Genomic DNA, 115,343 nt, shown 5'->3' on the forward strand with positions numbered 1-115,343 from the left:
GGTCTTTGCCTTTACCGACCAGAGCTTCGCCAAGATCCATGCCGTGGATGGCCTTCCGATCTTTGTCGCCGGTGGCGCCGGCGGCCGCATGAAGGCGGGCTTCCATGTCACTGGCGATTCTAGTCCGGTGTCACGCGTCGGCCTGACCATCCAGAAGGCCATGGGCGTGCCGCTTGACGTCTGGGGCAAGGGCTCCATGGAAGTCAGGCAGCCTTACACCGATCTACTGACATCGTCCGTTTGATCCACCACCAGTGTGACCGTCACTTCGGTTGGGAGTGTTTGTTCGTATGCCTGTCCTGAGCTTTCGTTGTGTCGCCGCAGCAGTATGTGTCGCGCTCAGTTTTGCTTTCTTGGAGGCTGCCGCCGGTCCGGCGGAAGTCGCACAGATCAAGCCGCGTCGAGATAAATTGCGCGACATGGGCGGCGCCTTGAAGGCGATCAGTGACGAACTCAAGAAGGGACGAATAGATTGGGATAACATCGTCGTGCCCAACGCCCAGACCCTCAAGGACCGCAGCGCTTACCTGCTGAACTGGTTTCCCAAGGGCAGCGGCCCCGAGTCCGGCGCCAAAACCTATGCATTGCCGTCCATCTGGGAGAAAAACGAGGACTTCATAAAATTGGGCAAGGCGGCTCAAGACGAAGCCGCCAAGTTGAATCAAGCGGCGCTCAGCAAGGATGGCAATGCGCTGAAAGCGGAGGCGGAGGCGATGGGTAAGGTCTGCAAGGCCTGCCACGACAGCTATCGTTCCCCCGATTACGAAAAAGATGAAGACTAGGGCGTTCCATGACTTCGTCTGACGCCGGCCGCATGGAAGCGGCGTTCGCTGATACAACGGATCTCAGGGTCTGGGATCTGCCGGTCCGCGCCATGCACTGGCTGTTGGCGATCGGGATCGGCATATGCTGGTGGACCGGAATCAACAATGAACTCCAATATCACCTGTGGAGCGGCTACGCGATCCTCTGGATCGTGCTGATGCGCCTGTATTGGGGCTTGGTCGGCTCCTCGACCGCTCGGTTCGTCAATTTCGTGCGCGGCCCCAAAGCCATTCTCGACTATGCCAGCACGCTGCACCGGCGAGACGTTCCGCACAGCTATGGCCACAATGCGCTGGGAGCGATCAGTATTGTTTTGATGCTGGGCCTGGTCCTGATGGTGGGAATCCTTGGCCTGTTTGCGGTCGATGTGGACGGGCTCTATTCGGGGCCCTTGTCCAGTTACGTCACCTTCAAGCAGGGCCGCCATCTCGCGCATCTCCATTACCACTGGTTCAAGATCCTCCTATGGGCGATCGGGCTGCACCTGGCGGCGGTGACCTTTTACCTGATCTACAAGCGCCAGAATCTCATTGGCCCCATGATCCATGGCAAGCGCCCGGCTGATGCGGGGGATATTGGCGATACTGCCGGTGGGGAAACGGAGGGCGCGCGCCTCTGGCGATTTGTGATCGGTGCTGTCGTTGCTACCGCCATCGTGTACGCAGTGTCGATCGGCTTCTATTTCTAGGAATCCACGAAAGAATAGGCATGGAAGAATGAGATACAGTATTGCTGCGGGGTTTGCCCTTGCTGCGCTTTGCGCCTCGGCCGGAATCAGTTTGGCAGCTGATCCGCAGGCCACCCCGGCATCGACGCAGGCGGCGGCCAATCCCGACCAAGCTTCCTCCGACAATCTCCCCATGGTGCCGCCCGCCAAGCCCGGTGTTTTCACAGCGACGAAAAAGGGCGCCGACCGGTTTCAGCTCGTGATTGCCGGCCACAAATTCACGACCCGGAGCGATATCGAGAAATATCTCGCCTATCGCGCCGCAGAACTGACCTTGGAACAGAAGGCGAGCTGGTTCACATTTGTTGAATCCCGCTCCAGTGGTGACACCGCGCCCGAACCCAAACGCGATCCTGCCGGCCTGCGCTACAGTTTCCGCATGGAATATTTCCGCCCGGTGTGGCGCTACAAGTCCAGCGGCTCCCCGGGCTGGAAAAGCTGGAGTCCCTTCACAGGCGCAGCATTCATTACGGACGGCCCGAAAATCATGACGGACTTCGAGGTCAGTGCGGACATTGTGCTCCATAAGGGCCAGATGGATGACGCCAATCCGCTCGCTTTTGAGGCCGGAGCGGTATCCGACCTCCTGGTCAACCAAGTCTCGCCGCCAGAATAATCCCAGGGAAGGTCAAATGAAGATCCATCGTCGCGCCTTTACGGAATTGCTCGTCAGCCTCGGAGTTGTTGTGTCTGCTCCCGCATTGGCCGAGGGCAAGACCGTCGAGGTCTCTATGAAGAACAGCCCCAAGGGAATGTTCGTGCCCGCGACCGTCAACATCAGTGTGGGCGACACTGTGAAGTGGACCAATCCCACGGTCATTACCCACTCCGTCAGCTTCGATCCTGCTCAGGCGACGACGGTTTCGGATGTCGTCCTGCCGGCGGGGGTGGCGCCATTCGATTCCGGCAACATGGAGGAGGGCACCACCTTCAGCCACACTTTCACGGTGAAGGGCACCTACAGATATGTCTGCAAGTTTCACGAAACCATGGGAATGGTTGGAACTGTCGTCGTCTCTTAAATCCTGCCTTTGAAAGGAGGACGTCATGGTGCTGAAAAAGTATCTGATGGTCTGCACGGCGGTTTTAGCCCTGAGCGCCCATACCGCGCTGCCCGCCGCGGCAGCTCCCTGGAGCCGTGGCTATGTGGTGGGCGCTTATGAATATGCCTTCCGCTTTGGCGGTCGTGGATCTGAGATCGAACCGGGGGTAGATTGCCCGCGCGGCAGCTCCAATCATTTCGCCAACGACGTACAGACAAGAATTGCGGTGGCGCGCCAAAAGTGGCGCTCGCAGCAGGAGATCAACTGGATCTTGGAGCCCCCGGGGCTGGACCAGGCCCGAGGGGGGCCGGCCGCGCGCATTGCGATTTGGAGGCGCGCCATCGCCTATCGCGGATACAAGCGCGGCATCGAAACCTATATCAATCCGTGGGCCGCAGACGATCCCGGCCAACCGCAAGTGACCGGCCGCATCGGCGAGGGCTTCAATTTGGACAGCAAGATCGGGGCGAACGACTTCGTCAGCCCCGATGGCGAAAAAGGTATCGACAATGCGCTGTATCGCGCCTGGGGCTGCGATACGCCGTGGCGCGGCAATGGCAACGCATCATACGCGGTGTTCGCCAACGACAAGATGCGGGAAGGCCTGTTCACTATGGTGATCCGGCTTTCTGGAAACCAGGACCCGATGAACGACAGCGACGCGACGATGGAGATCGGCTATTCGCCTGACAAGATCGTGAAGGATGCCCGTGGCGGGATTGCCGTCGACTATACTTATCGCATCCTGCAGTCGGCCCAGTACACCAAGCTGAAAGCCACGATCAAAAATGGCGCGGTGGAAACCGAGCAGGTCGACCATCTGCACACCCCGCGCATCGCCATGTACTATGAAGATACCGGTGATACCAACTTCATCAAGGGCAAAATCCGTCTGAACCTTGCACCCGACGGTAGCGGTACCGGTTTGATCGGCGGCTATCGCAACTGGCGCGACCTTTATGCCGAGCACACCTTCGTCCACAAAACTGGCGCAGACACAAGCCGTCATGAAGACCATGTCTCGCTCTATTATGCGCTGCGCCGCAATGCCGACGGCATGTACAATGCGAAGACTGGCGTGTACGACGGCATCTCCACCGCCTACCGCATCAAGACATCGTCGGCCTATGTGGTCGATCCCGACGAGCCGATGGATATTCCGGCTCCCGAAGGGAGGAACCTCTGGAAAAAGAGACTCTTTGAAGCCATCAGGGCCAACACCATCAAGGGCATCGAGACCCGCATTCCCCAAGACGTCCCGCCAGGTAGCGGAGAAGCTGACTATCCCGTTTTTGAACAACACAGCCTGCAAGGTCTTCCTAGCAGGGATTTCTTCCTTAAAACGCTAGATCGTCCTCACTATCCGAACGGTGTGGGCATGGATCAAGAAGGCAACCCAATCGATGATCAGGGTAACCGCATCGACGAGCGTAGCGTCGGCTTCGACGAGCTAGGAAATCCAGTAAGGCTGGGACACGGCGTGGACAAGAATGCGATGCGCTGACCTGACGATAGCTTCTCGATTCAGAGCGCCGCGGCTGAGCTTGGAGTAACCCCGCAAACGGTGTCCAATTATCTCGCCCGCGGAATGCTGGCAGGTCGTCAATAAACCAAAGGCGAGACATGGCAGATCGAAGTCTCGGACGAACAGATAAGTCAGCTTCGCAAGCGCGTACGACGCACCAAACGCTCGAAGCAGAAGGATCGTGAAGTCCATTTGCTAGAGGGCTGATTGGCCGTGATCAGCATCGAGCGCCGCTCGTAGCGGGGTTGATGAGATCGCACAACGCACTCGTCTGGACCCAGTCCTTGGCGAAATAGGCGAGGTTATCGAGGATGACGAGGTCGAGGCGGCTGGATGGCGGTCTCACGCACCCGCCCATTTGATTAGCCCATGCTTCAAGGTGCCGCAGAATCGATGGCGCCATCCATCCGCGTCGTTCCCTCCTGAACGCGCCTTCCAGTCTCGTCCACCGCGAATATCGCAATGGAGTTCATCGAGGCCCAGTTGATCATGAATTTCCTCCTTTCGACGGAATCGTCCATGGTCACCAGTCAAAGCGGCTACTCGGGAAACAGGCCAGACGATTGGGGGGCCGAATACCTGATCGAGGGACTTCATGTCCATCCCGCTCCGAAGCGATAGACTCTACTAGATTTGGGAGGAGATTGCGGGGGCTCAGGCCAGTTAGAAGCTCAGTTACAAGCTCCTCGAGACTCATACCCATTGGAATGGGCCTCGTCTGCGAGGCTGGCGGAAAGGGCCTATGCCAAGAGATAGCCACGTCGCCAATCCAAGCTTGCTGGATCGGACTTTGCTCATTCTGTCGGCCGTGACCACAGCGACAATTTTCGCTTGGCTGTTATACTACAGCAGCTACGGCCTCGATCCATCCGACGAAGGTCACTATCTCAACTCTATCGCGAACCCATTCGGCTACGCAGTCGCTGTCCCGCCGTCCCTCTTCGGCTTCGTCTATCACTGGCCATATCAGTGGGCGGGTGGCGACATCGCAATGCTTCGAGTGGCGAACGTCACGTTCACTGTGGCACTGGCCTGGATTTTCAGCTTCCTTGTGATCCGGCGCCTTTGGACAGTGGGCTGGCCGCACGCGATGGTGCTATCGGCAGGGATCGCCGGCCCGGCGCTCGGAGCCTTCGACCTCTGGCTGCTCACCCCCAACTACAACACGTTGAATGTTCAGTCGCTCTTGATGGTGATGATCGGCTTGCTGCTAGCCGATCGACCAGGGCGCATTCGCCAGGTCCTAGGGTGGGGCCTGGTCGGTATTGGAGGCTGGTGTTGTTTCATGGCCAAGCCGACCACCGCTGCGGCCATTGCCGTGGTCGTTATGCTCTATGTGGTCGTTTTGCGGCGAAAGTCGCTGTTGCCCATGATTGGCGCCGCGCTGATCGCCCTCGCTCTACTGATCGTTACCGCCTACTTGATTGACGGCGGCACCACTGGGCTGATGACCCGGATGATGAAAAGTGAGGAGCTGTCAGTACTGCTGGGTGTCGGATACGATGTATCTCACGTGTTTCGAATCGACTGGCTCCCCACTGGTCCCTCGCAACTCGCCATCGCTATGTTGGTGGCCATAACCCTTCTGCTCACTATTTTCATGGGGCCTGAGCACAAGGTGTTCACATCGCTGACTCTCGCTGCGCTGTTGATCGTAACAATGGCAATTGTGCTGCTAGGGATCGATCCGATCAGAATCGAGCCTTCGACCTTGTTCCTCGTGCCGGCCTTCACATGCCTTGGAGCGATATTCTATCGTGGGGGATTGATTCTGCGCACCCAAGCTCCCACCAGCATCGCTCTAGCGCTGATCTTTTTGGTCCTGCCGCACCTGTTCGCGTTGGGCTCCGGTCGCAATTACTGGGGCCTCGGTTCGGAAGCAGCCTTGTTCTGGATGCTCGCGGTCGTTGCCTTCCTGAGTCCTCTTGCGAAATCGGGACGTAGCGTCACCAGCCTGCTGCCCCTGACGGTGTTTGCACAGCTGCTCACTTCATCTGTCCTCGAGGGTGGCATGCTCAAACCGCACCGTCAGGTGAGAGATCTGCGCGCCTACACCGCTGTCACGCCTCTGCCAGGTGGTGGCAAATTGGTGGTCTCGCAAGCTTTCCACAACTATCTGGCCGCCGCCAGAGCTCAGGCTCGTGCGGCCGGCCTTGAAGTCGATACCCCCGTGGTCGATCTCTCTGGCGGCTCCCCGAGCCTGCCATATGTGCTTGAGATGCGAGCGCTCGGCCTACCATGGCTGAATGGGAAATACAGCGGCAGTAACGCAGTCGCGCTGGAAGCGCTTGGACTTGAGAACTGCATCGATCTGGCCAAAGCATGGGTACTGATCGAACCGGACGGCCCGCGTCCTCTTGACCAATCCAGTATCATGGCCTCCTTTGGAGCCGGGCAGGCGGACTACATTGCTGCCGCTACGGTCGACCCTCCTGTCTTTGACGACTATTATCCAAATGCTGCCAGGCAATCTCTGCTGAAACCCGTGCGCCCCGTCGCGCTGGCAGAGCAATCGTGCCGCGAAGCCAGGCGGCGTACGCCTCCGACGAGGGCCGTCTTGCGTGACGGGTGGTAATTCGCGAAGCGTGTGACCTTAAGTCTAGCTTTAAGGTCATCAGGCGATGCGGGTCGAGGTTTTGGGCGGGCTGGAGCGGCGGCGGCGCTGGTCGCAGGACGACAAGGCACGGATTGTCGAGGAGACGCTGGCACCGGGCGCGAAGGTAACTGAGGTTGCGCGTCGCAACGGAGTAGCGGCCAGCCTGGTGTTTACCTGGCGTCGACAAGCACGGACATCGGAACAAGTTGTACCATCTTTTACGCCGGTGCAGATCGCCGCCGTAGCGGCCTCGGCTGAGGAAACTCCAAAGCTTTTGCCTACGGTTGATGGCCGAGTTCGCTCGGTGGCAGCCGCGCGTACTGGATTGATAGAGATCGATCTCGGCAACCGACGGTGCATCCGGGTGGATGCGCACGTCGATCCGGAGGCGCTGGCGCGGGTCCTCGATGTGCTTGGACGCCGATGATTGCTATGCCGGGGAACGTGCGAGTGTGGCTCGCGACAGGCTACACGGATATGCGCAGAGGCTTTCCGTCGCTGGCCCTCCAAGTGCAGGAGATGCTACACAAAGACCCGCTCAGCGGCCATCTGTTCGTCTTCCGCGGCCGCCGCAGCGATCTCGTGAAGGCGATCTGGCACGATGGCCAGGGAGCCTGCTTGTTCACAAAAAAACTTGAGAGAGGAAAGTTCATCTGGCCATCGGTTGCCGGTGAATCGGTAACGATCTTGCCGGCGCAGTTGAGCTATCTGCTGTCTGGGATCGATTGGCGCAATCCGCAAGAAACCCAGCGTCCGACGCGGGTCGGATAACCGTTTTGGGTTTGAATCTGCTGCTCGATCTGATTCAATGGCTTCATGATATCGAAGCCGGACGACCTCCCGTCGGACCTTGTCAGTGCCTTGGCAGCGCTGCAAGCCGAGCGTGAGGCGCGGCTGCGAGCCGAGGCGATGGCTGCCAGCGCGCAGGCGGAGCTGTCGGATAACGCGGCGCTGATCGCGCATCTCGAGCTGCGGATCGAGAAGCTCAAACGCGAACTGCACGGGCAGCGATCTGAGCGCTCGGCACGGCTGATCGAGCAGCTGGAGTTGGAGCTCGAGGAACTCGTCACCACGGCGAACGAGGATGAGCTTGCCGCGCAGGCCGCAGCGGCGAAGACGCAGAACGTCCGCCCCTTCATGCGCAAGCGGCCGGTTCGCCAGCCATGGCCGGACGACATCGAACACGAGCGCGTCGTCATCGAGGCTCCAACAAGCTGCGCCTGCTGCGGTGGATCGCGGCTGGCGAAGATCGGGGAGGATGTGACCAAGACGCTGGAGGAGATCCCGCGTCGCTTCAAGGTGATCGAAACAGTACGCGAGAAGTTCACCTGCCGCGATTGCGAGAGGATCAGCCAGCCGCCGGCACCGTTCCATGCCACGCCGCGCGGCTTCATCGGTCCGCAATTGCTGGCGACGATCCTGTTCGACAAGTTCGGCATGCATATCCCGCTCAACCGCCAGAGTGTGCGCTTCAAGGCCGAGCGGATCGACCTGCCGCTGTCGACGCTGGCCGACCAGGTCGGCCACGGGACCTTCGCCGTCATGCCGCTGTTCCAGCTGATCGAGCGTCATGTGCTGGCGGCTGAGCGCCTTCATGGCGACGACACCACCATCCGCATCCTGGCGAAGGGCAAGTGCACGACCGGCCGGATCTGGACGTATGTGCGGGATGATCTGCCGTTCTCCGGACCTGCGCCGCCGGCGGCGGTCTATTACGCCTCGGGCGACCGAAGGGGCGAACATCCCCAGAAGCATCTGGCCGCCTTCGCAGGTATCCTGCAGGCGGATTGCTATAGCGGCTTCGAGCCGTTGTTCGACCCAAAAAGGAAAGCGATGCCGATCACGCCGGCATTTTGCCTGGCCCATGCGCGGCGGGGATTCTTCGAGCTGGCTGACATCGAGAAGGCCGCCCGAGACGGACTGAAAGGCAAACCTGTCTCCCCGATCGCGCTGGAGGCGGTCAGGCGTCTTGACGCCCTGTTCGAGATCGAGCGCGCCATCAACGGCCGAAATGCTGACGAGCGGCGTACCGTACGCCAGGAGAGAAGCAAGCCGCTTCTCGACGACATGCACGACTGGCTGCTCCACGAGCGCGAAACCCTCTCGCGCTCCTCTGAGGTCCTGAAGCCTATGAATTACATGCTCAGGCGCTGGGACGACTTCGCCCGCTTCCTCGACGATGGCAGGATCTGCTTGACCAACAATTGCGCTGAGCGTGCATTGAGAGGCATTGCCTTGGGAAGGCGCAACTGGACCTTCGCTGGTAGCCAGCGTGGCGCCGATCGTGCCGCTATCATGCTGACGATGATCACCACCTGTCGCCTCAACGGCGTCGATCCCAAGGCCTGGCTCGCCGACGTCCTCGCCCGGATCGCCGATCTTCCAACGTCGCGGCTGCACGAACTGCTGCCCTGGGAATGGAAGCTCCTGCGCCAAGCCGATAAGCCCGCCGGTCAGCAGGCCGCCTGACCTTCACCCAACCGATCATAGAGCTCACTGTGCCCGCGCGCATGCGTCAATCAGGCGGTCCTCGTCGTATGCGTACCAGGCGGCAATGGCCGTACGGCCAGAAATAGAAAGCTGTGATCCGAGGTCGAGGGGCGCGAGGGCGCGAACCGAGGGATTCCCGCGGAATGAGCGTCATCACACGGCTTGCGCGGGTCAGCTGCGAGTCTCTCAAGAGTTCGATCGCGGTGATACATCAGTGAGTGGTCGGATACTGACTGCGGCGCGACAGAGTTGCTCCGAGCTTGATTGCTTCGCCGAACATGCCGAAGCCGACATTGTTCAGGAAAACTCAAACACGGCCGCGGGTGCACCTCTGCGTATTGCCTAGCGGCCTCATTCTACGACGCCAAAAGCCGTGCGACAGATTGTTTCAGGCGACGATCGCCGTGCCAGCGCGGACCAGTGTAAATGTCTGGGATGCTCGGAGCCAATGCATATCTTTCAAGTGGCATTCAGAAGACGAACCAACTCCCAATGTAGATGTCGCTCTGGCAATCACCAAAATGAACGCATCGTCCAGGGGCGGCGAGAAGGTCTGTCAATTGCCGTGAAGTCTAGTGCGGCAGCGCTCTCGTCCCCAACAGCTATGTGGCCGTGCCGACAAGCGAACCAGAATCCCTCTTGATACGAGCGGCAGTTTCATGCCCGAAACGGCCGGCAATGTAGTATTGCGTCCACAGGACCCCGTCGAGTCTGGTGTTGCGTATTAGACACTCTAACCGCGCAGCTATGCGCTGGCCGAAGACGCCGAGAAATTCGGCAATGCCGGGTAGATAGAGTCCGCCTTTGTGACGCGCGATAACCTCAAGGCCTGCGGCAGCAAGTTGTGCTTGCACTGTGGTGTCGGTCATTAGGTTAATATGCCCCATTTCCAATACAGTCTCACGATAGACAAGCCTTGCGAGCCAAATGAGCCATTTGGAAAGTGCGACCCGTGCTGTAAGCTCGAGAAAGCTATACCGCTGCGGAGTAGAGAGCACGAGAATTCCCCCAGGTTTCAGAATGCGTGCAATATGCAGAAAGGCTGCGCGAGAGTCTGGAATGTGCTCCACCACTTCGCTGCACAGGACAAGATCGAAGTGCGCTTCTGGCAGTCGTGACGCAGTGATGTCGTCGAGCTCGATGTGGACTGCTGCATCCTCCGCATAACGCGCTTCAATCGGTTCAAGATAAACTCTCTCGCAGTCGACCACGTAAACCTCGAAGAAGACTTCCTTAAGCATGGGTATATAGATGCCTGAGCCAGGCCCGATCTCGACCGCTCTTCCCTTCCGCTGAGCGAATCGGCGAACAGCATCCGTGATCCATGCGCGGCGCGCACCGTGCAGCCATCGGCGAGTGGGGTTACTTGAGCAGTACAAAGTCCACTGTTCGGACACAAGATCAGCGCTAGTTGCCATGCAACACCTTTCGGGATTCTCATGCGCGCTGTCTGCGCTACGCCCCGCGATCGCGCTCGACATGGGTCCTGAAAATAGCAATTTGCACTTCAGTTCAACCTGCAAAGGGAGGTAGCTACCGAATCCAGTAAAGACGTCCCACGATGACGAGCGAAGGGCGCCTATCACCAAAATGCCCTGATGATCTGCTGCCGATTAGCGTTCAGCGCATTCGCTCGCACACCGACCTCACGGAGGCGTACCGAGCAGCGTACGCGGTGGCGGCATTCATCCGAGTGCGCAGGGACTCGATCATTCCCGTGACTGTCTCTACGTTCAGATCAGCCAAGTGCGCCCTTGATCGATCGTCACACTTCCGGGTCGCGCCTCTTCTTCAACACGTCGCGCGTGATTGAGGCTGTTTAAAAACTATGCAATCATGTCCCGGAGTCGAGCCCTGCTGCGCCCACCAAGCATTGAAATCAGTGGTTTAAGCTTGGCGATCGACTTGCAAGGCATGCTTCAAAAAATCTGGGTCAAGTTTCGGTCACAAACTTCGATCGCCGGCAGACCGGAGCGACCGACTACTCAATACTTGCGGAGGCTCAATGCTGGACGACGTTTGGCTGCAACGCCGTGGCCCTTGGAAGCAACACTCTGACGACGCGCGCGACGCGTTCGACGCGGACTATGCGCGGGTCGTCCATTCCGGATCATTCCGACGACTGCAGGGCAAGACCCAGATCCTCAATCTTGGCGATAGCGATTTCTACCGCACCCGGCTGACCCATTCGCTCGAAGTCGCGCAGATCGCCGGAGGGGTGATGCGCCAGCTTCAGAAGGACTATCCCGGGCACGAAGCCGCCCCCTTTCTTCCACCCCTCAGTCTCATCCAGACCGCGGGTTTTTGCCACGACCTCGGCCATCCGCCGTTCGGCCACGGCGGGGAGGCCGCACTGAACTACTGCATGCGCGACGGAGGGGGCTTCGAGGGCAATGGGCAGACGCTCCGGATCCTCGCCAGATTGGAAAACTTCTCGCGGGATCATGGAGCAGACCTGACGCGCCGTACTCTTCTGGCTGTACTCAAATATCCGGTGCCCTTCAAAGCCCTCGTCAATCATGGCATCTTGCCCAAGCTCAAGGCGGGAGCCAACTCGATCCAAATCTTGGATCGTCCTACCTGCAAGCCGCCGAAGTGCTACTTCGGTGCCGAGAATGACGTGGTCGACTGGATCCTTGATCCGCTATCGCCGGAAGACCGCATTGAATTTCAGTCGTTCGATCCGATTCCGGAGAAGCACGGCAAGACGCGGCACAAGTCGTTCGACTGCAGCATCATGGATCTCTCGGACGATATCGCTTACGGAGTGCACGATCTGGAGGACGCCATCACGCTGGGTCTCCTCGACGAGAAGGACTTTCGCGAGCACGTCAGTGAGGCTGGAAGTGCTCCATTTCTCGATGTATTAAAAAAGCGGTATTCCGAGGAATGCGGCAACGACGTCTACGGCCATTTTGTCTCGAAACTTTTTTCGGACGGCAACTGGCGTAAGCGCTTCATCGGACGCTTGGTGTACCATTTTTTGACCAATGTCGAACTGGTGACCTTGAGCCAATTCGCCGAACCTCTGATCCGCTATCGCGCCCAGATCAAGGCTCCACAGCGTACGTTCCTCGACGAACTCCAAAAGCTCATTGAGCAAAAGGTCATCTTCAGCCCCAACGTGCAGCAGCTGGAATTCAAAGGACAGAAGCTTGTCGTTTCGGTTTTCGAAGCGATCCAGTCCGATCCGAAGGCGCTCCTTCCCGCAGATGCCTATGCCCGCTTCGCTGCCGGCGAGGACATACGCGCGATCTGCGACTACGTCGCCGGGATGACGGATGACTTCCTGCTGAAGACGTACGATAGGCTGTTCAGCCCCAGGATGGGCTCAGTGTTCGATAGACTATGATCCCGCGACCGCGCTTGGGCGCAGGCAACGACGATGGATGCTGAACGCAAGCAAACGGCTAAGCTTCTGAAGTGCCTCAGGCACAATCTCGAAGACAAGGACGCTACCGCTTTTCGCGTCGGTATCGATCGCGAATGCTCGGACGAACTGCTGACCTCCTGCCGAGAACAGAAGCTGGTGCTTCATGTGCCGGTCGGCATGAAGCAGATCTTCGACGAAGTGATGTCCGAAGCCGCCTCGCGCCATCTGCCGCAGCCCGAAGCTGGCTTCTTCCGCGCGTATCTCGAATTCGCCGGCGAGTGGCAAAGAGCACATAGCCTCGCGGCCGAAGAGTTGTCTCGGACCCTTCGCGGGCTTTCGACCATGAATTTGTCGCAGCTCCTCGCCGCCAGCGGCCAAGTCTTGAGGCGCTACCTGGACCGACTGCCACGAGTCACCGCGCAGCCGGAACGATCGGTTGCGGAATACGAGCGCCGCGTCGGCAATTCGAACGGGCTCGCGAATGACGTCTTCTTCGCGGTGATTCGCGCCTTAAATGAGGCGTCCAAGAAAGTTCTCGACCTTGGCGCTCCGCCACTCCTAGACGGACCGTGGAGACGCAACGTCAGAGCGTTGGAAAAGGCGAGCTCCGTCGCGTCAAAAATCAATGCGCTTGAATGGCTCTTCGATTCCGTCAGCTACGGCGATTTCACTGTCACTCGATTATCCGGCCGCGGCCCGATCAGGTTTCAATTTGACTACGCGGACCTCAGACTTCACCTTCTTCGCACGCTCGCAATCCGCCGCGACATGATACTGAACCTGAACGGAGCTCGGGCGCCGCGTTTCGTGCGCGAGCGACTCAGAGAAGGGGAGAACCACTTTCTCGCCGACGCTCTCGAATACTACCGCGAAACACTTAATCTTGGCGATCTGGAAATCGAATTCGAGGCGCTGAAGCGGCATAGCGCTGCATACCTCGTGCTTCTCAACGCTGAGGACGATCTGCTTTACGCGGCAAATGGACCTGACTTGAGCGCTGCGACCTATTACACGACCGCAATGGTTATGCGGTGGTACTCGATGGCTTCCGAGTTCGTGCAACGAGGTCAACAGGCAAAGTCGGAACGCGCGGGAGCGATGACGCGCGTCCCTCTGTATCGTCTTCAGGAAGAACTCGAACGCGGCGGTGGAAAGAGTGTCGACGAGGTCATCGACGATCTCACTTGTGTGCTTCCTGCCAGAAGCCACGTTGACATAGCACGACGTCCCTTCATCCGGGAAGCGCCGGGCCTCGCATGCTACGTGCCTGGCGGCGACTACGGCACGTGGAACACGACGGTGAGGGAAGCGCTGATCGGCGGCGGCCGCCGCGGCGCCGGCTACGGAAAAATCTGGGAAGAATTCTATGTCCGGAGCTTCGCGGAGACCCACTGGAAGGTCGTCGGGCGCGGAGTACGTCTGCGTCGAGACCACAGCGTTGTCACGGACGTCGACATCCTTCTGCAAAAGAACGATCTGCTTCTCGTCATTCAGGTGAAGGCGCTGATCGGATCGGGAATGACGGTCTATGATCATTGGCGAAATCGACAGACCATCGTCTGGGGATGCCGCCAGGCCCGCCTGGCGGCCGATTTCATTCTCGAGAACAGGCGTTGGCTGACTTCGGTGCTGGGGCGGCGTGCGGCCGACGAAGTCGCGATCGTGCAGCCCCTGGTGTTGACGACCGTCGATACGTTCGAAGGATGGAGCTGGGAAGGAGTTCCGGTGATCGGAGAGGGCGGCCGCAAGGCGATCACCGAGCGGGCCAAAGTTCGGTACACCTCGCCGCAAGATCACGAGGTTCTACACACGCGTCATGTCATTCGGGATGTCGATCTGACGACCGAAAAGATACTCTGGGCCATCCAGAACCCGCTGGTTGCTGGCGCCGGAGAGCTTGGACGTACGGCATCACGAAACGCGCCTGAGCGGGCTTTTCGTTGCGTTGCCGGAATTCGAAGACCGCTCCGATCTCGAAAGGTTTCCAACGATATCCGACAATTCCGGCGACGGCAGGCCGCAGCTCTAGTTGCCCCAACCAGCAAGCCAGGAGGATCGCCCCGACCGTTCCGAGGATGATTGCTGTAGCCTTAGCGGAAGGCCGGCAAAACCTGTAGCATAGGGTTTGACCCACGAGTCGCCTCTTCATGCCAATAGCCTCGCCATTTAATGCGGGACCTGCACTGTCCGATCCGCCCCGTGGCGATCCTTCGACGCAGGCCGTCGCCTCCCTCAAGGGCTACATCTACCAGCTCTATGCGAGCGCACTCGCGTGGTTGGCTCTTGGGCCCGACGAAACACTCTACTTGAAGGTCGAAGGACTATTCGGTGGTGGCCGGTAACGCCATCAATGCCGTCGAGGTGAAGGATACCTCGTCGACGAAAGCCAAGATCAATTCGCAAGGTGTCGTGAACGCGTTGGATGCTTTTATCGATCTCGTCGAACGCAATCCCGGTCGGGTCGTGCGGCTCAGGTTTCTCTCGACGTCACAAATCGCACCCGCGCGGAATGCGGACCAGCGACCGTATGGAGAGCCAGCGCTCGATTATTAGAGGCGAGCGGCGAAGGGAGGCGAGTTTGCGCCGCTCCGGCGCGCTGTCCTGCGAGCAAAGATAGGATCGCAACCGATCGGAGGGATGGGATCGACAGCGAGCAGTCATCAAGTCGATTCCGTTGATCGGGAGGTGCGCTGGCTCGGGCACCCGAACGCCGTCGACGGAAGGTCGGGCCCTGATCCATGCAGGCTACCCGTCGACCTGGACGTGACGCGCTGCTGATCAACTAACCGACAGAAGCCCGCGAGTTTTCGAGCACGGGCTTCGCAACCTAGTGATCTCCCTAGTCCAAAATCGGTCTTGCCTCGGACATCGTCCAGAGTGTTTCAAGTCCGGAGATATGCATGCCGCTAAACGAGCAAGGCCGAAAATTGATCGCCCGCGTCGCGATTGCGTTGGTTGTGCTCGCTTTCGTCGGGGTCTGCGGCTACTTCGGCTATCAGTGGACGACGCCAGTTGCGCCGGATAAATCGGTCGCGCAGCAGTGGAACGAGGCCATCGGTCGTCTGGGAATCGAGCCGGTCTACCCACCCGAAGAGGACATCGCAGTAGGCGACGTCTTCGTCATCTGACCAAGGACGAATTGGGAGATGTCGAGAAGGAGCCGCTCGCGGGACGCTCGCTCAAGCTTTGGCACATCGACATGACCGCCAAACTCGAGAAGGCGTATGCCGACGTCTACCGCTTCCCCGAAACGCCCGAGCCGCCATCGGAAGGAAAGGCCTGGAAACTCGCCCAAGCCAACGGGCCAATCTTCCGGCCCGCTTCGCCGCGCACCGACCTGCCTCTGGTCGTCTTTCCGGGATTCACGCTCGCGACTACCCGCGGCGTGGACGGAAGCGCTTTCCTCGGGGAATTGCTGAAGGGAACGGTCGCCGGTTCGGCCAAATCGGAATCGACCATGGAGGTGAAATTGGCCGCGGCGGAAACCTACGGAGTGCCAGCTATTGTCTCCGAAGCGCTGCTGGAGGAATTCTGCACCGACGCCTATTCGAAGATCTTTTGCACCGACGAGAACGCGCGCAAGCAGATGTCGATCGTCATCGGAAGCAAGATCCACGACAAAGTCGAGGATACCAAGACGGGGAAGTCGGTGCCAAGGTTTTCCCTCGAGATAGGTCTGATCACCCGCGTGTTCCTCGCGAGGTCGATCCACACAGTGATACGGTACACTGGCAGTGCGTCGGCAGCGGGCTCGACCAAAGACGCCTCCGCCGCGCCATCCGGTCCGGCGGCTGCCCCCTCGGATTCGGGGAAGCCCGCGGACCATCGCCCCGGGCCGGCGGCCGACGGGCCCAATCCAACTGGTCCTCCAGGAGTAGTAAGTTCGCTGCAGTTTGGAAACTCGTCGGTGGTATCGACGATAGAAACCCTCCAGCGGCCGGTGGCGTTCGGGTTTCGCTCAGTACGTTGGACGTTCGGAGGGGCGCAATGACCAGAATCGCGATGCTTCTTTTGCTTTTCGCCTTTATCGTGCCAGTCGTGCATGCGCAGGGCGACGCACCTTCGGGGCAACAATCCGGTGACTGCCATCTGGACGATGACGTCTGCCGCATTCTCGCGAAACCGTCGCCGAAGCCAGATCCGAACGGCGGCAAGCCCGACAACGGAGGCATAGGGTCCGGCATCGGAACGGGCGGCACGGGTACCAACGCTATAACAAAGGATCTTAAAAACCTTCAGATTGAACGACCTGCCGGGGCCGATCGCCAATAGCGCAATCGATCCATGACCGGGATTCCGCTAGTCCGGGTAGTTGGATACGAACGATGAGTCCAGTTACTATAGTCACATTTCCAGATAGCCAAGTCCGCTCGAACCCGCTTTGATTGTCCCCTCGTCGCGGGTAACCCGGCTGGATGTGTTTCAATTTGGAGAATGCGTGCCTCGCCCACTCGACATCGTGAACCAGGTTGCCAAGTACAAGGCCGATATGCACGCCTTCTTTCTCGACGTGGACAGTTGGAAGGCGTTCAAGACCCGACATACTCTCGTGTGGCAGAGGATGCGCTTCGAAGCAGGGAGTCTGACGTCGATTCCGGAGGAAAGAGGAATCTATGCCTTCACCCTCGAGTTGTCTCCGACGAAGCTGCCCGCACACGGTTACATCATGTACATCGGAATCACCGGCGATACCTCCGCTTCGAACCTGCGCAAGCGGTTCGCGCAATACTTGCGCGAGATGAAGGACAGCAAGGGGCGTCCGCGGGTGGTCCACATGCTCAAGAAGTGGGGAAGCGATCTGTTCTTCAATTTCGTGCCGCTACCTGCGGCGAACGTCAGTCTGACCAAGCTGGAAAAGGCAATGTTGGACGCGATCATTCCGCCGATAAACGTTCGAGACATGAGCGCCGATATAACCGCGGCGAGAAAGGCGGCGTTCTGATGTCTATGAAACCTCTGGTTCTTCCGGCATTGAGGGGCGCGTTCGGCGACTGGATTTACTACTCATGCGTCATGGAGCTGTCCGAAGTGGCGTCAAGGGTCAACTACGCGCAGGAAATACATCCGGACGAAGCTCTCTCGCAGCTCATACAGCGAAGCCTGGAGGGTACTCGCGCCAGACATATCGCAAGCTATCTCTCCTCGAATCCCGAAAGATTCTTCAATTCATTGGTGCTTGCGACATACGGTGGAAATCCGGATTGGCTCGAACTAGGAAACTTCAGGTCCACGAAGAAGCCGGAATTACTCGACGAAATCAGGGAACGTGCCGGCGATGCGGTCGGTTTTTTGGCGTTGTCAGGTAAAGAGAAGATCTTCGCGATCGATGGGCAACATCGCCTTGCGGGCATCAAGCAGGCGCTCAAAGATGGTGTCGGCGTCTCAAGCGATCAGGTGCCGGTGATCCTGGTCGGTCATAAGAAGACGGTGGAGGGATTAAGACGAACACGTCGACTATTCACCACTTTGAACAAGACGGCCGTGCCCGTGGCGAAGAAGGATATCATCGCACTCGACGAGGACGACGTGATGGCGATCACCTGCCGCCGCCTCGTAGAGACGAACCCGTCCTTCAAAAGTCCCAAGATCGCGGTCATTTCCAGCCAATCGATTCCGGCGGGAAATAGGGAATGTCTGACGACGATCGCGAACCTCTACGATATTCTCAAGCTCATCTTTTCGACCGAAGGCGGCAGGCGCACGGATCGTCATCTCAGGTTCAACCGGCCATCGGACGAAAGACTCGATGAGTATTATGCGCTGGCGACGGACTACTTCGATGCCCTGGGAGACACCTTCAAGCCGGTAGCCGACCTGATGTCGGCGACTCAACCGTCGAGGGTCACTCCTAAACATCGGACCGATAGTGGCGGTCATATCCTGTTCCGTCCCATCGGCCTCGATACCGTCACTCGCGCCGCGATCGCGCTGGCGCGCACGAGAGAAATTTCGCTGGTCCGTGCCGTGAAACTTCTCAAGCGATTGCCAACCCAACTCGACGAGCCGCCATATGCCGGTGTCATCTGGGACGTCGAACGCGGCCGGATCATCGGAAGGGGCAAGGCTCTCGCCAGAGACCTGGTGCTCCACATGGTAGGCGTGACCGAAGACGAAGACAAACTGCTCCAGCGCTATCAAGAAGCTCTCATGGAGGACAATGATGTAGACGAGCTCGAATTGCCCGCCCGTGTCGTGACGTGACCGTTCAACGCCGGCGTCGCGTCGATAACCCAAGAAAATGTCGTGGTTTCCGGGGTGGACGCCGCGCAGTCACATCGTTGCACGCGGAACCTTTCGCAAATTCGAACTCCACTATTTCGCTCGCACTTCTCCGGCGGCTTCCCTTCTATATTTGTCCGCTATGGCACGCTGCTGCGCATAATGGTCCTGTAAATATCCGCCGGGGCGTATTGCCACGATCTTGAAAACGACATCGAGTTGCTCGGCCATTTGACGGGCGATCGTCTTGAGCTTCCGTTCGTCCTCCTCGTCCAGTAGCCCCTTGAGGACGATCTCCTCCCAGGAAAACGCGAGTTTCCTCATCGATTCCTCAGACGCCGCCACGGCTCTCCGCTCCTCCGCGGTCAGCCGGTTCTGGAGGTCCTCTATGGACACACTGGCGGTCTCGTATGGCGAGACAAACTCCACTGCGGTGCCATCGTTCGAGAGCCGATGAAACACGGACGTGGGTTGACGTCGCGCTCCGACGTTTCCTTGGTCGAAGTCCCTTACGAGTTCGACCGCTCGAGGTTGTTCCGGATCGCGAGAATTGCCCGTCGAAGCTCCGCATCGGCTTTCGGCGGCTTGCCGGCGCTTAAAAGAAGAATGAGGCGAGCCGTGATGTCGTCCAGCTCGGTCGGAAGCTCCCTGAATGCTACATTGTCAAGGAGAGCTGGATCCGCCCAAGCTTGTCCCTTCAGGCCGCAGAGCATCGCCAGCTCGATGTCGTGCGGCATGAGCCGGGCCGACACATCCGACCAAACGCGCGAAAGGCGTCCTCCACGTCCTTGTCCCGCTCGCCGCCCTCGCGGCGTCGTGCGATGTAAAGGCGAGTCTCGAGAAGTGCATCCTGCAACGCGACTATGGCGTCGCGCCACGGCGCAATACTCGCTATCTTGGCAGAGAGGCCCTTCATCGCTTCGTCAACGCGCAGCGAAGACCCGTCTTCGATCGGATGAAGATGCTGTGGCCAGGCGTCGAAATGTTGGGAAACGAAGCGGGACACGACGCGGTATTGTATTTCGTCCCGGCCTTGCGGCTTCGCGATTGTCCAGTGATCGGTGAGGGGAATGGTCACGGGATACGGGAAATACCGACCTCCCGAACGCGGCTCGACGATCCGTCTGAAGACCCCGAACCACCGCAGCATCGGGATGGGCATGCCCTCCAGCAACTCCCTTCCGCGAATGTCCAGACGCGGGACGAGAGCCTGGAAATCGCCGTCTAGGCCGGAAAGCCAAGTATTGAGGGTCGAATCCGACAGATCGAACGCCTGGGAGTGCCCGGCTGCCCAGAGCAGGAGCCTCAGCCTTGTCGCGAGCCAAGAGCCTTGCGACGGGGACGCCACGAGGACCAGCCCTATTCGCGTTCCTGCTTCGCGCAAACGCGCTTCGTTCGCGACGAGGAACCTCCGGAAGACGATGCCGCCCATGCTGTGGCCGATCAGAACGAGGTTGGGAATCTCCCACCGTCCTTCGAGATCGAATAGCTCGCGCAGCATGTCGGCGGCCTCGCCGATGCTGTAGGAGCCCGATCCCACACTTGTGAAGTAGGTGTAGGAGTAGACGCCCACGCCCTGGAGAGTGGGATCCCCAGCAAGAAGTTCCGGCCACGGGGGCAAACCCCAAGCGGATTCGCCGTCGGACAGCACACCATGCGCGAATACGACGCAAGCGCCGTTCGCGGGCTTCTGGACGCAATTGAGTCCCAAGCGGCGAGAAGTCACGGTCGATCGCTCCACAGTCATAGCAGCACACGTAGCCGACCTCGTGCGAACCCTAGCGCGCAGGCGAGGCGTGCGATCCTAGGTATGTCCCTAGCTCGGTGCGCGGCTCGTTCGACGGTACGGGTGCCACCGACTTTGCGACCGAGCATCCGCCTAGGGTACTTCCTAGGACGCTCGACCTGCTTGGCGTGAGATGCTGCGTCCGATGATGGGAGGACAAGTCATGCGCTCTCCAAGCCGGATACATTGCGTCGTCTTAGCCATTGTGGTCTTGCTGTCTGCGAGCAGAGCGTGTGCGGACTGCCCGAGCGAGCCGACCTGGTTGCCCAACACCCCCGCGCCGACCTACGACAAACCGCCACCGCATCCTGAGCCGGATTGCGGATTCTATAAGCCGGCGTGGCAAACTTTCCTGTTCGCTACGCAGCCCGACACCGACGGACGAGCGGCGTTTCTCTCCTATCCGACGATTTCCGACGTGTTCGGCCGGAAATTTGCCGTCAAGTTCGCGCCACAGCGCGGCAAGATGCTCTCGCTTGCGCCTCGTTCTCTCAAGGGGTCGAACGATCCTACGACCGATCCTGCGGGAAAGGCGGCGGTCGTGAATGCTGGCGCCCGCCAGGCCGGTCTGAACGGACTGCTCGTGGACCAGAGGGGCAATCCGATCTTCTACGCCATCCACATGAATCAAACCTTCGCGGACTTCGTCGGTCGCAATGGGCTGACCACGAAGGCTGCGTTGCAGGCCGCGGATGCCAATCTGCCCTTGGAAAAGGGGGTGCTCGAGCTGAAGTCCGCCTGGCAGATCGTACCCGCCGGTAGTTCGCGCGACGGCTTCATCACGACGCAGGCCTTGGTGCCCGTGTTGAAGCAGGTCGGCTCGTCCATCGACGTCGACGAAAGCGCACCCCCCCGGGAAGTGACAGTCGCGCTTTTGGCGATCCACGTCGTCTTCGCTCTGGAAGGGCATCCCGAAATGATTTGGGCGACCTTCGAGCACGTAGACGAGGCCGGGGTAGGCGACCTCGCGCCAGCCGGACCGTTTCCCGACGGCTCGAAGAACAATGCGCCCGTAAACCCGAACAACTTTATTCTGTACAAAGGTGGCACCTCAACGCCCCCGGCCAATCAATTGCCGGCCGATGCGGATCTCGTGGCGGCCTTCGATTCCGTCGCCCAAAGCTTCACGAAGGGCGCCACCTTCCAGACGTCAATCTTCCGTCTCTTCCCGACCTCCAAACAGCAGAACGTGCCCGAGGACGACGACGTCGTGAGCCTCAACGGCCACATGCGGGATGATTTCGCCAAACGCGGCCCCGACAAACGCAGTCGCTATCGGCTGGTCGGGGCGATCTGGCTCGATCATCCCGAGACTACGTTCCTCCTCGGCAAACCTCTCGCAAATCCCCCCGGAGTCGGGCCCGATTCGGATGGCGCGATCGTCGTCGGCGAAGACGGGCTGTCGAGCATGGCGATGGAATCGTTCACGCAGGATACGTTCGTGAACTGCTTCAGTTGTCATGATGCTCGAAGGGTCACCGACACGCAGGGGAACGTGCTTATGACGGCGAAGAAGCTCAACGTGAGCCACATATTCTCGAGATTCGTCAGCGATACGCCATAATGGGAGGAGAGCAATGGGATTTCAACGGGTGAAGGACATCCTCGATCAGGGTATGTCCGTATGGGAGAAGCAGAACGGCTCGGCGGCCGACCTTTCCAATCACGGGCCGACGTTCTCCTGGGCGACCAAGGCAGAGTTGTTGGCTGCGATCGGCCACAACAAACGGCTGATCCAGCCGGAATTGATCGGCAGCAGCGGCGACAAGACAAATCTCGTCATCGATCTGCGCACCGGCATCAGCAGTCCAGCGCTGCGGATGCCGAAGGGCGGTCCGTTCATCCCGGATGATCAAGTCCAGGAGATCGTCGACTGGATCAACCAGGGATGTCCCGACTGACAGCGACGATTTCCGCGCCGACGACAAGCCGTTCGATTCTCGAAGAGCGCTCGAGAATATCGCGGACAAAAGCGAGATTACACCGCAAAGCACGCGCTTGGCCGATGCGCTTGACCGACAACCCATGCAAGCCGAAGCCGACCTGGGGACGCTCCTAGGGCAACGACCGTCGGCCGTGTGTCAGATTGCAGACGTTTTTCGATAGAGGGAGTTCGGCAGTGGCGCGGCTTGATGGAGGCCCTTGGCAGCGGATCGAATGGAAGGCGCCGGAGAGCCATCTCTCCAGCTCTCGGGAGTTCTCCGGTCGGGCGGATGTGATGCCGGCGCCGCTGCGCGAGCTGGTGAAGGCGTTCGGCGTTCCTCACGTGCCCGGGACGACGCCGCCGGAAGAGGCACTGGTGTATCTACGTGCCGGCTCCGAGATCGAGCACGCTCTGCTCGTGGAATATCTCTACGCCGCCTGGTCCCTCGGCTCCAATCCCATCGCGACCGCCATCGTGGATATCGCCATCCAGGAGATGTGCCATTTCATCACGGTGCAGAATCTGATGCTGTTTCTGGGGTCGATGCCTTCGATAGCCCGCCAGGACCAGGATCCCGCGCCGACTCTCGATCCGTTTCCGTTCACGCTGAGGCCCTTCTCGTTCTCCGTGCTCGAGGATTTCCTCCTGACCGAAATGCCCAGCCAGGACCTGATGACCGCCGACCAGCGGGCCATCATGGATCCCATCATCGCCCGAGCGCGGCAGCAGGGCAGAACGGTGCATCCGGTCGGCCTGATCTACGCGAAATTATACTGGCTGCTTCAGGAGAACGATTTTCCGACCGAGGAATGGTCCGCGATCGCGTCGGCGGGTTTCGATCCCGGTCGGCACATGGTCGCGTTTCCCGGAAGTGGAACTGCGACGACCTATCAGGTGGATCCCGTCGCGGAACGCAAATGGAGTAGCGGACACGACCGGGGCGGAGTCTTCGCGAGCGTCGGCTCTCGCGACGCCGCGCTCCATACGATCTTCGAGATCGCTTCCCAAGGCGAGGGCGTGGCCTTTGGCAACCAGCTCTCCCATTTCGAGCAGTTCATCCAGATCTACAAGAGCACGGACTTCGGATCGTTGCCGGCCAGCAACTGGCCGACGAACCCCTTCGTCTCAGCGCAACCTTCGCAGGATCCGACGCGAGAAGCGAACAGGATCACCAACCCCGCCGCCGCGGCGCTCGCCCGTCTGCTCGATCTTCGATATCAGATCGCCCTGACCGCCATCCGCGCCTCTCTATCGCGAGATCGTACCAAAGCCTCGGACATGGCGACCCGAACGAAATACGTCGGTTGGGCGTTCGACGAGATGCTGGGGTTCTTGAAGGGATTGGCCCTGGGATTGGCGAACGTACCTTGCAAGGCCGGGGGCGGCGGCCCGTCGGCCGCGCCGACGTTCGGAATAGCGGGTTTCGTGCTGCCCAACGACGCGGCCGGCCTCGACGCGGTTCTCGAGCAATTGCACGTGTCGGCCGCCGCCGCGATGAAAGATGCGCTCGCCGCCGGCGTGGAAGCGTCGATGCAGGACCTGATCGACACGATGCGTCAGAACGACGAAGACCGGTTTCCAGCAAGAACGTCCTGAGGAGGTCGCATGCCCACCGAATATCGGATCTATCCCGGAATCGGAATCGCCAGGCTCGGAAACAGTCCCGACGACTTTTTCCTCGCCCCCGAAATCCCGAACGTGGGACCGATCGAACTGGATCCACAGGACGCGGTCGTCCCCGTGAAGCGATACAAGGATGCCAATCACAAGCTTCGGAGACAGGCGGCACGATTCCGCCTTTACGCCGTCGATATCGCTCAGGACGGCGGCGAGACCTTCACGGAAGTTGTGGAAGGAGAGGGCATTCAGATCGAATGGCGCGTCAATCTGGCGAACGAAAAGGCCGCCGCCGGTTGGTTCACCAGCGAAACCCTGCCCGAAGATGCGCATCGCTTGCGCAATCCCGACGCCAACCAGGTCGATCTCGTCATCCGGCCGGCCTTCGCCCCCATCGTCGGCGCGAACAAGACCGTGAGAGCAAGCATCGAAGGCAAGTTCAAGGGGACGCCGGTCTATCTCGGCGAGCTCAGGACAGATCATAAGGGGCGTCTCCTGGTCCTGGGGGGACGCGGAATTTCCGCAAGCGTTCCTCCCGGGCAGCCGCTCGGCGACCGTTCTCAGGCGCCCGGTCACCCGCTCAACGACTTCGCGAACAACTGGGGATGGTACGACGACGTCTCGGATGGGCCGATCAGCGCGACGATTCGGATCGACGGCCAGCCCGACCGCGTAGTCGCGAAGCATGCCTGGGTGATCGTCGCACCGCCTGATTTCGCCCCGTATACGGGCGGCATCACCACTCTTTACGACGTCGCGGCACAGGCGGCGAACCTGGCGCCTCCAGCCAGGCCGTCCTTCCAAAAGGACGTGCTGCCGATCATCGCGGCCGCGAGCGGTCTACAGCGGGTGTCGAAGCTCGGCATCTGGAGTAGGGTCTCTACGGACTATGCGACGCTCTCGAGATCCGGAACGCCGGCGGCGGACAAGCTCCGCAAGGATACCCAGTCCTTGCTCTTGGGAATACAGGGGAGCGTGCTTGCCAACTATCTGTTGACCGCCAACCAGAAGAAGGTGCTTGAAGCCTGGGCAAACGGCAACTTCGATTCCGACTACCAGCCGGCGCCTGCGCAAGAAGCGCTTACGCCTGCCGGGCTCGATCGGGCGTCCCTATCGCAGGGAGTTGGCGGAGGATTTTTTCCCGGCATCGAGGCCGGCATCCGGATGACTTCGCCGGATATGTATTCCTCGCCCTTCCGGATCACCGATAAGCCCTTCATTTACGCCGGCGTCCAGCAAACACCGAGGGCAGGTTTCATCACCCGTACCATGGCATGTCCATGGCAATCCGACTTCTTCGAATGCGAGATGCAGAGCGTTACATCCGCGTGGTGGCCTTCTCAGCGGCCGATCGACGTATTCGTCGACAACGCCGCGGGACGCAAGGAATGGAGCGAGTCGATTCCGGATCATCAAGCACTGGTGGACAAGTTCTGGATGCTTGGTCTCGTCGAGAAGCCGCGGGTCGGAGATGCTCCTCTCAACGAGCGCGAACGCGATCCATCCATTCCCCGCGCCTGAACGAACGTGATCCCGTCGGGCGATTTCGACGTGATCGTCGTCGGTGCAGGCGTGTGCGGCAGCGCTGCCGCCGCCAAGCTATGCACATCCGGCTTTCGTGTGCTGCTTCTCGAGAGGTCGGAGTGGACGGCACGACGCTTCGGCGAATACCTGTCGTCGTCCGCATGTTCGGTCGTCGACAGATCGGGATTGCTCGATCCTTGTTGGCGGAGCGAGCATCTAGAGTCGAACGAGTTCATTTCGGCATGGGGCGGACCGCCCAGCGAGCGAAACTCGATCCTCGACGTACGCGGAAGCTCCATCGTCCTCGATCGCGCTCGCTTCGATCTGTCCTTCGCACGCGCAGCTCGGGGAGCCGGCGCCGTTCTGCGGGACCGGGTGCGGCTCGTCTCGATCCGGCGGCCGAGCGGATCATGGGAAATCGCGTTCGACGAAGACGGTCGGTCGCACTCGGCGAGCGCTTCCTTTCTGATCCTGTGCGGCGGCAGGAACGGGCCGCGCATCGACTGCCTACCAGTGCAGCGTCGACGGTTCGACAAGCTCGTCTGCCTCGGTATGAGGTTGACCAGCTATACAGGCGACGCGCGACCCGCGGTGGAGACCTACGAGAACGGATGGGCTTACTCGGTGGGGGTGCCGGGCGGAGAGTTGATGATCAACCTGTTCACCGAATCCGAGCGCGGGTCGTCTCTTCGCCCATCCAAATCCGCCGAGTTCTTCCTTGGTGAAATCTCGCAATGCGGGATAGCCGCGTCTCGCGTCCTCAGCGGCAACGCCGACGGCATTGCCGAAATGTTCAGCGCCGACGCTTCTTCCTTCCGCGCCCGCCCTGCCGTGGGCCCAGGCTGGTGCCTTGCCGGCGACTGTGCTCAAAGCACGGACCCGCTTTCATCGAGCGGTATCATGCATGCCCTGGAACATGCGGAGTACCTCGCCGGCGAACTCGAGCGATGCAGGTTCTTGGCGGGCGCAGTGCTCGGGCAATACGGAAAGCACCTCGACGCGAAGTACGAGGCATACCTTTCGGAGCGGTTCTCGGTGTACGCCGCCGAGCGACGGCGAAGCGGCACGTTCTGGAGGCGCAGGGGCGACAATTCTTTCTAGATGGGCGCCGCTCCGGCGCACGGCCGAAGCGTCGGCGCCCCGCGTCGGAGTGGGACGTTTCTCGAAACGACCCGCGTTTCGATCGGCCCACGCGCCGGACAATTCGTCAGGAACAAGGGCTGGAGCCGCGACTCGGTCGGAGGAGGGCGGCCATGCGGTGCAGTTACGGCCGGTCGCTTTGGCGGAGTCGAGGCCCTTGTCGGCTCTTTCCAACAACCGTCGTGCCGCCGCCGACCAGATTTTTATTGACGATGAAGAGCGCGACGATTGGCGCGCCGCCGCCGAAACTCGACGTCCAATTTGCAGCGCGAACCGAGTACGTGTCGGCGCCCGATGTCCTTAGGCCTGGCTGTCAGCCCTCGATGACAATTTTTCGATCGCCGCGTCCAGCGTCGCTTGGCTTACCTTCAAAATCATATCCCGCACGGGGCGGCCGTCTCGTTCGACCGCAGGTTCGGCCGAGCGGTGCGATGACGCGGCGGTCAAATTGTTGTCGATCAGCCTCGTAATCAACGCTCCGGCGGGCTCCTTGATATCCTCGGTCGACACGAACCTTACATTGTCGCGGACGAACCCGGCGATGGTAGGACCGGGATCGTCGACCTTCATAAGCACGATCCGACACGCAGCGGGATCTCTCGAGGACGGAATCGAGACGTCGCTGAGCAGAAGTCCCCAACGCAATTGCGTATATCGGTCGCTGCTTGTCGGCACGAAACGGAAGTTCATGATCCGCAGTCGCTCGGGCGAGGAATTCGACGCCCCGATCAGCCAAAGGATGTCGCCAATACCAGTGGCCACTCCTTCGAATTTGGATAACCGAGAGCCTTCCTGGAGATAGTAGTGCTCGAACCGTACTTCCGTCTTTCGGCGATAGAGGCGGAGAACTTCCTGGGCGTAGGGCTTCACCTCCGCCTCAGAGAGGCGCACGCGATAGGTCCGATAGACGCCCTGCAATTGCGCAATATTTGCGTGAACGAAATCAAGTTCGGGGCCGCCCAGGTCGATGACTATACGTCCCTTGGAGGAAGCATAGATTTTCTCGGAAACCTTTTCCGTCGGCTGGATCGCGATCATGTCGCGCAGGAAAGCCGAAACTTGATTGTAGACCTTCTTGCGATTGCGGGTGAGAGCGGTGTAATCCACGGCTTCGTCGAAATAGTCGTGCAAGAATTGAAAGGCCGGCTGGCGGGTGGGAGCGCTGTTCTTTTCGAACCAGTATCGGATTGTCTGAGACGAAATTGGAGGCGGATCGAGCCTCTCCAGGCGGCCGAAAAGCTCTTGGCGAAACTCTTTGCCCTGTTGTTCGAGAGAAAGTCCGAAACGCACAAAACATAACTTATTCAACAAGTTGTCTTTGCGAATGGGCCCCTTTTCCATAAAATACTACCACAAATCCGTGAAGTCGCGCGTAAGTTATTAACTTATCGCTAACTTGGACGTGATTCTCTGTCAATAATTTACTACTTATGGGAGTACGGGGGACGAGGTTAGTCAGATGAAGATATCGGGTCGCATCGTGTCTTGGGAAGATTTCCAGGAAATCGGCACCTCCTCCGGGAGGGCAAATCCGGATTTGGCTCATCGTCCACCACCCGTTGCGCCGAGCAGCAGGCCGACACCTTCCGGAGGACCTTCCGAACGGCCCCCGCATTCTGATCAGGCAAGATCCGACCAATCCTGAAGCGGTAAGCAGTCTTGGAAGTTCTATATTAGCGCCGAAGTTGCAACCTTAGATAGTTTTAGCTTATTTCTTATACCGGCGCTCCGTTTTATTTTATGCGAGAGTTCTTAAATGACCTTCCCCGAACCCGGGCCTGCGCCCGTTGCCGGTTCGCCGCCGCATCGCTTTCGTAATGGCCTAGAGCTGTTCTGGATCGTAGTGGCGGCCATAACGCTCGGCCTTCTAATAGAGCGAGGTATTCTCTCGTTCAGCCGTCAGGCAGCCCATGACAAATGGGGGGCTTGGGTCGTTCTGTTCTACCTCGTCGCGTTGTTCGTGCTGTTCCTGTCAGAGGGCGTCAGCCATAGCGTGACGCAATTGCACAAGGCCGATCGCGAGGGGCTGCAAGCCGCCATTGCCAGATATCCGAACTTATTGGACAAGCAGCGGAAAAGCCTTCCGGGTTTCCTCGAAACGGTCTTTGCGAACTTCGATGGCTTTCTGATCGGCCGCCAAATCATAAGCCTGAGTGCAGTAGCCTTGCTCGCCGTTGCGATCGAAAAGTCGCCAGAGACACGCGATGATGCAGTTCGCGCGAATACGATCGCGTTCTTTCGATATCTTGCCGGACTTTTCCCGGCAGTACCGGAGCCCGTCGGCGCATTGTCGCATCAGATCGCGCACCTGTCGGAGCAGTTCTTCGGCGATTTCGTCGCGGCGTTTCTCTTGTCCGCCTTATTCCCATGTTGGTTGGCCCAGATACTCCCCGGACTTCTCGCATCGCGAGGAAGCGTCCGCTTCTTCAGCATCCCGGGTAGCAAATTGTGCGCTCGGGCGGCAATCGCTATCGGCCGTTCCGGAGCCGGCCTGCCCGGCGAGTTGGCCTACAAGGTGATGGCCTCGCCCGCTGGCTTCGACCGCGAAGAGCACATCGGGGCCGGTGACGCATCCATGTTCCTGCATCAGTCCGCGGGGTACGGAGAGGCAATCAGCTCCCGAATAATCGCGATGACGATCCGCAAGGACGCGTTGGTGTTGCAGGACGTCATGACGATCGACGTAATGGGCACGCCGTCGAGTAAGATTGACCAAACGCTTCGGATCGCGATGACGCATTGCGTCGTGGGCGACATCGAAGTCGAAAACGCGAGATTGGACTACCCCACGGGAACAAAAGGCAACGTTTCAACCAAAGCGGCCGTGGTGTCGATCGCGGACAAGAAAAGCCCGGCTGAAGTCATGGCTCAGGAGCTGATCATCTTCGCGAAAGTCGCACTCGAGGACGCGATACCGCGAGGCGATGCAGTAGCCGAAGCGGTTCGCATCGAATTCAACTACAAAACTAAACCCCTTTCCCTGGATCCCGAAGTCAGCGACTTAATATGTTTTGATGTCACGAAACCCACCAAGGCACTCGAGATTCGTCTTTCCCACGACCCCGATCTCTTTTGTGAAGCGCCCACGCTAACGGTGGGGGGTATCGAAGAGGTCTTATTGCGTCGCTGGGATGCCGAAGAGGTAGAAGGAGTGCATTTCTCGAACCTCGACCCTTCGCTGGGCAGGATCATGACGATCAAATATCCTCGCCTTGGTGCCCGCTATGCGCTTAAGCTGAACATGATGCCGGCCCAACCGTAGTATCTGGTTCGATTCCAAGGCCGCTTCGCGATGCAGATTCTCTGCGAGTGCGACGGAGAAAAGCTAGCCTTCTGCACCGAGCGAAGGCGTGCCATCCGCCTTGCCTGCTCCGGGGCTTAGGTTACCACCAATCATTGTTCCATCAGGGCCAGACGTCGCCCTGAAATGTCTTGCGCGCCGCAAGCCCCGTCCTTCAGGGCTGGATCGAGGCGCGCGCCCAATGCAGCGCTTAGGCAGTTTGTAATTGTCGAATTGCGCGTGAATGCGCCCAACGTACCTAGGGTGGTTCCTAGGACACTTCTGCCTTAACAGCGTGACATATAGAGGCGGGGCAATTCGAGGCGGTCGGGCGCTTGCCGGGCTGCGATATGTTGCTCGTTCTCGACTACGGAACGTTGAGTGAAGTCATTTCATTCCAAGACGTGCACGCTCGGAGGTCGCATGCGTTTCGCATTGTTCGCAGTCTCGCTCTTGATCTCGATGGACCTTTTCGTCGTCGTTCGAGCCGAGGGATTGGCGCCCGAAAGCCGACAGGAATTTCAGCGGATCTACGGTTCTTCTCCCGGCGCCCTGACGTCGCCGGCCTTGCCGCAGCCCGGTCAGGCGGCCCAGCGAAGCGGTGTTCAGACGCAAAGCGCCGCAGAGCTCAAGCGCGTGTTCGGCCAGAACGTTCTTTCAGGATCGGTCGCTCTACAGACGCTTTCGACGCCTCAAACCATCAACTCGGCCGACCTGTGTGGTGTCGTCGATAGTTCAGACAAGCGCAAGTACGTCATCCTTTGGCACTTGATCTCGCTGGATCTGACTGCGCTCGATCATCGCGCCCTCATCGGAAACAGCCCCAACACATACCATCAGCAATTCGGGCCCGCGCGCGCTTCCCGAGCCCTTGCTCTCATCCATCAAGCGATATTCGAAGCGGCGAACGCGTTCGATCGCAAGTTCGTCTCCACGCTGTCCGGTTGGGATAGCGGTCCGACCAGCAACGCATCGCAGGACGCAGCCATCGTGGAGGCGGCCTATCAGATCAGCGCCTGGCTTTATCCCGGGTTGAACGATCAGCCTGCGGACGCCGCAGATCCTTCGAACACAAAGGGACAGTTCAGCCTCGCTGCGTACTACGTGTGCTCGATGAAGTCGATTTCGGACGACAATCAACGTAAGGCTGGCATCGACATCGGCCGGTCGGTCGCCGGCAAGATCATGAGCGAACGGTCTCACGACGGCGCAGAGCGCCAGGAGCCGATCTGGAACAGAGAGTTCGTTCCGCGGCGTCCACCCGGCGGAGCCGACTACGCCTTCCTGCAATGGCAGGTCGATCCGGTCTCGTCGCTGCAGACGGCACTTGGCGCCTCCTGGGGCGAAGTGAGACCTTTCGTTCTGACGTCGGGCTTCCAATTTCGGATCGCAGAGAAGGATGCACCCGCGGGTGTCGTCGCCCAGTTGAACGGCGCCTACGGCAAGCTGCCGTCCTACGCGGCTGTGAACAAGGACGCCCGCGAGACGCGGCTGGATCCCGCCGGCAAGATCACCCAACCGCCGGCGGGAGGCGATGGGCTTCTCATCGCGCAGTTCTGGGCATACGACGGCACGGCCAACCTTTGCGCGCCGGCGCGGCTCTACAATCAGATCGCCGGAGCCGCCTTGCGGCAGATCGAAATGAACCCGAGCGACGGCTACGGCGTGATCGATATCGCCTCGGTAACCGACGTGGCTCGTTTCTATGCCATGATCAACATCGCGATGGCCGATGCCGCCATTGCGGCATGGGACTCGAAATTCCATTTTCAGTTTCCTCGACCCGTGACCTACATTCGGGCCCTCGACGAACTCGACGCCGCGAAGATGGGCAAAACCGTTGCCGCGAAATGGTTTCCTGTAGGCGCGCAAATCACCAACTCGGACCAACCGTTCAATATCACGCCGCCATTTCCGTCCTATCCGTCCGGGCATGCCGTCTTCGGAGGAGCGCTCTTCGGCGAGCTTCGCCAATTCGTGAAGCCGACCGCAAAGTTCAAGTTCAAATCCGACGAGTTCAACGGAAGGAACAAGGACGTGTTCAACTACGTGAGATGCTCGCCCGACGACAAGCTGACCGATCCGAAGGTCTGCAATGATCGAGATTTGATGCTCGATTGCGCGGAACGCGAGAACGCCGATAGTCGAGTGTTCATGGGCGTCCATTGGGTCTTCGATGCCGACGACGGGATCGTCATGGGTAACAAGGTGGCGAGCCATGTCTATCGCCACGTCATGAGACCGCTCGACGCGCAAGGTCAGCCCGTCGATCCGCCCCTCAAGACGTTCTCGGTCACGCCAGCGAACAAGGAGCGCAAGGATCTCCTATGCCCCGGCATAGCAAATCTTCCGGCGGGCTGGGACGACGTGGATGCGACCAAGGGATTCGGTAAGCTTAAGATCGAGATCGTGCAATAGCCCACCATCGGACGATGGAGGAACGTGCTCCAGTCGAGCGGGGGGCGATCCGCTCGACTGCACGGGGAGTACCGGGGTTGCGGACCCCGCGATCGGGAGCCGTTGTTCTGGTGCGGAATTCGCAGCGTATTCTTGGGGGGCCCACATGTATCGAGCGCTGATGCTTTCGTGCGGCTTGATTCTCATGTCGGCGACGCTCGCCTCGGCCGACGACATACTTTGCCCGACGCAGAAGGAGCCCTCCTGCCAGGATATTCTACCGGCGCAGCCCGAGAGATGCGATCGAAATTTCTGCAACGTCGCAAAAAGCAGTTCCGGCGGCAGGACGGCTTGTCTCTGGTCCTGCGCGGCCCATTTCGAAGGGCTTACCGTGAACGGTGTGCCGGTCCAATCGCTCTTCGACGCGCTGACGAAGTCGCCGAAACAATGACGATGGCAGTCATGAAGCTGCGCAAATGGATCTGGCTCGCAGCGGGAGTGCCGGCGCTCACGCTCGGAGGCTGCGGCACGTACGTTCCCCAGATGCAGGAAGCATGGGAGACCACCCGTACGCCGGTCCTGACGGCAGGAGGCGATCTAGAGTACAAGATCCGGGAGAAAATCTACTGCGATATCGTCCAGGCGGTACACGATAACGACATTCTGCTACCATCGCGATGGGGCGTGCAGACTACTGTAGATCTGCAGGTGGACGAAACTGGTGCGCTGAACCCTGGTGTTTCGTTTATCGAACCGCTTTCCGAAAGCCAGTCCCGCTCATTGGGTCTGGGAGCCACCCTCTCGTCTCAAGGCACTCGGGAGGACAAGTTCAGTACCTATTGGAATCTCGACAAGCTGAGGAGATTTTCGGGCGGGACCTGCGCCGCAGACAGACCGTCCTTTCATGGTTCCTCGTTACTTCTGGAAAGCGAGCTGGGAATTTCGTCTTGGTTGCGTGACCGGCTCCAGACCGAGCGCGCGCTGCCGTCGTCGCAAATACCGAGCGACGCTGGCGACACGTTCAAGCAGGACGTCATGTCGTACCACATAAAATTCGTGGTCATCTCGTCCGGCACCGTGAACCCAGCCTGGAAGCTCGTCCGCATCTCGGTGGGCGACGGTTCGACGCTTCTTACGGCCAACCGCACGCGAACCCACGATCTTCTCGTATTCGCGCGCATCCGGGACCGCGAACGGCGCAGCAAGGTCATCGAACTCCTCAAGATGATGACCGTGGATCCGTCCGGCACGAAGTCGAAGACGCGAAAAGCGGCGCTCGCAAAACCTCCTGATTGCCCGACCGGCGCCCGCGACCGTGCGCTTCCGGACCTTCCGAAGTCGCGCTGGCGCTCCAGCCGAGAGAGATATTCGTAGAAGGCAACGACACACTCATTTACACGACCGTATTCAATTTTTTGACCGCTTGCGAAGACGTCTTCTGGAAGGACGCAAAAGGCGGCTCGTACATAATCAAGACTGTGGGAGTACAGGCACTCTTCGATATTCTGCGCAAACTCGCACCGGCTGCGCTTGAGAAGAAGCGCATCAGCGTCGACTTCTTCACGAAGAGCTTGGACGCCGCAAGAACGATCGATTTTTCCGCCGACGAGTATAAGAACGCATCGGGGTCGGGGCGCTCTTACATCCGGAAAGCGATCGAGGAGGCGATCAACTTGCAGCCCTGATCGAACCGCTTGGCCCGCTTCGGTAGCCCTGAAGATTCCTGATCTCGGCAATCATATGCTCGAGGGCGCATTCGAGCTGATTGGCCGAAGTGAAGCGGCCCGGCGCGACTCTGAAGGCGGCGCGCGCCCGCGGCGTTTCTCCGAACATCGCCTTGAGCACGTGAGAGGTCGTGACTTTGTCCGTAGCGCAGGCGCTGGAGGCCGATATGCTTACGCGGTCGCGAAGGCGGCGCATGAGCGCCAACGGCTCGATGCCCTCGACCGAAAACGACATGTTGTTCGGAAGGCGCATCTCGGGATGCCCGTTGAGCTTGGCGGTCGGCACTTCCTTCAGGAATCTGACGATGAAACCTCTGCACATTCCGAGAAGCCGCGCGGAGTCCCGTGCGGCGTTCGTCCGTCCTCGCGCCAGCGCTTCGCCCATGCCGACGATGCCTGCGGTGTTCAGTGTCCCGGGTCGGATCGAGCGTTCCTGTCCCCCGCCCAGGATCAGCGGCTTGATCTTCACGCGCGGCTTGCGCGATCGCACGTACAGGGCACCGACGCCCTTCGGTCCGTAGGCCTTGTGAGACGACAAGCTCGCCATGTGTATGCCGAGCTTCTCGACGTCAAAGGGGCGATAGGCGGATGTCTGCGCCAGATCCGAGTGCAGTAACACGCCCTTTTCCGAGCAGATTGCGCCGATCCGCTCCAACGGCTGCAGGGTGCCCACCTCGTTGTTGGCGGCCATCACCGAGACCAGAGCTGTCTCGTCCGTAATCGCCGCCTCGAGTTCGGCCGGATCGACCATGCCGAACTCGTCGACCGGCAGATAGGTCACCCGCCAACCCTCCGATTCCAGCGCGCGGGCCGGTTCAAGGACGGCGGGATGCTCGACGCAAGTGGTGATCAAGTGCCGTTTGTCGGGATTAGCCCTGGCGAACCCGAGAATCGCGATGTTGTCCGCTTCGGTGCAGCTTCCCGTGAAGACGATCTCGTTGGGGCGAGCGCCTATGCTTTCGGCCGTCTGCTCGCGCGCGAGCTCCACGGCGCTCGCGGCGAGGTGCCCGTCTTCATGTTCGACGCTCGAAGGATTGCCGTAGAATGTCCTGAAAAACGGCTCCATAGCCGCGAGCACCGCCGGATCGATCGGGGTCGTCGCATTGTGGTCGAGGTAGACGCGTTCCGACATATGAGCTTCTCACGAGCGGGCGGGGACTAGACGGAGCACGTCGGCCGGGGACTTCACCCGGACGGAAAGAGTTCCGACGCCACGGTGGATGTGCGCGCGCACCAGCTCGAGAAGCTCCTCGTTGGTGATCTCCGCGTCATCGCCAGGCTTCCGTTCGACCCACCTGGCAAGCGCACCGAACAACGCTCCGTATTCGCCGGTGAGCGTGTAGGCGTTGAACTCCGCGCCGGCGTCGTCGGGCACGGGAGAGCCTCTCAGGGGACCCTCTTCCAACGAGCTCATCAAGGCGATCCGGCACAGCAAGTTCGGCGTCAAGCCGGTCCTCTGACGCAGCGATCGCAGTCTGCTCGTCGCGTCGGTCGAGATCCTAAGCTTGCTGTAATGCACGAGGTTGCTCCTGCGAAGAGGCCGCGAAGTAGCCATGCGATACCTGCGTCCGGCGCGCGTCCGGGTCGTAGTCCAGGCGGAACGAATGAGAGATGTTCGGCCGCAACTCCTCGACACGCTGCGCATCGACCTCGGTATCCGTCGAAAGCATGATGACCTGATGGGACGCCGCCGGGAAATACCGCTCCATCAGCTTCGAGCGATGGTCCGAGTCCAGGCGAGCCAACGGAGTGTCGATGATCATGGGAAGCGGTCGACCGCTGGTGCGCGCGAGAGCCCAAAGCATCGCGATCGCATAGACCTGCTTTTCGCCGGCGGACAGTGCCTCCTTCTTTATCTCCTTGCCCTCGCCATCGAGCAGCTTGCTCGCGAAGGTCGCGGGATCGATGCTGATATCGCCGATCAGGTCGGGCTTTCTGGCCAGATGACGGAAGCACCTCACGAACTCGGCCTTCAACTGGACGAGCTTGTGGTCGAGAAGCCGTTGCTCGTACTCGGCCAGGACACCGGCCGTTCGACCGGCGAGGTCGACACGATGAGAAGCCGTCGCGACCTCGCTCTGCCGGTCGAGCAGACGACCACGCTCCCGCTCGAGCGTCACGCGCTGGCCCCGGACGGCATCGAGTTCGGCCTGTCGCGACTTCAGCTCCGCTTCGGCCGCGCCCAGCTTCTGATCGGCGAGTCGAAGCTCGTCGAGGATGGCGCCGGCCGCCGCGTGGTCGGCGCGGGCGAGTTTCTTCTCGAGATCCTTTTCGCGCCTCAGCAGCTGCTCGAGCCTGCGCAACAGCGCCTGGGCTCTCGGATTGACGACGTTCTCGACCTCGCTAAGTCGAGCGATCGCCGCCGTCCCGTCGCCGAGTCCCGCGAATGCGGAAGCATGCGCGGAACCCGAAGGGGTCTTGGCCTGCTGATGGACGAAGCGGCGCAGATCGGACCAGTGCTTGTCGGTCCACCGCGCTTCGCGCTCCGGGGCTTCGCTCTTCTTCCAGGCATTGATCGCCGTGCGCAAGGCCACGACCGATTGAGCGATTCCCGACGAGTTTTCCGCCGCGAGCGCCTTGGCGAAGCCCGACAGGAGTTTCGGCGCCACGGTGAAAGGCAAAAGCCCGTTGGCGAGCTCCTTAAGCTCGTGTTCCGCGCGCCCGATTTCCTTGCCGACGATCTCCCGCTCGCTCTCGATCTTGTTGCGGGCCATCGCTTCTTCCCCGCCTTCCGCCACGAAGCGCCGACGGATCCGCTCGGCGGAACGGGCCAGAGAGTCCCGCGCGGAAGCAAGCTCCGCCACTTCTCCGGTCAATTCCTCGATGCGGTGAGCGTTAGCCGTTATTTGATGGACGACGTCGTTCAGCTGGCCTGCGGCCTCCTGGCCCGCTTGACCGTCATGCCGCGCGATGAAAAGGGCAAGATCGGTCCGCAGCCTTGCCACCAATTCGATGCCGAGCAGGCTTCTGACGGCGTCGGCCATCTGTTCGTTGGCGTCGTCGTCGGCGATCTGCTGGATCTTTTCGCCGTCGAAGAAGAAGAGTTGGGAGACGCCCGGCGGGATCAACTCCTGAAGAAACATATGCCATTCTTCGCGCGGCACGGTCGTGACCGAAGCTCCGTCCTTTTCGAGAGAAAGCTCTTCGGTCAAGGTCTTTCCGCGAAGCTCCCATTCGCGCCGGACGCGATATCGGTGGATCTCTCCTCCCTCGGCATAGTCGAATTCCAACTCGACCGCCGCCCTCGGCTGCGATGCCGTACGATTGATGCGGTCGCGAAGGTGGGCTTCGTAGTCGGACAAGGCTACCCGCGTGCCGAGAGCCCTTCGACCGTAGAGCGCGAGCCTGACGGCGTCGAGCAAGGTAGTCTTGCCCGAACCGTTCTTGCCCCCGATCAGGATGATCGGTTTCGGCTGACCTCTGGGCGCGCGAGGGACGAGATCGATCTCGTTGCTGCCGGCATACAATCCGAAGTCGTCGAGCTTGATCTTTCGGAGTATCACGGCAGATCTCCGCGCTCGAGGTCTAATTCCATCTGGTCGGCATCCGTCTCGGCGTTGCCGGCCGGTGAAGGTATCCTGGATGCGGCACGCTCCGCGACGATGGTCGCCAGGTCGCGCCACTCCTGCCGAAACACCTCCTCGATACGGGTGTGCACGGCATGGCGGCGCTTCAGCCCGTGCGCGGCCTTCTCGACGTCGAGAAGGCGGATCACGAGGTCCGTGGGCACGTCGTGAGCGCTGCACAGACTGTCCAGCAGCTTCGCATCCTCGGCGCCGAGCGACACCGCATCCTCCACGACCCAATTCAGCTCGCGCTTCAGCACTTTTCTCGCGATGCCCGGGACGCTGTCGGCCCAATCGCCGCGTTCCGATCTCCAGATCTTCCGGATCTCATGCAGTTCGGCGTCCTGGATCAGAAGGCTGTCCTCGCCCGGCGGAGCGTTCTTCTGCAGGTTCAACTGCGTCTCCAGCAGTCGCTCGAGCAGATACTTGCAGAAGTCCAGCTTGTAAGGCCCGGGAACGGGCTGATCGGTATCGCCGATGAAAGCGACGTGTCCGCTTCGACGCCGGTGTTCGCGATAGATCTTCTTCTTCTCGGGGTCCTGGGTCGCCGACAGAAGGTCCCGGAATTCGAGCAGGGGCTCGAGCCAATCCTCACCCGAGTCGATCATGTTTTCCATGGATCGATCCCGTTCGACGACCGTGCAAACCCAGCAGCCGAACCGCGAGTTTCCGCAGCTCGGCGTGGTCTTGTCGACGACGACGGGACATTCTCCCTGGGCGTTGCGGTACATCGCGACGAGATCGCGATTGTCGTTGCCCCAGGGAGAGGCATTCTGCAGCAGGTACGACCACACGTCGTCGGTCGAGAACCCCTCGATCGGCGCGTACACGAACGCGTTGAGAAGCGAAGAGTGTCGGGAGAGGACCGAGCCCTTGATGCGATGAAAGGACATCACCTGGGCTCGGGTGGCGCTCTCGGACGAGCGCACGCCCAGAACCATCACCACCTCGCCGAACTCCGCCACTTTTTCCCGGATGAACGCATCCGCGGGCTCAATCTTGAGCCGTTCGGTGCACCAGCGGAACCGCCGGGACGGGGCCGGGTATCCCTTGCCGATCAGGTTGACCCAGAAGCTGCGCTCTACGGTCGGCACGACTTTCTTGGAGGAGAAGGGAAGCCCTTGCTCCCGAGCCGATTTGTCGATGCGGGCGAGCGTAACGTCTATATAGCGGACGATCACCGGGGTCTCGACGAGCGTGTCGGAGCTGATGACGTAGACGGGTTTGACGCGCTGTTCGGGAGGAAGCGAAGACAAGGCGGTCCAGACCATCTGGAGGACGCATGTCGAATCCTTGCCGCCGGAATAGCCGACGACCCAGGGCCGCGTATCCGAGAGGTAGACCTCCCGGATCTCGGCGTAACGCTGTTCGATCGTGTCGTTGTCGAGCATACCATTCATGCCGCGTTCGTCGCCTCGGTCCGGACTCCAGCGACGGGCGCATAGAGTTCTTCGATCTGCTGAGCCTCGGGAGAAAGCGGAACCCCCAGCGCCTTCGATATGACGTTGGCGACCAGCACCACGTTGTTCTTCGACTTGTTCACCTTGCCCGCCACGAGCGCGCGGTTGTCCCACAGAGATCGATTGGAGCGCGACCAATCGACCTCGCGCAGGCGCCGAAGCCTCTTCCGCCAATTCCTGGGATTGGTCGTCGTCATGCGTCCTACCACCATCGCGATCGCCTGCACGGCCACGCCATGAGCGTGGACATAGTCGCGCCGCAGGTCGCATGCCGCAACTTGCCTTGCCAGCACCCGCTGCCAATCGGGCATATTTCCGATGATCTCGGTCCAGTAATCCACAGCCTTTTCGAGATCGTCGTCCTCGACCTTCCCACCGCGAGCCTTGCCGAGCAATTCGGCTGTGGCCTGGTGAAGGCTGCTGAAGGTGAAGAGCTTGATGGAACGGTTCGAGATGCTGCTGGTATCGAAGCACGTGAAATCCCGGAGCAGCGGTATCCGCTTCACGACGTTCCGGGTGAGGCCGGCCAACGCATCGCGATGGTCGTACAGGAGCTTGATCGACTTGGTTGGCCTCACCGCGTGGATGTTGAGATCCGCGAACATCTGTTGCGATCGCTTCAGTCCGCGATCGGCGAAGACCACCACGGAGATGGTTTCGTCCCCGAGCGTGGGACGTTCGCGGATCGCTTCCTCGATGGCCGCCCGCCGGTGCTGACCGTCGTTGATCAGGATGGTCGCATCCATGGATATGCGAAGTCTGCCGACCGCCCTCAAGGCGCCCTCGGGGGAAGCGGGTTGAAACTCGATTTCGCCATCTATGGACGCGCAGAGGGACGACAGGATGTATTCGCTCGGATTGTCGACGATATAGCTCGCGATTGCCGGCACCCGTGCGCGGTTCAGAACGCGCTGAGCCCTATCCGCCGCTCCGAGCATCCCGTCATCGAATTGGAAGAGGCGAGGAACGACCTTAAGCGGGACCATGATGACGTAATAGGCGCTCGAAGCCTGCACTCCTCGGATCGCCGTGAAGTCGAGAGTGTTCGTGGTCATGAGCTCCGCTCCGTGGGCATCTCCGCCTCGGAAGTCTGCTTTACCGGCTTTGGAAGTCTTTTGGAAGTCAAAAATAAACGTCCAAGGACGTTTTTGCCGCGGTCGACGCCCCTCAACACGTGGATTCCGTCAGCCTGCGCGTGCCAAGCGCAATCAGCCGTTGTAGGATTGCGACATCGGAGCGCAGCGCTATCCTCCGCGACCAAGTCATCCTATGGTCCAGAAAAGATTAAAGATTCGCGCCCCGTCGGCGGACACGAGATTTCATGAGTTTGCGAGAATTGGCCGCGAAACCGCACTTGTCCACCTCGACAGCGCGCCTGCTGAAGGATTTCTACATTCCGTGTCTGTCACGATCGACTTCGTACGATCGAGGCGTCGGCTTCTTCACGTCGAATTGGTTGCGCTTGGCCGCGACCGGCCTCGCCGGTCTGGCGGCCAACGGCGGGGTCGCCAGGATTATCGCGAGTCCGATCCTCGATGCAGGCGATTGCGCCGCCATCAATCAAGGAGCCGAAGCGCGTAACGACCCGAGATTGCGCCAAGCGCTCGATCGAGCCTTGTCGGACATCGCTCGAAGCCTGGCCGACGACACGCTCGCTGCCCTCGCATGGATGGTCGCCGACGGACTTCTCGAATTCAGGGTCGCCTTACCTTGCGCGGACCTGGATGGAGACTTCCACGACAAGTTCGGCATCTTTCGCGACCGGAGCGGAGATGCCGTCGCTTTTCACGGTTCTCCCAACGATAGCGAGCAGGCATTCCGCAACTACGAGTCGCTCAGTGCGTACTATTCGTGGGTCGATCAACGGGAGGCGGGCCGCGTCGCGCACGAAAGTGATCGATTTCGCCTTCTGTGGGAAAATCGGGATCCGAACCTGCGGGTGTACGAGCTACCGGTCGCCGTTCGAGAGAGGCTGATCGAGTTCGCATCGCGAAGTCCGCGCCCGTATGTCGTTCCCGCACCGGTCGACGCCGAAGCGGAGCGATGGCGCCACCAAAGCGATGCCGTGGCCGCGTTTCTGGCCAACCGACACGGCGTGATCGAAATGGCGACGGGTACCGGCAAGACCCGTACGGCACTCAAGATACTCGATGAACTGAAGGCGCGCCATCTGATCGATACGGCCGTGGTCGCGGCGTACGGCACCGATCTCCTGGACCAGTGGTACAAGGAACTCGTGCAGCGCACGGGTCTTCCGGTCTATCGCGACTACGAAAACCACCGACAGGCTCAATCTTTCGTCAATTCGCCCTCCGGCGCGATCCTCCTCACGTCGAGGCAGAATCTTCAGGGGCTTCTGCCGAAGCTCAAGGAACGAGTCTCGGCCAAAGCGCTCCTTGTCTGCGACGAGGTCCATGGATTGGGATCGGCCGCGCTCGTGACGGCGCTCACCGGTCGGCTCAAGCCGTTTTCTTTCAGGCTCGGGCTCAGCGCTACACCGGAGCGCGTCTACGACGAGGACGGCAATCGTTTCATCGAAAACGAGATCGGCCCGGTCATCTTTCGCTTCGGTCTACGTGAGGCCATCGAGCGGGGCATCCTGTGCGAGTTCGACTACCGGGAGATCGGGTACACATTGTCCGAAGACGATCGAGCGGCTGTAAGGGCGGCCATCAAACGACATCATGCGCGGGTGAAGGCCGGGCAACCTGCTCCGGTCGAAGCGCTCTATCGCGATATCGCATTCGTGCGGAAGGTCTCGACGCAGAAGATCGCGCCCTTCAAGGATTTCATCGAGCGCAATCCGGAAGTCCTCGACAGGTGCATCATCTTCGTAGAGACGGCGGAATTCGGCGCCTTGGTGCAACCGATTCTGATGGAAATGAAGACCGATTTCCACACGTACTACCAGGATGACGACCGTGCCAATCTGAAACTCTTCGCCTCGGGAGATCTGCAGTGCCTCCTGACCTGCCACAGGATTTCCGAGGGCATCGACATCAGGTCGGTCAACAACATCGTGCTTTTCGCATCCTCGCGCGCCCGTCTGGAAACCGTCCAGCGGCTTGGCCGCTGTCTACGCGTCGATCCCGCCAATCCTCACAAGCGGGCCCTCGTCGTCGACCTCGTCCAGGAGCAGCCGGAAGACGAGGCCGATCCGACGGGCGAACTGTCGGCGGATCAGGAGAGGCGGGATTGGTTTCTGGATCTCGCTTCCGTGAGGCGTCTTCAGGACCAGACAGGGGGAGCCACTCATGGCGGTTGATCAGGCGCTCAAAAAGGCCATCGAGGCGACCTTGGCGCAAGCAAGAGATCAGCCCGACGATTTCCGGCGCCGATACAGACGCCTGATCGACTTGGTCGTCACCGGAAACTACGAAGACAGCGACGTGAGGAGCGTCATGGAGGCGATAGCGGTCGTCCTTCAGCCGGAGGATCTGGCCGATGGAAGTTAGGCTTACTGGCTGGAAGAGCCAGAATATCCGTGGCGGTCTTCGCGACATCGAGATCGATCTCGGAAATTTGCCTCCTCGCTGGACCCTCGTGCAGATGCCCAACGGTACCGGCAAGACGACGACCATGAGCCTGCTGCGAGCGACGTTGTCGGGCACCGAGCTCTCCGCGCAGGCCGTGCGAGACCTCAGAGCCGACGATACGGTCGAGGAAGGTCTGTTCGAGGTGCGCCTGTCGATCGACGGTAAGCCGTTCCGTCTGCAAATGAGATTGGACTTTCGCGATGGTAGCTGCAGCTATTGGACGGTCCGTGCCGAAGCGCGAAGAGGCGGCATGGAGGAGGGGCGAGCGTTGCCGGCGGACCTGCGCGAACTGCTCAAGCCGTCTCTGACTGAGCTGTTCGTCTTCAATGGCGAGCTTGCAACCCAGATCAGAGACCTAAGCAAGAAGCGTGCCGCCGACGCGATTCGATCGCTGTACAGGCTCGACACGCTCGACAACGTCAAAGCGCGAATAGACGCGCTCGTCGAGCAGGAACAGAAGCGCGCCGCCTCGATTTCTTCCGCCAAGGAGGAGCGCGGAATCCGCAGGCTGCAGAACGCCCGCGACGAAGTCCTCGCGGCCAAGGAGCGTCTCGAGCATCAGCAGCGAACGCATGCCGCACGATTAGCGGAGCACGAACGCGAGCGGAAGCGGCTGGAGGAGGAGATCTCAAGCAGGCTGGCGGAAGATGCCGGAGTGCGCGAACGCCTTGAGAAATTGCGGGACGACGAGGCCGAGGTCGAGGAGGCCGCAGGCCTTCTCGCGTCCCAGGCGCTGGACGTCCTCCGTCAGCCGCCGCACGTTCATCCGCGGCTTTTGCAACGCCTTCAAAATCTCGGCGGCCGGCTTTACGAGCTCAAGCTTCCGGAGACTATCTCTGCCGAATTCTTCCGCGAACTCGCTACCAAGGACCGATGCGTCTGCGGCAGGCCGATCGGTCATGCCGAGCGCGAGGAGATCCGGACCGGCGCCTCGCGTTTCCTGGCGCAAGATCAGATCTCCATCATCAACCAGATGAAATTCGCTCTCCGCGAGAGCAGCGGCGACCCGGACATGCTCTCCAACTTGATCGGAGATCTGCGCCGTCAGCTCGATCGGCGACGAGACCTTAAGGCGGTGCGCGACCGGTTGGCTTCGGAACGCATCGCGGAAGGTGACGAGATCCTGTTGAAACTGAGGGCCCAGATCGGTTCATGCAACGAAGAGCTCGCCACGCTCACAGCCGCGGTCGAAAGGCTCACGACCAAGGATCCCATCCGGCAGAAGGCTCTGCGCGTGACATGGCAGACCAACCTTCCGCTCTGCGACGCGGAGCTGAAGGTCAGAAGCTCTCGTCTGGATACCGCAACCAGAACGCGGACATTCGCCCTTCAGGGGGAGCGGCTCAAGGACCTGATATCGCATACCTCGAGCGCGGCACTCGACATCCTGAGGGAGCGGGTGCGGAATTCGACGAACCAGAAGCTCGCCCAGATCATCAAGAACGAGAACCTTCAGGTCGCGCGCATCGAGGGGGGGCTCGAACTTTCGAGCGGCGGCCTCGCCTCGAAGGGGGGCGTGAGCGAAGGCCAGAGCCTAGCGGTCGCATACGCGTTCCTGACGGCGCTTCTCGCGGAAGCGCCCTATCGGCTGCCGTTCATCGTCGACAGTCCCGCGGTCTCGCTGGATACCGCCGTGAGACGGGAAGTCGGCGAGCTCATTCCCGATTTCTTCGGGCAGATGATCATGTTCGTGATCTCGAGCGAACGCGAAGGCTTCGCGGACGCCTTCTACGAGCGGCCCAGCGACGTCGAATACATAACCGTGATTCCACAAGGCGGAGGGAAGGCGCATGTCGTCAAGGGCATCAAGCCCTTCCGTGAATTTCATTCCCGGGAGGCGGCACAATGAGCTTCGTCCTGCCGCTCCATCTCAGATCCTTCTTCGGTTTCGAAGGCGCGAAGCCGTTCGCCAGGGGCGCGAGCGGAAAGCGGGACTCTTCCGGTCGTTTCCTGATGTTCGACGCCTACTATTTCAGCCTCCTCCTCGGCCTCGATGCGGGGCGCCTCGGCGACGAAACGAGATTGGAGCCGGACCGGTTCTTCGACCACTATCCCGACAGCTACAAAGGGCAGATCGAGCTGGTCGCAGGTCTGCTCGTGGAGGCCGAGCTGCGACGTCTCGGCATCGGCCCGGAGAACCGCGCCGATATCGAGCGCGAAATGGTTCGTCTGCTCGATTTGAATTCGGTGACGCGACTAAGCACCGATGGCAACCGTCTGCTCAATCGCTATGCCGTGACGGGATTCGACCTGCTCAGGGACGGCATGATGCAGCCGGACAATCTGGAGGATTTCCTGGTCGGGTATCATGCGATTTGGCAGGGGGCGGCGCCATGACGGGACAGGATGGTCGCGCCGAGCGAATGCATATCAATCCATCGCACGTCTCCGTCGCCATGTTTCTCGGCGGAGCGCTGACCTTCGAAGTTCCTCGATATCAACGCCACTACGCCTGGAAGGAAAAGGAGATCGCCACGTTCATCCGCGATCTCGAGCTCAGCAGGGCGGCTCGGGAAAACCGGCGCCCTCGCGACCATTTTCTGGGCGGCGTCGTCACCGCTCGCGCGCCGATACAAGGCAGCACCCGCCAAAATCTCCAGGTGATCGACGGACAGCAGCGTCTCGCCACCTTCATGATCCTCATTCTTCAGCTCGCGACGGCCATGTCGAAGCTCGCCACCGGTCTCGAGAATGAGGATGCCGAGATCGCCAAATTCCTGGCAGCGCGGGCCAAAATCCTCCGCGAGAGATACGAGGCCTTCCAAGACGCCATCAACATGCACGTCATCCACGTCCCGCGATTGACCCTGTCGGTGCCCGACAACGATTTCTTTTTGGCGTTGCTTCGGGCGGAGCAACCGGAAGCCACGCGACGTTCCCACCAGCTTCTTCGAAGCGCTTTCGACGCGATCGGCGACTATTTCGACGGAGTCGTCCAAGGCAAGGCGACGCCCCCCGAAAAGGCGCAGGCGCTGGATCTGGTGCACGAGGTACTCGAACAGGACTGGACGCTCATCCATATGGGCGCCGAATCCCGAACGAGCGCCTACATGCTCTATCAGGTCCTCAACGACAGAGGAGTGGGGTTGACGGAGGGCGAGCTCATGCGGGCCTCCACGTTGGAGGCCCTCGAGCCGCATCTTCCCGTGCAACAGATGCGGCTGGCCGAGGAGGCGTGGGACACGATGCTCGCGGAAAGCGCCATCGAGGTGAGAAGGGCGTTGCAATGGATATTCGCATCGCATTTCGGGCGGTCCGCCGGACCTGCCACGCTGCTGACCGAATTCCAGGAAGCGATGTTCCCGATGCTTCGCGACGACGGGATAAATGCCGACGATGCGGCATCGCTCGCGAAGTCCGTGGCCGATCTCCGCGACGAATTCGCCAAACTGGAGCGCATCGCGAACGGTGAGATGCCCTTCGAAGGCGCAAACAACGTGTGTACCTGGGAACGCGATCGACTGCGCCTGCTCATCCTGCACCTCAAGCAGGAGGACTGCATTCCCTTGCTGCTGGCGGCTTCGCTGCTGTCCGCCGGCGAATTTTCGGAGATCGTCCAGATCCTGGAGCGCTTCTGCTTCAGATACGTACTTTTGGCCGAAGGCCCGCGGTCGGAAGCGATCAGCATATTCGACAAGCATTCTCTCGAAATCAGGAGGAATCCCGCGGCCTATAACGTCGCGTCGTTGACCGCGGACCTCAGATCCCTTGTCGATCTCCACGCTTCCGACGAAGTCTTCGAGGCGCGTTTGCGAACCTTCGGCTATCCGCGAGCCGAGAGCCGCAAGCCTCTGAAATACTTCCTCATGACCATCGAGCACTTCATCCGATGGTACGACGAAGGCGCTCAAGGAAAGCCTCGTTGTCGGGACCTGTTGCGCATCTTCGATTTCGAGAACGGCACGATCGAGCACGTCTATGCCGAAAATTCCGCGCAACCCGATCAAGCGCTGGAACCTCTATTGGATACGCTGGGCAATCTCACGTTCCTGAGCCCGGCCGAAAACGACGCTGCCGGAGCCAAGCCGTTCGAACAGAAGAAGCTGCACTTGGGGAAGTCGACCACAGAGCTGAATCGTAAAATCGCTGCGGAAGCGGATTGGACCGCGACGGTGGTTAGACGGCGACACGATCGCTTGATCGAGATCGCGCTCAAGGTCTTCCGAATCTGAGAGCGATCCTGCGCAGGTCCGAGCGACGCGCGGTGAGAATTCCGTGGAGGAGGACATCGATGTGCCGGTCGCCGGCCGGGTTCAGTTCGAGGGTCGTCGCATCCGCAGCTCGATGCGCCGGCGGCTGGCGACGAGGACCGGAGGTAGGCTTCCGTCCGCCAAACGCTCGTTGACGTCGGTCGTCTGGCCGGCCGACAGAGGCAGCAGCGTGAAGTATCGGCCGAGGCCCCAGGCGGCGGAGTTCGCCGTCCGATAGTGCGAGCTGCGCTGCTCCCCGAGGGTCGAACTCAAGCGAATGCAGCCGCACTTCGAGGAGCGGGAACCCGCAAGCCGAAGATGGAGCTTAGGGTCGGATAAGCCGTCCAATAACTAGGGGAAGTCCTAGTCGACGACGATCCCGTCCATGCCAAGCTCGCTTCGCGAAACCGGCACCGGCAAGGACGAAATCTGATAGCGTCAACCTATCGTGATGCTCGGGGAACCCCGAGTATATCGGGCGTCGGCTTCGATGTTCTGATCCGCGGCGAACAAACCGGAGCTTTGGCATGATCGAAGTCTTTTCGCTCGCTACCGCCCATCATTTCCAGGATGCGCTGGCCTCGCAGGCGCGCTTGCGGCACGACGTGTTCGTCAAGCGGCGCGGACTACCTCATTCCTCATACGAAGGACTCGAGTTCGACGAGTTCGATACGCCTGCCGCAAGATATCTCGTTTGGCGCGACGATCGACGCGTGGTCCGGGGTATGGCGCGGCTGTTGCCGACCGTACGTCCCTACATGTTGAAATCGTACTGGCCGTTTCTGGTCGCGGACGGTCGGTTGCCTTGCTCCGACGGCATCGCCGAGGTCACGCGCGTGTGCATCGACAAGTCGCTTCCGCCGGCGTCGAGACGCATCGTCTTTCCCGAACTGCTGTGCGCCATCCAGGAGCTTCTTCGCGCGACGGGCGGCGAGGGGATGGTGGGCGTCACCCGTGAACATCTGCTTTCGCACTTCGTCCGGGACGGGATCCGATGGTTGGGCACGACCGCGGAAATCGAAGGCGAGCTCGAAAGAGCCTTCTTCGTTCCCACCGAACGCATTCGGCCCGAATACCATTGCGGAAAATACGGGATCGGACGAAGCGTTCTCGCCAATCCGGAGGACTGCGCCCATGCCGCAAGAGCCGCCTGATCAAGGGCGCCGGCATCGGCCCGATCCGAAAGATACGGCGGGCAAGATGGCCGATGCCGTCACCTATCTGTGCCGCGTGGCGGTCGAAGAAGGGCTCGAGATCGTCGTTCCGGACCTGATGGGGGTCCGGGACAAGCTGGAAGAAATCGCCAATTCGGAATGCTGCTGCGCGCGGCATTGACCGGCCCCGCAACAAGCTCGCGTTCGCCGCCGCCGGCGGCGGTGGGTCTGGAGCGATCCGGCGAGATGGCGTCGGTGCAATTGAATTCGAGGTTGTTATCGGAAGTGGTGCAGGCGCACGGCTCGGCGCTTCGCCAGCCGTTTGCGTCCCAAGGACGGGGGATGATGCAGGGCCTCGCGTTTGCGATTCGCGAAGGCCGAAGCACCGCCGGCGCGGCTCTGAGACGCGGCGTGCTCGTGGAATGTTGCGGACCTCATGACGAGGTTCTGAAAAATCATGGCGCCGCTGAACATTGATTGGGCGATATTCGACCAAGGGCTCGACCTGGTCGAAAGGGCGATCGAGCAAGTGCTCGATGCATCCTCCGACGAACCGACGTCGCAAAGTGCGACCTCAGAGAGATATGAGGCCGCATTTGATCGCCATGATCACGGCGGTGATGCGATTGCCCGCCCCGAGCTTGCGCATGCCGTTGCTGAGGTGGAATTCCACGGTCTTCTCCGAAATCTTCAGGATTTCGCCGATCTCCCAGTTCGTCTTGCCCTCCTTGCACCAGCGGAGACATTCCACTTCCTGGGACGTCAACTGAACGGTCTTCTCGTCGCGGCGGTCCGCGAGTTCGCAGTATGTCAGCCAGTATTGGAGGCTTACCATATAGAGATGGGTCATTCTGTCGGACGACGGCTCATCGCGAACGCGCAGGCTGAGGCTGATGAGATCCACTTCCTGGCCCGCTCCTCGGATCGGAACGGTGATGCCCGAGTGAACGCCCAATTCCCGGCAGCTTTCGAAGAAGTTCCTCTGCTGTTTCGTGAAGCCTCCCGTCGGGCAGGTCTCGCGCCATTTGAACGGTCCCCGGACCGACTGCACCCGCTGCACGACGGGGTCGATACGGTCCCACTCTTCGGCCTTATAGGTGTCTAGATAGCCTGGTGGGAATTCGCTCCAGGGCACGGAAACGAGGCGCCGGTTGTTTGTCCGTGCGAAGACCGCATTCTCGTAACCTTGATCCGCGACCGCGCTCAGGAAGAGCCTCTTGAGGGCGGCCGGATTGGCGACTTTGCGCGTGGCTTCGATGAAGGTCTCTATGTCCGTTCCCATCGCGTCCTCACGCCGTTGGAATTTGCGCTCAGTGATGCGTCACGAAATCCATCATGGCGTCGTTAAATTGCTTTGGCGTCTCCCAATGCGGTGCATGTCCTGCATCGATCAGGATCGGATTGCGCTGCCACAAATTTCGAAAGGGTACGCGTCCGAGGTAATCCATGCGGAGAAAGGGATCCGATCTTCCCTGCACGACGGCGACCGGTCGATCGCTTGTCGATACGACATCGATCTCGTCCGCGCCGCGACCGGCCATTCCGTTGGCGACCATCCAATGCCTGGCGTTGCCGTCGGTGCGGCGTGCCATCTTCAAAAGCAGGTGATCGTTCGCGAGCTTCCCACCCATCATCGCGGTGGTGTATCGACGGATGTCGTCGCGACTGAAGATCCGCCGCCCTGCGAGGGCGGTGGTCGCCGTCCAGCGGAATCCTTTTGCTACTCCCTCCGGGGTCAATCGGACTGGAGGCGTGCCGGTGATCAGCAGCGAGCGAATAGCCGGATCGCTGGCCAGCATCTCGATGCCGATATGGCCGCCAAGCGACCATCCCAGCACGTGGAAAGACGAGTAGCCGAGCGACCTCATGAGCCGGCTCAGCGTTCGCGCGTAACCTGGAAAACTGTATACGGTAGACGGACGCTGCGAGTCGTCGGATCCTCCGTGGCCGGGAAGGTCGGGCACCACGATGCCCAGCCTTGTTCTGGTCAAGGCCTTCAATTGCCCGGAGAAAACCTCTTTGCAGGACGAGTTGCCGTGAATCAACAAAATGCCAGTGCGGCTGGCTTTCCGGTGATGCACCTGGAGGTTGAGGCCTCCCACGAAACAATTACGCAAAATCATGAGTCGTCCTCCCCAAAAAGGGGAGCGGCAACACGCCGCTAACACGTAGCCAATGGGATTTTTTCACAATTTATGATTGCTCATCCTACACGTGCAATAACACCGGTCAACAGGCGGCGGATCGATATCTCACTATCCGGCTCGCAAATCTGATCGTCCCGGGTTCAGTCGGTCATGTCATGTAGACGGATCCGCGAGCAAGCGCACGAAGAGGCCGGCTCAAAAGTTGCGGTGCAGCCGGCACAAGCAACGCTACGCATGGCGAAGCAAGTTATTCCCTCCTAGGGAGACCCCTAGGGGAGAAATTTCCGACTTATGGCACCATCAGACGGGACGGGCGAGCCTACACGGCTGCGCGTGGCGGCCGCGAGCCGATCAAGGCTTGCGATCAGATCTTTCTCGGTTTTGGCAAAGGATCTACATGGCGATGCCTGAGATAGAATTGACTTCACCAGTGATATCCGGAGCGACGATCGCTTCTCTTGCGATATATCCGCCTTTGGGAATAGCCAGGGTCGGAAACGCGGACGGCGAAGAAGACTATGTAGTCGCTTCGGAAGTCGTGGGTGGATGGCCGACGCTGCCGAATGGGCGGATCGCGATGTACGAATCCGACTTCAGGACAGAGAACGGCAAGATCAAACGTCAGGCGGTTCGCTTCCGCATCTATGCAACGTCGACGGACGGCAAAACGTTCGAGGTCACGGCTCGCGACGGGGTCCGCATCGAATGGAGGGTCGGCGTGGCCAACCTGAAAGCGGGCTGGTACGAATTCAATCAGGCCATGGATCTGCCGCGCGGCATCGCCAAGCCTGCACAAAAGAGGAATGCTAGGATACCTGTGCCGGGGAGAGGCGCCCGATTGGATATCACCCCGACCCCGAGAAAGATCGAGGGGCCCAACAGATCAGGCCCGGAGTTCGTTTTTGACGACGGCACGTTCTGGGCCGCCATACCGGTCTATCTCGGTGAGCTACGGACCGATGATAAGGGGCGGCTGATCTTCCTGGGCGCGCGCGGCGCATCCGGACCGTTCCGCAAAGGCCTGTTGCCGACGACCTTTGCCAACAACGACGGCTGGCACGACGACGTGTGCGATGGTCCGGTTCGCGCAACCGTGACCTTCGCCGATGGCTCGTCCAAGGAAGCGGAGCCGGCGTATGTCGCGGTCACGCCGCCGAACTTTGCGCCGGGAACGTTCGGCCTGGTCACTATGGATGACACCGTCAACGAGGTGTTCCGAGATCAGGGGTGGACCGCGGCTCCGGCCTCGACCTCCTTTACCAAGGATATCTGGCCAATCTTCGATCGGATGAGTGGTCTGCAGTGGGTAAACCACGGCCTCTTCGTCATGCACGGATTCGGCTCACCTCTCGATGCCCGAAACACCCAGGTGCTCGCGAAGTTGCGCGATTCCGCCGCGGCAATGGCGCCATGGAGGTTGAGGGTCTTCAAGCTGTTCCGCGATCCCGCCGCAGCTGGGCCCTTCAATGAACCGGCGCTGCCGCAGATCTTCGGAGATGCGTACGGTGAGAATCCGAGGGGGACGCCTCCCGATGCGCTGAGTTACCTTTCGGTCACGCGCACACAGTTCGAGCACCTGGGGCGTTGGGCCGCCGGTAACTTCGTCGATGACTGGAACGGTTTTCCGGCACTTGCCGAATTCGGAAAGCTCCCGCCAGCCGAGCAGATCGAGCATCTGAACCGTGCGCCTCTGCACGAGTGCCTGGGAGGACCGTTTCATCCCGGCATCGAACTAACGTGGACGATGCGCATTCCGCATGTCTGGAAGGGCTCCTATCGACTTAAGGTTCTACCTACCGATGATCCTGCAAAGCAGGACTTCGGGCCGGAATTATCGCCTCAGACGTGCTGTGGCAGCGGCGGACCCTTCGACGGTGTCGCCGCCGGTGCGTTGACGCGGTTCCTCGGCGTGCCCTGGCAGACCGACGGAGCGTCCTGTAATTCGGACGCCGACTACAGTCCGAGCACCTTCCTGTCGATGCCTACCTTTTGGGGCGCGCGCGTCCCCGACCAAGTAATGTCGTCCGAAAATTATTCCATCGCGGCCGCAATCGGCAAGAAAGGGAACGAGGATCAATTCGCTAAATACCTGATGGCCCGCTCCGACTGGCTGAGGGACATTCGGGGGTTCGATTACTACACGCGTATAGCCCACATGGTGGACGAGTGGTGGCAGTTGGGGATGGTGCTCGCTGTCGAGAATCCATCGCCGGACTTCCCCGCCGGGCTGCGGGTCGAGCAAGGGCGAAGCCGCGACTTTCCCGGGGCCGATCCGAAGCCAAGTCTCGTGGCACTCGTCGAAGACCTCCGAAACGACCAGCCTACTCGAGTTGCGAAGGCCGCCGCGGGATCTACCTTGCAATCGCCTCAGCCGCCAAAACGCCAATATCGGCAGGGTGAGATTTGATGCTCGACGTGCTGGTTTGCGGAGCCGGACCCGCCGGTGCGACGGTGTCAGCCTTGCTTTCCAAAGGCGGAATGAATGTCGCCGTTGTAGATCCAATGACGAGGACGACCGAACGTCTCGAACTGGTAGCGCCCTCTGCCGTCCGGCTCTTCGATGCTGTCGGTGACAACTTGTTGGAAGATTCCAGCCTGGCGAGCTTTTGCCCGGGTATCCGGCGAAACTGGGGTGGCGAGATTTCGGTCGACGAGTTCATTTGCCATCGAGGCGGGAAGGGGTATGTCGTCGACCGGCATCGGCTGGATGTTGCCCTTCGCGAGATCAGTAGAAAGGCAGGTGCGCGTCTCGTTTGCGGCAGAGTGGTTGCCGTGGAACGAGAAGGGACGTCCTTCCGTGTACGACTGCAACAGGCCGCAAAGGACATGACGGTCCTCGCCAAAATCGTTGTCGATGCGTCCGGACGAACTGCCGCGCTGACGCGACGGCTCGGCGCGCGAAGGGTGCTTTACGAAGCCATGCTCGCTCGACTAACGGAAGCGTCTGCGTACGGGGCGCCAGGCTATTTGATAGTGGAATCTCACCCGGGAACACGATGGGGTTATCGCCTCGTCGGCCCGAACCAGCGAGAGGAGGTTTGGGAGGTGTTTTCAAAGAGTGATCGGGTTGGGTCAAAGAACCCGGTCGTCGATGCCTCCTCGGTCCTCACCTTTCCCTCAGCCGGTCGAGGGTGGGCTGCCATTGGCGATGCGGCCACTTCGTTTGACCCTCTCTGCTCGCAGGGAATTGCGAACGCCCTATCTACTGCGCTTGCGATCGCGGGGGCGGTAGTTTCGGACGCCGGCTTGGGAGAACCGGCCGCTCACGGCTACTCGGAAGCTGTCCTGCGAACCTTCGAATACGCGGAGCGCGGACGCCGACTGTCCTATTCGGCGCTCCCCGATCGGACACTTCGCTACTCCAAGACGTTCGCCCGATCGGCTGCTCATTCCCTAGGATATCCTACGCCGGGGATTCCGTCATTTTAGCCGTTACGGATATGGATCGCGGTCGGTACCGTCCATTCCTCGTCGTGATCTCACCGAACAACAAAACTAAAAGATCTTCTTGTCCTCGAATACCTTGGACTCCGAGAAGCCATCCGATTGCAGCACACGGACGGACACGCTCTTCGCGCCAGGAAACTGGTTTACGTCGATGTCCGTGTTCGGAATGGGAAGCCCCACGGCTATGGTCTGCCAGTTTGGTTCATGTTCGGCCTTGGCCTGCACCGTATAGGTTACGCCAGGGGTGGGAGTAAGGGTATGCGCCGAATCGAGCGTAAAACGGTTCGGCGAAGCGGGATTGGGGCCGCCCATCGCAACTACTCCCGAAGGCAGAGATGCGCCCCGGGCGAACTGCGCGGCCTCGGTGCCTTTGATCATAAGCTTGATCCGGCGCAACTGCGGCGAAACGGGAACGTATTCGTCGAAGGTGCCGGTCGCCGCATGCGGAGCGCAAGAATTACGCTGAGGATTCACCTTCTGATCGAAGATATGTTGGTCCGAGGCGTCGAGGCCGACCAATTCGATCCCTTCGTCCTCGAAATCCTCCGATCGAACTGCCACTTTGACCGGCGTGACGTAGTCGATCGTTCCTTTCTTGCGATCGAGATCAAACGTACCGCTTACGTGAGCGAAGCTTCCGTCGAGCACTCCGGCGCCCATCGCGTCCTCCTATGCTCCGGCCGCCGGCGCGAAGAGGGTGTCCTCTGCGCTTAAGCGGTCCAGGATGGCCCGATAACTGTAGGCTGAGATCCACTGATTGTCGCAGTAGGTCATAATATCATGGCAGCTCTCGTTAGCCATCACCCGCATGGGAATGCCTAGCGATGGGTCGCCCATGTCGACGCCGATCATATCCCCATTCGCCGCGTCGCCGATGCGGCCGTCTGCGTAAGGGAAAGCAGGGTCGCTGGCATCCTGGTTGCAGAAACCAGGATGAAACCTTCCGAACGTGTGTCCGAGCTCGTGGGACCCGTACCAGCCGCCGTAGGATCGTTCGGTGTCCCACGAGAGGGATCGATACTGGGCAGGATTACCGGTCGGTCCGACCGCTACAACCGAAGGGTTCGGACGCTGGGGGACGTCTTTCGCAGCTCCTCGGAAAAACAGTCCTTGATCGGCGTCTGAGATCAAGCCGTAATAGTGGGTGCGCGGATCGGTTCCGGCGTCGATGTCTTTCGCGCGGATCGCGGAGAGCTGGTTGTGCGCTATATTGAGCTTGCCCAGCCACAACGGATCGTTGCCGTCAGGGGTCGTTGGGCCTGAGAATGGCGGGGCCAGGCGCGGGTCGGCCTGCACGACGAGCTGCGACCAGTCGATCGTCGACACCGGGTAGGCCCTGTCGAGAAAGGAACGGAGATAGTCGAAGTGGTATGCAGCCGGCGCGATTTGCTTCGGTGGCGCACCATGCGTCGAGAGCACGTAGCGGAGACCAATCGCTTTGATACGTAACGGAGCGGCGTCGACCATAGCAACGGTCACGGGCGCATTCACTCCGACCGGTACGTCGGAGCCGCCCGAGAACAAGCGCTTCACGCGAATGGTCAGGCTAGGCCAGGACAGCACATCGACGGGAAGAATGAAGTTGAGGCTTGTTCGGATGTCCCGGCGCTGGGCGTTCACATCGGGATAGGCGGTTGCTTTTATGGAGATTGACCCCGTCGAGGCCACGTATTTGGCCGTCGCATTCGCGGACGGCGAGACCTCGATCTCTCCCTGAACGTCGGTCGCACCTGTGAATCCCGTCGGTCCGACATAGATCCTCACGAGGGTACGCTTTCTGCGGACGAGAGGGACGTCGTTCGCGGGGCTTTGGATCGTCTGGCATATTTCGATTCCTAAAACGTCCACTTGAGCGGCGGGATGCACCGTCTGCGTTGCGAGAAGGCCCATGCGGATCTCCAGATCGTGTCGCGTCGTCGCGAGCAATTTCCGTGCGCCCGCCCGGCGATCCTAAGGCAACATGCTTCTTGACGGGACTAGGGAGGTCCCGGGGCCGGCTGAGACAGCCGATCGCCGGACCGGTGTACGCGGGCGATTCAGGCCGTGGCGCCGCTCAGTAGCGATCGCATTGCATCCACGCCCGGCATGAAGACATAGGCTGCGCCGGCGGCCTTGACCCAATCACCTAAGATCGTGAACCTCTCGGTTCGGCCCTGAAGCGTCACCGTGATCACGCGCCCTTCCGCCGGCGCCCTCGCTATGATCGGATCGATGGAGCTCGGAGCCTTGGGTACATCAGCTTTCTTGACCCAGCGCTGCATGAGCTGCCTGAATTGCCCGTCTATGGACGTCTGATAACTCATGAAAAGAAGGCCGCGCGCCCCAGTCGGATCCTCGTCGAAAGGTTTGCCGTACGGGATTCCTCTACGCAACATTTGCGTGGTGAGAGTATCCGCCGGGAGGGCCAGGTCCGTCGTCTGGTCACGAGGGTTTACCTTCCGGACGTGCGCCGAAAACGGACAAACCGTCCCGATGGGATCCGCGAGCGATCCCGGGAACGGGACGACGTTGCCTCGATAGTCTAGGTCCGCAGCCGGAAAGGCGGCATCGTATCGAAAGCCGTTGATCCGGAGCGGGGCGCAGGAGATCGCTTGGTCGGGTCCTGTTGGAGATTGGGTAAGGGGCGTGCCGTCCCGCCATCGGCCCACGCACATCGCCCCGGCGAGGTCGGGCGAAGAGGGAATGCCGAAGCGTTGCGCCAGTTGGTCGCCTAAAACGGTCATGGCATCGCGGAACGCTTGGACATCCTGGCCGAGCTTGCGGAGCACCAACAAAGAGCCATTCTTCAACAACGGTCGGTCGCCAAATTTTCGAGGACCGGGGACCAGAACGTCGCCGGGATCGAGCGAGGAGTAGCCGTAGACGAACTGTCCGGGCCAAACGAGTTGTTGGCCTGGACGCGAAAAATATCCGGAAAATGGATCCTCTTCGCGGTACGATCGCGCGGTCAGAAAACTGCCGTCGTCCAATAGTCCGCGAACACCTGGCTGAGATATGCCATCGGCGAAGCCGAAATGTTCGGTGTCGCCCGTCAGCCGTTGTCCGACTTCACGAAACGCTTCCGTAGCCCAATTGGCCGACAGCAATCGGATTTCGTCGGCGGCCTGATCCGGTAGGCCCGGCATGCCGCTTCCGAACACGAAGACGACGTCCGGGGTCTTCTCCGGCGTCATGCCGAACGACCACCCCACCGGTCGACCTTGCGCATCGATTTCGTCCCCCAATGACCGGGCGTCACGCGCGGCGCCGACATTGAAGGCGGCATCCGGCGGAGAATCCGCGAAAGACAAGGCTGCGCAGCCGGAATTCGTGAAACCCATCGCCATGAGAACGCTCGACGGGAGCGGCTCCGCCGTTTGGGCCGCGCGAGCCAGTGAACGCGCGGTCTTCAGCGGAATCAGCTGACGCGTCTTGGCCACCCGGTCGCAAAGCGACAGCAATGCGCGCCTGGCCTCCGCATGCGCACCGTCAACGATCTTCAAGCCAAGGATCGTCTGATAGCCGCCACCGAAGCCGACAAGGATATGGCCCTGGATGTCGTCGGCCTCGAGTTGGTCCTCGTTCACGACGTCTTTCGCTTGAAGGAAAATGCGGAACGCGGCACTTCCGCCTTAACGACGACGTCATTTGCAGGCTCAGCATCGAGGACGAGACCTGTGGCGTCCCCGATCGCACTTTCGAGATGTCCTTGGGTCTTCCAATCTTCGTCCGTCACGTCCGTGCACTTGGCGATCTGGTTTTTTCCCCAATTACCGTAGAACGATCGGTGTACGGGGTGCTTGCAGTACAGCAGATTTTTACAAGCACTTGAGCCGCGATCGACGTTGCCCGCCACAACGGACGCGTAGATCGTCATCGTGGTGGCGCGCGCGATCTGTCCGCCGCGGGTCAAAGGCCTGTTGTCCAACAGGCAATCGCTCAGTTTGAGAGCCGAATTCTCCGGAAGGCCGATCCTTGCACGCAAGATACGTGGATTATTCGGATCGGATGCATCCTGACGCTTGACGGAGAGAGCATTGGTAATCGGAACACCGTTCCGATCGCTGAGGCTCGACAAATCGATGTCGCGAATGTAGAGGCCGACCGGATCCACCAACGTCACGCGATTTCCGGCTGCGACCTGTAGTCCGACGCCGTTGCCGATCGAAGGATCGCTGCTTCGGTTGATATCGCCATAGCCCGCGCACGCAATGCGCATCGTGGCGCGATCGTTGTCGAAGACCGGATCCGGCGGCTTGCCGTCGGAATCCCATACAACGGATGCTCCGCCGGCCAAGTTTACCTCAGCGCCGAGCGAGTTGGCCGGGTGCGTCAAGTGCATCGCGCCATGAGTGGTATTCCATTCGTTGTAAGGGTTGTAGTCGCCTTTGTCGTAGAGCTTTGCCCATCCGTTCTGCGAGGGATACCACACCAGGATGTCCTCCTGGAACTGTAGCTCCGGTTTTGTGATGCCTCCGTCGATGTGCAGCTGGTAGAGACTCGTGACTAGATCGATGTCTTCGCTGGCGAGAAATTGCCAATAATCGTACGGCTCGGCGGTGAAGTCGATGTGCTCGATGGCGCCAATACCGTTCCGCTTCGCGAACCACTCCAGGTACTCGTCCTGTTGGCGGATGCGGATGGTGACGTTTTTGCCCGACGCCGTCCGCAAGGGTCGGGCCTGAGATCTCGCGTCGTCTTTGCGGTAGTGCGAAACTGCATCGAGGTTGACCTGAACCAAATCCGGGCCGTCCTGCGTGTCGATTACCACGTACGCTTGGGGACGCAGGACATCCGCAACGGCTTCGGCCGCTTCTACTTTGGAAAGATCACCGACATGGGTGACCACGTCCATCCAACGATCGATCGATTTCGGAAAGCCGTTCCAAGGTACGCCGGCGACGGGAGCTCCAGCGGTCAATTCGAGCGGAGAGAAGAAGTTTTTCGAACTACCTACGGCGGCCGAGACGTAGCGCCCGATGACTTTGTCATTGTACCTCTGTGCGGCTCCTTGAGGATCCCTTGAGTGCGCAAAATCGTCGATACGGGCCGGAGGGCTCAATAGGGGCATGGGAGGCTCCTTCAAGTGAATTCCGTCGCTATAATAGTCGCGTTGCAACGACGAGGACCTCGTGGATCCCCTAGGATCGAGGCGGCCTTGCGCCCGGCATGGATCAACACGCCGCTACCCAGATCTGTCCGGGAGTACGCCCCGCCAGATAAAGCTGGTTATACCTGTCATAGGCGTCGGCCTGCAGGATGCCAGCATATCGGGCCAGATGCGTCTGGGGATGTTCGCCCTGGCGATCGCGCAAGTAGTAGAACATCGCCGCCGGTGGGCCTACGCCACCAAACGGCCGATCGATCCCGGACGTCAATCCAGCAGCGTCCCGTGTCGGTCCTTCCCTTGGTCAGCACCGGAACGGTCGTATCATCGGCACGAAGGCGCACGGCCGCCATGACAGGGGCTTCGACCAGGCGCAGCGACGTACAGACCAGTCCCAAGGCATGTGCCAGGGTTCCCGCAGATAGTCTCACCAGCTAGCAAGTTCTCTTCGACCAGACGAACCTTCTCGTCGAATCTCCACCGGCGCCGACGCTCGGCGCCGAATACCTTCACCCGCATTCGCCACATGACCTTAGAGCTAGACTTAAGGCCACATCCTCAGATCAACGGTAAAACCTCCCAAGGCGGCCGCCGCCTGAGGGAGACCGCACACTTCCTCCAAGCGCCAGAACGCCGACCTCCCGGCGCGCCGGCTCAACACGCTTGCGAAAGCTTTATGCCGACATCTTTCCTGGATTCAAGCAACGGACGCTCACGCAGGCATGTCCCATATGTCTATTTTCTACGGTTCGGTCCGACTATGTAGCGCCGGTTCGTCAGGTCGATCAATTGCATAGACGAGCGACGGATCGGGAGGACGTCGGAGACCAAGTTTCTCACGCAGAGTGCCCGCGCGGATCGAAGGAAGCAGGCCGCGACGTTGAAGTTCCGGAATGACTAAATCGTTAAACGTGTTCATCGAGCCCGGCAGCAAAGGCGGCATCACGTTGAAACCGTCTGCAGCTCGCGCGCTGATCCACTCTTCCATGCAATCAGCAATCGTTGTGGCTGTACCCACGACCTGAAGATGGCCTCGAGCTCCTGCGAAGCGCATGAACATCTGCCGGATTGTCAGCGAATCGCGTCTCGCGGTGGCGACGAACAATTTCTGTCTACTCTGGCTTGAGTTGGTCGCGTTAATATCTGACGGAAGCATGTCGTCGAGAGTAAGCCCAGACAGATCGAGACCACCGAGGCGGCTAACGAAAGGAATGGCAACGTCCGGATGCAGAAGGGATTGCAGGCGTTCAAAGCAATCCTCGGCTTCGCGCTGGGTTCGCCCCACCACCGGAAAAAGGCCGGGCATGATAATGAGATCGTCTTCGCTGCGATCATAGCGTGGGAGTCTTGCCTTCAACTTTCCATAGAAATCTCTCGCATCTGCGAGATTATTTTGCGCGGTGAACACGACGTCAGCCGTCGCCGCAGCCAGATCCTGACCATCCTCCGACGATCCCGCTTGAACGATGACCGGATGACCTTGTGGTGACCTGGGAATGTTCAACGGGCCTCGAACCGAAAAGAATTCTCCCCGATGGTCAAGCACATGCATCTTATTTGGCTCGAAATAGAGTCCCGATGCCTTGTCGCGGACGAATGCATGGTCGTCCCAGCTATCCCACAGGCCTTTGACGACAGAAACGAACTCCCGAGCACGCCGATATCTGGCCTCATGGGAAGGAAGATCGTCATTTGACAAATTCAGCGCCTCGAACCGGCTCGCTGAAGTAACGACATTCCACCCGGCCCGACCATCGCTTAGATGATCGAGCGAGGCGAATCTGCGTGCGACTTGATAAGGATCATTGTAGGACGTGGAGGCAGTCGCCACCAAACCGATTGTCTGTGTGAACGGCGCTAGAGCTGACAGCAGAACGATAGGATCGTAACATTCCGTGCGCGCGTTGCGGCTGATCATTGGGACGTTGTCCGAGGTGATACCAATAGTGTCGGCAAGAAAGACAAAGTCGAAGAAGTTGCGGTCCGCAGTGGTCACGATGTCGACATACCGCTGGAGCGCCATCCCCCGACTCGAGGTTGCGTCGGGATGGCGCCAGGCGGCCTCGTGGGAGCCGTCGACTATGAGGAATAGACCTAGTTTGATGTGGCGTTCTTGCTTGAGCATTGTAAGTCCTCCTCATGCTCGGCAACGAAGATGCTGGACCCTTCCGGAACGGTCGTTCCGACCCTCTAGCTTTTCGATACCTTGTAAGTCCAAGCTCTTGTTCGCCAGGCGGTCTTTAATGATCGGACGCTGCTGACTCGAGCGCGAATGTCTTCCAGGAGAGTCAGCCATGTCGTTCGCCCAATTTGGCTTGGGACGTAATGTGCGGATCGCCAAGTCGCCATGAAGGTCTCCGGCGACATCTCGTGCCAATCCATGCGGTCGCAATAAAGGAACGGTGCAAAGTATGAGGAGGTATCGATAGGCTCGATAGCCTTCTCGGCGTTTGTAAATGTTAGAGAGATTGCAGAGGAAGATGCTCGGACGTGCTCGTCAATCGAACGCTGAAAGGCATCTACGAGCAAGTCTCTGGGGTTCCAGAGCACGGTGAGGAAGCCGCCTGGTCGAAGGATGCGATTACATTCCTTGAGCGTTCGTTGCGGATCGAGGAACTGAAATGCATTTCCGATCAGGATCCAGCTAGCACTCTCGGTGTTCAAGCCGGATCGCTCAGCCGTACCGCAGCGCCATTCGAACAAGTTGCCTCCGCGACCAAGCCGCCATGCCTCGTCGCGCATCACCGCCTCTGGCTCAAGCGCCCATCCTTCGAGGTTGAGCGACGCCAACGTCGCTGTCAAATTCCCGGTTCCGGCGCACAAGTCAACCACATGGCGTCGCTTCTGTTCGATGCGAAGGCCCGCAATTAACATTCTCAGAAGTTCTGGAGAATGCGGCGGGCGTTGGCTGTAGTCGTGAGCACTCGTCGTGAAATCACCCCATTGGACCGCAGTATCCATCGTCACATCCTCGTGTTGCGATGCTGGTTAGACGCTGCGTCTTCTTGATTGCTCAATTTGAGCTCATACAGGCCGACAAGGCCAGCGATATGATGCGGGACACAGGCAGCAACCGGTGCAAACCCGAGTTTCCTGTAAAAGCCGCTGACGTGTTCTTGTGCGTAAAGCCAGACCGAGGTTTCTTCATCCGTGATCAGATTGCATGCAGTTTCAACGAGCCGGCGTCCAAGTCCAGTTCCGCGCAAATGGCCGATAACTGCGACACCGCGAATCCGCCAAGCGGCAGCGCTGCCTAACGGAGGAGGCGCTGGCTCTCTGACTGCCGAGGCAACTCCAATCAATCGATCTTCTGACATTGCGGCTACGTGGATGCTCTCCGGTAGAAGATCGCCCAATGAAATTGTATCCTTGGGATGTCTTTTTGGTCGGAGTTCTGACGTTCGCAGCGGAATGACGGCCGAAAGAGGAACGCGTATCATTGATGTTTGGCGCATATCCTCCTCCTTAGCCATGTGCTTTCAGAGGAATTGCTTCGACCGGACTTCCCTTCGCATTTTGGAGCTCTCGCTTCAGAATGTTATCTAGGATTGAGAGTCCAACGGCGAGGTCATTACCAGTCGGCGGCGCCGTGAGCGACACGCGGACCGCGTTGGGAACTCGGGAATCACTAACAGCGAAGACATCCGCGGGACGAATAAGAACGCCGCAGAGTTTTGCGGCTTGCACAAGCGTCTGGCGGTCAATGCAATCCGGCAAAGGTACCCAAATGTGAAGTGATCCGGGCTTAGTAACGTACTCGAGAGCTGTCAGGATTTCGGATGCCAACTTATGGCGTTCGCGAATATCGGCTCTTATGGCGTCAACAATTTGTTGGGAAAGGCCGGTGCGTATCCATTGGTTTATCGTGAGAGAGGATAGAGCGTTGGGAAACCACCATGACAATCTCTGAACCGGTACCATTAGCTTCCGTGCACGGCCAGCAGTCGGCGCAAGCAGATAGGCAAATCGCAAACCCATCGCAAAGCACTTGGAGACGCTCATGCAATACCACGTAATGTCTGGCGCGAACGCAGCTATTGGTGGCGGAGCGTCGGGATGCAGGAAGCCCAATACGTCATCTTCAATAATCGAAATCCCAAGTCTCCGACATGTCTCCGCGAGTTGGACCCGCCGGGCGACCCCCATCACCGCAGTCGTCGGATTATGGACCGTAGGATTACAAAACAAGACGCGCTGTCCCGATCTTCCACGGCAGCCGTCTTCAAGAGCTTCGGGAATGATTCCCTCTTGATCTACAGGTAGACCGACTAGGTTCAGCCCAGAACCCGTCGCAAGCTGTCTCAGCACGGCATAAGTGACTGCTTCAGTGAACAAGGTCGCTCCCGGCCCTATCATTCCAAATAGAAGTTTTAACGCGCTCTGCGTGCCGTTCGTCACAACAATCCGCTCAGGATCAAGCTCTTCCTCAAAGCGGCCACGAAGCCAGTGCGATCCGGATTCAACATCTTCCTTTGCCCCGCCTGGGCGATTGCGGCGAATGTCCATTGCGGTCCCATCGGACTGACAAAGCTGCCGAAATGCCTGCTCAAGCGCCTCGTGGATAATGTGCGGCGCGGGCGGCAACGCCGTGGTGAGGTCGATCGAAAAGTCCAGCTTGGAGGCGGGCATCAGCTCCTCGTAACGATTTGGGACCAGTTCAGTTATGTTCTCATTGCCAACACGATCGATGCCCCAACACAGAAAGCGGTGACGACAACGTACATAATGCCAGCCGTCTTCGGTATGCGGAGGGGAACAATGTGCAGAACAGCAAGTACGACGAGGACGAACGCGACCATGTTCGGGAAGACCGCCTCGTGGATGAGTGGGCGCAGCAGGAACATAGTTGCAGTTACGGGTACGGCGTATGTGGTAGGCACCCCGATGAATCGGCCGCCCGGGGATCCAAATACGTTGAAGTAGCTAAGCCGCAAGGCACTGGCCAGAAGGAGAATGGCGCCCGCGACAACTGACACCGTTGAGCCACGACCGATGACCATCGACGTTACAGCCGGGAACACACCGGCGCTGACCAGATCGGCAAGCGAGTCCAGATTTTTTCCGACCTGCCTTGTCTCTGCCGAGCGGCCATGCGTCCGCTGGGCCACGACACCGTCGAGATGATCGGCCAGCAATGCCCAGAGCACTGTAGCGACTCCCATCTCGGGAAGGCCGGAGATTGCAAACTTGAGACCGATGGACGAGAGCACGAGACCTGTTGCAGTCACCGCGTTGGCCGGATCGAGAAGCTGGCGAACCACTATAATTTCCCTATCGAACGCACGATGCTTAAAAGGTCAGGTCGACGAACGGTGCGACGCGACCCTCAGCGATCCGCAAATCGCCCGCGGACCGTCGCAACACGCTGCGGCAAGCCGTAGGGCCCGCCGTTCGACAGGATAGGCGAGCAATTTCCTGGATGTGCCCATGTGTGGCACCTGAAGCCCTGATGTCATCCAACGCAGGAAGCATCGCCTTTCTCAGTTTGATTGAAGCAAGCCGTAGTAGAGTCGGTCTTGAATCCCGCAGGCCCCTCCCATAGGCGAGAGCACGTAGAAGCGACCAGACTCTCGCTTCAAGCATGGTGGCGTGGTCTGGAACGTGGGGCATAATGTCACCGTGTTTGGGTCGAGGCTACGCGTCATGCAACTATTCAGTGCCACGCGTTCAGAGTTGCGGTTAGTCGCCTCAGGCCTTTGTCGAGCAACTCGAGGTCGATGCCGTAGGAGAGCCGGATGCCGGCGGGGTCGCCAAAGGCTGTTCCCGAAACAGTTGCGACGCCGGCATTCATGAGCAACGCGTGAGCTACTTGATCCGCGCTGAATTCTCGATCATGAGCCGTGTTGCGCCGCTGCAATTCGCTGACATCGAGATAGAAGTAGAATCCTCCTTGCGCAGCAGGCTGCGGCACCAACGTAAGCTCTGAAAGGATCGAGAGCCCGAGCGCCCGCGCGCTAGTCACGTGACGCTGCAATTTCAGTTGGAAGGCAGGATCGCCACATTTCAGATGATGCAGCAGCGCATGCTGTGCGACGACATTTGGATTGGAGGTTGTATGGCTTTGCAGCGCCTTGACCGCGCTGATGACCGCCTTGGGTCCGGCGAGATAGCCAATCCGCCAACCCGCGAGGGCTAGCGACTTGGAAAACGAATTGACGCTTAACGTACGCTCTCGCGCACGGGGATCAACCGATACGAGCGGGTAATGGGTATGTGGGGCATGGGCGAAAGCCCCATAGCACTCATCGAAGATGATCCAGATATCTCGATCTATCGCGAGACGGACAATGCCAGCAAGAGTGTCGCGGTCGTAAACGGCGCCGGTTGGATTGTTGGGCGTATTGACCACGATCGCTTTAGTCTTCGATGAAACCGCCGAGGCGAGGTCTACAAGTTTCGGGATATAGTTATTGTGCCGGGTCTCGATAAAAACCGGTTTGCCGCCGGCGACGACGATCTGGGCTGGAAAAGTAGTCCAGTAAGGCGCGGGTATCAGTACTTCGTCACCGGGATTTAAAAGAGCCATGGCGGCATTGAAGAGCGCCTGTTTGGCGCCGTTCGTCACTGCTATTTCGTCGACCGACCAGGGTTGATCGGTCTCCGCGGAAATCCTGCGAGCAAGCACATGGCGCAACTCGATCAGACCAATCGTGTCGGTGTAGCGGTTGAAGTTACCGTCAATCGCTGCGATTGCGCCGTCGCGCACCGATGGAGCTAAGTCGCTCCAGATCTCTCCGGCTGTCAAATCAATGAGTTCATCGCCGTTCGCGGCAGTTGCTTTGGCCGCGCTCCTAGCTGCGGCGGTGCCTGACAATTTGATCAAGGCTGTCCGTTGCGCCAACATGAGCGCCTCCGTCGGTTCGATGTCGCTAATCGCAGCAGTAGCGAAGACGTGAGCTCTGCCGGGATCCTTGGAAGCGAGATCCCGCGCCTCGAAGGAGACAAATCATTATGAGGGATGAGGGTTCGCTATCGGAGCAAACCTGTGCGCGCAAGAGTTCAGCAGGCGATGACCCCATCGATCGGAGTTGATTGCGATAGCCGATTGGGGGTGTTGCATGCCGAATTCCTTAAAGTATGACCCGCCAGATCTCATGAACCAATCATTGACATCCTTCTGTCTTCTCGATCAATCACTAGGCTTGGTAGTTGACCGCAGCGCAAGCGGTTGCCGGTAAATATTGAGGTGAAGCACCAGACGCGGCTGCCGCCCTTCCAATCACAAGACCTGGTTCGCCGAAACAAAGATCATCGGGCAGAATTTGAGGCCAGACACGTCGAGCAGTGCCAAAGTTAGAAAGGCTTGAGCGGCAAGATCGGGCGTGCCTTCGGGAGTCGGCGCCGGCGTCGACCCGAGCAGGGGCTTCCCTGGTGTCGCGACCTCGGCCGCAATTCTCGAATGGGTAAATGGCCGGGAGCGTCACACGGCCCAGCGTTCGAACCTTGTGGTTCTGTATAGGGGTTGCGCCGGCCGTGTTGGACGCAAGAACCGAGAACGTCCTGCCGTTTGCCGCGAGAATCTCTGAACGAAGGCACACCGACGAAATGGCCGCCGCTCTGGGTATCAAGGTCCTCGATAACTCGATAAGACGTCTCCGCTTGTATCGATGAAGTGCGGCGACGCGAATACCGAACCAATACGGCGTGCAGGCTTAACGTCGTCGCGTAAGACCTCGCCTGCACGAGACGAAAGGCGCGAAGTCTGGCGTTTTGCGGCAAATGACCAGCTCGAAAAACGCGTCGGCCGGAAGCGGGCCTAGGAACCGCCGTTCTAATGCGATGGCGCTAGTATTTGAGAACTACCGGGCCGCCGAACTCGTAATTGAGCCGTGCCGTCAGGACGACGAAATCCTGCTGGATGCGATCTGGATGCGATCGCTGGCGGCCGCGCCAGCGGCGGTAGTGAAGTGTCACATGGCGTCTAGCCGGAATAGTTAGTCGTACTCGATGCCGACAGACAGCGTTACTCCCTAAGTAACCATTTGCACTGGGAGGGCGGAATAACCGTGCACGAAGTTAGATGCGACTCGTTCCGGCTCGCCGACCACCTTGATGTCCAAGCGCCTGTTAAGCATTTCTTCCCAAAGGATCTTCAGCTGCAGTTCCGCAAGGTGCCTTCCGACGCAGCGATGGATGCCAAATCCGAACGAGAGATGTTGCCGTGGATTCTTCCGATCGATGATGAAGCTGTCAGCCTGGTCGATGACCTCATCGTCCCGATTCCCGGAAATGTACCACATGACGACCTTATCGCCTCGTCTGATATGCTTGTTGCCTATCACGATATCGACCACGGCGGTGCGGCGCATGTGTGCGATCGGCGTCTGGTAGCGTATGATCTCGGAGACGGCACTCGACACGAGCACAGGATTCCCGCGTAGCTTCCTCAGCTCGGACGGATTCTGGTTCATGAACAATACGCTTGCACTCATCGAATTGCGCGTGGTGTCGTTCCCGCCCACGATCAGCAGGATGAGGTTGCCCAGGAACTCGCGTGGCTCCATATTCCGGGTCGCCGGTGAGTGCGCCATCATCGAAATCAAGTCGGCGCGGGGCTCGGCATTTTTGCGCTCGTTCCAAAGTCGCGTGAAATAGTCCAGGCACCCGGACAGGACTGCCCGTCGCTTCTCCCAGGTGTCAATCTCGTGGCCAGTTCTCGGAGTTGTGGCGGCGACGTCCGACCAGTAGGTCAGCAGTCGCCGATCTTCGAATGGAAAATCAAACAGCGTCGCCAACATTTGCGTCGTCAACTCGATCGAGACCTTATCGACCCAGTCGAAGGTTTCATTGCGCGGCAAGCCATCCAGAATGGCCTTGACCCGCCGACGGATCAAGCCCTCGAGCTTGGCCAGATTCTCCGGTGCCACTATCGGACTGATCGTGTTGCGCTGCTCGCCATGTTTCGGAGGGCTCATCTTAATGAAACTCGGAGTCCAATACTCCTCCGGCAAATCGACGATCGTGACGCCTTGCTCTGACGAGAACACTCCGTGAGTCATGTTGACTGCAACGATGTCGTGGTATTTTGTTATGGACCAATAGGGACCATACGGGCTATCGCTACAGTGGTGGATGGGATCTTCCTTTCGTAACCGCTCGAAGTAGGGCCAAATGCTGCCATCCTGAAAGCGCTTGACGTCGCTGACATCGAGATCGCTCAGAAGAACATCATATGCCCCCTCGCGCGCGTGACCTGCCGATATTGTATTCATGATCGCCCTCCGGCCTTAACTCTCATCTTGCCTCCACTCGCCTGGGCGAATTCCCACGACGGCTCTGAGAGCGTCCCACGATCTTTGAATGGACCGACCGATGATTTTCCGCCCGCTGCGGCGCTTTCGGTTGCGAGCGATTGATCGGTTTGAATGGGTCGAACAATATCGTAAGCCGGAGCGCAGCTCCCCTATCATAATTGGGAGGCGCGTGAGCTTGCGTTCACTGCTATAATCGTTCCTCGCACAACCGCTCAGCTGGTTGCAGCGTCATCGCGAGCTATCGCTGAATTCCGGTGACGGTTTGGCCGGTCAGGAGGCGGCGGCTGCGGGTTGACTGACCTCGATCCGCTCGCTGAATGTCAGACCGGGAACGAGTTTTGGCAAGCGATTGTGGCCATCGAGACGACGCCAACGTTTCTGCGCGACCGATCGATCTGCTGGCGTTCTTGGCCGGGCTCGCTGCGTGCCTGATCGGTATCGAGGCGTGCGCGACTGCGTGCCACTTGGCGCGCGAATTGATCGCGCTCGACCACCAGGTCCGGCTGGTGCCGCCGAGCTACGTCAAGGCCCACCTCAGGCGCGGCAAGAACCATGCGGCCGATGCAGAAGCAATCTGCGAGGCGTTGACGCGACCGAGCATGCGCTTCGTGCCGGTGAAGAGCGAAGAGCAGCACCTACTGCCTCTTCGCAGTGGACTTCCACACCTACTCCTTGCCGGTTTCCCGGCGCACCAACTGGAGTGCTCAATCTGAGTGTGGCGCAGAGGCATCCTGTTCACAAAACGCTTCTTAGAAATGAAATTACCGGTACTGCTTATGCACCTTTGCCGAGGAGCGAAATGATCTCATCGAGCGACGTCATGACAGCGACCGATTCTTCTTTTGGCAACGAGGCGTCACGGCAAAACCAGACCGCTCGGCATCCCGCGCCGCGCGCGCCCAGAACATCCGAGCGAAAGCTATCACCTACCATGATGACCCCGTCCGGCGCCTCACGCAAAAGGTCTAAACAGGCTTCAAAAGCGGCTTGGCTGGGCTTGCGATAACCGCAATCGCCGCAGAACATGACAAGGTCGCAGTTGCGGCTGACATGAGTGTGCCGAGCTACCTCGGCTCGCCACAACCTGTGGCTCGTTCCCCAAGGCGTATTAGACAAGATCGCCGTCCGGTAGCCCATTCGGCGAACTGTAGCAATGACTGTCTCCGCTTCTGGCATGAGCTGGCCACTAGCAAAGATTCGTTTGCAGAGGCGCAGCTCGAGTAGCTCTGCATCCGCGTCATCCATGTCGGGTGCCAGTACGCATCTCACCCGGTCGGCGAAAGAAACCACACGACAATCCTCGCGCTCTCTGTTCAGCGCCTGCAACGCTGCGCTAGCGATGGATCTCGGCGCTGGGACGGTGGCCAAATCTGTACAGCTGGACGGATCGGTGAGGAAATCATGCAAGAACTCAACCTGTTCGGCCTCGGTCCGCAATGGATAGTCGCAAAGGGTGTTACCCCAGTCAAAGATGATGGCTCCAGGATTGCTCATCTTCATGGAAGCGCTTTCAGCCGATCCAGAAATGCTCGCCACTGGCGGAGAATAGTCTCTGGATCTTTGCCCTTACGCCAAAGGTCCTTATCTAAATCATTTGACGCGTGCTTGGCTCGCATGCAGTCTGGTGAAACCTCGCCAAATATCGCATCGCCTTCGGCGGTGATAAAAAAGCAAATATCGAGGAGTTCAATTTCGCACGATGCCAAGACTCTCGCCAGCGCCTTGAAGGCCCGCAAAGCCAAATGCCTGGCAGCATCGGTATCGATGAAGCGGTCCGCGAGCCAATTCGGCATGCATTCGTCCCGATGTGGTAGTGGGTTGCGCCAGTCGAAGCGCACATAGGGTTCGTGTCGTTGATCGGGTCGGAGGTATCCGCCATGACGCGTTGGAAAAGTCTCCAACCCGAGGTAAATATGTTTTGGTGTCCCGACATAGGCGGCCTTCACGATGACCTCGATAGGCGGAGCCGCAACTCGCCGACTGATGTAATAGTCTTCACCAACGTGAACGATCGTGGAAGGCACACTCTCATCCTCTAGCATCCGCCAAAGCCGCTCGCTGATGCGTAGACGTAACCAGTCGGTGCCCTCAACTGTGGCAGCGCGATTTGCGGAGTACGAAAACAACGTGGGCTTTAAACGCACGATGACGCTTTGATCGTCGATAACGCGGATCACCTTCGATTCGCCCTCTATCAGCAAAGGCAAATCTTCGAACTTGGAGCGCCAGTGGTCCGGATATGGAAACGCGGCTCGTTCAATAGGCTGCATTGGAGTTCCATCTATTCACTATGTTTCTGCGTACAGGGACGACTGTCCTGTCGTACGCAAGGGGCTTCGTGTTCGTACACCCGAGGGCATCACGACGAAGGCTGTGAGCGACCGCACCGCAATCGTCCAGACGTCTCGTTGCACACCACCTCGATCCGATTACAAGCGGGGTGGCCCAACGTCGGGTATTGTCAGGCGCTGGATCCGCCCCACATCACCGATTGCTCAGTGATGTCCTTTCAACACGCAAATGGCGTGCCGAACTGAAACTGGCGCTTCTGCAAGCCCTTGATACAAGCATCTTCAAGAGCCCTTGAGGCGTGCGTCGCGTCACATTGCTCGAACTGTCTCAAAACCGACAATCGACACTGAAGGATATCCGACAAGATCAGTTGGATTGTAATGTACCCCGATTGTGGGGCCACGTACTCAGTTGGAAGGGGCCGCTCCGTTTGATAGGCGGAGCCCATGATGACGACGAAGACCAAACGCAAGATCGACGCGGCACTGAAGGCAAAGATCGCGCTGGAAGCCGTGCGGGAGCAGGCGACGTTATGTCGTGTGGAGTTTAGTTAGGTCGCGTGCAAGGTCCCCAATCGCGCCAGGCCCTGCTCAATGAGCGATGTGGGGAGATAGCTAAAACACAGGCGTACATGATCGCCACTTCGTGGGCCATAATCGCGACCATTTATGAGATGAACGGCGTGCTCGCGACGTGCAGCCTCAATGAAAGTCTCAACTTCGAGACCAGCAGCCAACCGCACCCAAAACGAGAATCCACCGCTTGGTACGACATACTCTGGCTCGCAAAATCGGCTGGACTGCAAGAGTGTATGCAGGATATCCCGCTTGGCACGATAATGCTGGCGCAAGCGCGCAATGTGCGCATCAATGGTGCCCGATTGCAACAACGCTAAAACGATATTACTGACGATGGGGCTTACGCCGCCATCGCATTTTAGCCGTGCAAGCCCGTTGATGATGTCCGACTCCGCAAGCACCCAGCCTACCCGTAACCCCGGTCCGGCGACCTTGGAGACGCTATGAATGTTGATCACGTTGCCGCCTGGTGCCAGCCAATCAACCGTGCCGTTATAGGGCAGCTCCGCATACACAAGATCCTGTACCAACGCCACGCCATAGTGGTCCAGCAGCGCGGCGACCCGGGCCATATGGGTGCGCGACATCTGGCGCCCAGTCGGGTTATGAAATGCTGGCGTCGTATAGAAAAGCTTCACGCGGGTATGACTACGCAACGTTGCTTCGAGTTCATTCAGATCGACCCCTTCTGCGCACATACCGAGCTGGAGGATGTTCGCACCTACGATCGAAAACGTTCGCAGTGCGCCCAAATAGCACGGGTCCTCGGTCAGGACCACATCGCCTGGGTCGATCCAAGCGTCGGCAATCAATTGCAACGCCTGTGAAGCGCCACCCGTAAGGATAACTTGGTCATGGCGCACACGGTAGCGCCCTGCGAGCTTTGTACGGAGCTCGGGTAAACCCAGCGCATCCGTATACTGCGGCAGATCGGTGGAGGCCACGCCGGTATCTCGGTTAAATGCATCCGGCCAGGCCAGCTCTGCAAACATCACCGGATCGGGCAGGCCGTAACCGAAATTGATGGCGTGCTTCGCACCTGAGTAAGAGAACGGGGCAAAGTCCTGAGCGAGAGCGCTGCGGTTGGAGGCCCGCGAAGTCATGGTTTCGTCTCTCAAACAGATTGCCTCACCTGTTCTGTGCGAAAACGCGTGTTGTACGCTGCAATGAAGTTCGCAGATACCGCCGCACTGAAATACGGGAAGTCCACTCTCGCGCTCGGCAAGGCAGCTGTTGCAGCAGGGTTCTCGAGGGACGGCTGCCAGGCTGCGCCGAAGAAATGCTGACCGTAGCGTATCGCTAGCTCAGGTACCACGGGATAAAGCAGACTTAGGAACAATGAGACCTTCGCAGCATTCCACATACCATTATCCTCGCGCGCAAAGTCGCCACCTCGAGGTACATGTCGATGATATCAAGCGCATCCCAGAAACGCAGTGACTCGATCGCATCGGCATAACGCTGAACCAGGCTGCGGAGAGTAGGGCAGAGGGGCTCGTTGTCCACTGTGTGTGCGTTGTTGGCTGAGTGGCGTAACGCATCCTCCCAGATCCGAAGGCGTGACGCTGCCATGATCAGGCTGTCAACATCGAAGTCGTTCTTATTGCTGTCGAATGGCTTGGCCACGCGCGCCAGTGCGTAGCGGAGTACACTGGCGTCGACCTCTCGCGTCACTTCATCGGTCCAAAGGGCATGGTCACGACTGGTCGAAAACTTTTCGCCCTCGAGCTTGTAGAAGTCCTGGACGGAATGATTTTGGGGAATTGGGTAGCCGCGCGCAAGCAGGGTGCCTGTCACACCTACCGTGTAGTAGAATCGGTTATCCTGGCCCATGAAAAACAAAAGCTGGGTGTTCGGATCGTGCAATGCCGAGTGGGCGTCCAGATTGTCACGGGCACATAGCTCGCGAATTCCAGTGTCGAAACTCCACAGGCCCTCAAACCATGTGAGTAGCGTTTGACCAATCAAATGTTCAGGCTGTGTTAGCTTGACGCCATGACTGAAGTGGCGCGACATCGGCAAGCCATGTACGGCGCCGGCTAACCAAGTGCGCGCCTTGTTGCGGATAACGCCGGGCCAGGCGCTTTGTCCAATAGCTTTGTCCAGCACCTGAGCCAGCCGGGGCATATCAAACACGGCCTGCTTGATCGGCCTTAGCCCAAGTGTGCCGCCGCACGTGGTGTGCCGCGCGTCGCGTAGGGTGTCGTGCTGGACAGCTAGGCCGCAGTTTTCGCACAAATTACTGTCGGTGGTCGCATCGCATGCCGGACAGGTGCCAACTGCCAGCGAGTCGGCCACGAATTCGTCGCAGTGTTCGCAATAGAGCTGGAGACCGTCGCGCACGCCGACATAGCCGGCCTCCTGCAACTCGCGGAAAATCGCCAACGCATTGTCTTTGTGGATCTCGCTAGATGTACGCACAAACGCATCGGGCGTGATTTGCACCGCGCGCAAGCACTCCAGGATCTCGTGAATGTGCTTCTGTGCGACGTCGCTAACCGGTTGGCCGAGTTTTCGTGCTTTCACCAGCGTGTACGTGCCGTGCTCATCCGCACCCGTAATATAGTACGCGCGATGGCCGGCCATACGCTGAAAGCGCGTGAACATATCGGCGAGTAAGTATACGCCGCCGACGTGACCGAGATGCAGCTTGCCGTTGGGGCAGGGGGGAGCGGGACAGACAAAATAGGTGCGCATGTCAGTCCCACCAAATAGATAGAAATTTGAGAGAACCGTCCTGACTGACGTTGCGGATCGTGTGCTGCTGGTTTGGTCGCATGTAGCACAACGTCGTCTCACTCACCGGCGTCATCTGGCCGTCAGCTTCGAACTCTCCACGTCCGGAAATCAGCACCCACAGTTCGTGCTCGTGGTGCCCGTGCAGATCGACCGCACCACCGGGCGCGACCTCCACCACCGAGGCGCCGAACCCGGGGCTGAGACCATCCGGAAGATGCTCCAACAGACGGCAGACCAGCACGCCATATTCTGTTCGCATCAAAGAATGATCGATCTGCTTGGTGTACACGACGGTCCTTCCTTCGAATTGGCACTCAATCGCGATAGAATATGCCGTTAGGCGCGTTCAGGTTTTCCGGATCCGATAGCTTGCCTTCCGGTGGGTTGTAGGCGCGCTTCATGCGCATATACTCGGCACGCGTTGGACCTCCCGTAGATGCGCGCTGGAACACAAGATAAAGCGCGCGGCGGGGCCTATTGCTCTTATTTGGCAGTGAATAGTGGGGGGCGTAGTCGTCGAAAATAAACACATCGCCGGCTTTCCATGACACCGGTTCCCATGTGAAGGTCTCGGCGACCTCTGGATTGATCACGCCGCCGGCATCCATTGGAAACACTCCCTCCTTATGGCGACCGGGCGTGAAGAAAAGACCGCCGTTGTCAGGCTGCGAATCGTCGATGGCAATGGCTGCGACTGCATGCACCATGCGTTCCGGTATCTTGTGTGGGATATGATAAATGTCCTGGTGCGGGCGGTAGCCGCCGCTATCAGGATACTTGAAGATCAGCAGTTCCTTTAACATCCGCGTGTCCTCCTCGAGTAGCGTCTCGACCGCCGTGCGAATGCGGCCGTCGGCCAACAGCGCCTCGCGCAGAGCGTCATGGTAATCCAGGAAATTCTCCACCTTTGAGATGATCTTGCGATTGCCGGCCGTCTTCTCGAACCACATCATCCATTTGTCGGCACTTACATCCCAGCGCGCGACGTCGTCCACGAAATTGGAAATCGCGTCGCGAGCGGCCGGATCGAATAAGCCTTCGAGCCGGAGGTATCCGTCCTGTTGCCATTTCGCTTTTTGCGCCTCGGTCAGCATATGCGAGCTCCTTTCTCAAAATTACAGGTAACCAGTTGTAGCCTTCACTCGAAGCGCAGCTACCAGCAGCGCATTCAAGGCCGTCGCGCCCAATAGCGTCAGCAACATCACGTCGGGACCAAATCCGCGGATCAACTGCCCGCCGGCCAACGGAAAGCCGAACAATCCGAGGAAATATGCCAGCGTGAAGATTTGTGAGGTGACCGGCACGGACACGCCGTGGTCGCCAGCAAGATTGACGGCCATTCCGTTCAGGGTGGAGTAGGTGAGCCCATAGCCTGTCGCGAAGATTGCCGTGGCCACGATATAGAGCGCGGTGCTGCCGGTGTTGACAACGAATAGTACCAGTGACGCACCAGTAGCTGCGAAGAGCATGAGCGCAAGTCGGTGTACGGGCAGGCGGCCCATCACGTGGGCGAGAGAGAAGCGTAGCGCCACGCTGGACGCGGTAAATATCAAAAAGAACAAGTCGGAATTCAGGTGACGGGATGCGGCATAGGCACTCTGATACGTCGACAGTCCCGAGAAAGTGCAGGCAGCAACCGCAATCATGGCGATGGGGGCAGCTGTGGATTTTCGAACGAGCGCTACGGTCTCAGTTACCGTGAGTTCGATATGCGGCATCGGCACTGCGGACAGGTCCAACATGGCACGTCGTGCGACTTCTACGCAGATCGTCGCGATGACGCATGCTATCGCGAACAGGACATAGACCATGGCCAAAGAGCCGGTGACGTTTGCCAAGAAGTGACCGAGTGGAGCGGCTAGACCGAGCCCGGCCATTTGTGAGCCGGACAAAATGGTTAAATATTGGATACGTGCGGTGGGCCGGAGATGGCGAATGATCTGCAGCGGCGACAAGATGAAGGACACCGACCATCCCGCGCCCATCAGCATACTGCCAGCATAAGCTGCTCGCTCGTCGAGGACTGCGCCGGCAACGAGCAGCATGGCTAGCGCCATGGTGATCGAGGCGGCGGCCACCGTCGGCATAATGCCGATGCGCTGCGCGACCCAGCCTGCCGAGCAGCAGCACACGATCGTCACAACCATGGCGCTGGAGATCAGAAAGCCTGCGGTTTCACTGCTCTTACCGAGCGCCTGCATGTAGTCCGGCAATAGGAAGCTCGTGCCGTAAGCTGCTGCAATAACAATCGATGCGACCAGAAATGGTCCAAAGGCGCGGTGATGTAGCCTGACAGATAGCTCGTCCGCAGCTACAGCGGACGCATCAACACGACGGCCGTGTACGGGGGAGAACGACGCTCGGCTCATGTGATTGCGGCCATGGGTTGCGTGGACGGCATCGCATCTCGACTACATGGTTCGGGCATGTCTGATGTGTCATGACCGTCCAGGATCTGCCGATCTGACGTATCGAGATAGAACGGTTGTCCGAGCAGGCTATTGATAATGAGGCTGCTGCGGTATGCGACCAGTGATAAATTGACGCTCTGCAGCCCATGCTGCAGGCGGCTTTGGTTCTGCAGATATACCGGCCCTGGCATGTGTTGATCGAACCGGACCGCGTAGTCCGGGCCGACGACAGGCAGGCTATCCTCCATACGCGCGCCCCGGAGGAGCGTTTGCAAAAAGGGCGGGGTGCGCGGCTGGAAGCCTGTGGCGAGCACTATGCGATCAACCAGGATGCTGTGATTTCGCTGCGCCGCGATCTCACTCAGATCGACTTGCCAACGTTTGTTGTGGGACGTGATGTCCGTTAGGACAACGTTGGACAACAAACGAAAACTGTCGTCCAGCGTGCCCTCAACGCCGCGTTCGTACAACAGGTCATAGAGGCGATTGCACAACTCGACGGAAATGCCGTCGCTTGTCAGCTTCTCTTGCTCCACGATGGCACGACGTTGCTGGAGCGGGAGAGCGTGAAAACGCCGGCTGTACCCCGGCATGTAAGCCTCGTTAACGAAACTGTTGTCGTCCATTGCAAACAGGTTTGTCCGCGACGTCACCCACGTAATCCGGGCCGCTACGGGACGACTAAGCATGTGCTCAACAATCTCAGCACCGCTCTGACCACCTCCCACCACGAGCACATGCTCGCCGACGTCAGGTGGATCGCGCTCGAGATACTCGGCCGCATGATAGACGGCGTTGCCGATCAGGGGCCTAGCACACGCGGGAATCTTCGGCTCTACGCCAATTCCTATCACCACAGCGCGCGCGAGGTATGTGGTTGTGCTCGTGTTGACGCGGTAGCCGTCCCTGAAGGGCGCTACGTCGACCACCTCTTCGCCAAAGCGGAGCGTCTTGAGCCGTCGTGCGACCCACTGGTAATAGTCGGTAAATTCCCGCCGCGAGGTTGAGGCGTCGCGTCTGTTGACGAAGCTGTAGAGCCGCCCGTGCAGTGCAAGGTAGTTGAGGAAAGAATAGGGGCTGGTAGGGTCTACCAGGGTCACGCAATCCTTAAGTGGCGACACTTGTAGCCTGCTGTTCGGCAGCGCCAGTCCCGGATGCCAACAAAATCCCTCGCGTTTCTCTAAAAAGAGCGCGCGTAGCGGGGTAGGTTCAATCAGTGCCGCCAGGCTGAGGTTGAATGGGCCGATCCCGATGCCGATGACATCAAGCATATCCACAGAGGCCTCTGTCACGCTCGTGTAAAACCTATCCGGAGGACGAAGGAAGTCGCCTACTCGAATTGGCAGCCTACAACCTGACGTCACGTGCGATACAAGCGCCTTCAGATGATCCCGCTGGACCGCATGCCATTCTGCCGTGAGTAGAGTGGCTGCAACAAAGCCGCGCCGTGAAGCCGGCGGCAGCAGCCATCGTCATCTGGTGTCGCCGGCCCAGCTCGGGCAAGCGCGTGATTTTGTATGGATCTGTCAGCATCCACCGGCGCCCGCACGCGGAAGGACTCTTTGCGCAATTTCGTGATGGACGAGCTGTGTGAGGACGGCCGGGCGAACGGGGTTTAGCCAACCGAGGTGAGCACATCATACACATATCGGCATTGGAGCGCGGAGGCCTTGTGCGACTCCGACGAGTGTCGCCGGCGACCTCGGGTTCTCCATAGGTATCAACGCCATGCGAACTGGCTTCCGAGCTTCGTCACTTGTGCCTCGTGGGTTTGCGTTTGACAGCCTAAGCCAGTCGACCGACGCAGATAATTCTGACAGCGCGTTCGGAGATGGCGGCGGCCAACTGCCCGTTGTGCGGGATGCGTTCGCGCCGAATCAATGCTCGCCACCATGGACAGCTTGCCGATCTGCCCCGCGTCGGCAGGGAGGTACGCATCCAAATGATTCACGACGGCTGTTTGCGCGATGGGGTGGCGCGTTGCCGCCGGCAGATATTTGCCGGGCGGCCGGGAGACGATGTTGTCCCGATCCGGGAGCGTCGTGCAACGGCACGATCGGGATGAAGCACACGAGCTCATGACGGACACGTCACTGCTTTGCGCGGGCCGCGCCGCAATCCGGCGCCAGCGGTCGATCGAAGTCACATACCGTCGCGGGCGACGTCGTCGTCACGGTGATGACCTCGTCGACACTGTGGGCCGATTTCGGTCGAACGGACGAAACGTTGCGGCGTCACCGTCGGTCTCGACGGGAACCAATTCAATCTTGTGCGTGTGAGGGCGCTTAGACTGGCAGAAAAGCAATTCTCTCGAAAAACGCGAGACAGGACAATTCATTTCAGCAACATAGTGTCGATGCTTGCAGGTTTGGAGACGCGTAATGATCTATGTGCCCGAGTGCAAATGCGGGGCTTGGGGGCCGCGCGTTGAGCCAGCGTCGGTCAGGAGGCGTCGCGCCGCAACGACCTTCTGCAGCCGGCGTCGCTAGAACTTTGCTCATTTCTAGTCTGAGATGAATGCGGCACCGCGCCAATTCATCAACTTTGGATAGCCATTTCATTGACCATCGTGCTGTTCTGCCGGATAGTCGTCAGCAGCAGATCGTGCGGCTCAGGGTCGCCGCAATGCGACGGAAGGTTGATGTTCGACATGCGAAGCCGCATGCCACATCGCGCCGTCTCGGCTGCGACCGGCGTCTGTAGTTGATTGTACCAACAAAACCGAATTGATCAACAATCAGGCAGGAGCGCCAGAGGCCGGCGATCGAGCAGACATGTCCCAAGCCTATGTCATCGAAGTATTCGATCGAACCGCTGGTATCGTCGTCAGCGACGGACGCGGCTATCGCTTCTTCTCATCGGAGCGGGTCTTTGACAGCCTCGACGGCGGTCATTTCGGCTCCGCCCGCGCTGCGGAACGCGCGGCGAGGGCACTTGTCGAGCAACGCCGCGGCGCCGGCAATCAAGCGCCATAAAGCCCAAGGCAGACAGACGTTTCAGCTTGTGTGGGAGCGGTGGGACCGTTGAGCGATCGCGCTCCCACGGCTGAGGGGCGCGGCGTCGGCCGTCCGCGCGGGTCAGGGCCAGGTGAAGGCACCGCAAAACGGTTGGAGGCAACGCTGACCGCTTGAAGATGAATGGTTGCGCTCCCAACGCGGGAGTCGTCCGCTTCAGACGGTCGCGACCAGGGAATGTCGGCATCGGTGATTGTGCGACGCGAGTCTTGGTCGTGGAGCAACAAACAAGCCGCTTGTTGCGAATCTAAAAAAATGAGTTTCTCGGATACCTCAAAAAAGAGTTGGTCTTAGACTCGCGCGCTCATGGGTTCTCTGGGACTATCGACCGTCAATCAATGGTGCTTGAGAGAGGGAAGCGCTGATGGTTTGCAATGATCTCGTCGAGGAGGCCGAACGTTCCGCCACGCGGAGGACTTCGCGTCTTATGGTGGGCGCGCCGCTCTGTTGATGAGGCCATCCTGCGTCAATGGCACCTGCACCGCAGATCGCCAAGAATTCTACGACTTCTAGCTTAGCGTCGGATTGAATTGGGTATGCACTCGCTTGTCCCGAGCGGCGTGAATGCACTGTGCTGCCTGCTTTAACCCGCCGTTCGCCGATCACAAGCCAATCACGTGAGGTGACAGCATGACCACGAACAGCAATGCCATCAAATTCGCCTATTGGGTGCCGAACGTGTCGGGCGGCCTCGTCATTTCCTCGATCGAACAGCGCACCAGTTGGGAAGTCGATTACAATCGCAAACTGGCCCAGATCGCCGAGAAGGCCGGCTTCGACTACGCGTTGAGCCAGATCCGCTTCACCGCAGGCTATGGTGCCGACAAGCAGCACGAATCCGTCAGCTTCTCGCACGCACTTCTCGCAGCCACCGAAAAGCTCAACGTCATCGCCGCCATCCTTCCCGGCCCATGGAATCCGGCGCTGGCCGCAAAGCAGATTGCGACGATCAGCCACCTGACCAATGCCCGGGTCGCGGTCAATATCGTCTCGGGCTGGTTCCGCGGTGAATTCCATGCGATCGGCGAACCCTGGCTGGATCATGACGAGCGCTACCGCCGCTCGGAAGAGTTCATCAACGCGCTGCGTGGGATCTGGAACGAGGAGAGCTTCACCATCAACGGCGACTTCTACCGATTTCGCGACTACTCCGTGAAGCCGAAGCCGCTCGACCCGCTGCCGGAGATTTTCCAGGGCGGTTCCTCGCGCGCTGCCCGCGACATGGCCGCCCGCGTCTCCGACTGGTATTTCACCAACGGTAACACCCCAGACGGTCTGAAGACGCAAGTCGACGACATCAGAAGCAAGGAAAAGGCGTTCGGCAAGAACTGGCGAACCAAGATCGGCATCAACGCGTTCGGCATCGTCCGGCAAACCGAAAAGGAAGCCAGGGACGTCCTGCAGGAAATTCTCGACAAAGCGATCCCGGATGCCGTGCGTGGCTTCCACCATGAGGTCCAGAATGCCGGCAATGCCAGCCCCGAGCGTGAGGGCAATTGGGCCAAATCCACCTTCCAGGATCTCGTCCAGTACAACGACGGCTTCCGCTCGAATCTGATCGGCACGCCGCAGCAGGTCGCCGAACGCATCATCGAGCTCAAACGCGCGGGCGCTGATCTGATTCTGCTGGGGTTCCTGCATTTCCAGGAAGAGGTCGAATATTTCGGCAAGCATGTGATCCCGCTGGTCCGCGAGCTCGAGGCGAGAGTGCCCGCACACGTTCAGGCTGCTGAATAGGCGCAAGGAAAGGCAGCCAGGTGGCGGGGATTGCGACAGGAGCCGGCGTACTTCGGCTGGAGGAGCTGCCTCCGGATGGAGACGTGCGTGGGTCGAGTGCAGAACGGGGTGAGGCGATACCGAGCCGCACCGAGCCGGCCGGCCAAACGCTCGCGCGGCCGGTCCTCGGACTTGCGAATATTTCGTTGACATTCGGCGGGGTCGCGGCGCTTCGCGATGTCGATCTGCACGTCGCCGAGGGCGAAATCCGGGCGGTGATCGGGCCGAACGGCGCCGGTAAGAGCTCGCTGCTCAACATCGTCAGCGGGGTTTATCGACCCGATCAGGGCGAGGTGTGGTTCGGCGATCGCTCATTTCGCGAAGTGCCGACGTCGAAGCTTGCCGCGCATGGCGTGGCCCGGACGTTTCAGAACCTTGCCCTGTTCAAGGGGCTTTCCGCTTTCGACAATGTGCTGATGGGGCTGGCGCATCGCGTGCGCGCCGGCTTTCTGCGGCAGATCGTCGGCTCACCATTGGCGCGGCGGATCGAGGCAGAGAATCGCGCGGCTGCGGAAGAGGTGATCTCTTTCCTGCACCTCTCCGAGGTTCAAGATCGCATGGCCGGAACGCTGCCTTACGGGCTCCAGAAGCGGGTCGAACTGGCGCGGGCACTGGTTGCCCGACCGAAGCCCTGTTGCTGGACGAGCCATTCGCCGGCGTGACGGTCACGGAGAAACAGGAGTTGTCGCAGCATGTGCGCAACGCCCGCGACAGCTTCGACGCCACCATCGTCCTGATCGAGCACGACATCGGCGTCGTGATGGGGCTGTCCGACCGCGTGGCCGTGCTCGATTACGGACGAAAGATCGCCGACGGCACGCCCGACCAGGTCCGTGCCGACCCAGCAGTGATCGATGCCTATCTCGGCGTCGCGCATGAGGACGATACGGAGCTTGCGATCTGATGTTCGATTATCAATTTCTGATCGAGGTTCTGATTGGCGGCCTGCTTTCGGGGGTGATGTACTCGCTGGTGGCGATCGGGTTCGTGCTGATCTACAAGACCTCCGGCGTGCTCAACTTCGCGCAAGGCGCGATGCTGCTGTTTGCGGCGCTGACCTTCGTTAGCCTGGTCGAGCGAGGTACACCGTTTGCCGCGGCGCTGGCGGCAACGCTGGCGATCATGATCGTGTTAGGCATCGTCATTGAGCGGGCGGTGCTGCGGCCACTGGTCAACCAGCCACCGATTACGTTGTTCATGGCGACGCTCGGACTCTCCTACGTGATCGAGGGCGCTGCGCAGCTTCTGTGGGGCACGCAGGTGCATGGTCTCGACATCGGCATCAGCGACACGCCGTTCGAAGTGGCGGGCGTGCTGATCAGTCAGTTCGACCTGTTTGCGGCGGCCGTCGCGGGCAGCCTGGTTGCGCTGTTTGCGCTGTTCTTTCGCTATACCCGCACCGGGCTGTCGTTTCGTGCCGTAGCCGATGATCAATTTGCCGCCCTTGCGGTGGGCCTGCGGCTGCCGCGGGTGTGGGCCGCGGTCTGGACGGTGGCCGGAATCGTTGCTCTCGTCGGCGGCCTCATGTGGGGCGCACGGCTCGGCGTGCAGTTCTCGCTGTCGCTCGTCGTGTTGAAAGCGCTGCCAGTGCTGGTGCTCGGCGGGTTCGATTCGATCGCCGGTGCAATCGTCGGCGGTCTCCTGGTCGGCGCCATCGAAAAACTGGCAGAGGTCTATGTCGGGCCGTTCTTTGGCGGCGGCATCGAGGCGTGGGCGGCCTATGTCGTGGCACTCGCACTCTTGCTGATCCGGCCATCTGGCCTGTTCGGCCAGAAGCTGGTGGAAAGGGTGTAGGCTATGACCGCTCTTACACCCGCCAGACTGCGCTGGCCTTCGGCCAAGACGCTGTGGATCGGCATCGCGATCTTGGCCGCCTACGGCGTCGTTCCGCTTGCGGGATCGGACTATGTGCTGGATGCCGTGCTCACGCCGTTCCTGGCGCTGGCGCTTGCCGCGGTCGGGCTCAACGTCCTCACCGGCTATGCGGGGCAGGTTTCGCTTGGTTCGGCGGCCTTCCTCGCTGTCGGCGCGTATGCCGCCTACAACCTCCATCTTCGCGTCCCGGCCTTGCCGCTGCTCGTCGATCTGGTGCTGGCCGGCGGCATTGCGGCGGCAATCGGCATCCTTTTCGGGCTGCCGAGCCTGCGGCTGCGTGGCTTCTATCTCGCGGTATCGACGCTCGCCGCGCAATTCTTCGTGCAGTGGGCGCTCACCAAGTTCGGCTGGTTCTCCAACGACAATCCGTCCGGGGTGATCGACGCGGCGGTTCTCAAGATTGGCAGCATCACGTTTACCAGCGCCGCCGAACGCTACGTCTTCTCGCTGACGATCGTGGTCGTCTTGACGCTGTTGACCCTGCGACTTGTACGCTCCCAGTCCGGCCGCAACTTCGTCGCGGTGCGCGACCACGAGATCGCGGCAAAGGTGATCGGCGTGCCGCTGCTGCGCACCAAGCTGCTCGCCTTCGCGACCTCGTCCTTCCTCATCGGCGTCGCCGGCGTGCTCTGGGCGTTTGCGTATTTGCGCACGGTCGAGCCGGCCGGCTTCAATCTCGATCGCTCGTTCCAGATCCTGTTCATCATCATCATCGGCGGCTTGGCCTCGCTGCGCGGCTCTTTCGCCGGCGCGGCCTTCATCGTCGTGTTCCCGCTTTTGCTGTCGCGGATCGGCGCCGCCTTGTTCGGCAGCGTGTTCGATTCCGGTGTGCTGGAGATGAGCCAGCGTATCATCATCGGCGCGCTCATCATTGTGTTTCTGATCGCTGAGCCCCGCGGGTTGATCGCCCTGTGGGACCGTGCCTGGTCCGCCGTTCGGCCCGCGAATCGCCCAGCGATCCCGAGTTGAGATGGACTTCATCAAAAGGAGCTTGCAATGAACATGTTGAGACGTTTGAAGGTGACGGTGGGCGCGGCGCTCGTCGTCGGTCTAACCGGTACGTTGGCGGCGCACGCCGACGAACAGTTTTTCCCGCTCCAGAGCTATCGCGTTGGCCCCTATGCCGCGGGCGGCACCGGGTTCTTCGGGGGCTTCATCGACTATCTCAATCTGGTCAACACCCGGGAATGGTGGCGTCAACGGCGTGAAGCTGACCTGGGATGAAGGCGAGACCCAGTACGAGGTCGAGCGTGGCATCGAAGTCCATGAGCGGCTGAAGAGCCGCCCAGGAATCGCAGCCTGGAATCCGCTGTCGGTCGGCATTGCCTATGCCATGATCGACCGCATCACCAAGGACAAGGTGCCGCTGATCACCATCAATCACGGTCGTACCGATTCGACCGATGGCCGTATATTCCCTTACGTGTTTCCGCTGCTGCTCAATCCCTACAGCGAGACCTCCGGCATCGTGAACTACATTGCCTCAAGGGAGGGCGGTCCGGACCAGCTGAAGGGCAAGAAGATTGCCGTGCTCTATCATGGTTCGCCCTACGGCAAGGAGACGATTCCGATCTACAAGCTGCTGGCGGACAAATACGGGTTTGGCCTCGAGCAGATCGAGGTGCCGCATCCCGGCAATGAGCAGCAATCGCAATGGCTCTCGATCCGTCGGGCGAAGCCGGATTATGTGGTGCTGCGCGGCTGGGGCGTGATGAACCCGGTGGCCCTGAAAACCGCGCAGAAGGTCGGCTTCCCCGCTGACCACATCATCGGCAATGTATGGTCCAATTCCGAGGAGGACGTCATCCCCGCCGGCGATGCGGCCAAGGGTTACATTGCAATCACGACCCAGGCCTCTGGCGCCGAATATCCGGTGCTGCAGGAGGTGATCAAGACCGTCTATGGCGCGAACAAGGGCAATCTCGACGATAAGAAGCGGATCGGCAGTGTCTATCACAACCTTGGGATCGTAAACGGAATCCTCAACGTCGAAGCGGTCCGGATTGCGCAGGCAAAGTTCGGTAAGCGTACCTTGAACGGCGACGAGGTCCGTTGGGGCTTTGAGCACCTGCAACTCGATCCGGCACGGGTGGAGGCGTTGGGCGCCAAGGGCCTGTTCCACTCGATCAACGTCACCTGGGACAATCATGAAGGCGACGGCCGGGTCACCTTCCAGCAGTGGGACGGTAGCAAGTGGAAGGTCGTCTCGGACTGGATCGCGCCGGACTGGGCGTTCCTCCGCCCGATCATCGAGAAATCGTCGACGGCCTATGCGAAGGAGCACGCCATCAAGATCCGTACCTCCGGTGACGATCCGGTGGGCCAGTAGCGTAAACGCGACGCTCAATACCTACGGGAGCAGAGGCTCCCGCAGGTTCAGATCAATGGGTCAGGCATGAGTGACGTTCTGCTTTCAGTCGAGCGATTGGCCGCAACCTACAATCGCGCCATTCGTGCCGTGAATGACGTATCGTTCGCGGTTCGGCCCGGCGAGATCGTTGCCGTGCTCGGCGCAAATGGCGCCGGCAAGTCGACGACGCTGCAGGCAGTCTCGGCGCTGCTGCCGGCGCGGCGGGGCCAGGTGGCCGCCGGACGCATTGTTTTTCAGGGTCGCGACATTGCATCCGCATCGCCTGCGAAGCTGGTCCGCGCCGGAATTGTTCCGGTCCTTGAAGGCCGGCATTGCTTCCCATCGCTAACGGTGGAAGAGAATCTGATCACTGGCGCGATCGGCCGCGACGCAAAATCTCGCGAGATCCGCGCCGGTCTCGACGACATCTACAAGCTCTTTCCGCGGTTGAAGGACCATCGCAAGACAATCTCCGGGCTCACCTCGGGTGGCGAGCAGCAGATGACCGCGATCGGCCGCGCGCTGATGTCGCGGCCGCGATTGCTGGTGCTCGACGAGCCGTCGATGGGGCTCGCGCCACTCGTGGTCGAAGGCATTTTCCATGCGCTGAAGCAGCTCAACCGCGAGCAGGGTCTCTCGATCCTCGTCGCGGAACAGAATTCGACGGTCGCGCTGCGCTTTTCCGATCATGCGGTCGTCCTTGAGAACGGCCGCAGCGTGCTGTCCGGCGCATCCGTCGCGTTGCGCAACCGCGATGACATCAAGGCACTTTACCTCGGCCGGTCACAGCAAACGGATGTCGGCGGGAAACCGCTCATCAGCGCCATTGCTGGACATTGATCAACACAGGGGACAAGGACATGGCCAACGAAAATCTGGCGCGCAAGATCGATCAGGACGTCTATTCCCGGCTGGATGCCGCGATCAATGCGACCGTAAAGGCCAACGCCGATCGTAATGATCTGGAAAGCCGCTTTCCCAGGGAGAATCTAACGGCGTTGGCGGAGGCTGGTTGGACCGGCGTGCTGACCGAGCCGCGGTTTGGCGGACTTGGGCTTGGTCATGTCGATTTTGCGGAAGCCGCTTACCGCATCGGTCAAGCCGACGCGTCGACCGGCCTCGTCTATATCATGCATGTCGGTGCGGCGCAGACCATCAATCTGTTTGGCAGCGATGATCAGAAGGAGCGCTGGCTCAAGACCCGCAATGGCGGCCTGCTTGGCACCTATTCGACCAGTGAACGCGCCACCGGCGGACACTGGTGGTATAATTTGTCTGAGGCCTCGCGTGATGGTGAGGACTATCGGGTCAATGCCGAGAAATCCTTCACAACGAGTTCCGGTCAGGCCGACTTCTATGTGATGCAGACGCGCACGCCCGGCGCCAAGGACCAGGCCGATATCGTCTTCTTCATTGTTGACGGCAAGTCTCCGGGTATAGAAGCGAAGCCTTGGGATGCCCTCGGCGTGCGTGGCAATCACTCGGGCCCCATCCGCTACACGAACGTGCGGGTACCGCGACGGGATCGGCTCGGCGCCGAAGGGCAGGGCAAGGAAATCATCTATAACGGCGTATCACCGGTCTATCTGATCGGGCTCGGCGCGGTCTGGGAGGGGGTGGCCCGCGGCGCCTTGAGCGCGGCGGTCGCGCACACCACGAGCTTCGTGCATAAGGACCGGAACAAGAGTCTCTCGGACTACCAAGCCATTCGTCAGGAGCTCGGTGCGGCCAAGGTGCTAGTCGAGACGCTGCGGCCGTGGCGTCTCGAACTGGCCGCAAGGCTTGACGCGCTGTGGCGTGCTGGCAAGCCACAGAGCGAAATCCTGATCCCGCTGACCGAGTTCAAGGTCCATGCCGCCGAAGTCGCGAACAAAGTCGCTGCGACGGCACTGACAGTGACAGGCGGCTACGGCTATCACCGTGGGCCGATCGAGCGCGCGTTCCGCGACGCGCGCGCAGCCATCGCGATGGGACCCTCGAACATCATTGCCCGGGACTGGATCGGCAAATCGCTGGTCGGCCTGCCCCTCGAGCTGTTCTACGAGGGGGGCGAATAGATCGAAATCCGCGAGCTTGATCTGCCGATCGGCGGAATGAACATCTCGTGCAATGAGCGGGATTTTCAGGGAGAACGCGGTAACCGAATCGGTGATCACCGTCACGCCACCAGCAGATGCACCGACGGCGACCGCTTTCTTGACCTACTCACGGCAGAGGCGCTTCAGCAATTTCATCGGGGCGCGGCGCCTTTGCGAGTCTTCTCTCGTGCTCGCAACCTATCCAAATCGGCAGGACGTCACATTCGGAGTACGCCGTAATGCGGCGAGGTGATTGGGCTGTTGAGCGAGGCACTCAGAACGATTGCAAGCGCGTTTCTGGTATCGATGGGATCAAGGATGCCGTCATCCCATAACTCGGATGTCGCATAGTACGCGCTCGACCGCTCCCGATATTCTTCCAGGATCGGCTGGCGAATGGCTGTCAACTCCTCCGTGGAGAGGTGCCCATCGTGACGGGCCAGCTGTCTTGCCTTGACATGCGTGAGCACGCCCGCTGCCTGCTCGGCGCCCATCGCCGAAATCTGAGACTGCGGCCAGGTGAACACAAAACGCGGATCGAAAGCCCGTCCCGCCATAGCGTAGGTTCCAGCTCCGTGGGAGGCGTTACAGACGATTGTGAATTTTGGCACCGATGCCCCGGAGACAGCCATGATCAGCTTGGCGCCGTCCTTGGTTATGCCACGCCGTTCGTAGTCGCGGCCCACCATAAAGCCGGTCGTATTCTGCAAAAAGAGCAGAGGCGTTCGAGACTTGTCGCACAATTGGATGAAGTGAGCGCCTTTCAGTGCGCTTTCGCTCAAGAGCACACCGTTGTTTGCGAGAATACCAACCTGATAGCCATGCAGACGCGCGAAGCCGCACACAAGAGTCTCGCCATAACGTGACTTATATTCGTGGAACCGGCTGCCATCAACCAGACGGGCAATGATCTCCCGCATGTCGAATTGCGTCCGAGGATCCCTCGGAAGAATACCGTACAGTTCGGATGCACTATAGGCGGGCGGCTCCGGAGCGGCCCGGTTGATCAGGGCTTTTACAGGATCACTGAAGCGAGCGACGATATCTCGGGCAATTGCAATCGCATGCAGCTCCGAACTCGCAAGATAGTCGCTCGTCCCCGATACGCTGGTATGCAAGTGAGCGCCGCCGAGTTCTTCGGCAGAAATCTCTGCGCCGGTGGCAGCTTTGACGACCGGAGGACCGCCCAGAAAGATCGCTCCCGTGCCCTCAACAATGATGTTGTAGTCGCTAAGCGCCGGGACGTATGCGCCGCCGGCGCTGCAATGGCCCATGGCTATACCGACCTGCGGTACTCCCATCTTTGAAAGAATGGACTGATTGCGAAGGATTCGACCCGCATGATAGCGATCGGCAAAGAACTCCGCCTGTAAGGGCAAGAAGCCGCCGGCACAGTCGCACAAATGAACGACCGGCAGGCGATTCTCGATCGCGATGTCCAAGGCCCGCACGATCTTCTTGACCGATAGCGGATACCACGCCCCGCCCTTGACGCTAGCGTCATCTGCGTGGATGACGACCTCTCGACCCGCGACAATGCCGATTCCAGCGACCTGAGCGGCGCCGGGCACCTCGCTATCATAGGCTTTGTTAGCCGCCAGCGTCGAAAGCTCGAGGAACGGGGTTTCTGGGTCAAGCAAAGCCTCGATCCGATCACGCACAAACAGCTTGTTTTGCCGCTTGAGACGCTCAAGATCCCGTACCGGACGCGCGAAGCGGGCGGCATGCTGGCGCTCCTCCAATTCTTTTGCAAGTCGCCTGTTATGAACTTCGTTGAGCCGATAGTCTTCCGAATTGACATCCACCAGAGACGAGAGCTGCTGCATTTCAGGTCCGCTCCTCTAGGAGCGTAACCAGTACAGCATCCTGTTCAAAGCTCTCGCCCTCCTTGAAGTGAATTCGCTCGACAGTGCCATCTTGCGGCGAACGTATGACGGTCTCCAACTTCATGCTCTCGATCGTCATCAGGGCCGTCCCGGCAAAAACGGCCTGACCAGGCGAAACTCGGGCGACAATGACGACGCCCGGCATTGGCGCGCGAGCGACGGCTTGGCTTATCTCCTGCTTCGACGTGGCAAGCGTTCGCAATGGGTCGCGGTAATGCAAACTGCGCGTTTCGCCACTCATGTGCACGTGAATGGTTTCGCCATCAATGGCGAACCTGACGGGCTGGCTTTCACTCGCAATAACAACAACACCGCAGCCGTCACCGCGATGGGAGAACGCGACGGGGGCAATCACCCTGTCATGCAAGCAGAGACGGTAGTCCTCTCGGCATCGTGACAGCCATAGCTGATATTCGACGCCATCGACCTCAAAAGAGTGATTCACGTTAGTTTCTCCAACTGCCCAGCGCCGTGTGAAGGTCAGACACGGCATCTGCCGATTCGCGGACCGGTCCGGTCAGGAGGGCGCCTGCTACCAGGAAGGCCGATAAGTCGGCCCGGGGGTCGCCTGCGGCGATATGCGGATGTTCCTCAAGATAACCCGTGTGAATGTGTCCATGCAGAAATCCGTCGTCCGCGAGGATTCGGGCAAGGAAGCTTCCGTTGGTTACGCAACCGAGAAGCACCAAGTCCCGCATCGCGCGATGCGCCTTTTGCGCAGTCTCGATACGGGATGGGGAATGCACGATGATCTTGGCGAGCAGGGGGTCGAATGCTGTCGTGATCTTCTGACCTTGCGAAAGGCCACTGTCGATACGTATACCGTCGCCGTTGGGATATTCGAGCACAAGGACCTTACCTGTTGTTGGAGCGTATCCGCGCTCCGGCGCTTCGGCACACAACCTGGCTTCGATCGCATGTCCGCTCGGCACAATGTCGGACTGCGCCAATCTCAGTGGGCGGCGCGCGGCGATGTGGATCTGTTCGGCAACAAGATCGACGCCGGTGATCATCTCGGTCACGGGATGCTCAACTTGCAAACGCGTATTCATTTCCAGAAAATGGAACTCTTCTCCGTCAAGGATGAATTCGACAGTGCCTGCACTGCGATAGTTGGCTGCCCGGGCGATGCCGACGGCGGCATCGCAGATCCGTTGACGCAACCCCGACGACAGCCCCGGCGCGGGCGCCTCTTCGATGACCTTCTGAAACCGACGCTGGATCGAGCACTCCCGCTCGAACAGGTGAATAATGTTTCCGAAGGCATCGCCAAGCACCTGGACTTCGATATGGCGAGGGCGTTCGATATATCGTTCGACATAAAGCCGCCCATCTCCGAAGTAGCGCTGCGCCTCGCTGCGCGCCTGCGCAATTGCGTCCTCCAGGAGGCCGATCTCGCGCACAATCTGCATGCCCTTGCCGCCACCGGCCGCGGAAGGCTTTACGACCAAAGGGGGGCCCAAGGCTCGGGCTCTGCGCACAAAGGTCCTTGGATCATCTTCCTCGATGGCGCAAGGAGCGACTGGAAACCCGTGCCGCTGTACGAAGTTCCGAGCCCGGATTTTGTCGCCCATCAGTTCGATGCTTTCGGGAGCAGGTCCGATGAACGTGATGCCGGCACTCGTAACGGCCCTGGCGAACTCCGCGTTCTCCGACAGAAATCCATAACCTGGATGCAGTGCACCAGCGTTCGCTTTTCGGGCGGCGGCGATAATCTGCGGGATGTCGAGATAGGCCGCAATCGGCGTGCGTCCTCCGATCGCGATGGCTGCATCCGCCATAGAGACGGCAAGCGTCCGGGCATCAATGTCGTGGTAGACGATCACAGAACGAAGCCCCAGCTTGCGAAGGGTCTTGATGATACGAACGGCGATCTCCCCCCTATTGGCGATCAGTACCGTATCAAAAGGCAGTTCGTGCATGTCCGTACCTTCCGCTGCTTGGTGTGCCCGACGACAGACGTTGCGCCTGGACGCGACGATCGTCCTGTCAGCCCGGCGTCACGTGTCACAATCGTTGATCGGATCGGTCTAAGGCGGCGGCACGCACACATGTCGCGGCACGAACACGATCAAGCGAAACCAGCTGTCGCGCATACCTCATCTCGGGCCGCCATTGCCTGTGGCAGCATCCCGAACTGAGATGATTTGGCGACATTGCACGCTCAAGCGGTGGATATTGGCTTTGAGACAGGCCGCGACGGCGTCCTCATCAGGTATGTGGGCGCCGCAGAGGCGAAACGCATCCGGTGTGCACGCCTGTCGCGCCTCCGCTGGGACCGGCCGATCTCGCGCACCTGCACTTCCGCAGCACAAAGCTGTCGTCATCGCAACGCCAAAAAGAACAATCGTAGAGCGATGCGCTCTGGGGCGCGACGACCCGGTGGTTCGCTGCTTGTGGTTCAATGGCTATCCTCTGTCGGTGTGATCTACGATATTGTTCATGCTGTTGGAAACGACACCAGCGCGTAAGAGACGCCGACGACGCTCTCAGCTGCACGAGCGGTTGGCGTGCTTCCGATGTTGCGTCCTCGCATCGGAAATCGTCCGATGGGCGAGCTTGCGTTCAAGCCCCGCCGCGATGCGAGAATGCCGCGCTCCGATTTCAGGTGCCCGGTTCACCCGAGCGGCCGCTGGACCGGCGGTCCGCGCGTGGTGACCCCTTGGCCGTGTGGGAAGTGCACGGGCATCAGAACGGAGTGTCGCGATGCAGGTTCGAGAGTCTGTGAGGTTCACTATTCTCATCATACGCCAGGAAGTGACCGACGGTCGGACGTGGTCCGACGCCTTACCCGTATGATGATACAAACTCACGTTACGTGCGATTCAAGCCCCTTGAGAGCCGCTCGCGAGAATAGGTCGAGACCGTCACGCTGCCAGAAGGGTCTGTGCCGAACAAAGTACCTGCCCAATGCTCGAGGCGGTCCGCATTTGCCGTTGCCGCGAGCTCATGGGATATGTAGAGCGAGAGCGCCCTTGCAGGCGCCGGGCGAATGAAGGCGTCTTGGGGCGCGCCATACGCCTCAATGGCAAAATGCTGCCTGGGAATCACAGCGAGGCCTGGACAGGGCGCAGGCCAATCTCCTCGCGCTGCTCGATGCGCGCCTATCGCCTGGACCCGGTACCACCGTGCATGGCGGAAACGCTTGTCGCAGCCGCGCAGTCAAGCCTCATCATGCTCCACCTCGAAAGGACGGGAGCATGATCCACTTCGGTGTGCCGTTCCGGGGCGCACGCGCGGCTATCTTCGAAAACGCGAACCTCTCACGGCTCGAGTGCGATCTGCAAGCCCTCGTCACCTCCAACGTGAACGTAACGCGGCCCGATTGGCCGACCTCGACCGCTGGCGACGGTGACAATGTCTTCCAGGGGAGCGGCGCGTGCATCCGATTCAGGGCGGGACAAGATCAGATCGGCGTGGAACAGACCTTCCGATTCCAGTCCGGTCGCATCGATGCCAAGAGCCGCCAACGTGGCCAAAGTCCTTTCAAATTCCTCAGCATCGCGAAATCGACGTTGAATAAATGTCGCGCCAGCAAGACGTTCCGTCACAAGACCACGCTTCGCGAACGTCGCAGCCAAGGAATCAAAAGGAAACATCCGCAGCACGAAAGAGATGATCCATGGACGTTTCTCTGTCGCATCGAGAATTTTGCTGAACGTTTTCTCGGTGACGTAGCCGATGCAGCCCGTTGACATGATGACATCGATGGAGCGGAGAATACGCGCGCTTTCGGTCGAAAGCGGTTCCTTTTCAAGGTCGGCGACAACACCTTGCTCAAGGAGGCCAACGCCGGTTGCATAGCTGACGGCCGGTGCCGATACATCGAGACCGATAAACCGCGCAAGTCCAACGTCAGGCCAAGCCGAATAAAAATTGCGATCGAGGCGCACCAGTGTCTCGGAACTGATCGCCCTGATCTCGCGCCGGGCATAGCGGTGACGCAAGCCGCCGAAGGTCAGTGGAAACCGATGCACCGCCGCGTTGATGCCGTATGAACAGCCGACATCAAGCACGATCGGCTTAACGCTGGTTGCCAAAGCTTTCGCTGCCAGAATCTGACGCACGACCGGCTCAGCCACATCCGGGATCATGTAATCCAGGCCTCCCAGGACGGAGAAATACGCTCTTGGATCATCCGAAGCATAGATGTCATCGAAGATAGCTTTATCCTGATTGATACGCGAAAAATCTGTTCGCAACCCCACGTCTCCACAGTTCAATTTGCACGTAAGCCCGAGGCTCTTGCCTCGACCGGTACTCTCTTATTGCAGATGTTGGCCGATCTATGAACCTCACGGTGCTTTGCGTTCTGCCTAACCCCAATTCCTTGAAAGATGAGCCAGTCATTCTCCCTCCGTGAGGCCTGCAGCTCGTCGCATTGATGCTGACCCTGCACATTGAGGCGGGGTGAAGACGTAGAGCGATGGCCAATCCGTAGCGACAAGCTGCGCAGAAGGACGCTTTCCAAGATGCTGGGGCGGGGTCGAGGCGGGCTGCGAGCATCTTCTCGACACAACGCCCACTGCAATAGTCGTTCCACTCAGCTTCGCCCTCCGCCTAGGTCTCTCGATATGCCGAGGAGCCGGATGCGCTAACAGCTCAAGCTCATGACGGTGTCATGGACCAATCGGACCGTAGACACGATCTCTACAAGAGTCGCCGCGATCTTCCCTTCGCAACCGCTCGAAGTAAGGTCATTGCTGCCATTTTGTAGTGGCTTGACCTCGCTCGCATCCAGACCGCTCAGCAGGACATCAGATGCCCCCGCGCGCACGTGACCTGCCAGCAGTGTATTCATGATCGCCCTCCGGTCTTTACCTCTAATCTTGCTTCCGCTCGCCTGGGCGAAGTCCCACGGCGGCTCCGAGAGCGTCTCGCCATTCTTCGAACCGACCCGTCATTCTCCACCCGCTGCGGCGGTTTCGGTTATGAGAAGTTTTATCGGTCCAAATGGAAGAATATCGGAAGCCGGATCGCAGCTCCCTACCATAATTGGGAGGAGCGTGAGCTCGGTTCACTTCTATAATCCCTCCTCGCGCAAGCACTTAAGCTTGTTGCAGCTTCATCGCGAGAGATCGGACAAATCTCGCGTCCGCGCTGCACAAAACAGCGTGCTCATGATGACGCTCTACCCTTCGACAGGTTCAAAATGAAGTCTGGGCGATGTCAGGCCCAGACTGGAGGCGACTTCGAGACAAGCATGTCAGAGATCACGCGTCGTCATGTGTTAGCCCTTGGAGTTTCAGCGTGGCTTCCGGTGATGTCCGGAGGCCCGGCGCGATTCGCCGGGCCGGACCGAATCCCGGTTCTTGACCGAAAGTGGAATATCTATTTGAGCGAAGGAGAGACGGACCCTCGAAGCCTCCCAGCTATTGGGGCGCTGAGAGCGATGATGGTGTTTGTAGACTTCGCTGACGCACCCGGTGATGTCAGCGGCACGGAAGGGATAGGAGATCATCTCACCGGACACGGTAAGGCCGAGAAATGGTTTAGGGACCAATCGTACGGGCGCCTCACCTTCGAGATTGCCAGAATTCCTGGCTGGCGGCGCATGCCGAAGCCCTCGACCAGCTACACCGGCACCAACAAACGTTTCACATTCCAGCAGCAGAAGGACTATATCTCAGACGCCGCAGCACTTTTCCCAGAACTCGATGTCCGAAGCCACCCCCTGTTGCTTGTCGTTAGCGCGAAGACCGACGGGATTGCTATTTCACCAACATTTATCGCCACGCCGATCAATGCAGCTATGACTCCAACGGGGCCGGTTCGTTGGGGCGTGACCTTCGGCAAGGACAGCTATACCAACAACCACATGAACCTGTGTCATGAGGTGTGCCACACCCTCGGGTTGCCTGATCTCTATAACTTCGAGCCACCGCGATTTACGACCGGCTCCTGGGACATCATGGGCGATATCTTTCGGGGGACTTCGCTGATCGGCTGGCATCGCCACAAACTTGGCTGGCTTGCAGACGAGCGCAAGGCGTACCTGGCACACGGTGAGTGTGAGACCGTCCTCACACCATTGCCAGGCAGCACAGGAACCTCGATGATTGTGGTACCAGCCGACGGTGCGTTGAATCCATCGAAAGTGTACGCGATCGAACTTGCACAGCCGATCCGAGGCCACGATGGCACAACCACCGGCGACGGTGTCCTTGTCTATAGCGTTGATGCCGTCATCCCGACTGGACAGAGCCCGGTCGGAATCGTGCCGGCCAAAATGACGGCGAACTTCAACTACGGGAATTTGTTCGAAGCGCCGTTCTCCGCAGGATCAATCCTCGATGACCCGACGTTGCCGTTCAGTCTTTCGATCAAAGCCAAACGCGAGGACCGCTACGTTGTCGGCGTGAAGGTGCGCTAGCCGGAGTTTTCGCAATGCTATTTCTAAGCGACGACGAGCTGCGCCGGCATGACTGTTGCCCATGAAATGTTGGCGCCTCGGGAGAGCTTTTGGCGACAGCGCCTTGAGCGGTTCAAGTCATTGCAGCTTCCCTTTGTGTCGTTTTCGCCAGAAGTGTCGCCCCGATGGCAGTCGAGCGCTTGGCTGTCTCCTGATGCTTTGGTCGAATTGCTGCCGATCGATCGCACGGAGTGCGTACTAGCTGCTTTCCTGATCTATCTTGCCCGCATCACAGGTGAATCTGAGCTTCAACTCGGCTGGGAGCCCGCACCCAAGCCGCGGCAAGCGGGCCTGAACGCGGGTGAAGCGCTGGTCGCCTCCGTCGTGCCAATGGAGGTGGCCATTGATCTTGCTCATGACTTTGCGCAGGTGCACAGGGTCGTTGCGGCCGAATGCGCCGTTCTGAGAGCGCACGATAGTTTTGCCTGGGATCTGATCGCGCGCTGCCCTGCGTTGCGGGAGATCGGGATGCTACGGTCCTGCCGACCCTGGCCGATTGGCATCACCATCAAGGACATCGGCTCTTCCGCTGCTGATGATCTGGCTTTGCGCGCCAGTTCGGACGCGGCTCCATGTGGTGATTTGCTGACGTTGGAAATCCGTGTGCTCGATGGAAGCTTTCGATGGCACTTTGATGCAAGTCGGCTGCCATCTACGCAAATCGAGCGGATGACGACGCATTTGAACAATCTCTTGCACGCCGTGATGGCCGATACAGGGCAGCCGCTGGGACGGCTTGCGCTGTTGTCAGGTGAAGAGCGCACCTACCTCTTGGAGGAACTGAACCGAACAGCTGAGCCCTATCCGTCGCATAAGTGCATCCATGAGCTGTTCGAGACCGAGGTCCGGAAAGTGCCGCATGCGGTAGCGGTGGTCGATGCGGAGACAGACTTAAGTTATGGCGAGCTCAACAGCCGGGCGAACCGGCTGGCGCATCATCTCATTGGGCTTGGACTCAAGCCAGGGGATCGCGTCGCGACCGTGTTGGATCGCTCCATCGCCCTTGTCGTGGCGCAGCTGGCCATTCTGAAGGCAGGCGCGGTCTATGTACCGATCGATCGGGGGCTTCCATCCGCGCGACAGAGCTGGATGATGATTGACTGTGCTGTGCGCCTGGTGCTCACGGCAACCGACAGTGACGGCGAGGTCGAGGCTGCCATTCCCGTTCAGGCCATTGAGCCAATCATCGCTGGAGAGGGATGTGATGCCGATCCAGGCTTGACATTGGCCGCCGAGGCCACCGCCTACGTGATGTACACGTCGGGGTCGACTGGCGTTCCCAAGGCGGTTGCTGTTCCTCATCGTGCCGTCAACCGGCTTGTGATCAACAATGGATATGCGGAGTTTAGCTGGAGTGATCGGGTAGCGTGGGTGGGCAATCCCGCCTTTAGTATCAGTACGCTGGAAGTCTGGGCGCCACTGCTCCACGGTGGGCGCCTGATTGTTGTTCCACACACTGCCGCTCTGCAGCCGGATATCCTGTGCGGGCTGGTTCAGCAGAACAGCGTCACCGTGCTGCATTTGACAGCCGGACTGTTCAACCGGAGCGCCGATCATTTGGCGCCGGTGCTGGCGAGTTTGCGATTGCTATTGGTTGGCGGCGGTGCAGTCGATGTGGCGGTGGTCGCACGGGTGTTACGCCAGTGTAGGCCGCAACGTCTGTTGCACTGCTATGGCGTAACTGAGACATCGACCTTGGCGACGGTCTGCGAGATCACCGCGATCGACGAGACAGCCGGTCGGCTGCCGATCGGCCGGCCGATCGCCAACACGCGGATCTACCTGCTGGACGCTGATGGCGCGCCCGTTCCGTTCGGGGCGGTGGGCGAGATCCATATCGGCGGCGCCGGCGTTGCCCGCGGCTATCTGAACCGGCCCGAGCTGACCGCGGAGCGGTTCGTGGCCGATCCGTTCAGCGGCGAGGCCGGCGACCGGTTGTACAAGACCGGCGATCTCGCCCGCTATTTGCCGGACGGCAATCTGGAGTTCCTGGGCCGCAACGACGATCAGGTCAAGATCCGCGGCTTCCGGATCGAGCCGGGCGAGATCGCGGCGCGGCTTGCCGAGCACCCGCTGGCGCGCGAGGCGGTGGTGCTGGCGCAACAGGATGGTCGTGGCGAGCCGCGACTGGTTGGCTATGTCGTTGCGCCAGAGCATGCGGCCGAAGACGATCTGGCCGCCACGTTGCGCAGGCACCTCACCGCGCGGCTGCCGGACTACATGGTGCCGTCTGCGCTCGTGCGGGTCGCGGCGCTGCCGCTGACGCCGAACGGCAAGCTGGACCGCAACGCGCTGCCGGCTTCGGACGATGATGCCTTTGCGCGGGCCAGCTACTCCGCCCCGTAGGGCGAGATCGAGATCGCGCTCGCGCAGATCTGGGCCGAGCTGCTCGGCGTCGAGCGGGTCGGACGCCACGACCACTTCTTCGAACTCGGCGGCCACTCGCTGCTGGCGGTGCAGCTGATGGCGCGTCTGCGGCAGCTGTCTCTGGGGGTGGAGGTGCGCACCCTGTTCGCCAGGCCGTGCTGGCCGATCTGGCCGCGAGCCTGGGCCGGCATCATGAGGTGGCGGTCCCGGCCAACCTGATCACCGAACAGAGCGCGGCGATCACGCCGCAGATGCTGCCGCTGATCGCGCTGGCGCAGGACGAGTCTGCAGGATCGACTGGCGCGGCTTGAGGCCTATCGAACAAGGCTGGTCGCCTGAACCGACCGGTTCGGAGTAGCCTGTGTCTGACTTTCGCGCATCTGAAATGCGTGATCGTCCTTGACAACTGGATCGATTTGACGACTTTCGCGCATCTGAAGTGCGAGGAAGTCTGTGACGATCCTCCTGGTCGGTGAGGCCATTGACAGGCGACGCGCCCATGCCCAGGCGTCGGCAGGCGAGCTAATTCAGCTCGTCCGCGGGGTCTTATGCCAAAGCCAATGCCGATGTCGACACGGCGGTCTTGGCCCACGCCGTGCGCATCGCACATTATCTCTACCCGGCAGCTTATCTCTCGTCCGCCTCGGCCGCACTCCTGCGGCCAACCTCTGACGGTCGGCTTTTCCTCAGCAGACGTCGCAATCAGCGCACCCGGATTCGCACTCTCGAAATCGTCCAGAACCAGGCGCCGGCACATCCGTCGACAGCGCCTGCGATCGTAGGCGACGATCAGGACGAGATCAGGATCGAGGTGTCGTCGCCGCGCCAGCGGTTCCTGGAGGCTTTCCGCCTCCGAAGCGAGCACGCCAGCGCAATTACCGACGAGCTTCGCGCCGACATGGCCACGCGGCTGGTCGAGGAGTTTGGATCACCACAAGCGGCGGCGGACGCTCTCTGGGCTTTGGCTCGCGAGAATATACGGTATCGCGAGGGCGAGGACGCCGAGCGCTACCTGACGACACGCCCGGCGGTCGGCAAGGCCGCTGCGAACAAGGCGGCGCTTGAGCAGATCGTGGCCTGGCATGGCGAGCCCCTCGGCCGCCTGACGCATGACGGCTTCGAATGGCGCTGGAAGGCCGCGGCAAATACGGCGCCGCCGCTCGTCCGCCAGACGGCGCCCGGCAAGCTGCCAGCCTTTGTGGAGTCCCTCTTGCCGGAAGGCTGGCTGGCCCAGGTTCTTCACGAGCGCGATGATCGCGACGCCATTCGGCACGGCAAGCGGTTCATGTCGAACATCGCGGTCGTTGCCACCAAGAAGGAGCTCGCCGCTCCGCCGCTCGACGTCCTGCAGGCGCCGCTCGCGAAGTTTGCCAAGCGCGGGCAATTCATAGGACGCTATGTCGGCCTGTCGAAGGGTGAGCTGGAGCAGAGCTTCGAGGAGATTCTCGCGCAACTGTTTGAGCGCGCGAAAACGCCTCGTCTGTCCGGCGTGCAAATCAAGGCGCCGATGTGCCTGACCTCCGACGGGTGCGCTGATGGCGGCGATCGACGCGCCGTTCACTCACATCCTCAAGCCCGCCGGGACGGCCGGCTTCGAGGCGCTGCCAATCGTCGAATGGATATGCCTGGAGTTCGGTCGCGCAGCGGGGTTTGTCGTTCCCGACGCGGCGCTCGTCGGCATGCCCGACGGCATGGCGCCCGCGCTCGTCGTCGAGCGGTTCGACATCAGGCGAGATAAGGCTGACAAGCGCCGCCTTGCGCTCGAGGACTTTTGCTCGGTGCTCGACTTGCCCGCGTCGGCCAAGTACGACGGCACCATCGAGCGTGTGGCGCGCGGGCTTCGACCGCTGTCCACCGATCCCGCCGACGATCTCGATATTCTATTCCGGCGCGCACTGTTCGCGTGGTTGGTAGCCGACGGGGACATGCACCTCAAAAACCTGGCGCTGCTGAGTGTCGCCGCGCCCGGCGCGCGGCAATTTGAAAGCGTCCGGTTCGCGCCGCTCTATGATGCTGTCACCACGCGGGTCTTTCCCGGCCTCGCCAGCGATCGCATGGCGCTAAAGCTGAACGGGAAGGACGAACGGCTCACGCCACGTGATTTTCTGACGCTCGCCCGCACGATCGAGCTTTCCATCGCGCGTGCGGAAGAGGCTATGGCGAGCGTCACGGCGGCGACGCGCAAAGCCGCGAGCGCCATCTCGCTGCCAGCAATGGCGCGGGACGGCGAAGGCGCCAAGTCCATAGAGGAGCGCGTCAAGGCAATCGTCGCCGAGCGATGCGGCGCGTTCGCATGAGCTCGGGCGCACAATATCGCACACGGAAAACGCCGCGTCAGATGCTTGGCAAGGAGCACCGCCACAGCCACGCCAGCGCCATCAGACCGTTCCCGTTGGCGGTCACCTAAACATACTCAACCGATGCGACACGCAAGCTTAACGTCGTGGCGCAACACCCTGGCCTGCACGAGAAGGCGCGCAGCTCGTTGTTGGAGGCAAATGAATAGTCAAAAAAAGAGCCCCGGCCTGGGGGCCGGGGCTCTCGATCCGCCGCTCTAACGCGATGGAATCAGTATTTCAGAACGACCGGGCCCCAGAACTTGTAGTTGAGCCGCGCGGTCAGCAGGTCGAAATCCTGCCCGATGCGCTCGCTACCGACCGCACCCGCGGAGTTGCTGAAGTTCACGTTAGCGTCGTGCCGGAAGATATGGTCGTACTCGAGGCCGACCGACCAATTCGGCGCGAAGCCGAGTTCGATGCCCGCCCCGACCACGCCGCCCCAGCGGGTATTGTCGGCGCTCGCCAGCGGCGCGCCGGCGAGAGTGTTGATCTGATAGCTATTGCCGGTCACCGCGGCACCGCCCTTGGCGTAAAGCAACACGTTGTTGATGGCGTAGCCGACCTGGCCTGTAAGCAGGCCGAACGACCCGGTCTTCGTCTGATTGATGTCGGCCGGGAAGGCGGCGCTGACATTGGAGCCGCTGAAATCGGCCCAGTTGCCTTGGCCTTCGACACCGAAAACCACCTGGCCCGTCTGCCAGCGATAGCCGAACTGGCCACCAACGGTTCCGCCGCTCGCGTCGTGAGAGCCCTCGGGCGTGACGCCTCCAAAATCCCAGGAGCTATGGGTCGAACCCCAGCCGCCATTGGCACCAAGATAGAAACCGCTCCAGTCATAGATTGCGGCCGCGACCGGTGCTGGCGGCGGTGCCTTGGTGTAGATGGGCTGCTGAGCGAGATCGGCGGCGAATGCGGGCGCTGCCCCGATAAACGCGACGATGCTCGCAGTCACAAGCAACAACTTCTTCATTTCGAATACGCTCCTTCACATGTCCCCTGCGCCACGCGCGTCTTAACAGTGCTGTCGCGAATTGCTGTAGCTCTCGCGCAACATTCTCGCTTCCAGAAGCGCTTGAATCTAACGCCGCGTCAGGTTGCGCGCTCATCAATCATGATCAAACCGACAAACACGCAGTAGGTTCATCGTGTATCGAACCCAAGGATGTACGCGTCAACTCCGGCATGAAGTCGTGGCGTCGTTGCACTCGAACCAGAGCGATCACGACAGGCGCGCACACTGAAGCAGCGACGATCGTAGAGAATCGAGCGAGCGCTATCATGTCGTTCCAGTTCCTCTGATCGTCACCCGGAAACCGGACGCAGCCACCTATCTGGTCCCTCATGACGGATCACGTCACGGTCCGTGACTGGGCTGAACGTTTAAACGATCAAGACTGCACTGGCATCAAACGCGGCACGCGCGCTGCTCGTCGACATCGTTCACAACATCATCGGGAAAAAGCCAGTTCGAATATAGTCGCCCGATGGTGGCGGGTTCTCAACACGATGTGTTTCGTTCGCGACAAAGCGCGCGCGACGTCCACGTCGCTGCGCAGTCACGATGAGCCGTTGCGATCGAGGGCCCAGCAGGTTTGGCCCGCCTCTTGCTTCGATGGCGCTTAAAGGACTTGGCTCGACTTGATAGGAGGCGGTGAATGCCGGCCTGTTGGTGGATCTTACAAGGGAGCGTGCTTTGATACTGCGCCGTCCTGATGTGCAACCAATCTTGATGAGGCGCACGCAACGCAGGTGGTTCTGGTGCGAAGGAGCGAGCCGATTAAATTTTGAGCGAGGAGGCGACCTACGAAAACGACTCGCATCGATCAGGCCCATCCGAATCGCACCTGGTGCGCTTCCCCCCGGCCAGGCCGAACCCAATCTCAAAAGAAAGAAGCAATGAAGTACCTGGAGGACAGCAAGGACCTGGACGTCGAGACCCGGCTTTCTCGTCTCGGCCGTGCGCCCGCCGAACATTCCGGGATGGTGAACATGCCCGTCTACCGAGGCTCCACAATTGTTTCGGAAACCCTGGAGGAATACGAATCGCGCAGGCGGAGCGATCCGACGGCGAACTACGGCCGCTTTGGCTCGCCTCTGTCCCGCGCACTCGAGCTTGCCGTTTGCGAACTGGAGGGCGGCTATCGCTCGCTCCTGTTTCCGTCGGGGCTCTCTGCCTGCACGCATTCGCTTCTCGGCGTTCTGCACGCAGGCGACCACGTCCTGATCAGCGACGGCGTCTATACACCTCTCAGGACATTTGCAGACGAGGTTCTCTCAAGACTTCAGATCACGGTGCAATACTTCTCTCCAACGCAGCCTGCAGAACTTGCGGCTAAAATCACCAAGAAGACACGAGCCATCTATCTGGAATCACCGTCGTCCCTCACGTTCGAGGTGCAAGATGTCCCTGCGCTTGCTGCCATCGCCCATCGCTCCGATGCGGTCGTGATCATGGATAACACATGGGCAACGCCCCTGTATTTCAAGCCGTTTGTGCACGGCGTCGACATCTCGATCCAAGCGGCGACCAAATATATCGTCGGCCATTCAGACGCGCTGCTTGGTATCGCCACTGCCAGCGAATCGGCGTGGCCGGCGCTGCGGTCGAGTGCCCATGATTTCGGGGAGATCGCTGGGCCGGACGACATCTATTTGGCCCTGCGGGGACTGCGTACCCTGGCGGTCCGCATGAAGCGTCATTGGGACAATGGCCTCAAGCTGGCCCAAAGCCTTCGGTCGCATCCAGCCGTCGACAACATCTTGCACCCGGCGTGTCCGGACGATCCTGGCCATGCGCTTTGGAAACGAGACTTTTCGGGGGCGAGCGGCCTCTTTGGCCTTGCGCTGAAACCGATGTCGCAGCCGCAGCTTTCGACTTTCTTCAATAGGCTGCGGCTTTTTGGCATCGGCTGGTCCTGGGGCGGATATGAAAGCCTCGTGATGCATGTTGACCCAGTGAAACGCGCGGAACCATCGCTTGCTCTCGCTGGACCGCTGATTCGGGTTCACGCGGGCTTGGAGGACGCAAGCGACCTGATCGCGGATATGTATCAGGCGCTCGCTGCGGCTTGGGAGACAAGAAGCAGTCGCCTTGATCCGGACAACGATGATGCGCTTGTCGCTGAGCGCTCCAAACGAGCTTAAGCGCAGTCAACTCGAAGCCGAACCTTGGCTTGGCCAAGACAGAAGTCGGCAGTGAACGAGTCGTAAAGGCAACGCCATCGGCGCTTTTTGATGAAGAGCGAGAGACCCGCTCGTCATCGAGATGCTCTGGCCTACGATTCCTGGGTCAGAAGTTCGCTCGCGGGATGGTGTCGGAACAGCTCCGATACCCCGTCAAGCGGGACCGCCGCCAAACCTGGGAGGAGCGTTATGACAACCATTGCAGCTGCGCCAACCGCGCGGGCGTCTCGGTCATGGTATAAGGTCCTCTACGTCCAGGTGTTGTTGGCAATCCTACTCGGCATCATCGTCGGCTGGGGCTGGCCGTCGCTTGCCACTTCCGACTGGATGAGGGCGATCGGCGACGGCTTCATCAAGCTCATCAAGATGGTGATCGCGCCGATCATCTTCTGCACCGTGGTCTCCGGCATCGCTCATATTCAGGATGCGAAAAAGGTCGGTCGGGTGGGGATCAAGGCACTGGTCTATTTCGAGATCGTCTCCACCCTCGCGCTCGTGATTGGTCTCGTCATGGGCAATCTGTTCCAGATCGGCCGCGGCCTTGCCGCCAAGCCCGATGCGACCGCAGTCGCCAATTATGTCGAGCAGGCGAAGGCGACCAGGTTCGTCGACTTTGTGCTTAGCATCATTCCAGACAGCGTGGTCGGCGCGCTCGCGCGCGGTGACATCCTGCAGGTGCTGCTGTTTGCGATTCTGCTCGGCTTTTCACTGATGGCGCTCGGAGAGCGCGGCGAGAGGCTGCGCAGCACGATCGACGACGCCGCGCAGGCCGTGTTCGGCGTGATCGCCATCATTATGAAGGCCGCGCCGATCGGAGCGTTCGCCGCCATGGCATTTACAATTGGCAGGTTCGGACCCGCGGCGCTGGCCAATCTGATCGGATTGATCGCGCTGTTCTACGCGACCGCCGCGCTATTCGTGATCGTGGTTCTCGGGCTGATCGCGCGGTTCGTTGGCTTCTCCATCTTCAAGTTCATCGCCTATCTCAAAGACGAGCTCTTGATTGTGCTCGGCACATCGTCCTCAGAGAGTGCGCTGCCACAGTTGATGGAGAAGCTCGAGCGGCTGGGTTGTTCGAAGCCCGTGGTCGGCCTCGTGGTGCCGACCGGCTATTCCTTCAATCTCGACGGCACCAATATCTATATGACGCTCGCGACGTTGTTCATCGCGCGCGCCCTCGGGCTCGACCTCGCTTTCGACCAGCAACTCACGATTTTGATCGTGGCGATGCTGACCTCAAAAGGGGCGAGCGGCGTCACCGGAGCTGGTTTCATCACGCTGGCAGCGACCCTGTCCGCGGTCAACCCGGCTCTGGTGCCAGGGATGGCGATCGTGTTCTCGATCGACAAGTTCATGAGCGAGGTGCGCGCACTCACCAATATCATAGGCAATGGCGTTGCTGTTGTGTTCGTGTCCTGGTGGGAAGGCGAGCTCGACCGGATCACGCTGCTTGCACGCCTCGGCCGCCAGGCCGATCTGCCCGATGTGGAAACGGCGATCGCGATGGCTGACGCCGTTCCTGCCTCGGAGGACGCGCGCAATTCAGAGATTGCGCGCGCAAGAGGAGGAAGGTGGACCGAACGTGCGCGTTGCAAACGCGGACGAACGCACTCGTCATGATACTGTTTCAACGCGACCAACGCCTGCCGGAGTAGGCGAAGGTCGAGGTCGTGGCTGGTTCCGCGCATTGACCAAACGCGAACGAGCATTGAAGCGAGCTGCTGTTGAAACGGCGGAATGATGACTCAGGATTGGTCGAGCAACTCGGATTGGATCGTCCTCGCGGTGTAGAGGGAAGCATCTAGCGGCAAATTGCCAAATGCGAGCTGACAAAGCAGGTAATTTGCGCCTGCTTCCTCCAGCTGATGAAGCAGAACGTTTCGAACGGAGCTCGGCGTTCCGACGACGCACAATTCGCTCTCGATTGCCGCATGGAATGTCAGCGGAAGGGGTTGTGGCGTCGGGATGTCATTGCGCTCGTAAAGGAATTTGAAGCTCCGCAGCCATTGCTCGTAAGCGGATCTGGCGAGCGAATAAGCGTCCGCCTCAGATCGCCCAATCACGATCATGCGCAGCAATCCAACAAATGGCCCACGATCAGGGGCGCTGGGGCTGCGCTCTCGATGGGTGTGGTAGGCATCGGTAATTTGGCGGACGCCGGCGGCGGGCCCAACGCAGGCGAGGTTTGCGCCATTGCCCGCGGCCCAGATGGCCGTCTCGGGCCGATTGGTCGTCACCCATATCGGGGGAGATGGACGCTGGTGAGTCGTTAATGTCAGAGGAACCTCATTCAACTGGAAATGTCGGCCTTGGTAGGACAGAACTCCACCCTTCATGGCCTTCTGGAGAATGTTGTTGGCTTCCTCATATCGGCTTGGCGCCGCATCCTCGCAAATTCCAAAGTAGCCTAACTCGACCGGCAGAGCGCCCCGTCCGAGACCCAGCTCGAGCCTGCCGCCGCTCAATTGATCGAGCATGCAGATCTCTTCAAAAGCGCGGAGCGGATGATAGAGGTTAAGCAGCATCACCAATGGGCCGAGACGGAGGTGCCGCGTACGCTGCGCGAGACTCGACAGGAAAAGACTCGGCGAAGGGCCTCTTCCATGGGGCGTGCAATGGTGCTCCGCCACATGATACGCATAGAATCCGAGGCGGTCGTATGCCTCCGCCAACATGAGCCGATCTTCGTATTGATGGCCAATATCACGGCCGTCGTCGTCCAGGTGATCGAAAATGCCGCAGGTGAGTTTTGACGAAGGCTGTTGTGTCATTAGAATATATCCTTGCTGAGGGGGAAGGCCTGCTCGTTTCAGGGCGGGACTTAAGGGCCGTATTTGTTTTGGCCGCATCTCGCGAGCGTCGGGTCTGAGCTTTGATAGGTGCCGTCGGATCGAGCGACGAGATGGTTGTTGCGTTCCGCCTCCGTGACGCTGGGGTAAGCGCTCGATGCGCGGCCACTTGGCCGTCAGCTGCAATAGGTCAATGCATGGCTTGAGCCGCTATCATCGTTTTCTCGTTCCATCAGTGGGATAACGAAATGAGTGGGTATCGACGCGCGGTTGGCTATCCAGCTCGCTTCAGGCATTCTGAGATCGCGGCAAACTGCAGCTAATGCCAATGCTGATGCGGATGCAGTGGTCAAGGCCGTCATCTGGAAACTCGGCAACGATTCACGGTAGCTTGGTGTACCAAATGACGACTTAGGGTTGGCCTAGCAGCTCGGATTGGATGGTACTTGCGGCGTATAGGGATGCATCTAGTGGCAAATTCCCAAACGCGAGCTGGCAAAGGAGGTAATTTGCGCCTGCCTCCTCCAGCTGATTGAGCAGAAGGCGTCGGACGGGCGTTGGCGTTCCGACGACGCACAATTCGCTCTCGATTGCCGCATCGAATGTCGGCGGAAGGGCCTGTGGCGGCGGGATATCATTGAGCTCGTAAAGGAATTTGAAGCTCCGCAGCCATTGCTCGTAGGCGGATCTAGCCAGCGAATAAGCGTCCGTCTCGGATCGCCCAATCACGACCATGCGCAGCAATCCAACGAATGGCCCGCGATCAGGGGCGCAGGGACTGCGCTCTCGATGTGTGCGGTAAGCATCGGAAATTTTGCGAACACCGACGGAGGGACCCACGCAGGCGAGGTTCGCGCCATTGCCAGCGGCCCAAATTGCCGTGTCGAGCCGATTGGTGGTCACCCATATCGGGGGAGATGGACGCTGGTGAGTCGTTAATGTCAGAGGAACCTCGTTCAACTGGAAATGTCGGCCTTGGTACGACAAGGCTCCGCCCGTCATGGCCTTTAGGAGAATGTCATTGGCTTCCTCGTACCGGCTTGGCGCCGCGTCCTCGCAGATCCCGAAACAGCTCAACTCCACTGGAAAGCCCCCCCGTCCGAGACCCAGCTCGAGCCTGCCGCCGCTTAATTGATCAAGCATGCAGATCTCCTCAAAAGCGCGGAGCGGATGATAGAAGTTGAGCAGCATGACAAATGGGCCGAGACGAAGGTGCCGCGTACGCTGGGCGACACTCGACAGGAAAAGACCCGGCGAAGGACCTCTTCCATGGGGCGTGCAATGCTCTGCCACGTGATACGCATAGAAGCCGAGGCGATCGTATGCCTCCGCCAAGATAAGGCGATCTTCGTATTGACGACCAACATCGCGGCCGTCGTCGTCCAGGTGATCGAAAATCCCGCAGGTGAGTTTTGACGAAGGCTGTTGTGTCATTTGCATAGATCCTTTTTGGGCGGAATGCCTGCTCGTTCCCCAGGAGGGCTTAAGGGCGCCGCATTTATTATGGCCACATCTCACGACCGTCGGGTCTGAACTTCGATGGGTGCCCGTGCGTCGAGCGCACGAGATCGTTGTCTCGATTCAGCCCTGCAACACGCGCAGGCGCAAGCACTCAACGCGCGGTCACTTGGCCGTCACCTGCATGGGTCCTCGCCTGGCTCGAGCCGCTATCATCGGCTTCCTGTTTCATCAGCAGTATAACGAAGAGAGTGGACATCGACGCGCGGTTGGCTATCCACCTCGCTTCAGGCGTTCTGAGATCGCGGCAACGGCAGCTAAAAACGAGTCCATTTGTCCGTTTGTGCCAATGCTGATGCGGATGCAGTGGTCGATGCCGTCACCTGGAAAAGCGGCAACGAGTATTCCTTCTCTCTCCAGTGCGGCGTGCCACCACCTGCCGTCCTGTCCGTTCGGGACACGCGCCAGCAAGAAATTGGTATGAGAGGGCGCGACGTGGAACCCGAACTGACGCAGTGCGGCCGCAACTCGTTCTCTCTCGTGCCTGATGTGTCTATGGTTCTCTTCGTAGGCCGCGCGATGTGAAAGGATGCTGACGCCGACCGCATGCGCTATGACATTCATGTTGAAGACGTTCTGGATATTCCGCAGTCTTCCAATAAGCTCTGGATGACCAAGGCCAAAGCCGACGCGAATGCCGGCGGCCGCATAGCTCTTTGAAAGCGTTCTGAGGAGCAGGAGATTGGGGTGGCGGCGGACGAGCCGTAGACCGTTATCAGGTGCGAAGTCGACATAGGCTTCATCCAACACGACCAAGCGGTCAGATTGTGCCACGAGGCGTTCGATGTCGGCGATGGGGGCGAACGTCCCAGTCGGATTGTTCGGATTAGCCAACAAGATGAACTTGGCGTCCTTTGCCGGACCGAACAGCAGCTGATCAATCGGAATCGAATGCGAGTCGCTCCACGAAACTTCGAGAAATTTGGCGCTCTGCAACACAGCTAGCTTACGATTGAACGAAAATCCGGGAGACAGCATTGCGACGCTATCGCCCGGCGCAAGAAAGGCCCTGTAGATCAGGCCGAGAAGCTCCGACGATCCGTTGCCGGCGATCACATGGTCCTTTGAGAAGCCGTAGGCATTGGCGGCAGCCTCCCTCAAACCGATGTTATCGTTTTCCGGATACAGATACTGACGCTCGAGCGCCGAGATTGCACTTCGCCATACCATTGTTGGTAGTGGAAATGGGTTCTCATTGGTGTTTAGTTTCACGTAACGCGCATCTGGCGCCCGCTGGCCGGGCGACTGGGCTTCTAGATCCTTAGCCGGCTGCGCCAGAGAAGAGAGCACACTTTGCAGTTTTGCATCGACCATATTCTTGTCCCTCTTGATACGCAGACGGCAGTCGCCATTAAGAGTGTGCTTGACGGTCTAGCGAGAAATCCGTTTCGCACAGCTGACGTGGCGTCGCCTGGCTCGTTGGCGGTGCACGAGCCAAAAGGCGGCGGTTAGAATGCAGCGCATCGCAAGAACGATCTGGCTGTTTGTTCGCGACGTTGCGATCGCTCTGTCAATCTCAGCCGACTGCGCGCAGCCGAGTCTGGTCGCTAAGCCAGCCCTTGCAGTCCCAGCACGATCGAGCCGCAAGCCTTGGTTTGAAAGTCGGTACATTGGCAGCGTCATGCGATGCTCCCCGGCGAGGCACTGACCTGCGCCGGCTTTTCTGAAGGCCGTGGCGACCTGTTTGCCGAAGCTACAATTTGACGCTACGTGCGAATCAAGTCCTGTCGACGTGCTCGTCGCACGAATTCGCGCAAGCTCGTGGCTGAACGCTCGTTGGGCCGAGCTCGGGCTTTGAGAGCGCCTGCGGCGAATCAAGGGCGGTTCGGGCGGTATCACGGGGCAAGATCGGTCGCCGGGGCGAGCGCTGGACGGCTCTCGGGCAATCGACTGTTGGAATTCTGCCCCCTTTGTCAGAAAGCAAACACAGCCCATGTCCTGAGCCCGCGCCCCTTCGCGAGACGACATTTGGCTGCGCAGTCTTACGTTGTTGATCGCAGTGGCCCAGATCCTGCAACGCGCCCAAAGATCGCGTTATGGGAATAAGGTGTGTGTTTGGGCCTCGATCTTGGCGAAGAACGTGGGAAATTCAGTCGGCCGGAGCCGACGACTGGCGCCCGTCGGCCTCACGTGTTTCGAAGGTAACATCCGGAGCGAGGACGCAAGACGCTGGTTCCGGCCGCGGCCTCGCGCAATCCCGAGTGCCTTGCTGGAGCGCCGTCTCGGGCCGCCGGCTGGCCGATGGCCCTCTGCACACATCCGCCGCTTCAATGTGGGCGATCCAGGTGCGACCCGGCAACCAGTGTCAAGATCGAGGTCAATCGCGGCACATATCGGCAGCTACTATTTGCCGCCCTAGACGTCGATGAATGGCGGGCGCAATCGCATGCATCGATCGATACTGGCGGCATTCCTGCGACGGAGCCGGACGTCACCAAGCTCGCCGTTGACGAGTCCAGTTAAGACTTCGCTCGGCCCATTCCACTTGAATTGGCGACCCGATGTGAACCGCGTGGTTCTGTTCGTCAGCTAAGGGCCACGCCGACATCGATACTGTGATCGCCGGCGTTTGCGCGTTCGCCTGCCTTTGCAAGCAGCGATTAACCTCCTTGCAAAGCGAGGTTCTCGATTCTGACGAGCGAAATCGCACGCAGCAACATACCGCGTCAGATTCCCGGCAATGCGATAGCATGCGAGAGCAGGCGTTTTGTCGCAGGTGAGGAATGAGCATCCCTGCAAAACATCGGCGCTCCTCGCATGGGACTGCACCAGGAGAGACCGCTAGCATCGCATTCCAATGTTTGGCCGGGAAAAAATCCCATTCTGATCGGGAAAAAGATGACGCATGCGCCAAATTGTTATTCAAAGGTTGCCGACGGCTCGCGGTCGGCTACAGATGGAGTCGGAAAATCGTTGATGCAGGTCCATGGAACTCGTGCCGTGCACTGTGAACGCAGGACGACCTCATAACAAGGACGTTAGGACCACGATGCGTTTATAGCAGTGCCATGAAAGAGCGCTATGTCTAGCTGGCGACCTGAATTGCGCACGAGCATCAGGCGCAGCATCAAACTCGCAAAATCCAAACAAGATGGTAGGGAGGATGCTGAAAATAACGGAGACGTCGTCATGTTGAACATCGCTTCCGCACACGAAAGGCCTGACTCAGTGTCGGAGACGAGCCAAACTGTACCCATTGTGACGCTGCACGAAAGCGCCGTTGTCGGGATCTTCGAAATCTCGAAGATACTCGCCGCCCCCTGCCGGCTCGAGCTCACGTTGGCCAACGTCGTGGATATTCTGCATTCGTTTGTTCAGATGCGGCACGGCATCGTCTCGCTTTTCGACCATGATGGCCAGCCAGACATTACGGTCGGAGTCGGCTGGACCGAAGGCAGCGACGAGCGGTACCGGACGCGGCTCCCACCGAAAGCGATTGATCAGATCATGGCGACGGACATGCCGCTCGTGGCCGAGGACATCGCAGTCCATTCGGCGTTCACGACGGCCGACCTCGAGGTGCTCGGTGCCAGCGATAACGCACGGGTGTCGTTCATCGGCGTTCCCATTCGGATCGACGCGAAACCAGTTGGCGCGCTGACCATCGACCGTGTTCTGGACGACAGCTCAAGCATACGGCTCGAATACGACGTGAGACTTCTCACCATGATCGCCAATCTGGTCGGGCAGACCGTGAAGCTGCATCGGCTCTTTGCGACAGACCGCGAGCGACTGATGGCGGAAAAGGATCGATTGCAAAAGCAATTGGCCGAAATCCAGCAACCCGCTCGCGAGCGCAAGAAGGTCAATGTGGAAGGCATCATTGGCGATAGTCCGGCGCTGCGCGCGCTGCTCGACAAGATCGCGGTGGTTGCCAAATCGAATAGCACGGTTCTGCTGCGCGGCGAATCCGGTACCGGGAAGGAGCTGGTGGCCAAGGCTATTCACGCCCTCTCGGCGCGCTCCAAGCGGCCGTTCATCAAGCTCAACTGTGCGGCGCTCCCCGAGACCGTTCTGGAGTCCGAATTGTTCGGCCATGAGAAAGGTGCTTTTACCGGTGCCTTCAGTTCGCGCAAGGGGCGCTTTGAGCTGGCCGACAAGGGTACGCTGTTTCTGGACGAGATCGGAGAGATCTCGCCCTCGTTTCAGGCAAAGCTGCTGCGCGTCCTGCAGGAGCAGGAATTCGAGCGTGTCGGCAGCAATCAGACCATGAAAGTCGACGTTCGCGTCATTGCAGCCACGAACAGAAACCTGGAGGAAGCGGTCGCAAATAACGGGTTCCGCGCTGACCTCTATTACCGTGTGAGCGTGGTTCCCTTGCTGCTGCCGCCCCTGCGCGAAAGGCGCAGCGACATTCCGCTGCTCGCCGCCGAGTTTCTCAGGAATTTCAACAGCGAAAACGGCCGCACGTTGACATTCGATCAAGGTGCGACGGATATTTTGATGAATTGCGGGTTTCCGGGTAACGTCCGTGAACTCGAAAATTGCGTGCAGCGGACAGCGACCCTCGCCCCAGGACCTTCGATCTGCAGAGACGACTTCGCCTGCTGCCACGGCCAGTGCCTTTCGGCGATGCTGTGGAAGGGGGGATCTGAAGATGTGGCGCCGCATGCGCGCCCAACTTGCGCAGGGGCCCCGAAGCCGAGCAGCGCTGAAGCTGGTCGGTCGACCGCCGGCGCTGTCGCGCCTGTCCGGGACGCGCAGGCTGGGCTGGGGCCGGCCGGCGCCGCGCTCGTAAGTACCGGACAGATGACCGATCCCGAGCGCGTCATCGCGGCCATGGAGCGGTCGGGTTGGGTTCAGGCAAAGGCGGCGCGCCTGCTTGGCGTTACTCCCCGCCAGATTGGCTACGCGCTGAGGAAATACGGCATCGAGATCAAGCGTTTCTGAGCGGTGTGGGGGCGGTGCGACCATAGCGCTGTCGCGATGACGACGAATGTCCGAAATGCGTCTGCACGTGTTGGAGCACGTCAGGCTCTCAGAACTTGTTGTTTACATCGACTCATGCCTTAAACCGCAAATGGTACGACATTTGCTGTGCTTTCTCCGGATTTCGAAGGTCTCTGGAGAAGCACATGCACAATGTCGTCTGCATCAAGCAGGTCCCTGATTCCGCACAGATCCGCGTGCACCCTGTGACCAACACGATCATGCGTCAGGGTGTGCCCACCATCATCAATCCTTATGACTTGTTCGCGCTCGAAGCTGCGCTCGATCTGCGCGACAAGTTTGGTGGTGAGATCACCGTCCTTACAATGGGCCCACCCTCGGCCGAGGACACTCTTCGGAAAGCCCTCACCTTTGGCGCCGATCGCGCGGTGCTGCTGACCGACCGTTGCTTCGCGGGTGCGGACACCCTGGCAACCACCTACGCACTCGCGACCGCCATCCGCAAGATCGGCAAGGATTATGGCCAGCCTGACCTCATATTCACGGGCAAGCAGACGATCGATGGCGACACAGCGCAGGTCGGGCCTGGTATCGCAAGGCGGCTTGCTGTGCAACAGCTAACCTATGTTGCCAAGATCATGACCATCGATCTCACCGCGCGCACAATCGAAGCGGAGCGGCGCTCCGAGGGCGGCACCCAGGTGCTGCGCGCAAGCCTGCCGTCGCTCATCACCATGATGGAGGCCACCAACCAGATTCGCCGTGGCGCAATGGCAGATGCTTTGCGCGCCGCTCGAGCGCCAATTGTAAAATGGAACGCCCAGGAGGCTGGCGTCGAGGATGTTTCAAAATGCGGTCTGAGAGGCTCGCCCACCGTTGTTAAACGCGTCTTCGCGCCCTCGGCGCGCGCAGAGAAGGCAGCCATCGTGGATGCTGCCGAGCAGCCGGCGCAAGCCTTGATCGACACCATTTTCAAGCAGAAGCCCAAGCTAGAAGCTGAGCTTGCCGCTCTCGCCCGAGGCTCATGACCCGGGGAGAGGTTCGGGCGATCGGCAAGGACGAGCAGCGGCCGTCGACGAGCTTACGCCGGGGCAGAGCAGGTGGGTGGACAGAGCGTTAAGCCGAAAGTTGCAGGCTACGAGTGGCGATGATCCTGCGATTCCACTGCGCCGTCGAGCATTTGGACGTGTGGAGTGCAAGCGGACATGGCTTCTCCTTCGTGATCGCTTATGCGAGCCGCGCAGGCCACGGCTTTCACGGCCGTCCCGGCTATGTGGCGTCATGGCGCCCGCTTCATCAAAGTCGTAGCGCAATCAAGATCGCTGGCTCGCCCTTCACAACGTTCGCCGATGCCGAGCAAGCCTGCAACTCGACGCTGAAGCATCTGACAGCGTGAAGCTCAGAGCCGATGCGCTGCACCGAACGGGAGCGTCAACAGCATATGGTGATTGGCCCCACCAGGTCGGTGAGAAGACGTCGCACAGTTGCGGCCGAGACGTTCTTTTTCTGGCGTTGCCTCTTGGTTTCCAGATCGAGCCGCTCGGCCGCGGACTCTAGCCCAACTTAGGGTCCACTTAGGGGGAGCGTCATGTCTCTGGCAGCCGATTGGGTCGCAGAATGAGTGGCCGTATCAGTCGCCGTCGGGTCGAAGACGTCCATGTCTGGGGGCGAATGCGGCGACGTATTCCATCCGCACGAGCGGCGCAAAGCCCATGGTCTCCTTCGGGCAACCTCGCGCAGAGTCGTATCCGGCATGCTGATTGCTAGAGATGAGAAGACCCATTTCAACAATTGCGGTCCTCGCAGCGACCAGCCCAGGAGTTCATCTCAGATGTATCGATTTGTGCAAATTGAAAAGCGCGCGCCTGCACCGCTGACTAGCGTCCGGTCTTTGAAGTGCTCTCAATCGCAGCTTATGCCCCAAATGCGTTTTGTCCAGGCGGCCATTCCTCAGTTCTTTCGGCCAACGGATCAGATGTGGTAGGCGGATCACGCGATCGGACCGCGGATCAGTGCTCGGCGGAAACAGGGCAAAGTGTCAGGCAGGAAGTTTTGATAAGCTCAACGCAGGCAATTCGTAAACGCCTCCTCGAAGCTGGCGTGTCGTTTGCGCCAAACGCCAACATCGCAAAACACCTGCTGCCCGGTGACATTGAGGTGATACAGACCGAGGTCGAGCGGCACATGCAGGCTGTGCTGGATGCCCTGGTCATCGATACCAATCGCGACCACAATACGCAGGGGACCGCGAAGCGAATTGCCAAAATGTACGTGCGCGAGGTGTTTGCCGGCCGCTTTGAGGCTGGCCCCGAGGTCACGGAGTTTCAGAACGACAGCGGCCTGGATGAGGTCTACTCGCTTGGCCCTATCGCAGTGCGTTCGGCGTGCGCCCACCACCTTGTCCCCGTCACCGGCCGCATGTGGGTCGGTGTTCTGCCTGGTGACAAGCTGATCGGTATCAGCAAGTTTGTACGCCTCGCCAACTGGATCTTGTCGCGACCCCACCTGCAAGAGGAAGCGACCGTCATGCTGGCGGACGAGCTTGAGGGCCGTCTCAAGCCGAAGGGATTGGCCGTCGTCCTCAAGGCACAGCATCAGTGCATGGTCTGGCGCGGTGTTCGTGAAACCGGAGCCATCATGACGACCAGCATCATGCGCGGAGCCTTCCGCGACAGCAAGTCAATGCGTAGCGAATTTGTGGCGCAGATCAAGGACTAGGCGTGACATACCTATCGACGAAGACATACGGCCATGAGGTCGGCCTATCTGCCACGTTTCGCCAGTGGCGCGCAAAGTCGCATTGTCGCCTGCTGCAC

Annotated in this window: 98 protein-coding genes and 4 pseudogenes (2 of these 102 cut by a window edge); 59 read left to right on the plus strand and 43 right to left on the minus strand. The window is 59.8% G+C overall.

Translation table 11 applies throughout. The features are described 5' to 3' along the window. The 10 genes from RAD15_RS24230 to tnpC all read left to right on the plus strand — a co-directional run. On the plus strand, window positions 1-244 hold the end of the coding sequence (locus tag RAD15_RS24230) for a DUF1552 domain-containing protein (RefSeq protein ID WP_458180707.1). Its footprint begins 1,100 nt before the window's first position; only the last 244 of its 1,344 coding nucleotides appear in the window; the start codon falls outside the window, past its left edge; its stop codon occupies window positions 242-244. A gap of 46 nt (window positions 245-290) precedes the next feature. Then, a complete protein-coding gene (locus RAD15_RS24235) occupies window positions 291-782 on the plus strand; it encodes a c-type cytochrome (RefSeq protein ID WP_458180708.1) in 492 nt (163 codons plus the stop codon). An 8-nt stretch (window positions 783-790) separates the two neighbouring features. Then, window positions 791-1,513, plus strand: a complete 723-nt coding sequence (locus tag RAD15_RS24240) for a cytochrome b/b6 domain-containing protein (protein WP_458180709.1) — start codon at window positions 791-793, stop codon at window positions 1,511-1,513. 28 nt (window positions 1,514-1,541) lie between these two features. Further along, window positions 1,542-2,168, plus strand: a complete 627-nt coding sequence (locus RAD15_RS24245) for a CC0125/CC1285 family lipoprotein (protein ID WP_458180710.1) — start codon at window positions 1,542-1,544, stop codon at window positions 2,166-2,168. Window positions 2,169-2,184: 16 nt separating this feature from the next. Continuing rightward, window positions 2,185-2,574, plus strand: a complete 390-nt coding sequence (locus RAD15_RS24250) for a cupredoxin domain-containing protein (protein ID WP_458180711.1) — start codon at window positions 2,185-2,187, stop codon at window positions 2,572-2,574. A gap of 25 nt (window positions 2,575-2,599) precedes the next feature. Then, window positions 2,600-4,099: a hypothetical protein gene (locus RAD15_RS24255; protein ID WP_458180712.1), complete on the plus strand. Its 1,500-nt coding sequence runs from the start codon at window positions 2,600-2,602 to the stop codon at window positions 4,097-4,099. A gap of 811 nt (window positions 4,100-4,910) precedes the next feature. Continuing rightward, window positions 4,911-6,695, plus strand: a complete 1,785-nt coding sequence (locus RAD15_RS24260; RefSeq protein ID WP_458180713.1) for a hypothetical protein — start codon at window positions 4,911-4,913, stop codon at window positions 6,693-6,695. Between the two features lie 46 nt (window positions 6,696-6,741). Next, window positions 6,742-7,143 (plus strand): IS66-like element accessory protein TnpA, encoded by a 402-nt coding sequence (gene tnpA / locus RAD15_RS24265; protein WP_028340772.1) that lies wholly within the window; start codon window positions 6,742-6,744, stop codon window positions 7,141-7,143. 23 nt (window positions 7,144-7,166) lie between these two features. Continuing rightward, window positions 7,167-7,487 carry an IS66 family insertion sequence element accessory protein TnpB gene (gene tnpB, locus RAD15_RS24270; RefSeq protein ID WP_458180714.1) on the plus strand — a complete coding sequence of 107 codons (321 nt, stop codon included), beginning with the start codon at window positions 7,167-7,169 and terminating at the stop codon, window positions 7,485-7,487. A gap of 45 nt (window positions 7,488-7,532) precedes the next feature. Then, entirely contained in the window at window positions 7,533-9,185 is a 1,653-nt protein-coding gene (gene tnpC / locus RAD15_RS24275) for an IS66 family transposase (protein WP_458180715.1), read from the plus strand. 623 nt (window positions 9,186-9,808) lie between these two features. Here the strand turns inward: tnpC and RAD15_RS24280 are convergent. After that, entirely contained in the window at window positions 9,809-10,687 is an 879-nt protein-coding gene (locus RAD15_RS24280; protein ID WP_458180716.1) for a class I SAM-dependent methyltransferase, read from the minus strand. A gap of 524 nt (window positions 10,688-11,211) precedes the next feature. Between RAD15_RS24280 and RAD15_RS24285 the strand changes: the two genes are divergently transcribed. From RAD15_RS24285 to RAD15_RS24320, 8 genes are all read left to right on the plus strand, one after another. After that, window positions 11,212-12,558, plus strand: coding sequence for an anti-phage deoxyguanosine triphosphatase (locus RAD15_RS24285; protein WP_458180717.1), 1,347 nt, complete (start codon window positions 11,212-11,214; stop codon window positions 12,556-12,558). A 33-nt stretch (window positions 12,559-12,591) separates the two neighbouring features. Next, window positions 12,592-14,658 (plus strand): hypothetical protein, encoded by a 2,067-nt coding sequence (locus RAD15_RS24290; protein WP_458180718.1) that lies wholly within the window; start codon window positions 12,592-12,594, stop codon window positions 14,656-14,658. 249 nt (window positions 14,659-14,907) lie between these two features. Next, window positions 14,908-15,132: a hypothetical protein gene (locus tag RAD15_RS24295; RefSeq protein WP_458180719.1), complete on the plus strand. Its 225-nt coding sequence runs from the start codon at window positions 14,908-14,910 to the stop codon at window positions 15,130-15,132. A 347-nt stretch (window positions 15,133-15,479) separates the two neighbouring features. Continuing rightward, complete coding sequence (locus RAD15_RS24300; protein ID WP_458180720.1) at window positions 15,480-15,707, plus strand: hypothetical protein; 228 nt, start codon at window positions 15,480-15,482, stop codon at window positions 15,705-15,707. 71 nt (window positions 15,708-15,778) lie between these two features. Beyond that, a complete protein-coding gene (locus tag RAD15_RS24305) occupies window positions 15,779-16,570 on the plus strand; it encodes a hypothetical protein (RefSeq protein WP_458180721.1) in 792 nt (263 codons plus the stop codon). Further along, window positions 16,567-16,851, plus strand: a complete 285-nt coding sequence (locus RAD15_RS24310) for a hypothetical protein (protein ID WP_458180722.1) — start codon at window positions 16,567-16,569, stop codon at window positions 16,849-16,851. Before RAD15_RS24305 ends, RAD15_RS24310 begins: the two co-directional genes overlap by 4 nt. A 166-nt stretch (window positions 16,852-17,017) precedes the next feature. Continuing rightward, window positions 17,018-17,521, plus strand: a complete 504-nt coding sequence (locus tag RAD15_RS24315; RefSeq protein WP_458180723.1) for a GIY-YIG nuclease family protein — start codon at window positions 17,018-17,020, stop codon at window positions 17,519-17,521. Beyond that, a complete protein-coding gene (locus RAD15_RS24320) occupies window positions 17,521-18,780 on the plus strand; it encodes a DGQHR domain-containing protein (protein WP_458180724.1) in 1,260 nt (419 codons plus the stop codon). Before RAD15_RS24315 ends, RAD15_RS24320 begins: the two co-directional genes overlap by 1 nt. Before the next feature lie 111 nt (window positions 18,781-18,891). On the opposite strand, the gene RAD15_RS24325 is transcribed toward RAD15_RS24320, so the two are convergent. The 3 genes from RAD15_RS24325 to RAD15_RS24335 form a co-directional block, all read right to left on the minus strand. Next, a complete protein-coding gene (locus RAD15_RS24325) occupies window positions 18,892-19,227 on the minus strand; it encodes a hypothetical protein (protein ID WP_458180725.1) in 336 nt (111 codons plus the stop codon). A gap of 80 nt (window positions 19,228-19,307) precedes the next feature. Then, window positions 19,308-19,535, minus strand: a complete 228-nt coding sequence (locus RAD15_RS24330; protein ID WP_458180726.1) for a hypothetical protein — start codon at window positions 19,533-19,535, stop codon at window positions 19,308-19,310. Beyond that, entirely contained in the window at window positions 19,496-20,524 is a 1,029-nt protein-coding gene (locus RAD15_RS24335; protein WP_458180727.1) for an esterase/lipase family protein, read from the minus strand. Before RAD15_RS24335 ends, RAD15_RS24330 begins: the two co-directional genes overlap by 40 nt. 322 nt (window positions 20,525-20,846) lie before the next feature. On the opposite strand from RAD15_RS24335, the gene RAD15_RS24340 reads away from it, so the two are divergent. The 5 genes from RAD15_RS24340 (at window position 20,847) to RAD15_RS24360 (ending at window position 26,750) form a co-directional block, all read left to right on the plus strand. Beyond that, a complete protein-coding gene (locus RAD15_RS24340) occupies window positions 20,847-22,148 on the plus strand; it encodes a hypothetical protein (RefSeq protein ID WP_458180729.1) in 1,302 nt (433 codons plus the stop codon). Window positions 22,149-22,176: 28 nt separating this feature from the next. Further along, entirely contained in the window at window positions 22,177-22,485 is a 309-nt protein-coding gene (locus RAD15_RS24345; RefSeq protein WP_458180730.1) for a hypothetical protein, read from the plus strand. Window positions 22,486-22,703: 218 nt separating this feature from the next. Then, the gene (locus RAD15_RS24350) at window positions 22,704-24,104 is read left to right on the plus strand and encodes a ferritin-like domain-containing protein (RefSeq protein ID WP_458180731.1); all 1,401 of its coding nucleotides are present in this window, start codon (window positions 22,704-22,706) and stop codon (window positions 24,102-24,104) included. Window positions 24,105-24,113: 9 nt separating this feature from the next. Continuing rightward, on the plus strand, window positions 24,114-25,646 hold the full coding sequence (locus RAD15_RS24355) for a LodA/GoxA family CTQ-dependent oxidase (protein WP_458180732.1): 1,533 nt from the start codon (window positions 24,114-24,116) through the stop codon (window positions 25,644-25,646). 6 nt (window positions 25,647-25,652) lie between these two features. Beyond that, on the plus strand, window positions 25,653-26,750 hold the full coding sequence (locus RAD15_RS24360) for an NAD(P)/FAD-dependent oxidoreductase (protein ID WP_458180733.1): 1,098 nt from the start codon (window positions 25,653-25,655) through the stop codon (window positions 26,748-26,750). Between the two features lie 339 nt (window positions 26,751-27,089). Here RAD15_RS24360 and RAD15_RS24365 read toward each other — a convergent pair whose 3' ends face one another. Beyond that, entirely contained in the window at window positions 27,090-28,130 is a 1,041-nt protein-coding gene (locus RAD15_RS24365) for a hypothetical protein (RefSeq protein WP_458180734.1), read from the minus strand. 415 nt (window positions 28,131-28,545) lie between these two features. Between RAD15_RS24365 and RAD15_RS24370 the strand changes: the two genes are divergently transcribed. From RAD15_RS24370 to RAD15_RS24385, 4 genes are all read left to right on the plus strand, one after another. Further along, window positions 28,546-30,051, plus strand: a complete 1,506-nt coding sequence (locus RAD15_RS24370) for a hypothetical protein (RefSeq protein WP_458180735.1) — start codon at window positions 28,546-28,548, stop codon at window positions 30,049-30,051. 441 nt (window positions 30,052-30,492) lie between these two features. Then, entirely contained in the window at window positions 30,493-32,487 is a 1,995-nt protein-coding gene (locus tag RAD15_RS24375) for a hypothetical protein (protein WP_458180736.1), read from the plus strand. Window positions 32,488-32,632: 145 nt separating this feature from the next. After that, window positions 32,633-32,917 carry a hypothetical protein gene (locus RAD15_RS24380; protein ID WP_458180737.1) on the plus strand — a complete coding sequence of 95 codons (285 nt, stop codon included), beginning with the start codon at window positions 32,633-32,635 and terminating at the stop codon, window positions 32,915-32,917. An 11-nt stretch (window positions 32,918-32,928) separates the two neighbouring features. Beyond that, entirely contained in the window at window positions 32,929-33,840 is a 912-nt protein-coding gene (locus RAD15_RS24385) for a hypothetical protein (protein ID WP_458180738.1), read from the plus strand. 294 nt (window positions 33,841-34,134) lie between these two features. Here RAD15_RS24385 and RAD15_RS24390 read toward each other — a convergent pair whose 3' ends face one another. The 5 genes from RAD15_RS24390 to dndB are packed head-to-tail and all read right to left on the minus strand — an operon-like array spanning window position 34,135 to window position 40,271. Further along, window positions 34,135-35,322, minus strand: a complete 1,188-nt coding sequence (locus RAD15_RS24390) for a cysteine desulfurase family protein (RefSeq protein WP_458180739.1) — start codon at window positions 35,320-35,322, stop codon at window positions 34,135-34,137. A 9-nt stretch (window positions 35,323-35,331) separates the two neighbouring features. Further along, window positions 35,332-35,709 carry a DNA sulfur modification protein DndE gene (dndE, locus tag RAD15_RS24395; RefSeq protein WP_458180740.1) on the minus strand — a complete coding sequence of 126 codons (378 nt, stop codon included), beginning with the start codon at window positions 35,707-35,709 and terminating at the stop codon, window positions 35,332-35,334. Further along, window positions 35,690-37,693, minus strand: coding sequence for a DNA sulfur modification protein DndD (gene dndD, locus RAD15_RS24400; RefSeq protein ID WP_458180741.1), 2,004 nt, complete (start codon window positions 37,691-37,693; stop codon window positions 35,690-35,692). The genes dndE and dndD overlap by 20 nt, the downstream gene beginning before the upstream one ends. Beyond that, a complete protein-coding gene (gene dndC, locus RAD15_RS24405) occupies window positions 37,690-39,147 on the minus strand; it encodes a DNA phosphorothioation system sulfurtransferase DndC (protein WP_458180742.1) in 1,458 nt (485 codons plus the stop codon). The genes dndD and dndC overlap by 4 nt, the downstream gene beginning before the upstream one ends. A 5-nt stretch (window positions 39,148-39,152) precedes the next feature. Continuing rightward, window positions 39,153-40,271 carry a DNA sulfur modification protein DndB gene (gene dndB / locus RAD15_RS24410; RefSeq protein WP_458180743.1) on the minus strand — a complete coding sequence of 373 codons (1,119 nt, stop codon included), beginning with the start codon at window positions 40,269-40,271 and terminating at the stop codon, window positions 39,153-39,155. A 266-nt stretch (window positions 40,272-40,537) separates the two neighbouring features. Here dndB and RAD15_RS24415 point away from each other — a divergent pair, with 266 nt between their 5' ends. Genes RAD15_RS24415 through RAD15_RS24435 form a run of 5 tightly spaced genes read left to right on the plus strand, consistent with a single transcriptional unit; the run spans window position 40,538 to window position 46,924 of the window. Then, window positions 40,538-42,481 carry a DEAD/DEAH box helicase family protein gene (locus RAD15_RS24415; RefSeq protein ID WP_458180744.1) on the plus strand — a complete coding sequence of 648 codons (1,944 nt, stop codon included), beginning with the start codon at window positions 40,538-40,540 and terminating at the stop codon, window positions 42,479-42,481. Continuing rightward, entirely contained in the window at window positions 42,471-42,671 is a 201-nt protein-coding gene (locus RAD15_RS24420) for a hypothetical protein (RefSeq protein WP_458180745.1), read from the plus strand. Before RAD15_RS24415 ends, RAD15_RS24420 begins: the two co-directional genes overlap by 11 nt. Beyond that, window positions 42,661-44,601: an AAA family ATPase gene (locus RAD15_RS24425; protein WP_458180746.1), complete on the plus strand. Its 1,941-nt coding sequence runs from the start codon at window positions 42,661-42,663 to the stop codon at window positions 44,599-44,601. Before RAD15_RS24420 ends, RAD15_RS24425 begins: the two co-directional genes overlap by 11 nt. Beyond that, window positions 44,598-45,089 carry a hypothetical protein gene (locus tag RAD15_RS24430; RefSeq protein WP_458180747.1) on the plus strand — a complete coding sequence of 164 codons (492 nt, stop codon included), beginning with the start codon at window positions 44,598-44,600 and terminating at the stop codon, window positions 45,087-45,089. Before RAD15_RS24425 ends, RAD15_RS24430 begins: the two co-directional genes overlap by 4 nt. Further along, window positions 45,086-46,924, plus strand: coding sequence for a DUF262 domain-containing protein (locus RAD15_RS24435; RefSeq protein WP_458180748.1), 1,839 nt, complete (start codon window positions 45,086-45,088; stop codon window positions 46,922-46,924). Before RAD15_RS24430 ends, RAD15_RS24435 begins: the two co-directional genes overlap by 4 nt. Before the next feature lie 81 nt (window positions 46,925-47,005). Here RAD15_RS24435 and RAD15_RS24440 read toward each other — a convergent pair whose 3' ends face one another. Further along, window positions 47,006-47,215, minus strand: coding sequence for a hypothetical protein (locus RAD15_RS24440; RefSeq protein WP_458180749.1), 210 nt, complete (start codon window positions 47,213-47,215; stop codon window positions 47,006-47,008). A gap of 254 nt (window positions 47,216-47,469) precedes the next feature. Between RAD15_RS24440 and RAD15_RS24445 the strand changes: the two genes are divergently transcribed. The 3 genes from RAD15_RS24445 to RAD15_RS24455 are packed head-to-tail and all read left to right on the plus strand — an operon-like array spanning window position 47,470 to window position 48,573. After that, window positions 47,470-48,096, plus strand: a complete 627-nt coding sequence (locus RAD15_RS24445) for an acyl-homoserine-lactone synthase (RefSeq protein WP_458180750.1) — start codon at window positions 47,470-47,472, stop codon at window positions 48,094-48,096. Further along, window positions 48,077-48,277, plus strand: coding sequence for a hypothetical protein (locus RAD15_RS24450; protein WP_458180751.1), 201 nt, complete (start codon window positions 48,077-48,079; stop codon window positions 48,275-48,277). The genes RAD15_RS24445 and RAD15_RS24450 overlap by 20 nt, the downstream gene beginning before the upstream one ends. After that, window positions 48,256-48,573: a hypothetical protein gene (locus tag RAD15_RS24455; RefSeq protein WP_458180752.1), complete on the plus strand. Its 318-nt coding sequence runs from the start codon at window positions 48,256-48,258 to the stop codon at window positions 48,571-48,573. The genes RAD15_RS24450 and RAD15_RS24455 overlap by 22 nt, the downstream gene beginning before the upstream one ends. Window positions 48,574-48,670: 97 nt before the next feature. Here the strand turns inward: RAD15_RS24455 and RAD15_RS24460 are convergent, their stop codons facing one another. After that, window positions 48,671-49,378, minus strand: coding sequence for a LuxR C-terminal-related transcriptional regulator (locus RAD15_RS24460; protein WP_458180753.1), 708 nt, complete (start codon window positions 49,376-49,378; stop codon window positions 48,671-48,673). A 28-nt stretch (window positions 49,379-49,406) separates the two neighbouring features. Next, a complete protein-coding gene (locus tag RAD15_RS24465) occupies window positions 49,407-50,219 on the minus strand; it encodes an alpha/beta fold hydrolase (RefSeq protein WP_458180754.1) in 813 nt (270 codons plus the stop codon). Between the two features lie 421 nt (window positions 50,220-50,640). Here RAD15_RS24465 and RAD15_RS24470 point away from each other — a divergent pair, with 421 nt between their 5' ends. Together RAD15_RS24470 and RAD15_RS24475 are read left to right on the plus strand one after the other, a co-directional pair. After that, window positions 50,641-52,650 (plus strand): LodA/GoxA family CTQ-dependent oxidase, encoded by a 2,010-nt coding sequence (locus RAD15_RS24470; RefSeq protein ID WP_458180755.1) that lies wholly within the window; start codon window positions 50,641-50,643, stop codon window positions 52,648-52,650. Then, window positions 52,650-53,672: an NAD(P)/FAD-dependent oxidoreductase gene (locus RAD15_RS24475; RefSeq protein WP_458180756.1), complete on the plus strand. Its 1,023-nt coding sequence runs from the start codon at window positions 52,650-52,652 to the stop codon at window positions 53,670-53,672. Before RAD15_RS24470 ends, RAD15_RS24475 begins: the two co-directional genes overlap by 1 nt. A gap of 66 nt (window positions 53,673-53,738) precedes the next feature. Here RAD15_RS24475 and RAD15_RS24480 read toward each other — a convergent pair whose 3' ends face one another. The 12 genes and pseudogenes from RAD15_RS24480 to RAD15_RS24535 all read right to left on the minus strand — a co-directional run bounded on the left by RAD15_RS24480 (window position 53,739) and on the right by RAD15_RS24535 (window position 67,988). Beyond that, on the minus strand, window positions 53,739-54,350 hold the full coding sequence (locus RAD15_RS24480) for a hypothetical protein (protein ID WP_458180757.1): 612 nt from the start codon (window positions 54,348-54,350) through the stop codon (window positions 53,739-53,741). A 9-nt stretch (window positions 54,351-54,359) separates the two neighbouring features. Then, entirely contained in the window at window positions 54,360-55,580 is a 1,221-nt protein-coding gene (locus RAD15_RS24485) for a hypothetical protein (protein WP_458180758.1), read from the minus strand. A 146-nt stretch (window positions 55,581-55,726) separates the two neighbouring features. Then, entirely contained in the window at window positions 55,727-57,256 is a 1,530-nt protein-coding gene (locus tag RAD15_RS24490) for a Dyp-type peroxidase (RefSeq protein ID WP_458180759.1), read from the minus strand. Continuing rightward, complete coding sequence (locus RAD15_RS24495; RefSeq protein ID WP_458180760.1) at window positions 57,253-58,740, minus strand: hypothetical protein; 1,488 nt, start codon at window positions 58,738-58,740, stop codon at window positions 57,253-57,255. Before RAD15_RS24495 ends, RAD15_RS24490 begins: the two co-directional genes overlap by 4 nt. A gap of 106 nt (window positions 58,741-58,846) precedes the next feature. Next, window positions 58,847-59,189: pseudogene (locus tag RAD15_RS24500) on the minus strand (IS66 family transposase); the annotation flags it as partial. 329 nt (window positions 59,190-59,518) lie between these two features. Next, window positions 59,519-60,901: an LLM class flavin-dependent oxidoreductase gene (locus RAD15_RS24505; RefSeq protein WP_458180761.1), complete on the minus strand. Its 1,383-nt coding sequence runs from the start codon at window positions 60,899-60,901 to the stop codon at window positions 59,519-59,521. Between the two features lie 65 nt (window positions 60,902-60,966). Then, window positions 60,967-61,737 carry a class I SAM-dependent methyltransferase gene (locus RAD15_RS24510; RefSeq protein ID WP_458180762.1) on the minus strand — a complete coding sequence of 257 codons (771 nt, stop codon included), beginning with the start codon at window positions 61,735-61,737 and terminating at the stop codon, window positions 60,967-60,969. Window positions 61,738-61,739: 2 nt separating this feature from the next. Next, complete coding sequence (locus RAD15_RS24515; protein WP_458180763.1) at window positions 61,740-62,231, minus strand: GNAT family N-acetyltransferase; 492 nt, start codon at window positions 62,229-62,231, stop codon at window positions 61,740-61,742. Window positions 62,232-62,241: 10 nt separating this feature from the next. Continuing rightward, window positions 62,242-63,405: an aminotransferase-like domain-containing protein gene (locus RAD15_RS24520; protein WP_458180764.1), complete on the minus strand. Its 1,164-nt coding sequence runs from the start codon at window positions 63,403-63,405 to the stop codon at window positions 62,242-62,244. 32 nt (window positions 63,406-63,437) lie between these two features. Continuing rightward, on the minus strand, window positions 63,438-64,037 hold the full coding sequence (locus RAD15_RS24525) for a CDP-alcohol phosphatidyltransferase family protein (protein ID WP_458180765.1): 600 nt from the start codon (window positions 64,035-64,037) through the stop codon (window positions 63,438-63,440). A gap of 392 nt (window positions 64,038-64,429) precedes the next feature. Continuing rightward, window positions 64,430-65,620: a pyridoxal phosphate-dependent aminotransferase gene (locus RAD15_RS24530; protein WP_458180766.1), complete on the minus strand. Its 1,191-nt coding sequence runs from the start codon at window positions 65,618-65,620 to the stop codon at window positions 64,430-64,432. A 1,126-nt stretch (window positions 65,621-66,746) separates the two neighbouring features. Beyond that, window positions 66,747-67,988: a cytochrome P450 gene (locus RAD15_RS24535; RefSeq protein ID WP_458180767.1), complete on the minus strand. Its 1,242-nt coding sequence runs from the start codon at window positions 67,986-67,988 to the stop codon at window positions 66,747-66,749. Window positions 67,989-68,434: 446 nt separating this feature from the next. Here RAD15_RS24535 and RAD15_RS24540 point away from each other — a divergent pair. Then, window positions 68,435-68,671: pseudogene (locus RAD15_RS24540) on the plus strand (IS110 family transposase); the annotation flags it as partial. A 133-nt stretch (window positions 68,672-68,804) separates the two neighbouring features. Here RAD15_RS24540 and RAD15_RS24545 read toward each other — a convergent pair. The 8 genes from RAD15_RS24545 to RAD15_RS24580 all read right to left on the minus strand — a co-directional run bounded on the left by RAD15_RS24545 (window position 68,805) and on the right by RAD15_RS24580 (window position 77,321). Continuing rightward, window positions 68,805-69,530 (minus strand): HAD family hydrolase, encoded by a 726-nt coding sequence (locus tag RAD15_RS24545; protein ID WP_458180768.1) that lies wholly within the window; start codon window positions 69,528-69,530, stop codon window positions 68,805-68,807. Then, a complete protein-coding gene (locus RAD15_RS24550; protein WP_458180769.1) occupies window positions 69,527-70,300 on the minus strand; it encodes a phosphoribosylaminoimidazolesuccinocarboxamide synthase in 774 nt (257 codons plus the stop codon). The genes RAD15_RS24545 and RAD15_RS24550 overlap by 4 nt, the downstream gene beginning before the upstream one ends. 572 nt (window positions 70,301-70,872) lie before the next feature. Next, a complete protein-coding gene (locus RAD15_RS24555) occupies window positions 70,873-72,003 on the minus strand; it encodes an aminotransferase-like domain-containing protein (protein WP_458180770.1) in 1,131 nt (376 codons plus the stop codon). Between the two features lie 226 nt (window positions 72,004-72,229). Beyond that, window positions 72,230-73,597, minus strand: coding sequence for a class I tRNA ligase family protein (locus RAD15_RS24560; RefSeq protein WP_458180771.1), 1,368 nt, complete (start codon window positions 73,595-73,597; stop codon window positions 72,230-72,232). A gap of 1 nt (window position 73,598) precedes the next feature. Further along, window positions 73,599-73,928, minus strand: a complete 330-nt coding sequence (locus RAD15_RS24565) for a cupin domain-containing protein (RefSeq protein ID WP_458180772.1) — start codon at window positions 73,926-73,928, stop codon at window positions 73,599-73,601. Window positions 73,929-73,953: 25 nt separating this feature from the next. Beyond that, window positions 73,954-74,733, minus strand: coding sequence for a phytanoyl-CoA dioxygenase family protein (locus tag RAD15_RS24570; protein WP_458180773.1), 780 nt, complete (start codon window positions 74,731-74,733; stop codon window positions 73,954-73,956). A gap of 21 nt (window positions 74,734-74,754) precedes the next feature. Continuing rightward, window positions 74,755-76,008 (minus strand): MFS transporter, encoded by a 1,254-nt coding sequence (locus RAD15_RS24575; RefSeq protein WP_458180774.1) that lies wholly within the window; start codon window positions 76,006-76,008, stop codon window positions 74,755-74,757. Beyond that, a complete protein-coding gene (locus RAD15_RS24580; RefSeq protein WP_458180839.1) occupies window positions 76,005-77,321 on the minus strand; it encodes a lysine N(6)-hydroxylase/L-ornithine N(5)-oxygenase family protein in 1,317 nt (438 codons plus the stop codon). Before RAD15_RS24580 ends, RAD15_RS24575 begins: the two co-directional genes overlap by 4 nt. 1,503 nt (window positions 77,322-78,824) lie before the next feature. On the opposite strand from RAD15_RS24580, the gene RAD15_RS24585 reads away from it, so the two are divergent. The 8 genes and pseudogenes from RAD15_RS24585 (at window position 78,825) to RAD15_RS24620 (ending at window position 87,122) form a co-directional block, all read left to right on the plus strand. Further along, window positions 78,825-79,025, plus strand: coding sequence for a hypothetical protein (locus RAD15_RS24585; protein ID WP_027544377.1), 201 nt, complete (start codon window positions 78,825-78,827; stop codon window positions 79,023-79,025). Window positions 79,026-79,694: 669 nt separating this feature from the next. Further along, on the plus strand, window positions 79,695-80,801 hold the full coding sequence (gene sfnG, locus RAD15_RS24590; RefSeq protein WP_375849153.1) for a dimethylsulfone monooxygenase SfnG: 1,107 nt from the start codon (window positions 79,695-79,697) through the stop codon (window positions 80,799-80,801). 116 nt (window positions 80,802-80,917) lie between these two features. After that, window positions 80,918-81,744, plus strand: a pseudogene (locus RAD15_RS24595) (ABC transporter ATP-binding protein). Further along, window positions 81,744-82,634: a branched-chain amino acid ABC transporter permease gene (locus tag RAD15_RS24600; RefSeq protein ID WP_458180775.1), complete on the plus strand. Its 891-nt coding sequence runs from the start codon at window positions 81,744-81,746 to the stop codon at window positions 82,632-82,634. Before RAD15_RS24595 ends, RAD15_RS24600 begins: the two are co-directional and overlap by 1 nt. A 3-nt stretch (window positions 82,635-82,637) precedes the next feature. After that, complete coding sequence (locus RAD15_RS24605; protein ID WP_458180777.1) at window positions 82,638-83,684, plus strand: branched-chain amino acid ABC transporter permease; 1,047 nt, start codon at window positions 82,638-82,640, stop codon at window positions 83,682-83,684. Window positions 83,685-83,711: 27 nt separating this feature from the next. Beyond that, a pseudogene (locus tag RAD15_RS24610) lies at window positions 83,712-85,044 on the plus strand (ABC transporter substrate-binding protein). A gap of 66 nt (window positions 85,045-85,110) precedes the next feature. Continuing rightward, window positions 85,111-85,905, plus strand: coding sequence for an ABC transporter ATP-binding protein (locus RAD15_RS24615; protein WP_458180778.1), 795 nt, complete (start codon window positions 85,111-85,113; stop codon window positions 85,903-85,905). Window positions 85,906-85,925: 20 nt separating this feature from the next. Then, window positions 85,926-87,122, plus strand: coding sequence for an acyl-CoA dehydrogenase family protein (locus tag RAD15_RS24620; protein ID WP_458180779.1), 1,197 nt, complete (start codon window positions 85,926-85,928; stop codon window positions 87,120-87,122). Window positions 87,123-87,361: 239 nt separating this feature from the next. Here RAD15_RS24620 and RAD15_RS24625 read toward each other — a convergent pair whose 3' ends face one another. The 5 genes from RAD15_RS24625 to RAD15_RS24645 all read right to left on the minus strand — a co-directional run bounded on the left by RAD15_RS24625 (window position 87,362) and on the right by RAD15_RS24645 (window position 93,830). Next, entirely contained in the window at window positions 87,362-88,969 is a 1,608-nt protein-coding gene (locus tag RAD15_RS24625) for an acyl-CoA carboxylase subunit beta (RefSeq protein ID WP_458180780.1), read from the minus strand. A gap of 1 nt (window position 88,970) precedes the next feature. After that, window positions 88,971-89,474, minus strand: a complete 504-nt coding sequence (locus tag RAD15_RS24630; RefSeq protein ID WP_458180781.1) for an acetyl-CoA carboxylase biotin carboxyl carrier protein subunit — start codon at window positions 89,472-89,474, stop codon at window positions 88,971-88,973. 1 nt (window position 89,475) lies between these two features. Beyond that, a complete protein-coding gene (locus RAD15_RS24635) occupies window positions 89,476-90,951 on the minus strand; it encodes an acetyl-CoA carboxylase biotin carboxylase subunit (RefSeq protein ID WP_458180782.1) in 1,476 nt (491 codons plus the stop codon). A gap of 1,341 nt (window positions 90,952-92,292) precedes the next feature. After that, complete coding sequence (locus tag RAD15_RS24640) at window positions 92,293-93,231, minus strand: class I SAM-dependent methyltransferase (protein WP_458180783.1); 939 nt, start codon at window positions 93,229-93,231, stop codon at window positions 92,293-92,295. 392 nt (window positions 93,232-93,623) lie between these two features. After that, window positions 93,624-93,830: a hypothetical protein gene (locus RAD15_RS24645; protein ID WP_458180784.1), complete on the minus strand. Its 207-nt coding sequence runs from the start codon at window positions 93,828-93,830 to the stop codon at window positions 93,624-93,626. A 402-nt stretch (window positions 93,831-94,232) separates the two neighbouring features. Between RAD15_RS24645 and RAD15_RS24650 the strand changes: the two genes are divergently transcribed. The 4 genes from RAD15_RS24650 to RAD15_RS24665 are packed head-to-tail and all read left to right on the plus strand — an operon-like array spanning window position 94,233 to window position 98,119. Then, entirely contained in the window at window positions 94,233-95,402 is a 1,170-nt protein-coding gene (locus tag RAD15_RS24650) for a hypothetical protein (protein ID WP_458180785.1), read from the plus strand. 48 nt (window positions 95,403-95,450) lie between these two features. Next, the gene (locus RAD15_RS24655; RefSeq protein ID WP_458180786.1) at window positions 95,451-97,787 is read left to right on the plus strand and encodes a non-ribosomal peptide synthetase; all 2,337 of its coding nucleotides are present in this window, start codon (window positions 95,451-95,453) and stop codon (window positions 97,785-97,787) included. A 39-nt stretch (window positions 97,788-97,826) separates the two neighbouring features. Next, on the plus strand, window positions 97,827-98,027 hold the full coding sequence (locus RAD15_RS24660; protein ID WP_458180840.1) for a phosphopantetheine-binding protein: 201 nt from the start codon (window positions 97,827-97,829) through the stop codon (window positions 98,025-98,027). Then, a complete protein-coding gene (locus tag RAD15_RS24665) occupies window positions 97,964-98,119 on the plus strand; it encodes a hypothetical protein (protein ID WP_458180787.1) in 156 nt (51 codons plus the stop codon). Before RAD15_RS24660 ends, RAD15_RS24665 begins: the two co-directional genes overlap by 64 nt. A 617-nt stretch (window positions 98,120-98,736) precedes the next feature. Here the strand turns inward: RAD15_RS24665 and RAD15_RS24670 are convergent. Beyond that, the gene (locus tag RAD15_RS24670) at window positions 98,737-99,369 is read right to left on the minus strand and encodes a hypothetical protein (protein WP_458180788.1); all 633 of its coding nucleotides are present in this window, start codon (window positions 99,367-99,369) and stop codon (window positions 98,737-98,739) included. Between RAD15_RS24670 and RAD15_RS24675 the strand changes: the two genes are divergently transcribed. Beyond that, window positions 99,344-100,105, plus strand: a complete 762-nt coding sequence (locus RAD15_RS24675) for a HipA domain-containing protein (RefSeq protein ID WP_458180790.1) — start codon at window positions 99,344-99,346, stop codon at window positions 100,103-100,105. The two genes, RAD15_RS24670 and RAD15_RS24675, sit on opposite strands and share 26 nt — an antisense overlap. A gap of 271 nt (window positions 100,106-100,376) precedes the next feature. Here RAD15_RS24675 and RAD15_RS24680 read toward each other — a convergent pair whose 3' ends face one another. Beyond that, window positions 100,377-101,117, minus strand: a complete 741-nt coding sequence (locus RAD15_RS24680) for an outer membrane protein (RefSeq protein WP_375860567.1) — start codon at window positions 101,115-101,117, stop codon at window positions 100,377-100,379. A 926-nt stretch (window positions 101,118-102,043) separates the two neighbouring features. Between RAD15_RS24680 and metC the strand changes: the two genes are divergently transcribed. After that, a complete protein-coding gene (gene metC / locus RAD15_RS24685) occupies window positions 102,044-103,291 on the plus strand; it encodes a cystathionine beta-lyase (RefSeq protein WP_458180791.1) in 1,248 nt (415 codons plus the stop codon). 228 nt (window positions 103,292-103,519) lie between these two features. Next, window positions 103,520-104,950, plus strand: coding sequence for a C4-dicarboxylate transporter DctA (gene dctA / locus RAD15_RS24690; RefSeq protein ID WP_458180792.1), 1,431 nt, complete (start codon window positions 103,520-103,522; stop codon window positions 104,948-104,950). Window positions 104,951-105,075: 125 nt separating this feature from the next. Here the strand turns inward: dctA and RAD15_RS24695 are convergent, their stop codons facing one another. Continuing rightward, a complete protein-coding gene (locus RAD15_RS24695; RefSeq protein ID WP_458180793.1) occupies window positions 105,076-106,101 on the minus strand; it encodes an LLM class flavin-dependent oxidoreductase in 1,026 nt (341 codons plus the stop codon). 270 nt (window positions 106,102-106,371) lie between these two features. Between RAD15_RS24695 and RAD15_RS24700 the strand changes: the two genes are divergently transcribed. Beyond that, window positions 106,372-106,509 (plus strand): hypothetical protein, encoded by a 138-nt coding sequence (locus RAD15_RS24700; protein ID WP_458180794.1) that lies wholly within the window; start codon window positions 106,372-106,374, stop codon window positions 106,507-106,509. A 21-nt stretch (window positions 106,510-106,530) separates the two neighbouring features. Here RAD15_RS24700 and RAD15_RS24705 read toward each other — a convergent pair whose 3' ends face one another. Both RAD15_RS24705 and hisC read right to left on the minus strand, forming a co-directional pair. Next, a complete protein-coding gene (locus tag RAD15_RS24705) occupies window positions 106,531-107,553 on the minus strand; it encodes an LLM class flavin-dependent oxidoreductase (RefSeq protein WP_458180795.1) in 1,023 nt (340 codons plus the stop codon). Window positions 107,554-107,850: 297 nt separating this feature from the next. Further along, window positions 107,851-108,951, minus strand: coding sequence for a histidinol-phosphate transaminase (hisC, locus tag RAD15_RS24710; protein WP_458180796.1), 1,101 nt, complete (start codon window positions 108,949-108,951; stop codon window positions 107,851-107,853). 1,815 nt (window positions 108,952-110,766) lie between these two features. Here hisC and nifA point away from each other — a divergent pair. The 5 genes from nifA to RAD15_RS24735 form a co-directional block, all read left to right on the plus strand. After that, window positions 110,767-112,527 carry a nif-specific transcriptional activator NifA gene (gene nifA / locus RAD15_RS24715; RefSeq protein WP_458180797.1) on the plus strand — a complete coding sequence of 587 codons (1,761 nt, stop codon included), beginning with the start codon at window positions 110,767-110,769 and terminating at the stop codon, window positions 112,525-112,527. A gap of 185 nt (window positions 112,528-112,712) precedes the next feature. Further along, window positions 112,713-113,555, plus strand: a complete 843-nt coding sequence (locus tag RAD15_RS24720) for an electron transfer flavoprotein subunit beta/FixA family protein (RefSeq protein ID WP_458180798.1) — start codon at window positions 112,713-112,715, stop codon at window positions 113,553-113,555. 119 nt (window positions 113,556-113,674) lie between these two features. Then, complete coding sequence (locus RAD15_RS24725) at window positions 113,675-113,923, plus strand: hypothetical protein (protein ID WP_458180799.1); 249 nt, start codon at window positions 113,675-113,677, stop codon at window positions 113,921-113,923. A 704-nt stretch (window positions 113,924-114,627) separates the two neighbouring features. After that, window positions 114,628-115,245 carry a GTP cyclohydrolase I gene (folE, locus tag RAD15_RS24730; RefSeq protein WP_458180800.1) on the plus strand — a complete coding sequence of 206 codons (618 nt, stop codon included), beginning with the start codon at window positions 114,628-114,630 and terminating at the stop codon, window positions 115,243-115,245. A gap of 2 nt (window positions 115,246-115,247) precedes the next feature. Continuing rightward, window positions 115,248-115,343 carry the 5' portion of a 6-pyruvoyl trahydropterin synthase family protein gene (locus RAD15_RS24735; RefSeq protein ID WP_458180801.1) on the plus strand. It continues 369 nt past the right edge of the window, so 96 of the gene's 465 nt are visible here — the first part of the coding sequence; the start codon lies at window positions 115,248-115,250; its stop codon lies beyond the right edge, outside the window.

The sequence above is a fragment of the Bradyrhizobium sp. 14AA genome, assembly GCF_054185205.1.

Excerpts from the sequence above, each read along its gene's own strand:
- metC (WP_458180791.1), top strand. The coding sequence starts at position 102,044 with ATGAAGTACCTGGAGGACAGCAAGGACCTGGACGTCGAGACCCGGCTT.
- RAD15_RS24330 (WP_458180726.1), bottom strand. The coding sequence starts at position 19,535 with ATGCCGCACGACATCGAGCTGGCGATGCTCTGCGGCCTGAAGGGACAA.
- RAD15_RS24675 (WP_458180790.1), top strand. The coding sequence starts at position 99,344 with ATGGCGGCGATCGACGCGCCGTTCACTCACATCCTCAAGCCCGCCGGG.
- RAD15_RS24375 (WP_458180736.1), top strand. The coding sequence starts at position 30,493 with ATGCGTTTCGCATTGTTCGCAGTCTCGCTCTTGATCTCGATGGACCTT.
- RAD15_RS24305 (WP_458180721.1), top strand. The coding sequence starts at position 15,779 with ATGACCGCCAAACTCGAGAAGGCGTATGCCGACGTCTACCGCTTCCCC.
- RAD15_RS24550 (WP_458180769.1), bottom strand. The coding sequence starts at position 70,300 with ATGCAGCCTATTGAACGAGCCGCGTTTCCATATCCGGACCACTGGCGC.
- RAD15_RS24650 (WP_458180785.1), top strand. The coding sequence starts at position 94,233 with ATGTCAGAGATCACGCGTCGTCATGTGTTAGCCCTTGGAGTTTCAGCG.
- RAD15_RS24470 (WP_458180755.1), top strand. The coding sequence starts at position 50,641 with ATGGCGATGCCTGAGATAGAATTGACTTCACCAGTGATATCCGGAGCG.
- RAD15_RS24560 (WP_458180771.1), bottom strand. The coding sequence starts at position 73,597 with ATGCGCACCTATTTTGTCTGTCCCGCTCCCCCCTGCCCCAACGGCAAG.
- RAD15_RS24515 (WP_458180763.1), bottom strand. The coding sequence starts at position 62,231 with ATGCGCCAAACATCAATGATACGCGTTCCTCTTTCGGCCGTCATTCCG.
- RAD15_RS24725 (WP_458180799.1), top strand. The coding sequence starts at position 113,675 with ATGATCCTGCGATTCCACTGCGCCGTCGAGCATTTGGACGTGTGGAGT.
- RAD15_RS24495 (WP_458180760.1), bottom strand. The coding sequence starts at position 58,740 with ATGCCCCTATTGAGCCCTCCGGCCCGTATCGACGATTTTGCGCACTCA.
- RAD15_RS24300 (WP_458180720.1), top strand. The coding sequence starts at position 15,480 with ATGCCGCTAAACGAGCAAGGCCGAAAATTGATCGCCCGCGTCGCGATT.
- hisC (WP_458180796.1), bottom strand. The coding sequence starts at position 108,951 with ATGGTCGATGCAAAACTGCAAAGTGTGCTCTCTTCTCTGGCGCAGCCG.
- RAD15_RS24365 (WP_458180734.1), bottom strand. The coding sequence starts at position 28,130 with ATGGAAAAGGGGCCCATTCGCAAAGACAACTTGTTGAATAAGTTATGT.
- RAD15_RS24250 (WP_458180711.1), top strand. The coding sequence starts at position 2,185 with ATGAAGATCCATCGTCGCGCCTTTACGGAATTGCTCGTCAGCCTCGGA.
- RAD15_RS24695 (WP_458180793.1), bottom strand. The coding sequence starts at position 106,101 with ATGACACAACAGCCTTCGTCAAAACTCACCTGCGGCATTTTCGATCAC.
- RAD15_RS24455 (WP_458180752.1), top strand. The coding sequence starts at position 48,256 with ATGCTGCTGCGCGCGGCATTGACCGGCCCCGCAACAAGCTCGCGTTCG.
- RAD15_RS24605 (WP_458180777.1), top strand. The coding sequence starts at position 82,638 with ATGACCGCTCTTACACCCGCCAGACTGCGCTGGCCTTCGGCCAAGACG.
- RAD15_RS24235 (WP_458180708.1), top strand. The coding sequence starts at position 291 with ATGCCTGTCCTGAGCTTTCGTTGTGTCGCCGCAGCAGTATGTGTCGCG.
- RAD15_RS24450 (WP_458180751.1), top strand. The coding sequence starts at position 48,077 with ATGCCGCAAGAGCCGCCTGATCAAGGGCGCCGGCATCGGCCCGATCCG.
- RAD15_RS24285 (WP_458180717.1), top strand. The coding sequence starts at position 11,212 with ATGCTGGACGACGTTTGGCTGCAACGCCGTGGCCCTTGGAAGCAACAC.
- RAD15_RS24435 (WP_458180748.1), top strand. The coding sequence starts at position 45,086 with ATGACGGGACAGGATGGTCGCGCCGAGCGAATGCATATCAATCCATCG.
- dndC (WP_458180742.1), bottom strand. The coding sequence starts at position 39,147 with ATGCTCGACAACGACACGATCGAACAGCGTTACGCCGAGATCCGGGAG.
- RAD15_RS24465 (WP_458180754.1), bottom strand. The coding sequence starts at position 50,219 with ATGATTTTGCGTAATTGTTTCGTGGGAGGCCTCAACCTCCAGGTGCAT.
- RAD15_RS24245 (WP_458180710.1), top strand. The coding sequence starts at position 1,542 with ATGAGATACAGTATTGCTGCGGGGTTTGCCCTTGCTGCGCTTTGCGCC.
- RAD15_RS24520 (WP_458180764.1), bottom strand. The coding sequence starts at position 63,405 with ATGCCCGCCTCCAAGCTGGACTTTTCGATCGACCTCACCACGGCGTTG.
- RAD15_RS24530 (WP_458180766.1), bottom strand. The coding sequence starts at position 65,620 with ATGTTGGCGCAACGGACAGCCTTGATCAAATTGTCAGGCACCGCCGCA.
- RAD15_RS24385 (WP_458180738.1), top strand. The coding sequence starts at position 32,929 with ATGAAGCTGCGCAAATGGATCTGGCTCGCAGCGGGAGTGCCGGCGCTC.
- RAD15_RS24320 (WP_458180724.1), top strand. The coding sequence starts at position 17,521 with ATGTCTATGAAACCTCTGGTTCTTCCGGCATTGAGGGGCGCGTTCGGC.
- RAD15_RS24290 (WP_458180718.1), top strand. The coding sequence starts at position 12,592 with ATGGATGCTGAACGCAAGCAAACGGCTAAGCTTCTGAAGTGCCTCAGG.
- dndB (WP_458180743.1), bottom strand. The coding sequence starts at position 40,271 with ATGACCACGAACACTCTCGACTTCACGGCGATCCGAGGAGTGCAGGCT.
- RAD15_RS24460 (WP_458180753.1), bottom strand. The coding sequence starts at position 49,378 with ATGGGAACGGACATAGAGACCTTCATCGAAGCCACGCGCAAAGTCGCC.
- RAD15_RS24255 (WP_458180712.1), top strand. The coding sequence starts at position 2,600 with ATGGTGCTGAAAAAGTATCTGATGGTCTGCACGGCGGTTTTAGCCCTG.
- RAD15_RS24390 (WP_458180739.1), bottom strand. The coding sequence starts at position 35,322 with ATGTCGGAACGCGTCTACCTCGACCACAATGCGACGACCCCGATCGAT.
- RAD15_RS24570 (WP_458180773.1), bottom strand. The coding sequence starts at position 74,733 with ATGCTGACCGAGGCGCAAAAAGCGAAATGGCAACAGGACGGATACCTC.
- RAD15_RS24425 (WP_458180746.1), top strand. The coding sequence starts at position 42,661 with ATGGAAGTTAGGCTTACTGGCTGGAAGAGCCAGAATATCCGTGGCGGT.
- RAD15_RS24655 (WP_458180786.1), top strand. The coding sequence starts at position 95,451 with ATGACTGTTGCCCATGAAATGTTGGCGCCTCGGGAGAGCTTTTGGCGA.
- RAD15_RS24420 (WP_458180745.1), top strand. The coding sequence starts at position 42,471 with ATGGCGGTTGATCAGGCGCTCAAAAAGGCCATCGAGGCGACCTTGGCG.
- RAD15_RS24485 (WP_458180758.1), bottom strand. The coding sequence starts at position 55,580 with ATGGGCCTTCTCGCAACGCAGACGGTGCATCCCGCCGCTCAAGTGGAC.
- RAD15_RS24510 (WP_458180762.1), bottom strand. The coding sequence starts at position 61,737 with ATGGATACTGCGGTCCAATGGGGTGATTTCACGACGAGTGCTCACGAC.
- RAD15_RS24620 (WP_458180779.1), top strand. The coding sequence starts at position 85,926 with ATGGCCAACGAAAATCTGGCGCGCAAGATCGATCAGGACGTCTATTCC.
- RAD15_RS24370 (WP_458180735.1), top strand. The coding sequence starts at position 28,546 with ATGACCTTCCCCGAACCCGGGCCTGCGCCCGTTGCCGGTTCGCCGCCG.
- RAD15_RS24505 (WP_458180761.1), bottom strand. The coding sequence starts at position 60,901 with ATGCTCAAGCAAGAACGCCACATCAAACTAGGTCTATTCCTCATAGTC.
- RAD15_RS24580 (WP_458180839.1), bottom strand. The coding sequence starts at position 77,321 with ATGCTTGATGTCATCGGCATCGGGATCGGCCCATTCAACCTCAGCCTG.
- RAD15_RS24430 (WP_458180747.1), top strand. The coding sequence starts at position 44,598 with ATGAGCTTCGTCCTGCCGCTCCATCTCAGATCCTTCTTCGGTTTCGAA.
- RAD15_RS24240 (WP_458180709.1), top strand. The coding sequence starts at position 791 with ATGACTTCGTCTGACGCCGGCCGCATGGAAGCGGCGTTCGCTGATACA.
- RAD15_RS24535 (WP_458180767.1), bottom strand. The coding sequence starts at position 67,988 with ATGAATACAATATCGGCAGGTCACGCGCGCGAGGGGGCATATGATGTT.
- RAD15_RS24445 (WP_458180750.1), top strand. The coding sequence starts at position 47,470 with ATGATCGAAGTCTTTTCGCTCGCTACCGCCCATCATTTCCAGGATGCG.
- RAD15_RS24615 (WP_458180778.1), top strand. The coding sequence starts at position 85,111 with ATGAGTGACGTTCTGCTTTCAGTCGAGCGATTGGCCGCAACCTACAAT.
- RAD15_RS24600 (WP_458180775.1), top strand. The coding sequence starts at position 81,744 with ATGTTCGATTATCAATTTCTGATCGAGGTTCTGATTGGCGGCCTGCTT.
- RAD15_RS24310 (WP_458180722.1), top strand. The coding sequence starts at position 16,567 with ATGACCAGAATCGCGATGCTTCTTTTGCTTTTCGCCTTTATCGTGCCA.
- RAD15_RS24635 (WP_458180782.1), bottom strand. The coding sequence starts at position 90,951 with ATGCACGAACTGCCTTTTGATACGGTACTGATCGCCAATAGGGGGGAG.
- tnpC (WP_458180715.1), top strand. The coding sequence starts at position 7,533 with ATGATATCGAAGCCGGACGACCTCCCGTCGGACCTTGTCAGTGCCTTG.
- RAD15_RS24355 (WP_458180732.1), top strand. The coding sequence starts at position 24,114 with ATGCCCACCGAATATCGGATCTATCCCGGAATCGGAATCGCCAGGCTC.
- RAD15_RS24720 (WP_458180798.1), top strand. The coding sequence starts at position 112,713 with ATGCACAATGTCGTCTGCATCAAGCAGGTCCCTGATTCCGCACAGATC.
- RAD15_RS24480 (WP_458180757.1), bottom strand. The coding sequence starts at position 54,350 with ATGGGCGCCGGAGTGCTCGACGGAAGCTTCGCTCACGTAAGCGGTACG.
- sfnG (WP_375849153.1), top strand. The coding sequence starts at position 79,695 with ATGACCACGAACAGCAATGCCATCAAATTCGCCTATTGGGTGCCGAAC.
- RAD15_RS24705 (WP_458180795.1), bottom strand. The coding sequence starts at position 107,553 with ATGACACAACAGCCTTCGTCAAAACTCACCTGCGGGATTTTCGATCAC.
- nifA (WP_458180797.1), top strand. The coding sequence starts at position 110,767 with ATGTTGAACATCGCTTCCGCACACGAAAGGCCTGACTCAGTGTCGGAG.
- RAD15_RS24680 (WP_375860567.1), bottom strand. The coding sequence starts at position 101,117 with ATGAAGAAGTTGTTGCTTGTGACTGCGAGCATCGTCGCGTTTATCGGG.
- RAD15_RS24645 (WP_458180784.1), bottom strand. The coding sequence starts at position 93,830 with ATGAATACACTGCTGGCAGGTCACGTGCGCGCGGGGGCATCTGATGTC.
- RAD15_RS24415 (WP_458180744.1), top strand. The coding sequence starts at position 40,538 with ATGAGTTTGCGAGAATTGGCCGCGAAACCGCACTTGTCCACCTCGACA.
- RAD15_RS24475 (WP_458180756.1), top strand. The coding sequence starts at position 52,650 with ATGCTCGACGTGCTGGTTTGCGGAGCCGGACCCGCCGGTGCGACGGTG.
- RAD15_RS24280 (WP_458180716.1), bottom strand. The coding sequence starts at position 10,687 with ATGTCGAGCGCGATCGCGGGGCGTAGCGCAGACAGCGCGCATGAGAAT.
- RAD15_RS24545 (WP_458180768.1), bottom strand. The coding sequence starts at position 69,530 with ATGAAGATGAGCAATCCTGGAGCCATCATCTTTGACTGGGGTAACACC.
- RAD15_RS24575 (WP_458180774.1), bottom strand. The coding sequence starts at position 76,008 with ATGAGCCGAGCGTCGTTCTCCCCCGTACACGGCCGTCGTGTTGATGCG.
- RAD15_RS24555 (WP_458180770.1), bottom strand. The coding sequence starts at position 72,003 with ATGACTTCGCGGGCCTCCAACCGCAGCGCTCTCGCTCAGGACTTTGCC.
- RAD15_RS24585 (WP_027544377.1), top strand. The coding sequence starts at position 78,825 with ATGTCCCAAGCCTATGTCATCGAAGTATTCGATCGAACCGCTGGTATC.
- RAD15_RS24380 (WP_458180737.1), top strand. The coding sequence starts at position 32,633 with ATGTATCGAGCGCTGATGCTTTCGTGCGGCTTGATTCTCATGTCGGCG.
- RAD15_RS24625 (WP_458180780.1), bottom strand. The coding sequence starts at position 88,969 with ATGCAGCAGCTCTCGTCTCTGGTGGATGTCAATTCGGAAGACTATCGG.
- dctA (WP_458180792.1), top strand. The coding sequence starts at position 103,520 with ATGACAACCATTGCAGCTGCGCCAACCGCGCGGGCGTCTCGGTCATGG.
- tnpA (WP_028340772.1), top strand. The coding sequence starts at position 6,742 with ATGCGGGTCGAGGTTTTGGGCGGGCTGGAGCGGCGGCGGCGCTGGTCG.